The sequence below is a fragment of the Aquifex pyrophilus genome (assembly GCF_054656935.1).
The window spans coordinates 1-84960 of the sequence record NZ_BAAHXJ010000015.1 but is presented as its reverse complement, the minus strand read 5'-3'; the positions used below and the strand labels follow the sequence as shown (position 1 = coordinate 84960).

The 84960-nt window shown below is 44.5% G+C and carries 102 protein-coding genes and 1 tRNA gene; 49 read left to right on the top strand and 54 right to left on the bottom strand.

What is annotated here, in order from left to right:
• Positions 1 to 2: 2 nt before the first annotated feature.
• The 5 genes from nuoL to ACYQZ0_RS08625 are packed head-to-tail and all read left to right on the top strand — an operon-like array spanning position 3 to position 6014.
• Positions 3 to 1910 carry an NADH-quinone oxidoreductase subunit L gene (gene nuoL / locus ACYQZ0_RS08645; RefSeq protein ID WP_459776193.1) on the top strand — a complete coding sequence of 636 codons (1908 nt, stop codon included), beginning with the start codon at positions 3 to 5 and terminating at the stop codon, positions 1908 to 1910.
• Positions 1911 to 1915: 5 nt separating this feature from the next.
• Complete coding sequence (locus tag ACYQZ0_RS08640; RefSeq protein ID WP_459776192.1) at positions 1916 to 3421, top strand: complex I subunit 4 family protein; 1506 nt, start codon at positions 1916 to 1918, stop codon at positions 3419 to 3421.
• Positions 3422 to 3433: 12 nt separating this feature from the next.
• Positions 3434 to 4900, top strand: a complete 1467-nt coding sequence (locus ACYQZ0_RS08635) for an NADH-quinone oxidoreductase subunit N (RefSeq protein ID WP_459776191.1) — start codon at positions 3434 to 3436, stop codon at positions 4898 to 4900.
• A 6-nt stretch (positions 4901 to 4906) separates the two neighbouring features.
• Positions 4907 to 5278 (top strand): NADH-quinone oxidoreductase subunit A, encoded by a 372-nt coding sequence (locus ACYQZ0_RS08630; RefSeq protein WP_459776190.1) that lies wholly within the window; start codon positions 4907 to 4909, stop codon positions 5276 to 5278.
• Positions 5259 to 6014, top strand: a complete 756-nt coding sequence (locus ACYQZ0_RS08625; protein WP_459776189.1) for a patatin-like phospholipase family protein — start codon at positions 5259 to 5261, stop codon at positions 6012 to 6014. Before ACYQZ0_RS08630 ends, ACYQZ0_RS08625 begins: the two co-directional genes overlap by 20 nt.
• Here the strand turns inward: ACYQZ0_RS08625 and fba are convergent.
• Positions 5994 to 6932 carry a class II fructose-1,6-bisphosphate aldolase gene (fba, locus tag ACYQZ0_RS08620; RefSeq protein WP_459776188.1) on the bottom strand — a complete coding sequence of 313 codons (939 nt, stop codon included), beginning with the start codon at positions 6930 to 6932 and terminating at the stop codon, positions 5994 to 5996. The genes ACYQZ0_RS08625 and fba overlap by 21 nt on opposite strands.
• A 32-nt stretch (positions 6933 to 6964) precedes the next feature.
• On the opposite strand from fba, the gene ACYQZ0_RS08615 reads away from it, so the two are divergent.
• The 3 genes from ACYQZ0_RS08615 (at position 6965) to fliN (ending at position 8934) form a co-directional block, all read left to right on the top strand.
• Positions 6965 to 7264, top strand: a complete 300-nt coding sequence (locus ACYQZ0_RS08615) for a GYD domain-containing protein (RefSeq protein WP_459776187.1) — start codon at positions 6965 to 6967, stop codon at positions 7262 to 7264.
• A 310-nt stretch (positions 7265 to 7574) separates the two neighbouring features.
• Complete coding sequence (gene ispG, locus ACYQZ0_RS08610) at positions 7575 to 8651, top strand: flavodoxin-dependent (E)-4-hydroxy-3-methylbut-2-enyl-diphosphate synthase (protein WP_459776186.1); 1077 nt, start codon at positions 7575 to 7577, stop codon at positions 8649 to 8651.
• The gene (gene fliN, locus ACYQZ0_RS08605) at positions 8632 to 8934 is read left to right on the top strand and encodes a flagellar motor switch protein FliN (protein ID WP_459776185.1); all 303 of its coding nucleotides are present in this window, start codon (positions 8632 to 8634) and stop codon (positions 8932 to 8934) included. The genes ispG and fliN overlap by 20 nt, the downstream gene beginning before the upstream one ends.
• Here the strand turns inward: fliN and ACYQZ0_RS08600 are convergent.
• Entirely contained in the window at positions 8931 to 10112 is a 1182-nt protein-coding gene (locus tag ACYQZ0_RS08600; RefSeq protein WP_459776184.1) for a pyridoxal phosphate-dependent aminotransferase, read from the bottom strand. The genes fliN and ACYQZ0_RS08600 overlap by 4 nt on opposite strands.
• Positions 10113 to 10146: 34 nt before the next feature.
• On the opposite strand from ACYQZ0_RS08600, the gene ACYQZ0_RS08595 reads away from it, so the two are divergent.
• Positions 10147 to 10365 carry a helix-turn-helix domain-containing protein gene (locus ACYQZ0_RS08595; protein ID WP_459776183.1) on the top strand — a complete coding sequence of 73 codons (219 nt, stop codon included), beginning with the start codon at positions 10147 to 10149 and terminating at the stop codon, positions 10363 to 10365.
• On the opposite strand, the gene hisIE is transcribed toward ACYQZ0_RS08595, so the two are convergent.
• Positions 10366 to 10983 (bottom strand): bifunctional phosphoribosyl-AMP cyclohydrolase/phosphoribosyl-ATP diphosphatase HisIE, encoded by a 618-nt coding sequence (hisIE, locus tag ACYQZ0_RS08590; RefSeq protein WP_459776182.1) that lies wholly within the window; start codon positions 10981 to 10983, stop codon positions 10366 to 10368.
• 50 nt (positions 10984 to 11033) lie between these two features.
• On the opposite strand from hisIE, the gene ACYQZ0_RS08585 reads away from it, so the two are divergent.
• From ACYQZ0_RS08585 to ACYQZ0_RS08570, 4 genes are read left to right on the top strand one after another with little or no spacing between them, the layout of a single operon-like run.
• Positions 11034 to 12257, top strand: a complete 1224-nt coding sequence (locus ACYQZ0_RS08585; RefSeq protein ID WP_459776181.1) for a U32 family peptidase — start codon at positions 11034 to 11036, stop codon at positions 12255 to 12257.
• Between the two features lie 11 nt (positions 12258 to 12268).
• Positions 12269 to 13669 carry an ArnT family glycosyltransferase gene (locus ACYQZ0_RS08580; RefSeq protein WP_459776180.1) on the top strand — a complete coding sequence of 467 codons (1401 nt, stop codon included), beginning with the start codon at positions 12269 to 12271 and terminating at the stop codon, positions 13667 to 13669.
• Positions 13596 to 13850, top strand: coding sequence for a hypothetical protein (locus ACYQZ0_RS08575; protein ID WP_459776179.1), 255 nt, complete (start codon positions 13596 to 13598; stop codon positions 13848 to 13850). Before ACYQZ0_RS08580 ends, ACYQZ0_RS08575 begins: the two co-directional genes overlap by 74 nt.
• A gap of 1 nt (position 13851) precedes the next feature.
• Positions 13852 to 14412, top strand: coding sequence for a precorrin-2 dehydrogenase/sirohydrochlorin ferrochelatase family protein (locus tag ACYQZ0_RS08570; RefSeq protein ID WP_459776178.1), 561 nt, complete (start codon positions 13852 to 13854; stop codon positions 14410 to 14412).
• On the opposite strand, the gene ACYQZ0_RS08565 is transcribed toward ACYQZ0_RS08570, so the two are convergent.
• Genes ACYQZ0_RS08565 through ACYQZ0_RS08555 form a run of 3 tightly spaced genes read right to left on the bottom strand, consistent with a single transcriptional unit; the run spans position 14399 to position 16875 of the window.
• On the bottom strand, positions 14399 to 15895 hold the full coding sequence (locus ACYQZ0_RS08565) for a sigma 54-interacting transcriptional regulator (protein ID WP_459776177.1): 1497 nt from the start codon (positions 15893 to 15895) through the stop codon (positions 14399 to 14401). The two genes, ACYQZ0_RS08570 and ACYQZ0_RS08565, sit on opposite strands and share 14 nt — an antisense overlap.
• Before the next feature lie 7 nt (positions 15896 to 15902).
• The gene (locus ACYQZ0_RS08560) at positions 15903 to 16109 is read right to left on the bottom strand and encodes a YbaN family protein (protein ID WP_459776176.1); all 207 of its coding nucleotides are present in this window, start codon (positions 16107 to 16109) and stop codon (positions 15903 to 15905) included.
• Positions 16110 to 16116: 7 nt separating this feature from the next.
• Positions 16117 to 16875 (bottom strand): hypothetical protein, encoded by a 759-nt coding sequence (locus ACYQZ0_RS08555; protein WP_459776175.1) that lies wholly within the window; start codon positions 16873 to 16875, stop codon positions 16117 to 16119.
• A gap of 14 nt (positions 16876 to 16889) precedes the next feature.
• Between ACYQZ0_RS08555 and ACYQZ0_RS08550 the strand changes: the two genes are divergently transcribed.
• Together ACYQZ0_RS08550 and ACYQZ0_RS08545 are read left to right on the top strand one after the other, a co-directional pair.
• Positions 16890 to 17672 carry a TIGR00282 family metallophosphoesterase gene (locus ACYQZ0_RS08550; protein ID WP_459776174.1) on the top strand — a complete coding sequence of 261 codons (783 nt, stop codon included), beginning with the start codon at positions 16890 to 16892 and terminating at the stop codon, positions 17670 to 17672.
• A complete protein-coding gene (locus ACYQZ0_RS08545) occupies positions 17669 to 19270 on the top strand; it encodes a transglycosylase SLT domain-containing protein (protein ID WP_459776173.1) in 1602 nt (533 codons plus the stop codon). Before ACYQZ0_RS08550 ends, ACYQZ0_RS08545 begins: the two co-directional genes overlap by 4 nt.
• Here the strand turns inward: ACYQZ0_RS08545 and ACYQZ0_RS08540 are convergent.
• The 5 genes from ACYQZ0_RS08540 to ACYQZ0_RS08520 form a co-directional block, all read right to left on the bottom strand.
• Complete coding sequence (locus ACYQZ0_RS08540) at positions 19262 to 19654, bottom strand: DUF2203 domain-containing protein (protein WP_459776172.1); 393 nt, start codon at positions 19652 to 19654, stop codon at positions 19262 to 19264. The two genes, ACYQZ0_RS08545 and ACYQZ0_RS08540, sit on opposite strands and share 9 nt — an antisense overlap.
• 54 nt (positions 19655 to 19708) lie before the next feature.
• Complete coding sequence (locus tag ACYQZ0_RS08535) at positions 19709 to 20590, bottom strand: sulfurtransferase (protein ID WP_459776171.1); 882 nt, start codon at positions 20588 to 20590, stop codon at positions 19709 to 19711.
• An 83-nt stretch (positions 20591 to 20673) separates the two neighbouring features.
• The gene (locus ACYQZ0_RS08530) at positions 20674 to 20964 is read right to left on the bottom strand and encodes a 2Fe-2S iron-sulfur cluster-binding protein (protein ID WP_459776170.1); all 291 of its coding nucleotides are present in this window, start codon (positions 20962 to 20964) and stop codon (positions 20674 to 20676) included.
• A 2-nt stretch (positions 20965 to 20966) separates the two neighbouring features.
• Positions 20967 to 21572 (bottom strand): TetR/AcrR family transcriptional regulator, encoded by a 606-nt coding sequence (locus tag ACYQZ0_RS08525; protein ID WP_459776169.1) that lies wholly within the window; start codon positions 21570 to 21572, stop codon positions 20967 to 20969.
• Positions 21573 to 21589: 17 nt separating this feature from the next.
• Positions 21590 to 23950, bottom strand: a complete 2361-nt coding sequence (locus ACYQZ0_RS08520; RefSeq protein WP_459776168.1) for an outer membrane protein assembly factor — start codon at positions 23948 to 23950, stop codon at positions 21590 to 21592.
• 297 nt (positions 23951 to 24247) lie between these two features.
• On the opposite strand from ACYQZ0_RS08520, the gene ACYQZ0_RS08515 reads away from it, so the two are divergent.
• The 4 genes from ACYQZ0_RS08515 to ACYQZ0_RS08500 are packed head-to-tail and all read left to right on the top strand — an operon-like array spanning position 24248 to position 26800.
• Positions 24248 to 24457, top strand: coding sequence for a YgaP family membrane protein (locus ACYQZ0_RS08515; protein WP_459776167.1), 210 nt, complete (start codon positions 24248 to 24250; stop codon positions 24455 to 24457).
• A gap of 28 nt (positions 24458 to 24485) precedes the next feature.
• Positions 24486 to 25682, top strand: coding sequence for a dihydropteroate synthase (folP, locus tag ACYQZ0_RS08510; RefSeq protein ID WP_459776166.1), 1197 nt, complete (start codon positions 24486 to 24488; stop codon positions 25680 to 25682).
• Positions 25672 to 26439, top strand: coding sequence for a diadenylate cyclase CdaA (cdaA, locus tag ACYQZ0_RS08505; RefSeq protein WP_459776165.1), 768 nt, complete (start codon positions 25672 to 25674; stop codon positions 26437 to 26439). The genes folP and cdaA overlap by 11 nt, the downstream gene beginning before the upstream one ends.
• Positions 26429 to 26800: a YbbR-like domain-containing protein gene (locus ACYQZ0_RS08500; RefSeq protein ID WP_459776164.1), complete on the top strand. Its 372-nt coding sequence runs from the start codon at positions 26429 to 26431 to the stop codon at positions 26798 to 26800. Before cdaA ends, ACYQZ0_RS08500 begins: the two co-directional genes overlap by 11 nt.
• Here the strand turns inward: ACYQZ0_RS08500 and ACYQZ0_RS08495 are convergent.
• The 10 genes from ACYQZ0_RS08495 to dcd form a co-directional block, all read right to left on the bottom strand.
• Positions 26781 to 27182, bottom strand: a complete 402-nt coding sequence (locus ACYQZ0_RS08495; RefSeq protein WP_459776163.1) for a hypothetical protein — start codon at positions 27180 to 27182, stop codon at positions 26781 to 26783. The genes ACYQZ0_RS08500 and ACYQZ0_RS08495 overlap by 20 nt on opposite strands.
• Positions 27179 to 28267 carry a type IV pilus biogenesis protein PilM gene (locus tag ACYQZ0_RS08490; protein ID WP_459776162.1) on the bottom strand — a complete coding sequence of 363 codons (1089 nt, stop codon included), beginning with the start codon at positions 28265 to 28267 and terminating at the stop codon, positions 27179 to 27181. The genes ACYQZ0_RS08495 and ACYQZ0_RS08490 overlap by 4 nt, the downstream gene beginning before the upstream one ends.
• Entirely contained in the window at positions 28264 to 28824 is a 561-nt protein-coding gene (locus tag ACYQZ0_RS08485; protein ID WP_459776161.1) for a GTP-binding protein, read from the bottom strand. Before ACYQZ0_RS08485 ends, ACYQZ0_RS08490 begins: the two co-directional genes overlap by 4 nt.
• Complete coding sequence (locus tag ACYQZ0_RS08480; protein WP_459776160.1) at positions 28821 to 29513, bottom strand: DUF4388 domain-containing protein; 693 nt, start codon at positions 29511 to 29513, stop codon at positions 28821 to 28823. The genes ACYQZ0_RS08485 and ACYQZ0_RS08480 overlap by 4 nt, the downstream gene beginning before the upstream one ends.
• Positions 29514 to 29516: 3 nt before the next feature.
• A complete protein-coding gene (locus ACYQZ0_RS08475) occupies positions 29517 to 29870 on the bottom strand; it encodes a roadblock/LC7 domain-containing protein (RefSeq protein ID WP_459776159.1) in 354 nt (117 codons plus the stop codon).
• 12 nt (positions 29871 to 29882) lie between these two features.
• Positions 29883 to 30455 carry a hypothetical protein gene (locus ACYQZ0_RS08470; protein WP_459776158.1) on the bottom strand — a complete coding sequence of 191 codons (573 nt, stop codon included), beginning with the start codon at positions 30453 to 30455 and terminating at the stop codon, positions 29883 to 29885.
• 406 nt (positions 30456 to 30861) lie between these two features.
• Positions 30862 to 31224, bottom strand: a complete 363-nt coding sequence (locus ACYQZ0_RS08465; RefSeq protein WP_459776157.1) for a hypothetical protein — start codon at positions 31222 to 31224, stop codon at positions 30862 to 30864.
• Positions 31217 to 31801, bottom strand: a complete 585-nt coding sequence (gene ilvN / locus ACYQZ0_RS08460) for an acetolactate synthase small subunit (RefSeq protein WP_459776156.1) — start codon at positions 31799 to 31801, stop codon at positions 31217 to 31219. Before ilvN ends, ACYQZ0_RS08465 begins: the two co-directional genes overlap by 8 nt.
• Positions 31802 to 31823: 22 nt before the next feature.
• Complete coding sequence (locus ACYQZ0_RS08455) at positions 31824 to 32555, bottom strand: aminotransferase class IV (protein ID WP_459776155.1); 732 nt, start codon at positions 32553 to 32555, stop codon at positions 31824 to 31826.
• Positions 32552 to 33088: a dCTP deaminase gene (gene dcd / locus ACYQZ0_RS08450; RefSeq protein WP_459776154.1), complete on the bottom strand. Its 537-nt coding sequence runs from the start codon at positions 33086 to 33088 to the stop codon at positions 32552 to 32554. Before dcd ends, ACYQZ0_RS08455 begins: the two co-directional genes overlap by 4 nt.
• A 13-nt stretch (positions 33089 to 33101) precedes the next feature.
• Between dcd and ACYQZ0_RS08445 the strand changes: the two genes are divergently transcribed.
• Positions 33102 to 33428 carry a hypothetical protein gene (locus tag ACYQZ0_RS08445; protein WP_459776153.1) on the top strand — a complete coding sequence of 109 codons (327 nt, stop codon included), beginning with the start codon at positions 33102 to 33104 and terminating at the stop codon, positions 33426 to 33428.
• Here the strand turns inward: ACYQZ0_RS08445 and modA are convergent.
• Positions 33400 to 34122 carry a molybdate ABC transporter substrate-binding protein gene (modA, locus tag ACYQZ0_RS08440; protein ID WP_459776152.1) on the bottom strand — a complete coding sequence of 241 codons (723 nt, stop codon included), beginning with the start codon at positions 34120 to 34122 and terminating at the stop codon, positions 33400 to 33402. The genes ACYQZ0_RS08445 and modA overlap by 29 nt on opposite strands.
• Positions 34122 to 34790, bottom strand: a complete 669-nt coding sequence (gene queC, locus ACYQZ0_RS08435; protein ID WP_459776194.1) for a 7-cyano-7-deazaguanine synthase QueC — start codon at positions 34788 to 34790, stop codon at positions 34122 to 34124. Before queC ends, modA begins: the two co-directional genes overlap by 1 nt.
• Before the next feature lie 94 nt (positions 34791 to 34884).
• Here queC and ACYQZ0_RS08430 point away from each other — a divergent pair, with 94 nt between their 5' ends.
• From ACYQZ0_RS08430 to ACYQZ0_RS08415, 4 genes are read left to right on the top strand one after another with little or no spacing between them, the layout of a single operon-like run.
• A complete protein-coding gene (locus ACYQZ0_RS08430; protein WP_459776151.1) occupies positions 34885 to 35514 on the top strand; it encodes a flagellar hook assembly protein FlgD in 630 nt (209 codons plus the stop codon).
• A 3-nt stretch (positions 35515 to 35517) separates the two neighbouring features.
• Positions 35518 to 36900, top strand: coding sequence for a flagellar hook protein FlgE (locus tag ACYQZ0_RS08425; RefSeq protein ID WP_459776150.1), 1383 nt, complete (start codon positions 35518 to 35520; stop codon positions 36898 to 36900).
• Positions 36901 to 36904: 4 nt separating this feature from the next.
• A complete protein-coding gene (locus tag ACYQZ0_RS08420; RefSeq protein ID WP_459776149.1) occupies positions 36905 to 37384 on the top strand; it encodes a flagellar basal body-associated FliL family protein in 480 nt (159 codons plus the stop codon).
• 7 nt (positions 37385 to 37391) lie between these two features.
• Positions 37392 to 38357, top strand: coding sequence for a GDP-mannose 4,6-dehydratase (locus ACYQZ0_RS08415; RefSeq protein WP_459776148.1), 966 nt, complete (start codon positions 37392 to 37394; stop codon positions 38355 to 38357).
• Here ACYQZ0_RS08415 and amrB read toward each other — a convergent pair.
• From amrB to ACYQZ0_RS08390, 5 genes are all read right to left on the bottom strand, one after another.
• Positions 38354 to 39478: an AmmeMemoRadiSam system protein B gene (gene amrB / locus ACYQZ0_RS08410; RefSeq protein ID WP_459776147.1), complete on the bottom strand. Its 1125-nt coding sequence runs from the start codon at positions 39476 to 39478 to the stop codon at positions 38354 to 38356. The genes ACYQZ0_RS08415 and amrB overlap by 4 nt on opposite strands.
• Positions 39475 to 40707 (bottom strand): ATP-dependent Clp protease ATP-binding subunit ClpX, encoded by a 1233-nt coding sequence (gene clpX, locus ACYQZ0_RS08405; protein WP_459776146.1) that lies wholly within the window; start codon positions 40705 to 40707, stop codon positions 39475 to 39477. The genes amrB and clpX overlap by 4 nt, the downstream gene beginning before the upstream one ends.
• 18 nt (positions 40708 to 40725) lie before the next feature.
• Positions 40726 to 41331 (bottom strand): ATP-dependent Clp endopeptidase proteolytic subunit ClpP, encoded by a 606-nt coding sequence (gene clpP / locus ACYQZ0_RS08400; RefSeq protein ID WP_459776145.1) that lies wholly within the window; start codon positions 41329 to 41331, stop codon positions 40726 to 40728.
• Entirely contained in the window at positions 41321 to 42634 is a 1314-nt protein-coding gene (gene tig, locus ACYQZ0_RS08395; RefSeq protein WP_459776144.1) for a trigger factor, read from the bottom strand. The genes clpP and tig overlap by 11 nt, the downstream gene beginning before the upstream one ends.
• Before the next feature lie 21 nt (positions 42635 to 42655).
• Positions 42656 to 42742: transfer RNA gene (locus tag ACYQZ0_RS08390), tRNA-Leu, on the bottom strand.
• Between the two features lie 134 nt (positions 42743 to 42876).
• On the opposite strand from ACYQZ0_RS08390, the gene ACYQZ0_RS08385 reads away from it, so the two are divergent.
• A complete protein-coding gene (locus tag ACYQZ0_RS08385; RefSeq protein ID WP_459776143.1) occupies positions 42877 to 43518 on the top strand; it encodes a superoxide dismutase in 642 nt (213 codons plus the stop codon).
• A gap of 2 nt (positions 43519 to 43520) precedes the next feature.
• Positions 43521 to 44288: a hypothetical protein gene (locus tag ACYQZ0_RS08380; RefSeq protein ID WP_459776142.1), complete on the top strand. Its 768-nt coding sequence runs from the start codon at positions 43521 to 43523 to the stop codon at positions 44286 to 44288.
• On the opposite strand, the gene ACYQZ0_RS08375 is transcribed toward ACYQZ0_RS08380, so the two are convergent.
• Genes ACYQZ0_RS08375 through ACYQZ0_RS08360 form a run of 4 tightly spaced genes read right to left on the bottom strand, consistent with a single transcriptional unit; the run spans position 44248 to position 48429 of the window.
• The gene (locus tag ACYQZ0_RS08375; protein ID WP_459776141.1) at positions 44248 to 45408 is read right to left on the bottom strand and encodes a hypothetical protein; all 1161 of its coding nucleotides are present in this window, start codon (positions 45406 to 45408) and stop codon (positions 44248 to 44250) included. The two genes, ACYQZ0_RS08380 and ACYQZ0_RS08375, sit on opposite strands and share 41 nt — an antisense overlap.
• Positions 45405 to 46055 carry a potassium channel family protein gene (locus ACYQZ0_RS08370; RefSeq protein ID WP_459776140.1) on the bottom strand — a complete coding sequence of 217 codons (651 nt, stop codon included), beginning with the start codon at positions 46053 to 46055 and terminating at the stop codon, positions 45405 to 45407. Before ACYQZ0_RS08370 ends, ACYQZ0_RS08375 begins: the two co-directional genes overlap by 4 nt.
• Positions 46052 to 47383 carry a TrkH family potassium uptake protein gene (locus ACYQZ0_RS08365; RefSeq protein ID WP_459776139.1) on the bottom strand — a complete coding sequence of 444 codons (1332 nt, stop codon included), beginning with the start codon at positions 47381 to 47383 and terminating at the stop codon, positions 46052 to 46054. The genes ACYQZ0_RS08370 and ACYQZ0_RS08365 overlap by 4 nt, the downstream gene beginning before the upstream one ends.
• Positions 47377 to 48429 (bottom strand): ribonucleotide-diphosphate reductase subunit beta, encoded by a 1053-nt coding sequence (locus tag ACYQZ0_RS08360; protein WP_459776138.1) that lies wholly within the window; start codon positions 48427 to 48429, stop codon positions 47377 to 47379. The genes ACYQZ0_RS08365 and ACYQZ0_RS08360 overlap by 7 nt, the downstream gene beginning before the upstream one ends.
• Before the next feature lie 129 nt (positions 48430 to 48558).
• Between ACYQZ0_RS08360 and rpsL the strand changes: the two genes are divergently transcribed.
• The 5 genes from rpsL to ACYQZ0_RS08335 are packed head-to-tail and all read left to right on the top strand — an operon-like array spanning position 48559 to position 52417.
• Positions 48559 to 48945: a 30S ribosomal protein S12 gene (rpsL, locus tag ACYQZ0_RS08355; protein ID WP_010880443.1), complete on the top strand. Its 387-nt coding sequence runs from the start codon at positions 48559 to 48561 to the stop codon at positions 48943 to 48945.
• A 3-nt stretch (positions 48946 to 48948) separates the two neighbouring features.
• On the top strand, positions 48949 to 49431 hold the full coding sequence (rpsG, locus tag ACYQZ0_RS08350) for a 30S ribosomal protein S7 (protein WP_459776137.1): 483 nt from the start codon (positions 48949 to 48951) through the stop codon (positions 49429 to 49431).
• 27 nt (positions 49432 to 49458) lie between these two features.
• Positions 49459 to 50649 (top strand): TRC40/GET3/ArsA family transport-energizing ATPase, encoded by a 1191-nt coding sequence (locus ACYQZ0_RS08345; RefSeq protein ID WP_459776136.1) that lies wholly within the window; start codon positions 49459 to 49461, stop codon positions 50647 to 50649.
• On the top strand, positions 50649 to 51788 hold the full coding sequence (locus ACYQZ0_RS08340; protein WP_459776135.1) for a serine/threonine-protein kinase: 1140 nt from the start codon (positions 50649 to 50651) through the stop codon (positions 51786 to 51788). The genes ACYQZ0_RS08345 and ACYQZ0_RS08340 overlap by 1 nt, the downstream gene beginning before the upstream one ends.
• Complete coding sequence (locus ACYQZ0_RS08335) at positions 51785 to 52417, top strand: PP2C family protein-serine/threonine phosphatase (protein ID WP_459776134.1); 633 nt, start codon at positions 51785 to 51787, stop codon at positions 52415 to 52417. The genes ACYQZ0_RS08340 and ACYQZ0_RS08335 overlap by 4 nt, the downstream gene beginning before the upstream one ends.
• On the opposite strand, the gene ACYQZ0_RS08330 is transcribed toward ACYQZ0_RS08335, so the two are convergent.
• The 4 genes from ACYQZ0_RS08330 to gcvPB form a co-directional block, all read right to left on the bottom strand.
• Positions 52407 to 52706, bottom strand: coding sequence for a hypothetical protein (locus ACYQZ0_RS08330; protein ID WP_459776133.1), 300 nt, complete (start codon positions 52704 to 52706; stop codon positions 52407 to 52409). The two genes, ACYQZ0_RS08335 and ACYQZ0_RS08330, sit on opposite strands and share 11 nt — an antisense overlap.
• A complete protein-coding gene (locus ACYQZ0_RS08325; protein WP_459776132.1) occupies positions 52690 to 53427 on the bottom strand; it encodes a hypothetical protein in 738 nt (245 codons plus the stop codon). Before ACYQZ0_RS08325 ends, ACYQZ0_RS08330 begins: the two co-directional genes overlap by 17 nt.
• Positions 53424 to 53876 carry a prefoldin subunit alpha gene (gene pfdA, locus ACYQZ0_RS08320; protein WP_459776131.1) on the bottom strand — a complete coding sequence of 151 codons (453 nt, stop codon included), beginning with the start codon at positions 53874 to 53876 and terminating at the stop codon, positions 53424 to 53426. The genes ACYQZ0_RS08325 and pfdA overlap by 4 nt, the downstream gene beginning before the upstream one ends.
• 118 nt (positions 53877 to 53994) lie before the next feature.
• Positions 53995 to 55446 (bottom strand): aminomethyl-transferring glycine dehydrogenase subunit GcvPB, encoded by a 1452-nt coding sequence (gcvPB, locus tag ACYQZ0_RS08315; RefSeq protein ID WP_459776130.1) that lies wholly within the window; start codon positions 55444 to 55446, stop codon positions 53995 to 53997.
• Positions 55447 to 55473: 27 nt separating this feature from the next.
• On the opposite strand from gcvPB, the gene carB reads away from it, so the two are divergent.
• The gene (gene carB / locus ACYQZ0_RS08310) at positions 55474 to 57087 is read left to right on the top strand and encodes a carbamoyl-phosphate synthase large subunit (protein ID WP_459776129.1); all 1614 of its coding nucleotides are present in this window, start codon (positions 55474 to 55476) and stop codon (positions 57085 to 57087) included.
• Here the strand turns inward: carB and ACYQZ0_RS08305 are convergent.
• On the bottom strand, positions 57049 to 58083 hold the full coding sequence (locus ACYQZ0_RS08305; protein WP_459776128.1) for an EAL domain-containing protein: 1035 nt from the start codon (positions 58081 to 58083) through the stop codon (positions 57049 to 57051). The two genes, carB and ACYQZ0_RS08305, sit on opposite strands and share 39 nt — an antisense overlap.
• A 12-nt stretch (positions 58084 to 58095) precedes the next feature.
• On the opposite strand from ACYQZ0_RS08305, the gene ACYQZ0_RS08300 reads away from it, so the two are divergent.
• Positions 58096 to 58329 (top strand): hypothetical protein, encoded by a 234-nt coding sequence (locus ACYQZ0_RS08300; protein WP_459776127.1) that lies wholly within the window; start codon positions 58096 to 58098, stop codon positions 58327 to 58329.
• 59 nt (positions 58330 to 58388) lie between these two features.
• On the top strand, positions 58389 to 58829 hold the full coding sequence (locus tag ACYQZ0_RS08295; RefSeq protein ID WP_459776126.1) for an Hsp20/alpha crystallin family protein: 441 nt from the start codon (positions 58389 to 58391) through the stop codon (positions 58827 to 58829).
• Here the strand turns inward: ACYQZ0_RS08295 and murA are convergent.
• The 5 genes from murA to hemW are packed head-to-tail and all read right to left on the bottom strand — an operon-like array spanning position 58826 to position 62836.
• Positions 58826 to 60106, bottom strand: a complete 1281-nt coding sequence (murA, locus tag ACYQZ0_RS08290) for a UDP-N-acetylglucosamine 1-carboxyvinyltransferase (RefSeq protein WP_459776125.1) — start codon at positions 60104 to 60106, stop codon at positions 58826 to 58828. The genes ACYQZ0_RS08295 and murA overlap by 4 nt on opposite strands.
• Positions 60075 to 60269 carry a hypothetical protein gene (locus ACYQZ0_RS08285; RefSeq protein ID WP_459776124.1) on the bottom strand — a complete coding sequence of 65 codons (195 nt, stop codon included), beginning with the start codon at positions 60267 to 60269 and terminating at the stop codon, positions 60075 to 60077. The genes murA and ACYQZ0_RS08285 overlap by 32 nt, the downstream gene beginning before the upstream one ends.
• Complete coding sequence (locus tag ACYQZ0_RS08280; protein WP_208002275.1) at positions 60248 to 60520, bottom strand: Lrp/AsnC family transcriptional regulator; 273 nt, start codon at positions 60518 to 60520, stop codon at positions 60248 to 60250. Before ACYQZ0_RS08280 ends, ACYQZ0_RS08285 begins: the two co-directional genes overlap by 22 nt.
• Complete coding sequence (hemA, locus tag ACYQZ0_RS08275; protein WP_459776123.1) at positions 60486 to 61712, bottom strand: glutamyl-tRNA reductase; 1227 nt, start codon at positions 61710 to 61712, stop codon at positions 60486 to 60488. The genes ACYQZ0_RS08280 and hemA overlap by 35 nt, the downstream gene beginning before the upstream one ends.
• Positions 61713 to 61723: 11 nt before the next feature.
• Entirely contained in the window at positions 61724 to 62836 is a 1113-nt protein-coding gene (gene hemW / locus ACYQZ0_RS08270; protein ID WP_459776122.1) for a radical SAM family heme chaperone HemW, read from the bottom strand.
• Positions 62837 to 62873: 37 nt separating this feature from the next.
• On the opposite strand from hemW, the gene ACYQZ0_RS08265 reads away from it, so the two are divergent.
• The 3 genes from ACYQZ0_RS08265 to ACYQZ0_RS08255 are packed head-to-tail and all read left to right on the top strand — an operon-like array spanning position 62874 to position 64904.
• Complete coding sequence (locus ACYQZ0_RS08265; RefSeq protein WP_459776121.1) at positions 62874 to 63185, top strand: hypothetical protein; 312 nt, start codon at positions 62874 to 62876, stop codon at positions 63183 to 63185.
• The gene (lpxB, locus tag ACYQZ0_RS08260) at positions 63182 to 64252 is read left to right on the top strand and encodes a lipid-A-disaccharide synthase (RefSeq protein ID WP_459776120.1); all 1071 of its coding nucleotides are present in this window, start codon (positions 63182 to 63184) and stop codon (positions 64250 to 64252) included. The genes ACYQZ0_RS08265 and lpxB overlap by 4 nt, the downstream gene beginning before the upstream one ends.
• A gap of 10 nt (positions 64253 to 64262) precedes the next feature.
• Positions 64263 to 64904, top strand: coding sequence for a hypothetical protein (locus ACYQZ0_RS08255; protein WP_459776119.1), 642 nt, complete (start codon positions 64263 to 64265; stop codon positions 64902 to 64904).
• Here the strand turns inward: ACYQZ0_RS08255 and ACYQZ0_RS08250 are convergent.
• On the bottom strand, positions 64851 to 65810 hold the full coding sequence (locus ACYQZ0_RS08250; RefSeq protein WP_459776118.1) for a glycosyltransferase family 9 protein: 960 nt from the start codon (positions 65808 to 65810) through the stop codon (positions 64851 to 64853). The two genes, ACYQZ0_RS08255 and ACYQZ0_RS08250, sit on opposite strands and share 54 nt — an antisense overlap.
• Complete coding sequence (locus tag ACYQZ0_RS08245) at positions 65807 to 66247, bottom strand: DUF4878 domain-containing protein (protein ID WP_459776117.1); 441 nt, start codon at positions 66245 to 66247, stop codon at positions 65807 to 65809. The genes ACYQZ0_RS08250 and ACYQZ0_RS08245 overlap by 4 nt, the downstream gene beginning before the upstream one ends.
• A gap of 47 nt (positions 66248 to 66294) precedes the next feature.
• On the opposite strand from ACYQZ0_RS08245, the gene ACYQZ0_RS08240 reads away from it, so the two are divergent.
• From ACYQZ0_RS08240 to ribD, 3 genes are read left to right on the top strand one after another with little or no spacing between them, the layout of a single operon-like run.
• Positions 66295 to 66660, top strand: coding sequence for a histidine triad nucleotide-binding protein (locus tag ACYQZ0_RS08240; protein WP_459776116.1), 366 nt, complete (start codon positions 66295 to 66297; stop codon positions 66658 to 66660).
• Positions 66661 to 67608 (top strand): bifunctional riboflavin kinase/FAD synthetase, encoded by a 948-nt coding sequence (locus tag ACYQZ0_RS08235; RefSeq protein ID WP_459776115.1) that lies wholly within the window; start codon positions 66661 to 66663, stop codon positions 67606 to 67608.
• A complete protein-coding gene (gene ribD, locus ACYQZ0_RS08230; protein WP_459776114.1) occupies positions 67601 to 68659 on the top strand; it encodes a bifunctional diaminohydroxyphosphoribosylaminopyrimidine deaminase/5-amino-6-(5-phosphoribosylamino)uracil reductase RibD in 1059 nt (352 codons plus the stop codon). The genes ACYQZ0_RS08235 and ribD overlap by 8 nt, the downstream gene beginning before the upstream one ends.
• Here the strand turns inward: ribD and ACYQZ0_RS08225 are convergent.
• Positions 68656 to 69927, bottom strand: a complete 1272-nt coding sequence (locus ACYQZ0_RS08225; RefSeq protein ID WP_459776113.1) for a GGDEF domain-containing protein — start codon at positions 69925 to 69927, stop codon at positions 68656 to 68658. The two genes, ribD and ACYQZ0_RS08225, sit on opposite strands and share 4 nt — an antisense overlap.
• Positions 69928 to 69952: 25 nt before the next feature.
• Between ACYQZ0_RS08225 and nadD the strand changes: the two genes are divergently transcribed.
• Positions 69953 to 70546: a nicotinate (nicotinamide) nucleotide adenylyltransferase gene (gene nadD / locus ACYQZ0_RS08220; protein WP_459776112.1), complete on the top strand. Its 594-nt coding sequence runs from the start codon at positions 69953 to 69955 to the stop codon at positions 70544 to 70546.
• On the opposite strand, the gene hypD is transcribed toward nadD, so the two are convergent.
• A complete protein-coding gene (gene hypD, locus ACYQZ0_RS08215; RefSeq protein WP_459776111.1) occupies positions 70537 to 71685 on the bottom strand; it encodes a hydrogenase formation protein HypD in 1149 nt (382 codons plus the stop codon). The genes nadD and hypD overlap by 10 nt on opposite strands.
• On the bottom strand, positions 71672 to 71926 hold the full coding sequence (locus ACYQZ0_RS08210) for a HypC/HybG/HupF family hydrogenase formation chaperone (protein WP_459776110.1): 255 nt from the start codon (positions 71924 to 71926) through the stop codon (positions 71672 to 71674). Before ACYQZ0_RS08210 ends, hypD begins: the two co-directional genes overlap by 14 nt.
• Before the next feature lie 63 nt (positions 71927 to 71989).
• On the opposite strand from ACYQZ0_RS08210, the gene ACYQZ0_RS08205 reads away from it, so the two are divergent.
• On the top strand, positions 71990 to 73969 hold the full coding sequence (locus ACYQZ0_RS08205; RefSeq protein ID WP_459776109.1) for a hydantoinase/oxoprolinase family protein: 1980 nt from the start codon (positions 71990 to 71992) through the stop codon (positions 73967 to 73969).
• Here the strand turns inward: ACYQZ0_RS08205 and ACYQZ0_RS08200 are convergent.
• The 5 genes from ACYQZ0_RS08200 to tsf are packed head-to-tail and all read right to left on the bottom strand — an operon-like array spanning position 73956 to position 77130.
• A complete protein-coding gene (locus ACYQZ0_RS08200; RefSeq protein WP_459776108.1) occupies positions 73956 to 74474 on the bottom strand; it encodes a thermonuclease family protein in 519 nt (172 codons plus the stop codon). The two genes, ACYQZ0_RS08205 and ACYQZ0_RS08200, sit on opposite strands and share 14 nt — an antisense overlap.
• Entirely contained in the window at positions 74471 to 74986 is a 516-nt protein-coding gene (locus ACYQZ0_RS08195) for a hypothetical protein (RefSeq protein WP_459776107.1), read from the bottom strand. The genes ACYQZ0_RS08200 and ACYQZ0_RS08195 overlap by 4 nt, the downstream gene beginning before the upstream one ends.
• Positions 74983 to 75537, bottom strand: coding sequence for a ribosome recycling factor (frr, locus tag ACYQZ0_RS08190; RefSeq protein WP_459776106.1), 555 nt, complete (start codon positions 75535 to 75537; stop codon positions 74983 to 74985). Before frr ends, ACYQZ0_RS08195 begins: the two co-directional genes overlap by 4 nt.
• A 4-nt stretch (positions 75538 to 75541) precedes the next feature.
• On the bottom strand, positions 75542 to 76264 hold the full coding sequence (pyrH, locus tag ACYQZ0_RS08185; RefSeq protein WP_459776105.1) for a UMP kinase: 723 nt from the start codon (positions 76262 to 76264) through the stop codon (positions 75542 to 75544).
• The gene (gene tsf / locus ACYQZ0_RS08180) at positions 76264 to 77130 is read right to left on the bottom strand and encodes a translation elongation factor Ts (RefSeq protein WP_459776104.1); all 867 of its coding nucleotides are present in this window, start codon (positions 77128 to 77130) and stop codon (positions 76264 to 76266) included. Before tsf ends, pyrH begins: the two co-directional genes overlap by 1 nt.
• A 54-nt stretch (positions 77131 to 77184) precedes the next feature.
• On the opposite strand from tsf, the gene ACYQZ0_RS08175 reads away from it, so the two are divergent.
• Together ACYQZ0_RS08175 and ACYQZ0_RS08170 are read left to right on the top strand one after the other, a co-directional pair.
• Positions 77185 to 77628, top strand: coding sequence for a DUF501 domain-containing protein (locus ACYQZ0_RS08175; RefSeq protein WP_459776103.1), 444 nt, complete (start codon positions 77185 to 77187; stop codon positions 77626 to 77628).
• Positions 77625 to 78401 (top strand): DUF3108 domain-containing protein, encoded by a 777-nt coding sequence (locus tag ACYQZ0_RS08170; protein WP_459776102.1) that lies wholly within the window; start codon positions 77625 to 77627, stop codon positions 78399 to 78401. Before ACYQZ0_RS08175 ends, ACYQZ0_RS08170 begins: the two co-directional genes overlap by 4 nt.
• Here ACYQZ0_RS08170 and holA read toward each other — a convergent pair.
• Complete coding sequence (holA, locus tag ACYQZ0_RS08165) at positions 78292 to 79323, bottom strand: DNA polymerase III subunit delta (protein ID WP_459776101.1); 1032 nt, start codon at positions 79321 to 79323, stop codon at positions 78292 to 78294. The two genes, ACYQZ0_RS08170 and holA, sit on opposite strands and share 110 nt — an antisense overlap.
• A 41-nt stretch (positions 79324 to 79364) precedes the next feature.
• Here holA and ACYQZ0_RS08160 point away from each other — a divergent pair, with 41 nt between their 5' ends.
• Genes ACYQZ0_RS08160 through ACYQZ0_RS08145 form a run of 4 tightly spaced genes read left to right on the top strand, consistent with a single transcriptional unit; the run spans position 79365 to position 82022 of the window.
• Complete coding sequence (locus tag ACYQZ0_RS08160) at positions 79365 to 79889, top strand: YceD family protein (RefSeq protein WP_459776100.1); 525 nt, start codon at positions 79365 to 79367, stop codon at positions 79887 to 79889.
• Positions 79889 to 80080: a 50S ribosomal protein L32 gene (rpmF, locus tag ACYQZ0_RS08155; protein WP_459776099.1), complete on the top strand. Its 192-nt coding sequence runs from the start codon at positions 79889 to 79891 to the stop codon at positions 80078 to 80080. The genes ACYQZ0_RS08160 and rpmF overlap by 1 nt, the downstream gene beginning before the upstream one ends.
• Positions 80080 to 81093 (top strand): phosphate acyltransferase PlsX, encoded by a 1014-nt coding sequence (plsX, locus tag ACYQZ0_RS08150; RefSeq protein ID WP_459776098.1) that lies wholly within the window; start codon positions 80080 to 80082, stop codon positions 81091 to 81093. Before rpmF ends, plsX begins: the two co-directional genes overlap by 1 nt.
• Positions 81093 to 82022, top strand: a complete 930-nt coding sequence (locus ACYQZ0_RS08145) for a beta-ketoacyl-ACP synthase III (RefSeq protein ID WP_459776097.1) — start codon at positions 81093 to 81095, stop codon at positions 82020 to 82022. The genes plsX and ACYQZ0_RS08145 overlap by 1 nt, the downstream gene beginning before the upstream one ends.
• Here the strand turns inward: ACYQZ0_RS08145 and pdxJ are convergent.
• On the bottom strand, positions 82012 to 82740 hold the full coding sequence (gene pdxJ, locus ACYQZ0_RS08140; protein ID WP_459776096.1) for a pyridoxine 5'-phosphate synthase: 729 nt from the start codon (positions 82738 to 82740) through the stop codon (positions 82012 to 82014). The genes ACYQZ0_RS08145 and pdxJ overlap by 11 nt on opposite strands.
• Before the next feature lie 89 nt (positions 82741 to 82829).
• Here pdxJ and fusA point away from each other — a divergent pair, with 89 nt between their 5' ends.
• Positions 82830 to 84929 carry an elongation factor G gene (gene fusA / locus ACYQZ0_RS08135; RefSeq protein WP_459776095.1) on the top strand — a complete coding sequence of 700 codons (2100 nt, stop codon included), beginning with the start codon at positions 82830 to 82832 and terminating at the stop codon, positions 84927 to 84929.
• Positions 84930 to 84960: the final 31 nt, after the last annotated feature.

Genomic DNA, 84960 nt, shown 5'->3' with positions numbered 1-84960 from the left:
TAATAGCCTTTATGGTGATACTGGTTTTTGGAAGGAAGATAGGAGACCTCGGAAGCGGAATAATAGCCTCTGTGGGAGCTGGTCTAACAACTCTCTTTTCCCTCGTCGTCGCCCTCAAAGCTATACACGAGCCCATTCACATAAAGCTCTACTCATTCCTCCCTATCTCCGACTACACCCTCAAGCTCGGATTTTACTTTGACTCCCTCTCCTCTCTGATGGCTCTTGTTGTCTCCTTCGTCGCCACGCTCATATTCGTTTACTCAATCGGATACATGAGAGACGAGTTCGGGAAATGGGTCTTTAAGTTCTACGCTTACCTCTCCCTCTTCCTCTTTGCTATGCTCCTTATCGTCCTCTCGGATAACCTCCTTGGTATCTTCTTCGGTTGGGAAGGTGTTGGTCTCGCTTCATACCTCCTGATTGGCTACTACCACAACCAGAAAAAGGCAACAAACGCCTCCTTTGAAGCCTTCGTTATGAACAGAATAGGTGACTGGCTCTTTATCTTCGGTATCATTTACACCTTCTACCTTTTCGGCTCCCTTGACATACTTGAGATATTCCCGAAGGTTGAAGAGGTAAACAAGTATGCCCTCGGAGTAGCTACGATGCTCCTCTTTGGGGGAGCTGTAGGAAAGTCCGGTCAGTTTCCCCTTCACACCTGGCTTCCAAACGCGATGGCAGGTCCCACTCCCGTGAGTGCACTCCTTCACGCTGCAACGATGGTAGCAGCGGGCGTTTACATGGTCGCAAGGCTATATCCCATGTTTGAGGCAACGCCTCAGACCTTAAAGCTCATAGTAGTGATAGGAGCCCTCACGATGACGATGGCTGCCCTTGCGGGAGCAGTTCACAACGACATAAAGAAGATAATAGCCTTCTCAACGATGTCCCAGCTCGGATACATGTTTGTTGCTCTGGGAGTGGGAGACAAGGGAGGAGCGATGTTCCACCTCACGACACATGCATTCTTTAAAGCTCTCCTCTTCCTTGCGGCGGGAGCTGTGATAACTGCATTCCACCACCACCTTTACGACATCTTCAAGATGGGAGGGCTTAAAAAGTATATGCCCATAACGTATGTAGCGTTTATGGTAGGAGCTCTCAGCCTTGCGGGAGTGTTTCCCTTCAGCGGATTCTGGAGCAAGGACAGGATAGTTGCGAGCATGTATGAGTGGAGCGGAGTTTTGGGGATACTTGGGACGATAGTAGCTTTTGTGACAGCGTATTACAGCTTCAGGGAAGGATTTTTGGTGTTTCACGGGAAAGAGAGGTGGAGGGAGTTTTACAACAAGGAAGTACATGAGGTTGAGGGAGTTATGACCGTTCCTATGGGGATACTTGGATTTGTGACCGTGTTGAGCGGATTGTTTGGGCTGTGGCTTGAGCACTGGTATGTTGGATTGATAGGAGGTGAGGAGAAGGGGATACATTTGAGTGTTGCTCTTGTTTCTCTTGGAGTTGCGGTAGGTGGGATATGGCTTGCATGGGCAGTGTATGTGAAGGAGGTAATAGATTACAGGAGGGCTTACGAGTCTCTCAAGTTCATTCACACAACCTTTAAGGAGCAGTTCTTTACTGAAAAGCTGTACCACAACGTAATAGGGGGCGGATACCTTTCGGTCTCAAGGCTTACCTTTAAGGGCGTTGACAGGGGACTTATAGACGGATTTATAAACCTCCTTTATAAGAACTTCTTTAAGTTTGTGAAGTTCCTGTGGAAGAACCTTGATATAAAGATTATTGACCTTCTCATTCACGAGAGCGTTCTTTCCGCCTTCAGGATAGGAAGGGTTTCAAGACAGCTCCAGACAGGGCTTCTAAATCATTACATAATCTTTTTAACGCTCGGCGTTGTGGTTATGCTCGGAGTTATGCTTTACCTCCTTGAGAGGTTTAAGGGGTAAGTGAGATGGAAAAGGTGGGGTTTGATTTTCCCTTTATATCGGTATCCATAATAACGCCCGTGGTTTTCTCCCTCCTGATTCTCTTCTTTAAGGAGAAGTATGCAAAGTATCTCGCTCTACTCGGGACGGGGCTCACCCTTTTAATATCCCTGATAGCACTCTCGTGGTTTGATTTCTCAAAAACTGAAGTTGTTCAGTTCTACGAAGAATATACGATACTTGAAGAGCTCGGTGTAAAGCTTTCCCTCGGGGCGGATGGGCTCTCCATGCTTATGTACATACTCACAACCCTCGTTTCCCTCGTTGCGGTTATATGGTCCATGGGAGACGAAGCGATAAAGAGCCGTTTGAAGGAGTATTACATAGCTTTCCTCCTTACGGAGGCTTTTGTTATCGGTGTTTTCACGAGCTTTGACCTGATAGTGTTTTACGTGTTTTACGAGCTCACCCTTCTTCCCATGCTTTTCGTTATAGGGATATGGGGTTATAAGCTGAGGCTTTACTCCGCTTACAAGTTTTTCGTATACATATTCATATCCTCCCTTTTCCTTCTTCTCGGTATAGCTTCCCTTTCGGTTTATCACTACAAAGTAAACGGTTCCTTTACCTTCAGCTACTTTGAACTGCTTGGTCTAAACATACCGAACGGTTTTGAGATATTCCTCTTCCTTCTCTTCTTTATAGCCTTTGCTGTGAAAACGCCTATCGTTCCCTTCCACACGTGGCTTCCCGATGCCCACGGAGAAGCACCTACAGCGGGTTCCGTAGTTCTTGCGGCTATACTCCTTAAGATGGGGACTTACGCTCTTCTCAGGTTCAACATAGGGCTCTTCCCCGATGCGGCAAGGGAGCTTGCTCCCTACCTCGTTGCCCTTGGTATCTACTCAATAGTCATGGCCTCCTGGATGACGATATCCCAGACGAATATAAAGCGTTTCGTTGCCTACTCATCCGTTTCCCACATGGGTTTTGTTGTTGCGGCGATGTTCCTCCTTAACGTGGAAGGCATAAGGGCCTCCGTTATAGAGATGTTTGCCCACGGGCTCACGAGTGCGGGCCTCTTTATGGTTGCTGGTTTTGTATATAACAGGCTTCACACCTATAACTTCTCAAGCCTGAGGGGTGCTATAAAGTTCATGCCCCTTTTTGCCACGATTACCGCAACAATAGCCTTTGCAGCAATGGGGCTTCCCGGCGGTTCCTCCTTCTGGGGTAAGTTCCTCACGGTTGTCGCATCAAGGGAGTACTCAACGGTTTTAGCCCTTCTCGTTCTCGTCGCCGCCTTCTTCAGCGGAGCCTACGTCCTTTACTTCATGAAAACCCTTTACCTTGACGTTAGGGAGGAGAGCGTTCTCATTCACTTCAGGGACGTAAACGGTTATCCCCTTGTAGCTTTTGTTCTGATAGTTATTCCCGTTCTAATGGTTGGACTTCTTCCCTTTATATTCTTTGCCTTTTACGAGGGATACATTTTCCACCTTCTTAAATACGTTCTAAAAATTCCGTTCTGAGGGGAGTGAAAGATGGATTTAAGGGCACTAATAGGAGCGATAGAGATTCCAGACCTCAAGAAGTTCCTTCCCGAACTCATACTTCTCATTCACGCCTTCGTTCTTTTTACCCTTGAGCTTGTCCTGAAAAAGGAAAGTAAGAAAACGGTTCTCTCAATAGTTAGTTACGTAGGTTATTTTGCGGTTTTACTCTCTCTTCTCGTTCCCTGGAATTATCCCGGGGATACCTTTTACGGGAACTTTACAAATGACCCTCTCGCTATAACGGTAAAAATTTTCTCGTTGATAATAACCCTCGGCATACTCACGGTCGTTAATAACTATTACTCCTCAAAGAAATCCTTTTACGGGGAGTTTTACTACATTCTCGCCTTCACGCTTCTCGGAGTTTTCGTTCTTGCCTCTTCCTACAACCTGATAATCCTATACGTAGCACTTGAGCTCGTTTCCGTAGGATTTTACATTCTAACCGCTCTTTTGAGAGGCTCAACCATTTCAAAGGAAGGTGCGTTCAAATACTTGATTTTAGGGGGACTTGCTATAGCCCTCGCTTCCTACGGTGCAGCCTTCATGTATATATACTCGGGAAGTATAGACCTTAGGGAGATACTCACCTATAAAAGCCAAGATATTCATTACCTTATCCTCGGGCTTGTATTCTTCCTCATAGGTATAGCGGTTAAGATAGGGGCTGTTCCCTTCCATTACTGGCTTCCCGACGCCTACCAGGGTGCTCCTACCCCCGTTACGGCATTCATGGCATCCGTAGGAAAGCTCGCCTTCTTCATACCCCTCGTGAGGGTCGTTCCCCTGCTTGAGGAGAAGTTTGCAACGGTCTGGACGATAACCGTGGGTTTAATAGCCGCTGTTACGATGCTTTACGGTAATTTCGTTGCCCTCGTTCAGAAGGACGTTAAGAGACTTCTCGCTTACTCCTCAATAGCCCACTCGGGTTATATACTCGCTGCGGTTGCTGTATCTAAGGTAATAGGTCTTAAGGCTGTTATATACTTCCTGATAGCTTACGCTATAATGTCCGCGGGAGCCTTTCTCGTCCTTGCACTCATGGAGAGGAATCCCGAATGGGAAAACAGCATGGAGAACTTTATGGGCTTCAGGTTTAACATGCCTTACCTCGCCTTTGCCTTCCTCGTTTACATGGTTGCACTCCTCGGTGTCCCTCCCACCGTTGGATTTGTCGGTAAAGCCCTCGTCTTCATGGCCCTATCCTTTGATAAGCTATGGTGGCTCGCCTTCATTATGATTCTCTCAACCGCTGTGTCAACGGGTTATTACATAAGGCTCGTCGTCCTGATGTATATGCACAAAAACGAAAGGGAGTTTAAGGTTGAGGGTATAAACCCCCTTGAAGGCTTATCCTTAGTTGTGCTCACGGTGGGAAGCGTTCTCCTCGGTGTTCTTCCCTCCATAATTTGGTTTTTAATAAAGGCCTCTGTGGAAAGTTTATTTACGGGGTGAGGAGCGATGGAGTACTTCTGGATTTTGGTATTCGCCTTCATTCTTATAGTCATAGGGCTTGTTATGATATCCCTTAATTCGCTTTTGGGGCCTAGGGAGCCCCAGCTTTACGAGGACTACCCTTACGAGTGTGGTGTTCCCCTATACGATAAAGACGCTCAAACGACCTTCCACCAGGGTTATTACCTACTCGGACTGCTTCTCCTCCTCTTTGACATAGAAGCGGCCTTCCTCTTTCCTTGGACAGTTGTTTACAGATATCTCGGGGTATTCGGATTCATAGAGATGTTCATCTTCATATTCATACTCACCTATGGGCTTCTCTACGCCTGGGTAAAGGGAGCTCTGGACTGGCAGTTTGAGATTGAGGAAATTTGAAGAGATAAACCTCGTTCTTTCGGGAGGAGCTGCAAAGGGCATAGCCCACATAGGTGTTTTGAAAGCTATAAACGAGCTCGGTATAAGGGTGAGGGCTTTAAGCGGGGTGAGCGCCGGGGCAATCGTTTCGGTCTTTTATGCCTCAGGCTACTCCCCTGAAGGGATGTTCAGCCTTCTGAAGAGGGTAAACTGGCTGAAGCTGTTTAAGTTCAAGCCACCTCTGAAGGGATTGATAGGGTGGGAGAAGGCTATAAGATTCCTTGAGGAGGTTCTCCCTTACAGGAGAATAGAGAAACTTGAGATACCGACGTATATATGCGCGACGGATTTATACTCGGGAAGGGCTCTATACCTCTCGGAGGGGAGTTTAATCCCCGCACTTCTCGGCAGCTGTGCAATTCCCGGCATATTTGAACCCGTTGAGTATAAGAATTACTTGCTCGTTGACGGAGGTATAGTTAACAACCTTCCCGTTGAGCCCTTTCAGGAAAGCGGTATTCCCACCGTTTGCGTTGATGTCCTTCCCATAGAGCCGGAAAAGGATATAAAGAACATTCTTCACATCCTTTTGAGGAGCTTCTTTCTTGCGGTCCGCTCAAACTCCGAAAAGAGAAAGGAGTTTTGTGACCTCGTTATAGTTCCTGAGCTTGAGGAGTTCACACCCCTTGATGTTAGAAAAGCGGACCAAATAATGGAGAGGGGATACATAAAGGCCTTAGAGGTACTTTCTGAATAGCTCAGCTTTTCCCTGGCTTCCGTAAAGCCTTATCCTCCTCTTTACGACCTTCTTAACCTCTTCCATAGCAGGCTTCAAAAGCTTACGGGGGTCTATCACCTTCTTCTCTTCCGCCATTAACTTCCTTAAGGTTGCGATGAAGGCGAGCCTTAAATCGGTATCCGTGTTTACTTTGTTTATTCCGAGTTCAACAGCTTTCTTTATATCCTCGTCCGGGACACCCCTTGCTCCCTTAATATCGCCCCCGTAGGCATTTATAGTTTCAAGGTATTCCGTGTAAACACCGCTCGCCCCGTGAAGAACGAGCGCGACGTTTGTGAGCTCCTTCACCTTCTTCAATCTTTCAAAATCAAGCTTCGGCTCTCCTTTGAACTTAAAGGCTCCGTGTGCGGTTCCTATCGCTGGAGCAAGGGCATCAACACCCGTTTTATCCACAAACTCTTTAGCCTGGAGGGGGTCAACGAGAACGCTCTCCCTTGATACGACATTATCCTCAACACCCTCAAGCCTTCCGAGCTCCGCTTCCACGGATATGCCGAGGGGAGCACAGAGGGAAACAACCTCTTTAGTAATTTTCAGGTTCTCCTCGTAAGGCTTATCCGAGTAATCAATCATAACGGAGGTGTATCCGTGCCTTATGGCGAGGAGTATCGTCTCAAGGTGCTTCCCGTGGTCCAAGTGAAGGGCAAAGGGAACTTTATACCTGTCCTTAACCGCGTGAACCATTCCCGAGAGGAAATCTATCCCCGCATACCTTATTGCGCTCTCCGTTGTCTGGACGAATACGGGAGCTTCCTCTTCTTCCGCTGCTTCCAGGATAGCATTTAAAAACTCAAGGTTGTTAAAGTTAAAGGCGCCTATCGCAAAGTTATACTCATTTGCAACCTCAAAAAGAACCTTTCCGCTGAGCAATGTCATACCTATAATGATAAGTAAGGAGGTGGGAAAGAATGCCCGTATTTGTTATGTTAACAACCTTAACCGACGAGGGTGCAAAAACCCTCAAAAACAACCCAAAAAGGATAAAAGAGGTTGATAAGGAAGTTATGGACAAGTTCGGGGTTAAGATTCTCGCTCAGTATGCGGTTATGGGGCCTTACGACTTTGTAAATATAATAGAGGCTCCCGATAACGATACCGTTGTTAAGATGGCGGTTGAGCTAAACTCAAGGGGAACGATAAGAACGCTCACCATGCCCGCCATAGACATAGAAACGCTGATAAAGGACCTTGAAGAGATGCCAAAGTAAGGCTTTAGAATATCCTTCATGGAGGAAGGGAAAGAAGATAAGGGGGAAGTATATTGCCTTGCCCAGGCTTACGGATGGGGAAAGTTAGTAGGAATGACCATTCCCTGGTGGATAGACTTCGGAAATAGAGCCTTAGGGGGTAAACGTTTACGGCTGGGTGGGTTTTTACATTCCTTATTTTTACGCTATGAGCGACCGGATAGGTGCTAACGTCTCGGGCTTTATCTACTTTTACAGGAAGGGAAAAGCTTTATAGAAAAGAGAGAAAAAACATAGGTTTAACCTTTCCTTCGTTATACCTTATTTTTTTATGATTGAGAGAAGGAAGACCCGTCAGATAAAGGTCGGGTGGGTGAAGATAGGCGGAGACGCTCCCATAGTCGTCCAGTCCATGACCTCAACGAAAACCCACGATGTTGAGGCAACCCTTGACCAGATAAAAAGACTTTACGAGGCTGGTTGTGAGATTGTGAGGGTTGCTGTTCCCCATAAGGAGGACGTTGAAGCCCTTGAAGATATAGTAAAAAACAGCCCCGTTCCCATAATAGCGGATATACACTTCGCGCCTTCTTATGCGTTCCTCTCAATGGAAAAAGGCGTTCACGGGATAAGGATAAACCCCGGAAATATCGGTAAGGAAGAAGTAGTTAGGGAGATTGTTGAGGAAGCTAAAAATAAAGGTGTAGCGGTAAGGATTGGGGTAAACTCGGGCTCCCTTGAGAAGGATTTGCTTGAGAAATACGGATATCCATCTGCGGAAGCCCTTGCGGAAAGTGCCCTGAGGTGGTCCGAAAAGTTTGAAAAATGGGGATTTACGAACTACAAGGTATCAATAAAGGGTTCGGATGTTCTTGAGAACGTAAAGGCAAACCTCATATTCGCAAAGGAGACGGATGTTCCCCTCCACATAGGTATAACGGAAGCAGGTATGGGGAACAAAGGGATAATAAAGTCCTCCGTGGGAATAGGTATTCTCCTCTACCAGGGAATAGGGGATACGGTGAGGGTTTCCCTCACCGACGACCCGGTGGTTGAGGTTGAGACCGCTTACGAGATTCTGAAATCTTTGGGGCTCAGAAGGAGAGGAGTTGAGATAGTTGCCTGTCCCACCTGCGGAAGGATAGAGGTTGACCTTCCGAAGGTAGTTAAGGAGGTTGAGAGGAAGCTCTCGGGAATAAGAAAGCCCCTTAAGGTTGCGGTTATGGGCTGTGTTGTAAACGCCATAGGCGAGGCGAGGGAGGCGGACATAGGTCTCGCCTGCGGGAGAGGCTTTGCATGGCTCTTCAAGGAGGGGAAACCAATAAAGAAGGTTGACGAGAAGGATATGGTTGACGAGCTTTTAAAAGAAATAGAAAATATGGTAGGAGATGGACGAGGAGAAGGTTAAGGAGGAAAAAGAGGAGAAGGAAGAGAAGAGGGAGAACCTCATTGAACTCATACAGCAGTTCTCGGACATACCCGTAGATATAGAAGTTGTTGTTGGGAAAGCTCAGAAAACGATAGGTGAGCTCCTCGGTATGGGCATAGGCTCGGTTATAGAGCTCGACAGGGAGGTTAAAGACTTTGTAGATATAAAGGTAAACGGAAAGCTCATAGCAAAGGGTGAGCTCGTCGTTATAGACGGAAAGATAGGGGTGAAGATAAAGGAGGTTGTGAGGGAAGAAACCTAAAGGGTCTCAAGGACTTCCTTTATTCTCCTTATGCCTTCAACGAGTTTATCCTCGGAAAGGGCGTAGGAAAGCCTTAAAAACCCTTCCGCACCGAAGGCTGAGCCCGGAACAACCGCAACTTTTCCCCTCTCAAGGAGAATTTCCGAAAGCTTCACATCCCCTCCAAGCTTCCGGGAGTATGAGGAGAAATCGGGGAATATGTAAAAGGCACCCTCCGGTTTAAAAACGTCAACTCCCGGGATTTCCCTCAGCATCTCGTAAGCTTTATCCCTTCTCTTTCTGAAGGTTTCTCTCATACTTCTTATAAACTCCTTTGATTGAGGATTTCTAAGAGCCTCAAGGGCTCCGTACTGGGCAAAGGTCGTCACGTTTGATACGCTCTGACTGTTCAGGCTCGCTATCACCTTTGCGTAATCCTCGGGACAGGCAACGTAGCCGACCCTCCACCCCGTCATTGAGAAGGTCTTTGAGAATGCGTTAACGGTGAAGGTTATTCTTTTTACCTCCTCGGAGAGGGATGCAACGCTTATAAACTCCGTGTCATAGGTGAAGTGTTCGTAACACTCGTCCGAAATAATGAGAATATTTCTCTCAAGGCAGAACTCCGCTATCCTCTCAAACTCTTTTTTGTCGTAAACCGCTCCCGTTGGGTTGTTCGGGGAGTTTATAACAATGGCTACCGTTCTCTCGGAAACCTTTTCCTTTATATCCTCAAGGGTGAGTTTAAAGCCCCTTTCCTTCTTTAAGGGAACTTCTACGGGCACACCCCCGAAAAATCTTATCTGCTCGGGATAGGTTACCCAGTAGGGGGATGGGAGCAATACCTCGTCCCCCTCGTCAAGAATCGCCATAAAGATAAGGAATAAAACCATCTTAGCACCGGCGGATACCACTATTTCGGAAGGCTTGTAAGAAATCCCGTTTTCCTTATAAAGCTTTTCCGCTATAGCTTCCCTGAGTTCGGGAATGCCCGCGGAGGGTGCGTATTTTGTCTTTCCCTCTTTGAGAGCCCTTATGCAGGCCTCTTTTATAAACTCAGGGGTGTCAAAGTCAGGCTCTCCCGCCCCGAAGCCTATCACGTCTATACCTTTAGACCTAAGCTCCTTTGCCTTTGCGGTTATCTGGAGCGTTGGAGAGGGCTTTAGATGGGCTATTCTTCTTGCCAGTTTTTTACCCATTTCCTAAAATTTTAATAAAAAAGGAGGTGGAGCGATGATTGGAGTAGGGGAGAGGATAAGGAAGGTAAGGGAAGAAAGAGGACTTTCCGTAGAGGAGTTCGCAAAGGCTATAGGCATATCCCCCAAGAAGCTTGAGGAGTTTGAAAAGGGCATATCAAGGCCTTGCGATGCAACGCTCGTTTTCATAGCCAAGCGGTTTAACGTTGATTACAGGTGGCTCGCACTCGGAGAAAAGGAGGCTGTTGCGGTCTGATTACTTGAACCTCCTTATCAGCTCCTCCATTACCTCCTTCACGTCTATTCCTTCCATCTCAAGGGAGAGGATTAAGGTATAAAGCATATCCGCTGTCTCGTAAATAATCTCTTCCTTCTTCCCCTTCATTAAAGCGATAAGGGTCTCAACGGACTCCTCTCCAAACTTCTGGAAAACCCTTTCCCTTCCCTCCGAGGCAAGCTTTGCGGTGTAAGAATTTTCGGGCTTTTCCTTCAGTCTTTCCCTTATAACCTCCTGGAGTCTCGGCAATACCTCAAAGGGAAGAGGTTTCTTAACAGACTTTCCGTCAATGGTTCTGAAAAAGCAGTTCCTCTCTCCCGTGTGGCAGGCCCTGTTTTTCTCCTGCTCTATTACGTATATGAGAGCATCGCCATCGCAGTCAACCCTTATCTCCTTTACCCTTTGTAGTTCTCCCGAAGTCTCCCCCTTCTTCCATATCCTCTTTCTGCTCCTTGAGTAGTAGTGAGCGTATCCCGTCTCAAGGGTTTTCTTTATGGCTTCCTCGTTCGCGTAGGCGACCATTCTAATTTCTCCCGTTCTATAGTCCTGAGCGATTACGGGAATGAGACCTTCCTCGTTAAACTTAAGCTCAAGCATGAGGATTTATCATACAAAAAGAATAATCCTTGTTCTATAAATTTCCTGTTATGAGAAAACCCGAGATACTCGCGCCTGCGGGAAGCTGGGAAGGCTTATCCGCTGCAATAAAAGCGGGAGCGGAGGCTATATACTTCGGACTTGATAAACTCAACCAGAGGTCCCTGAAGAAGAACTTCTCAATAGAAGAGCTGGAAGATATAAAGGAATTTTGCGGGGAGCACAACGTAAGGGCATACCTTACCCTCAACTCAATTGTTTACGATGAGGATATACCTTACGTTGAGGAGGTTCTCCACAGGGTAAAGGAAAGCGGTATAGATGCGGTGATAGCCTGGGACTTTGCGGTCATGACGAAAGCCCTTGAGCTTGGCATAGAGACCCACGCATCGGTGATGACGGGTATAGCGAACTCGGTAAGTGCCAAGTTCTTTGAAAATCTCGGTATAAAAAGGATAGTTCCCGCAAAGGAGCTCAACCTATACCAGCTTAAAAAACTGAAGGAGAACACGAATCTTGAGATTGAGGCCTTCGTTCACGGAGCTATGTGTATGGCTATATCGGGAAGGTGCTTCCTCAGCCACGAGGTGTTCCAGAAGTCTGGAAACAGGGGGGAATGCTTCCAGGTTTGCAGGCACGAGTTTCAGGTCGTTATAAGGGACCTAAATCCCAACGCAAAGGGGGCTGAATACATTCTTGGAGAGGACTACGTTATGTCCGCAAGAGACCTCATGACCCTTGATATAGTTGAACATCTTATGTTCCTTGACGCCTGGAAGATAGAGGGAAGGAGCAAGAACCCCGATTACGTTTATATGGTAACGAAGGCTTACAGAACCGCAAGGGACGCACTACTTGAGGGAAGCTTTACCGATAAGCTGAGGAGCGAGCTGATAGATATGGTGAGCAGGGTTTACCACAGGGAATGGGACAGCGGTTTTTACTTTGGTAAGGCAAGCTTCGGAATAAACGAAAGTATAGCAAAGGAAAAGAAGGTTTACGTCGGAAAGGTTCTCAAGTTTTATCCGAGAATAAGCGTTGCGGAGGTAAAGATTGAGAGCGGGGAGCTAAAGGTTGGGGACATAATCCACATAATAGGCAAGAAAACGGGTGTTGTAAGGCAGAAGGTGGAGAGCATGCAGATTGATAAAAATCCTATAGAAGTAGCGAAGAAAGGGGACGTTATAGGACTTAAAACCATTGAAAGGGTAAGGGAGGGAGATAAGGTTTACGTAATGGTTGAGGTTGAGAAGGAAGCGAAAGCTTTAGGTTAAAATCTCCTTTTATGGAAAAAAGGGTTTTTGTTCTTCTCGTTTTATTCTCCTTCCTTTCCCTCTTTCCCTACATAAACGATTTTCCCTTCAGGGGAGAGGAGGCAACGAGAACGGTAGTAGCCTACGAGATGGCTCACTTCGGAAACTACTTCCAGCCTACAATACTCGGAGATAACTACTACAACAAACCCCCTCTTTTCAACTGGTTTATAGTTCTTTCCTCAAAACTCCTCGGCTGGGACATTATCACCCCGAGAGCGGTAACTATAGTGTTCACGCTTCTGAACGCATTGCTCGTTTATCTCTTTGCAAGAAAGATACTTGATGAAAAAACCGCTTTTCTTTCCGCGGGCATATTCATAACCTTTTCCGACGTTCTTTTCTGGTATGGATGGCTTGCGGAAATAGATATGGCGCTTTCCTTCTTTGTAACCCTTCTATTCATACAGGTTTACGAGTTCTACAGAACCGAGAAGCCGATTTATCTATACACTTCTTCGCTCCTGACGGGCATAGCTTTTATGATAAAAGGTTTTCCCGCCCTTGCCTTTTTTGGTCTCAGCTTAATTGCGGTGGCACTCTTCAAGAGGAAAATCTCATTACTTTTTAAACCACACGCTCTTTTTTCCTATGTGCTTGCCATTCTCTTCTCCCTATGGTGGCTTCCCTTCTCGGAGAATCCGACCTTTTACATAAGAAGACTCTGGGAGGAGAGCTTTAGCAGAGTTGAGAGCTCAAAAAATATAGGGAAGTTTATAGAACATCTCATCACATATCCGCTTCTAAACCTAAAGCAGACGCTTCCCGCTTCCGTTTTCGTTTTAGGAATAATCCTTTCAAGGAACGTAAAGCTAAGAAATGATATAAAGTTTCTTTTATTTCTGCTTTTTATTAATTACATTCCCTATCTCATATCCGCAACGAGCAGGGGGAGATACGTCCTTCCCCTCTTTCCTGTTCTTGCGGTTATTTTCGGATACCTGATAAAGGAGTTTCTCTCGGATAAATGGAAAAAAGTTCTCGTTTTTACGATGTTTTTCTTCGTGTTTATCCGTTTTATTTACGGGTTTCTTTACCTTCCCTACCTTGATGAGAGGAGGGGAAAGCCGAAAGAGAGGGCAAAGGAGGTTTACGAGCTTGTTAAGGACTCAAGGGTTGCCTGTGATTGTCCCCACATAAAGGATTTTTGCCTATACGTGGGCTTTCTGAAGGGTGAGGCACTCATTAAGAGTAAGTATGTGAAGGATTGGGAGTATTTAATTGACTGCAGGAAGAGAAACTTTCCCCTCGTTGAGAGCTTAAAGGTGAACCATAAGGATGTATACTTGTATAAGAGGCATGGTAGCGTTTACGCTTATACTGGTGAGTTTTCTCTTTGCCCAGCCCTGGTATTTGAGGGACTGCATAGATAAGGTAGTTGACGGGGAGGTTGCCCTCAGGGAGGCAAAGCCCTACACGGGAAAGGTTTATAAGCTTTACCTTACAAAGAGAAGGAAAACGGGTGAGTGTTTATACAAGGTAAAGGGTGTTAGGGGAACCGCCATAATTGACGGGGTAAGCGGTAAGCTCGTGAAGTTTTACAAGAAGGAGTGAGATGGCTTACTTTCCCCTATTCGTTAACCTAAAGGGTAAGAAGGTTCTCGTGGTCGGCGGAGGAAAGGTCGGGACGCGTAAGGTAAAGAGCCTCCTTCCCTTCGGGGCAAACGTGAAGGTAGTTTCGCCAAAATTTACTGAGGAGCTTCTCCATTTAGGAAATATGGGTAAGGTTGAGCTCGTGAAAAGGAGGTTCAAGCCCTCGGACCTCAAGGGGGTTGATATAGTAATCGTTGCGGTTGATAACATTAAGCTTCAGGAGAGGATTTACAGGCTGTGTGAGAAAAGAAAAATCCTTTGCAACTCCGTTGACTCTCCCGAGTTTTGCAACTTTATTTTTCCCTCAGTCATAAAAAGAGGCAATCTCGTAATAGGTATATCAACCTCGGGGAAGGTTCCTGCACTCTCAAGGGCTTTAAGAGAAAAGCTTGAGAGCTGTATCCCGGAAGATATTGAAAACATTCTTGAGGAGCTTAGCAGGCTGAGAAGCTCTATGAAGAAGGGGAGGGAAAGGCAAAAAAGGCTTTTGAGGGAGGCGAGAAAAAGGCTCAGAACTTCTTGACCTCTATGCCATACTTCTTTATCCTGTAGTCAAGCTGTCTAAGGGTGTATCCAAGCAGTTTAGCGGCTCGGGACTTTACGTATCCCGTCTTTTCAAGGGCTTCAATTATCCTCTTCTTTTCGGTTTCCTCTATGAACCTCTGGAGGTCTCCCTTGGGCTTGTTTTTTTCCTTCCTGAGGTATTCGGGAAGGTCCGTTGTATCAACCTTCCCCTCGTTCAGTATGACGAGCTGTTCTATTATGTTTGAGAGCTCCCTTACGTTTCCCGGGTAGTCATACTCAAGGAGTCTCTCCATCGCCTCCTTTGTAAGGTAAACCTCCTTTCCGTATTTCTCGTTAAACTCCTTTAGGAAGTGCTGTATCAGGAGGGGGATATCCTCCTTCCTCTCCCTCAGGGGTGGGACGTATATAGGTATTACGTTCAGCCTGTAGTATAGGTCCTCCCTGAACTTGCCTTCCTCAACGAGCTTCTTAAGGTCCTTGTTTGTCGCCGCTATAATCCTCACATCAACCTTTATGGTCTTCTCGCTCCCGAGCCTTTCTATCTCCCTGTCCTGAAGAACTCTCAGGATTTTAGCCTGGAGGCTGAGGGGCATATCTCCAATCTCGTCAAGGAATATGGTTCCCCCGTTTGCGAGCTCAAACTTTCCCTTCTTAGGTGCGTATGCTCCCGTGAATGCACCTTTCTCGTATCCGAAGAGTTCCGCTTCAAGCAGGTTCTCGGGTATTGCTGCGCAGTTCACCGTAACGAAGGGCTTTTCCTTTCTGGGACTCTCGTAATGAATGGTTCGGGCTATCAAGCTCTTTCCAGTTCCGCTCTCTCCCAGTAGGAGAACCGTGCTGTCGCTTTTTGCAACCTTCTCAACGAGCTCTATTAACCGCCTTACCGCCTTACTCCTTCCTATTATCCCGTGGAGGGTGTATTTCTCCTGGAGCTCTCTCGTAAGGAGTTTTCTCTCCTCTTCCCACTCCTTCCTCTCCTCTTCCATCTTCTCGTGGAGCTTGAAGAACATTCCGAGTAGGTTTCCTATAACGCTTAAGGTCTCAAGGAACTTCTCAACGCTCTCGGTGTTCTCAAACTCCTTGAAGGTTACGAGAACGCCCTCTATCTCCCCCCCTACCTTTACGGGAACCGCAACGAGGTGGTGTTTATCGGTCAGATACTTACCTATTCCTGTTTTATTTGCGAATATACCGCTTCTCTTCACGGAAGGAATTACAACGGGGGTCCCGCTCTTGAAAACTCTTCCCGTCACGCCTTCCCCCTTCTTGAAGGAGACGAGCTTACGGGGTATGTATCCGAAGAAACTCCTTATCTTTATGCCCTTCCCCTCCTTTACAGCTATAAAGCTGTAATCAACTCCGACGTAGGAGTAAAGTATCTTTAAAACCTCCCTCAGGCTCTTGTCAAAGGTGAGCTCCCCCGATAAAATCTTAGTTATCTCGTTAACCACGTATAACTCCCTTAACTTCAAAGCTCTCATAGGATAATTAATTTAGCCTCTCAAGAACCTTCTTAGGTATATACTTTCGGATAAACTTCACGCTGAGTATCCTCCTCACAATGCCCGGGAATACCTTATTCAGGCAGTAAAGGGATGGTATGAAGAAGGGAGAGGAGGGAACTACGGGAAGAAGAAGACCTATGACTCCGAGGATGAAGAGAACGAGAAAGCAGATAAAGTAAACGAACCTCATGGCTACTCTAACCACGCTTTAAAAGATAGTGAACGCTTATAACACCGAAAAGGTAAATTAAAAGGAGATTTACGAAGGTTATGAAGTAGGAAAACAGCCCAATCGGCGGGAATAAGAAGGTTCCAACTCCCTGGGCTATAAAGATAAGCAGGGAAATAGCCCCTACTATAAAGGAAGAGAGGAGAACTTCCAGAGAGAAGCTTAATTTCCATAAAAGCTTTGAGAAGGGAGCTGTGAGGAAGAGCGTAAAGTAGTCCTCGGGCTTTTTTGCCTCTATTACGGTTCTCGCAAAGAAGGAGGGGTAAGAAGTTACAACCGAGAAGTAAATAATGAGTGCTACGATGAGACCAAGGAGCAAGAATAAGGGAGAGGGTGCAGTCCCGAAAGTGAGAAGGGATATGCCGAAGATAAGACCTAGAAGGAGAAGTATGGAAACGACTATTATCAAAACACCTATACTCATAAGATAGGTTGCAACCGTTAACATAAAGGCTTCCCTCACGTAGGAGAAGGCATTTCCGTATCTGAGTTTCTCAACCTCCTTTCTGAAAGCCTCCTCCTCCCCGTCCACCTTAAGGTATATCTTTGAAAAGAGTATTATCAGACTGAAGTTAATAAGGTTCTGGATAAAGAAGGAGAAGACACCTATAAGGGGAATGAGTATAACGAAGTTAAGGAGTGTGAAGAGAAGGAGGATAAAGAGGGTAAAGCTTGCATTTTGGGAAAGGGCTATGAGCCAAATCCTGAGGGTCCTCCTCCAGAGCATTTTAAAATGATACTATGAGAATACTCGCCGTCGGTGATATCATCGGAAGGCCCGGAAGAAAGGCCTTGAGAGAACTCCTCCCTCAGCTAAAGAAAGAGGTAGGCTACGACGTTGTTATAGTGAACGTTGAGAACGCAGCGGGAGGTTTTGGACTTACTAAAAAAGTTTACGAGGAGCTCCTTGAACTCGGTGTTGACGTTATGACCTCGGGAAACCACATATGGGATAAGAAGGAGATATACCAGTTCATAGATGAGTCTCCCAATCTCCTGAGGCCGGCAAACTACCCCGAAGGGGTTCCGGGGAGGGGCTACGGAGTTTTTACCAAAAACGGGGTTAAGTTCGGAGTTATAAACCTTATGGGAAAGGTGTTTATGGACTGCAACCTTGAGAATCCCTTCAAGACCTTTGACAGGATATACGAGGAGCTATCAAAGGAGACGAAGATTATAATTGTTGATTTTCATGCTGAAGCGACCTCCGAGAAGTGGGCGTTCGGGATTTACGTTGACGGGAGGGCTTCCTTCGTTTACGGAACCCATACCCACGTTCCGACCGCGGACGAGTTTATACTTAAGAAGGGAACCGCTTACGTTTCAGACGTAGGTATGACGGGCGTATGGTATTCCGCCATAGGCATGAAACCGAAAGAGGCGATAGAGAGGTTCTTACTGAGCCTCCCGAGAAGGTTTGAGGTTGAGGATAAAGGGGAGATAATGTTTAACGGGATTTTCGTTGAGGTGGAAGAGGAAAGCGGAAGGGCTAAGAAGATAGAAAGGATTCAGAGGCTGATATGAGGCTTCTTTTATTACTTCTCACTTTTCTATTTGCCTTCGGCGGAATAGCGGAAAAATACAAGCTATATGCGGAATTTCTCAAAACTAAAGATATAAGCCTTGGGGAAAAGTTATTAAAAAAGTATCCCGATGCTCCCTTCAGGGATGAACTTCTTTATAACCTTATTCTCATTTATCACAAAAAGGACGGTGAAAAAACACGCTATTTTTTAAAACTCCTAAGACCACAAAACATATACGGGGAGGAAAGGTTAAAATTTCTGAGGAAACTCTACAAGAAGTACAAAATAAGTCCGAAAAAGCTAATATTAAGCCATCCCCATCTCTTTTTAAAAGAGTTAAAAAATTATAAATTCACAGGAGAAGAAAAGGAGAAGATAGCACAGAAGCTCTTTAGAAGGGGATTATATAGAGAGGTTTTAAGACTATCGGGAGATTGTATCCTAAAAGGAAGAGCCCTTTACCGTTTAAAGAAAGTAAGAGAAGCGATAAATACACTTAGAAAATGTGAAAATGAAAAATCAAAAGAAATTCTCTTTTATATTTTACTAAATCAAGAAAATTACGAAGAAATAAACAAGCTTGTTAAGACTTATCCTTTCCTAAGTTTTATTGCGGGGAAGGAGCTCCTCGAAAGGGGAAGAGTTAGAGAATCTATAACCTTTTTAAAACAGAGTGGGGATGAAGAGGCTAAATTCTACCTGGGAATTGCATACTACTTGCTCGGAAGATACAGGAATGCGGAAAATTATTTTCTTAAATACTCCCCCAAAAGGGAAATTGATAAAGCAAAACGTTTATTCTGGTTATTTAAAACTTATGTAAATCTGGAAAAAGTAAAGGAAGCCTACAAATATTTAGAAGAAACATCTAAATACGATAACTTTTACGGAGCGGTTGCAAGAAAAATACTCGGAATGGAGGTTCACAAGGATATTATCCTTACGGATATTTTTCCGCCGAGCCTTTATTACGAGCTGAAGAAAATTTACGAACTCGGTTTTTTAAACTATATGCGCTATGAGGCCTTGAAGAATATTGAAAGGGTTTCAAGAGGAGATATACTCCTCCTCCAGAGTTTGGACCCATACATCTCAATAAGGCTTGCGGTGAACAAATACGGAACTGACTCTGAAATATACAGATATGTTTCTCATCCCACTCCTTACAGGGAGCTAGTTAGAGAAGCTTCCGAAAGGTTCGGAGTTCCCGAGGCGTTAATATACGCGATAATGAGACAGGAAAGTTTATTTGACCCCTTGGCGGAGTCCTATGCGGGAGCGAAAGGATTGATGCAACTAATGGATTACACAGCAAGGTGGAAGGCTAAAAGGTTAGGGATAAAAGTAAGGAATATATTCGAGCCAAAGGTCAATGTAATTCTGGGAACCGCATACCTTTCCTACCTTAGAGACCTATTTGGAGAGGATTTGGTGAGGATAATAGCCGCCTACAACGCAGGACACAACGCTGTAAAGAGATGGAAGAGATACGAGGACGATTTCTTATTTATTGAGCTTATTCCCTACGACCAGACCAAAAGGTATACGAAAAAGGTTTTATACAACTACTACGTTTATTCGGAGAAGTTAGAATAGCTTTTCAGACTCTTCCAGCTCTTCAACTGGTCTTCTTCCCGCAAATCCCTCGTTCAGCTCGTGCCAGTACATTATCGTTTCTTCATCTTCCTTCCAGCAGAGCCATATATACCTCCCTTCATGCTCGGAAAGAAAGTCAACGAGGAGAGGTTCTATCCCCTTTATCACTCCTCCGAGCTCCTCTATCCTCGCGAGATGCCTCTTTATCTGTGCTTCTATCTCCTTTATCCTCGTCTTTAAGTACATCTGTTCAAGCTCGTCCTCCTGAGCGGAAAGCTCCTCGTAAAGTTTCCTAAGCTCATCCTTTTTATACCTTATGTCTTCCGCTATTGGCTTAATCTTTACAAGCAGTTCCCTTGCTTCCCTTAAGGTGAATACCTTCATGATTAGAAATTTACCTCCCGCTTTAAAAAGGTTTATGAGGAAAGGCAAGGAGCCTTAAGGCTCTTTCGGCAGGTTCGTTTGGGAGTATTCGTTCCAGGAGCCGTCGTAGAGCCTTACCTTATCCGTAAGGCCAAGATAGTACTTTATGACATAGTAGGTTGCGGCGGACATGAGTCCCTGACCGCAGTAAAGGATTACCTCTTTGCCTTTTCCTATTCCCAGACTTTCGTAAAAGAGGCTTATGTCTTCTTTTGGTTTAAGGAGATAATACTTCTTTCCGTATTTGTTCACCCTCTCCTCAAAGTCCATCTTCCAGAACCTATTTACAGCCCCTTTTATGTGACCGAGCCTTTTCCAGAATCCCGCCTTCCCTTCGTAAAGCTCTGGCGTCCTTGCGTCCAGGAAGACAACGTCCTTTCTCTTTAGAGCTCTCTTAACGTAATCGAGGTCAGCCCTTATTGATTCGTTTATCTCGTAAAGGCCGTAAACTTTGGGGTTTACTCTCTGGTAGTCCTTCGTAGTCGGAAGGTCCTTGTCCTTCCAGTGGTTGAATCCTCCGTGAAGGACGTAAACTTCCGGATGCCCTATGTAGTCAAGCCCCCAGGCTATGTAGAAGGGGATAAAGGTTCCCTCAGCGTCGTAGAGAACGACTTTTGTATTTTTATCAATTCCCATTCTTTCAAGCTTTTCCACGAATAGGTCAACGGGTATGAAGAAAGCAGGGGTTCCCCTATTCGGAAACCTGAAGGCTTCAAAATGTATCCACTGGGCACCCGGTATGTGTTCCTTCCAGTATTCCTTTATACTCTTCCTGAGGTCAAGAACGACGATGTTTCTTTCCTTCTTGAGCATGCTGTAAAGCTCTTCAGGAGATACGAGCTTTATCTTAGCAAAGGTAAAGGCTACAGCTATCAAAAGTATTGCGAACACTCTCATCTTTCCCACCTCCTTTTTCAGGAATTATAGGCTTTTCTATTTTTATTTTCAATTAAAAATTTTTCTCAATTTTAACATACTTTTCACGGCAGATATATAACGACGTCTCCTTTTCCGTTTAGCTTCGCCTGACAGGAGAGCCTCTCTTCTTCCAGGTTCATTCCGTTCTCCTCAAGGGTGTCCTTCTCCTCAAACTCGGGGGGATACAGATTCTCAGAGCCGAAAAGGATTATAACCCTGCAAGAGGTACACTGGCCGTGCCCGCCGCACGCGCTGTCTATCTCTATCCCGTTTCTGTAAAGCACCTGCATTATGGTTTCGTTTTCCATTCCCTCAAAAGCCATATTTATGTTTGAGACGACAATTTTCGGCATTTTTACACCCTCAAAGCTCTCCATATATTTTCTGCAAGCTCATCCGCATAATCCATTAAGGGCTTATCAAGCAATCCCTCGTTATGTAAGAAAACTATACCCCCGAGTGGTCCCATTACAGTGACAAATGCCGTAAAAAAGTCCTGATTTCTGAAAATACCTTTCTCAACACCGTCGCTCACGAAAATCGTTATCTCCGTTACAACGTCGCTAACGCAGGCAAACCCCTCGCATCCGTCCCTGAAAACCTCTCTGTTTACAAGGTAAACCTTTAAAAAGTAATTAATAAGCTCGGGCTCCTCTATAGCTGTTTCCAAAAAGCTCTTAACGAGGAGTTTCGTCTTTTCATAAAAGTCGGTATCAAGCTCGTTAACCTTCCTCAGTTTCTCACCGAGAAGTTTTGATGTGTATATCATTATTTCCTTTGCGAGTTCCTCCTTTGATGGGAAGTAGTTGTAAAGGTTTCCCACGCTCATATTGAGGGCTTTCGCTATGTCAGGCATCGTGGTGTTGTGGTATCCCTTTTGGGCAAATAGCTTACAGGCGGTTCTTATTATCTTTTCTTTCTTTTCCTCCTTAAGCTTCTCGGTATTTGCGTATCTGGGCATAGGAATAAATTTATAAACTAAAAGTAGAAATCTACCGAGAGATAAAACTTAAACTTTGAAAGTGTGATTTTATTTTCATCCAGGGGATAGGCAACATCTCCCCTCACAAGCCCTACGGGAGTTCTCAATCCCACCGAAAAACCTATATCCTTTTTCATATTCTTGTATAGTGAGGGAAATCTGTTTGAAACCTTCCCGAACTCCGAAAAGAAAATAAGCTCAATACTTTTCCTTATCAGGAGGTAAATTTCGGGATTTATATAAAGCATCTGTCTTTCGCCGTAAGGCGAACCTATACTTTCATAGGAGTATCCCCTCATATTAAAGTATCCGCCGAGAAAAAATCTATCAAAAATAGGAGCATCTTTTGATACGTATCCGTATGAGGTTTTCATTCTAATTCCCAACTTTTCTTCACTTAGAACTTTTTTAATTCTAAAAAAGAGATTAATTTTGTAATAATCTCTCCTTCCGTAAGCCCGGCTAAATGAAAGACTCAGAAGACCTCTCTTAATAAAGGATAAGGAAACCTTTGAAAAATTTCCCTTAACCTTTTCAGCTCCCCTCGTAGTCCCGTTAAAGTTTGTAAAGGAAAGGGATAAAATGCTGAAAGGATTGAACCTAAAGCCTAATGTTAGGGAATATCCTTCCGAGAAAAACTCATATGTGTTGTGTTTTGAGTAATCCTTGAAGAGAGCAGTGTCCCCGAGGAAGCGCCTTGAAAACAGGAAGTTATCCCTGAAAAACAGGTTATACTCCTTAATTTTAGAACTTTTTGAAACGTTTATACCACCTATAAGTCCTATTCCGAATAGATTTCTTAAAGTAAGCCCTCCGGAAACTTTAATGTTTTCGAACGTGCTGTATCCTAAAGAGAACTCAAACAATCCCCTCTTTGCCTCGTTTAAGTAAAGGAATCTATGAACCTTTTTTCTCTTTCTATCTATGTAATTATCAAGCCTTACGCTTCTGAATATACCGCTCTCCATCAGGTTCCAGGTGCTCTCCTCCTCGTATTTCTTTGAAAAGTACTTATCCTTAATGAGCATGTAATTTACTTCCCTGAAGGCGGTTTTCTCAAGTCCGTATACGAGTGTGTACCCGTAAGTGTACCTTTTTCCCCTATTTACTCTTATGTCGTAGTGAATTAACAAATCGTTGCCCGATATACTTTCCTTTTTTTCAATTGAGATTTTTGCATCAAAGTACCCCTTTTCCCTCAGCTTTTCTAAAATTTCCCTATGTACCTTTTCTATAATTTCCCCTTTAAAAATTGAAGGAAGGGATTTATTTAACCTTTCTTCTATATTTTTAAATTCCTCATCCCTTATTTTTATACCGGTGAGGATATATCTGAAGCCCCTGTTTATCCTCACTTTTACGGAAACTCTTTTCCTTTTTTTATCAATTCTCTCATCTATTTCATAGAACACTCCTAAATATCCTTTTTTTCTCAAAGTTTTTAATCTGTTTTCTATTAATTTATTAATTGCTTCTTTATCATAAGGAATTGTCTTCCTTTCCCTATTTATCTCCACTTCTGATATATATCTTTTCCCCTCCTTTATTGAGAAGGTTACTCTATTCTTTTTGAATTCATAATCAACCTTTACGTCAAAAAACCCTTTTTCCCTATAAAGTTTTAAGATTTTCTCTTTTAAGTTTTCCAGTGTAAATATATCCAATCCGACATTTTCTTTATCAAGAAGGGATAAAAGTTCACTATCTGAGAAAAATCTGTTTCCTTTAAATATAATTTTGTATCTTTCCCCTTCGTAAATTTCATAAACGGGTATTCCCAACTTTGCATTGCCAAAAAGGGCTTTTATAGTAGCGAGTGGGTGATTGATAAGGTTTGAAAGTCCTATGGAAAGCTTCTTTAAAAAGTTTTCCTCCTTGGGGAAAAGGGCTTGAGTAAATCTACCTTTTACGCTTTTTTTCCTAAGCTCCTTGAAGAATACAAAGCTCTCGTAAAATCCTCTATTTCTATAAAAACTTTCAAGCTTTTCTTCTCCCTTTTCTATATCTTCAAAGTTAAAGACTTTTCCGATAATGAGGTCGGAAGCTTCCAAAAGCTCTTCCTCGCTAAAGGATTTAGCCCCTTTAAACTCAGCACCTCCTAAAAAGTAAAGGTTATTTTCCTTTACCAGAACTTTTATGTAAGCTTCCCCTTTTTCATTTACATAAATTTTTACCTTAACTTTTGCACCTAAAAATCCCTTGTTAATATATGCTTGCTTTAATATTTCTTCGTAAATCCTCTCATTTTCCGAGTAAAGTATTCCCCCTTCCTCTAAACCTAAGATATTTTTTATATCTTCATTCAGAAAGAATACATTGCCTTTTATATCAATTCTCTTTATTATCGGATATCTCATAACGTATATGTAGAGCTTCTTTCCTTCAACTTTATATCTAATTTCTTTTATTTCTGGAATTTCTTTGAGTATTTTTATTATTTCTTTATAATTATTTCTATTTATAACGGAGATTATATTATTCTTCCTTAGGGAATAGTTCGATTTCAGAATAATCTCAAGGGGGAATGAAAAACAGATAAAAAGAATAAGAAAAATAATGGTTCGGAGCATATTCCCCTATATTTTAAGACTCCTGGAAAATTTTAATGAATTCATTATATTAGAATATGCTAATATCTTAAAGGAGGTGTTATGATGACAATGGACAGGCTATTGAGACTTACTTCCGGAACGGTTCTCATGATTGTGTTTTTACTTGGGATACTGCCCGCGAAAGACGTTCACTGGTTCTGGAAGGCTTTCATAGTGTTTATGTCTCTCAACCAGATTCAGTCCGCCTTTACGAACTGGTGTCCCGTGATGAGCCTATACAGGGCTCTCGGGGTAAAGGAATGTAAGTGCTGAGCCCCTTTCTCCCTTAAAATATTACTTAATGTTAATCAAACACTTTGAAGACAGGGATTTATTTTACAAATTCCTTAAGGAAAGAGTAGGCGTATTCTTTAAAGAAGCTGATTTAAGGGCTTTTGAGGGAATCTTCCATTGTATATACTTTGAACGTATTAACTTACCACCTTCCCTCATACACGAAGCTGGAAGGAAAAGCTGTGTAAAAGTTTTTTACAATGAGGGAAAACTTGTAATATGCAGTTCTGAGGCAAGCATAAGGGATTTTTGTTCGGAGATTTCAAAACACGCTGAAGGGAAAAATATAGCTAAAGAAATTCTTGAAGCACTCATTAGATACAGAAAGAAGTATTTTCAGTTAAACTATAACAAAAAAATACTTCCCTTGGGTTTAAAAACAGCGGTTATGGGAGTTTTAAACGTAACTCCCGATAGTTTTTCTGACGGAGGTTTATATCTTGAGCCCTCAAAAGCCGTAAAAAGGGCGGTTCAGATGGTTCAGGAGGGTGCGGAGATAATAGATATAGGGGGAGAGAGCACGAGGCCAGGCTCAGAAAGAATTACCGCGGAAGAGGAGTTGAAAAGAGTTCTCCCCGTTTTGAAGGAAGTGAGAAAAGAGCTTCCCGACGTGTGGATATCGGTAGATACTTACAAATCGGAAGTGGCGAAAGCCTGTCTTGATGAGGGAGCGGACATAATAAACGACATAAGTGGGGGAACCTTTGACGAGAAAATGCTTAAGGTTGTATCCCAGTACAGGTGTCCTTACGTGATAAACCACATAAAGGGAAGGCCCGAAACTTGGAAAACCGAACCGATAATTTACGATGACGTGGTGGGGGAGATAATCGGTTTCTTTAAAGAGAGAATAAGAAGGCTGAAGGAAGAGGGATACAAAGAGGAGGAAAAGATAATCCTTGACCCAGGAATAGGTTTCGGCAAGCTTCCTGAACATAACGTTGAGATACTCAAGAGATTTTCGGAGTTTAAGATATTTGGGAAGATACTGATGGTAGGCGTCTCAAGGAAGTCTTTTATAGGTCTAATACTTGAGGGTTTTCTCAATAAAAAAACGGAGCCTAAGGAGAGACTATTCGGAAGTCTCGGGGCTTTGGCACCCGCCGTTTTGGGAGGAGCTCATATAGTGAGGGTTCACGACGTTAAGGAAACAAAGGAGTTTTTAGCCCTTCTTGATGCGGTAAGAACCTACGATGGAGTTTAGTCTTATTAAGGAATTCTTCGGGTGGAGAGATGCGGTAGATATACTGGGATTAACGCTATTTTTCTACTTATTCATACGTTTTTTATACGCAGCAAAGGGTCTTTACCTTCTAAGAGTTATTATTCTTTTCGGGCTTCTCTGGACTTCCGCAGAAGTCCTTAACCTCGCAACCCTCTCTTGGATATTTGAGAAACTCTGGACCATTCTTCTATTCGCCCTAATAGTTATCTTCCAGCCCGAGATAAGGAGAACGCTTGCAAACATAGGAAGAAGAACAAAGGTTCTCAAGATAAAGGAGTACGAAGAGCGTTCAATAGACAGGCTCGTTAGAGCTTGCAGGTTTATGGCCGAGAGGCAGATAGGAGCGTTAATCGTTATAGAGAGGGAGCAGAATATAGAGGACCTGCTGGAGGGATGCATATACATAGACGCCTACATATCCGCGGAGCTTATTATAACAATTTTCTATCCCCTCACTCCCCTTCACGATGGAGCCATCGTAATAAGGGATGACAGGATAGCCTTCGCCTCCTGCGTTCTTCCCCTCTCTAAAAATCCAGAACTCCCCAAGAGATACGGAACGAGACACAGGGCTGCTGTTGGAATAACTGAATTGAGCGACGCGGTAGCGATAGTTGTTTCCGAAGAAACGGGTGAGATATCGGTTGCAGTTGAGGGAAATCTCGAAAAAATTTTGGACCCGGAACTTTTAAAGGATAAACTCTTCAGCCTTCTGGGAGTTAAACATGAGTCGTAGGGAGGAGTTTAAGTACTTACTGCTCTCATTCATTCTCGGAATATCTATATGGCTTGCGGTAAACTTCGGTGAAAGGCTTCCTCTTGATATAACGCGTTTTGTTGAGCTTAAAAACCAAAGGGAGGAGTATAAATACGAAGTTAGCCCACCCTTTGTTGATGTTACACTCCTCGTATCAAGGAAGCTTCTCCAGTCTAAGCTCATAGAAAGAGTAAGGGTTTACGTAGATGTTGGAAATCTTAAAGAAGGTATGCATAGGGTAAGGGTAACAGCGACTACACCGATACCTATTCTTATAGAGCCCATTGCAATAAATCCCTATTACGTAAGGGTGAAGGTAATTAGAAGGGTTTCAAGATGAGTTCTGCTTCAAATATTCCCTTTCCCGTGTTGTCAACAAGTCTTACAAGCTCAACTTCCCCTCCCTTTGAAATACGCTCTAAGAAGAGTATCAATTCCCTGAACTCAACTTTTTTTATTCTCATCCTGTATTTTCCGTTTTCATATACAAGCTCTTTCATCTCTATTCCCAATTTCTTTGAAATTTCCCTTATATAATTTTCTGTTAAAGCAACATTTTCTCTTTTCTTTACGTTATAAAGCTCAAAAAGAAAGTTTTTAAAGGAAAGATATTCCCTGTTTACGAAGTTTTTAAAGTCTTTAAAATCTTCAATAAAGTTATATGTATAAAATAATAGGAGAGAAATTACAAAGAAAATAATCATGTTCCTCGGAAGTGTCATTTTATTACCACCTCAAATTCGTAATTTCCCTCAGGAGTTTTCCTTATTCTTTCGGTTTTTATTAATTTTATATTCTTTTCGTCCGCTTCTCCTACAATTTTTAAAATACCTTTTTTATACTCAATCCTGTATATCTTTACACCTTCAGGTAGATTACTGAAAGCTTTATAAAGTTTATTGAAGAATTCATTCTTTTCTCTCTTTTTTATAGTCTTTAATTGCTCTTCTACCAAAATCGGAGGCATGTTCGGGAACTTCTGGGAAAAGAGAATTTTTTTCTCCCGATTTACTTCCATCACTATTTTCTTTTTGACATAATCCTTAAAGGAGAAATAAGAGATAAAAGAAAGAGTTGCGAGCCCCGTTATAAGCAAGAGAGCTTTTTGCTCGGAAGGTGTTAGTTCAAGCTTTCTAAACTCGGGAGATGGGTCTTTATAAACGTATTTTAGGGAAGCACCGAATGCGGAGTTAAGTTCAGGTTCACAGTAGGGATTTCTAATGACCTTAAAAAATTCCTCCAGTTCTACAATCCTGCTTCCCCCACCACTAAGAAGTACCTCCTCCCCCTTCCAATTTAGCCCGGAGCTTTCGAGGATTTCTTCAAAGGCTTCCTTTACATTTCCCTTTTCCTTTAAAAACTCCGCTCCCTTGAGGATAACCCTGTAAGATTTTACTTCGTAATCCTTAACCTCTACAAAGGTTGTCTTCCTTCTTCCTATATCAATAATCTTCAGATTTGGTTTTTCCAGAACTTTTGATATTCTCGCCAGGGAAAAAATTTCACAATCCAGGGCGTAGTAATCTTCGGGAGGGGAAAAATCTTTTACAAAAACGACGTAGTAAAAGCCGTTCTGAGCTTTAAAGTCCCACAGATTTGCCCCGTATTCTTCCGCTTCATAAATTAAGAATTCCTTAAGTTCAGAAGCTTTCAGCCCTTCCTCAAGCTTTTCCCTCTTCAATAAACAGAGATGGGAGGGAATAACGTATATCTTTCTTCCCTTCTTCTTAACAGGTTTCCAAGTCTTTTTCAGAAGGGAGTAGGATATACTAAACCATTTACTGCCGTCTATTCCGGTGTATATCATTTCTTCTCTTCTAAGTTTGACTTTATGAGTTCAAGAAGTAGGAGAAGGGTTTTCTTAACGTCTTCCTTATTCTTTGCGGATATACCTATAACCGGAATACCTTCCTCCTCGTATATGTCAAGGGCTGTAGCTACATCCTTAGGAGACCAGGCGTTTGGAAGGTCTTGCTTGTTTGCAGCTACAACCATCGGTATGGGAAACCTGCTCTGAAAGAAGTTTATTATCTTTCTCGCCTCGTGGAAGGTTGATGGGTCCGTACTGTCCACGAGAATTACAACACCAAGAGCCCCCTTTCCCAGAATGTCCCACATAAAGTTAAAGCGCGTCTGCCCGGGTGTTCCGAAAAGGTATAGTTCGTGTTCATCGTCTATTTTAATCTTTCCAAAATCCATGGCAACCGTTGTTGAGTCCTTTTTTTCCTTCTCTTGAAAATGTGTTATCTTTCTTTCCGTTGTTACGGGTTCTATCTCGCTTACGGTTTTTATAAACTCCGTTTTTCCCGCAGCAAAAGGTCCCGCAATAACTATTTTTATTTTCTTTGTGTCCTTATCCTTCATAGCCTCTTAATTTTTTCCATAAGTTTGGCGAGAAGGTCAAGGGATATAGAGGGCTTTCTCTCTACTCTCTTTCTCTTTCTCCTTATTGCTCCTATTGATAAAAGGCCGTATAGGGTTCTGTAAACCTTTAGTTTATCAAGCTTACTTTTCTCAAGGATATCCTTTACCGTATTTTTTCCATCAACGAGGTCAAGTATTATTCTCTCCTCTTCTGTTAACCCCGCTTTTTCAACTTTCTTTTCCCAATCGGGGGCCTTTTCAAAAACGAGAAGCTCATCCGATATCTTTCTCTCCGCTTCCTCCAAGGTCAACCTTCTTGCGGCTTCCATTATTATGTATTCCGCGGGGTAGTATACCGGAACATCGTCGGGATAATGGATAAAGCCTTTAGTGAAAGAAAAAACGCCATCTCTATTGTCAAGTCTCGGGAATAGAAACTTCTTTAGCGTTTCCGCAAGGTTTCTCTTATTTAGTCTTAATTTTTCTAAAAGTTTCTCAAAATCCCTGTCGGTATAAACTCTAAATACCTTATCAACGGGACGTGCGAGAACGACCTCTCCGTCCTTTATGTAGTAAGCTACGGTCATATCCTTCCACTCAACGATTAAAACACCGCTCTTCTCGTCCGAGTGGAGAACCTGAAGAATATCAGCAAAACTGAAAGATTTTAGGTCTCCCGTAAGTGTCATCTCTTAAATTAGCTCCTTGAGCTTTTCCTGAGCTTTCCTAATCTCCATGTATATTAGTCCGAGCTTCGCATCCGCATTCGCAAGAGTTGTAAGAACAGCGTCTCTACCTATTCCGGTTATAACTATGTAACCGTTATCTCCTTTTATGGTTATCTGCTCTAAATTCCCCTTCTTCAACTCTTCAACAACCCTCTCACCGAGAGAGAGTATTGCTGCACTCATTGCGGCAACTTTGTCCTCTTCAGTATCGGGAGGTAAAACAGAGGCTATCGGAAGTCCGTCTAAGCTTACAAGTGTAGCCCCTTCTATACCTCCTGCTTTTATAAGCTCCTGAAGAACAGCTTCGTACTTATCCATCTATTCCCTCCACTATTTGAAAAATTCTAAATCGGTTTTCATTTTTACGAGAGCTGTTTTTACCATTTCCAAGTTCCTTTTTATACCCTCTCTATCCACTTCCCCTTCAAGGTATATTTCCATATTCTTTAGATATTCTTCAATTTCTTCAGCCAACTTCGCAATTCTTTTTATTCTATTGTATATCTCCTCAAGGGATTCCTTAAGAGCTTCTCCTAAAGCTCCAACCGGGTCAAGACCAGCGGGAATTTCATTTAGTTCAAATTCTCCTTCCCTCAACTTCTCAACAATTTCTATTAACTCAGCTGTTTTTTCTATAGCTTCGGTATGTTCCTCTTCAAGTTCTCTTATTCTTTTTTCACAACTCCTTTTTAAATCAATAAGAGTTTTTTCTATATTCGTTAGAATTTCCCTCATCTCCTCGTATATGGGTATAGGAATAATCTCTTTCTCTATATTTCCTCTACTTTCGTTAATTAATAACGATACGTAATACAACTTTCCGAGAGTTTGTTCAAACTTCTTGCTTACTACGTAAGTTACGGTTCCGGAAAATAGTAAGGAGTAGCCGAGGGAGATGAGCAAAGCCCGAAGTAGTTCAAGGGAGAAAACAAAATATAAAACAATAAAGGTAAAAAAAGATTGTATAGCGAATATAAGAAAAAAGAACTTTAAAAGTTCATCCGCTAAAGAGATTTCCTTTACAGCTTTTATCTCACTTTACCTCCTCAAACCTTATTAACTTTATTTTATCCACACTTTTCTGGAATGATATACCAAACTCCGAAATTTCCGTAAGTTTTGCAAGGTGAACGTATCCCTCAATTACCTTCATCGCATACTGCTCTTTAATATCCTTCAGGTAGTTGAATATATCCTCTTCAAAAATAGCGTTCCCAACGTATCCCCTCTGGAGCGTTGAGACGTGGTATATAAGCTTAAATTTCTTTCCGTATTGTGCCAGCTGGTTCAGGTCCCCGTTTAGGGCTTCCTAAACGACCTCGTCGGGGAGTTCACCGAAGTAAGCCATGTAAAGGGCATCGGGCTTATACTTCTCAAGGGAGGGTATAAGCTCCTTTCCTCCCTCTATATACCAGGCTTTTTTCCCGAGCATTCTGAGACCCGTCACGAGTGCTCCCGCAAAAACCGCACAGAGCTGGGAGTTTTCCATAAATACGACGCCCACTCTATCAAAGCCGTTTCTCGCAAGGAGCTTTGAGGTTGCGTAAGCCACATTAAGCCTCGGATTTACCGTTTTGGTGTCTATAAACTTATTGTCCTCTTCCTTCCCGAAGGAAAGCCCTGCTATAAAGGGAAGAAAAAAAGAGGCCTTTAAAAGTTCTCTTCTATTCATTGTTCTCCTCCTCTTTCAGGTTTAGCTCCCTTTTCATGGCTATTTTACCCGTCCTCGCCATCTCTTTAATACCGAAGGGTTTTAAAAGCTCTATCATCGCGTTTATTTTGTCCTCGTCTCCCGTCACTTCTATGGTGTAGGTATCGGGAGATACGTCAACAATCTTTCCCCTGAATATCTCCGTTATCCTCAGGACCTCGTCCCTCGCCCTTGAGGAGGGGGTGTAAACCTTTATGAGGGCAAGCTCCCTCTCAACGTGGGGAACGTCCGTGAGGTCCGAGACCTTTAATGTGTCTATCAATCTCCTTAGCTGTTTTACAACCTGTTCAATAACTATATCGTCTCCGATAACCTCTATCGTCATCCTTGATATGCCCTTCTCGTGGGTCTCCCCGACGGACAGGCTTTCTATATTGTATCCCTTCCCCGCTATGAGGGTTGCTATCCTTGCAAGAACCCCCATCTCGTTTCTCACCTTAACGGTTATTATGTGCTTCCTTATACTTCCCTTCCTGATGCTCCTCGTTTTTGGTGTCTTAATAACTTCAAGGTCCGACTTCCCTATTGTATCCGCCATACTTACCTCCTTCAGAGATAATTTAATCTTCCTTGTTTATAATTTCCTTTAAATATTTAACGAGGTTTTTATCAACTTCATAACATTCACCTTTTATCTCCGAAACGGGAACAACCTCTATCAGAGAGTTTAATATAAAAACGTATTTAGCGTCTCTTAGAAAGTTTAGGTCTATTTTTTCCTCTTTTACTCCGAGCTTCTCAGAAATTATGTCTATCGTCGTACCCCAAAGTAATCCGCTCTCCCTTGCTGGTGTGTAAAATCTTCCGTCTTTGTAAAAAAGTATGTTGGCGGAAGAGGTCTCGGTTATTCTCTCCTTTTCGTTTAGGACCAAGCAGTCGTAAAAGCCTTCCTTTTTCGCCTCCCTCTTTACGAGTATGTTAAATAAAAAATTTGTGGTTTTGTGGTAAAAAAGGGGATTTCTTGAGTGCCTTCTGAAGGAAGATATGCCGAGCTTCACCCTTTCGGGAACTTTGGGAAGGGGCTTTACTATAACTTCAGTTTTATATCTTTCGGGATAATCCCCGTAGTAATCGCTCCCATCAAGCAAAAGAAGGAACTTAACGTATAGATTTTTTCTCCCATTCGTTTTTTCCTTTATCTTTTTTAAGAACTCCTCGTAAGAAGGGCAGGGGTAGGAGAAAAAGTCTGCGGAGCTTTTCATTCTCTCGTAATGTCTTCTTACCTTCTTGGTTTCTCCCTTCCATTTTATCGTTTCAAATAGTCCCTCTCCGTAAAGAAGGGTTCTCTTCATCTCAGCTCTTGGTCCATGTGTATTCTTGAGGGGACGACACCTTTTTGGCCTTTATACTTTCCAGAGTAAACCTTTTCGGGTGCTCTATCAAGCCTTGCAAAAACGAGCTGGCATATCCTCATTCCCCTGTACAGCCTTATGGGGCTGTTGTTTGCGTTAAAGAGCTCCAGCGTAATCTGGCCCTCAAATCCCGCGTCAACCCACCCCGCGTTCTCTATGAAGAGCCCCAGCCTTCCGAGGGAAGAACGACCTTCAACGAACGCGGTTATATAAGGGGGGAGCTTAATATACTCAAGGGTCGTCGCAAGAAGGAATTCTTTTGGCTTTATCTCAAAATACTCCTCAAACTCTATAACCTTCACGTTCTCAACGGGTTTTTTCGGGTCTATAAAATTCACCTTTTCGTAAACCGCTATCTGGTTTCCAAGCCTGAGGTCAAGAGAGGAACACTGAACCTGCGATGGTTCAAAGGGCTCAACCTTCAACTCGCCTTTTTCTATAAGCTCCTTAATGGTTCTGTCCGAGAGAATCATTATTAACATTATTATGCGGGTAAAGTTCAGGATAGGGATATACAGGAACGGAAGGAGGCTGAAAAAAAGGGACTTCCAGGGCTTGAGGGACCCCCTGTTCATCGGAATGAGATACATAACGGAGTTCAAATACCTTGAGGCTACCAAATGGCTTTTAATAGCCGAAGACTCAAAGGAGAAGTACACTCTCCTCGGCATGATAAACGAGGCTCTCGGACAGAGCGAACAGGCGAGGGAGTTCTTTGAGAACGCCCAGAGGTATGAGAGGATAACCGATTACGAGTTTATAAGGGAGTATCCCGAAAGGGAACTCACGGAACACCGAAACCAAACTTCCTGAGAATATCCTTCACCTCTTTTGTCTTTAAAAACTCTATGAACTCCCACGAGGCTTTCTTATCCTTTCCGTGAAGGGTTATTACCGCAACGTTGTTTATGGGAGCGTAAAGCTTTTCATCAATCAGAAGGTATTTTCCCTTTCCGTAGGGTATTACGAGGGAGAGGGCAACGAGCCCCGCATCAGCTCCACCGCTCACAACGTATTGGAAGGCCTGAGATACGTTTGACGCATAAACGAGTTTATGCTTAACCTTTTCGTAGAGATTCGTTCTCTTTAAAAATTCAAGGGATGCCTTCCCATAGGGTGCATACTTGGGGTTTGCGATTGCTATCTTTTCCGCCTTTGTTATGTCCTCATAGTTTTTTAGCTCTATATCCTTCAGCGTGAATATAACGAGTTTGCCTTTTGAGAAGACTGTGTAGGATTCATTTAAAGCTTTTCCGTATTCAATGAGTTTCTTCGGATAAATCTCGTTTGCGGATATGAATACGTCGTATGGTGCCCCGTGCCTTATCTGTATGTAAAAGTGTCCCGAAGCCCCGTAAGATATTAGAACTCTGTGTTTATAATTTTTCTCAAATCTCTTTGCAATCTCCTCAAGGGTAAACCTGAAGCTTGAGGCCGCGGCTATCCTCAGGGTTTCCGAAAAGGTAAAGTTCAGGAATAAAAAGAGGATTAAGAAAATTTTTAACATTACACAATCCCCCTGAGGGCTTCCTCCCTCTGGATACAGGTGGGGCACTCACCGCAGGGAGGCTCCGTTCCCCTGTAGCAGGAGTAAGTTTTTTCAAAGGGAACACCGAGCTCCTTTCCGAGGAGGGCTATATCTCTTTTTGTCATTCCCAGAAAGGGTGCAAAAACGTGAACTCTCCTTTTGTGCTTTGCTGTATAAACGGAGCCAGCATTTATGGCGGCTTCGGCTGCGGTTATGAACTCGGGTCTGCAGTCGGGATAAGGCGTGTCAAGTGCGTGAACACCTATGCCTATGTGGTCTATCTCAAGGCTGTCCGCAAAAGCGGAAGCTAATGAGAGGAATATGAGGTTTCTCATGGGAACGGTCGTTACGGGAGGCTCATTCTCGGGATACTCTCCCGAAGGGATCTCAACACTCTTGTCTATAAGAGCGGAGCCCTTAATGCTCTCGTAAACAGGAACCTTAACAATGAAGTGTTCTTTAACGCCGGCAATTTTACCGAGTTCCTTTGCATACTTCAGCTCAACCTTATGCCTCTGTCCGTAATCAAAGGATATTGCATAAACCTCCCTAAACTCCTTCTTTGCGAGCCATAGAAGCGTAGCGCTATCCATACCGCCCGAAAGAAGAACGATTATTCCCTTTTTCTCCATAAGGTTTAAATTAATAGTAGATGAAAAAGAAGAGAAAGAAAAGAAGAGTGAGGCTTGATTTTGGGAGGTTCATACTTGAGGAGTTAAAATCAAAGCTGGGGGAAAGAAGATGGATTTTTACGAACCTCAAGAAGTAAACAAGGTTAAGATACTCCCGCCCGATTACGTTCAGGACGTAAGCAGTATGTCCGCTCAGGATTTCTTGAAGATATACCTTGAAACCCTCAGATACCAGGACCCCTTCAACCAGACGGACATATCAAAGAGCCTTGACGATATGGTGAAGATAAACCAGGTTAAGTACTTCACCGAAATGAAACAGTTCTTAGAAAGTCTTAAGCTCTGGATGAACCAGATGACCTTCTTGAATACCGTAAACCTCATAGGAAAGGAGTTTATCTTTAAAACGGATATCCTTGATACCATAAAGAGGGACACTTACTACATAGTTTCTGACGATGATAAAGGGGAAGTTAGCGTAAGGATATACGACGGGGATGAGGTTATAAAGGAGTTCAGATTAGAACTGAAAAGAGGGATAAACGAGCTTGACGTGAGCTCCCTCCCCGACGGCCAGTTTACGGTAAAAGTTTTTAAGGAAGGGAACGAAGTAAACGGATGGGTGCTTGGCTTTAAGGACAGCATAAAGTCCGTTGGGATTATTAATAACGAGCTTATTCTTGACCTATCTTCGGGTGTAAGTGTATCTTCCGATAGAATTATTTACGTGGGGGGATAAGTTATGTTGAGGAGCTTTTTTAACGCAATAACGGGTATGGACGTCTCCCGTTTTGCCCTTGACGTTACCTCAGACAATCTCGCAAATGCTAACACCGTAGGGTTCAAAAGGTCCCGTCCCGTATTCCAGGATATGATTTCGCAGGTTATAGTTGGGCTGAACACCACAACGGGAACGGTAAAGACGACAACCTTCGGAGCGGGAGCGGTTGTTGACTCAACCCAGAAGGTCTGGACCATAGGAAACTTCAAGCAAACGGATATAACCACGGACCTTGCAATAGAGGGGAAAGCCCTCTTCATACTGAAGGACCCCGTAAACAACCAGCAGTTTTATACAAGGGACGGAAGGTTCAGGATAAACAGGGAAGGGTATATGATAAACCCAAATGGTTTATACCTCCAGGGCTTTAAGGTTGACCCAGTAACGGGTGAAGTAGCGGGAACTCAACTTGAGAATATAAGGGTAGAAACTCAAATACCTCCGAAGGCTACAGGAAAGATTTACTTCAATCAGCCCACAAACCTGAATGCGGACGTAAATCCACTGAATCCTGAAAATTTTGACCCTAAAAATCCATCAACCTATCACTATAGATACACAATTACGATTTATGATAGTTTAGGAAAACCTTACCAGGCGGATGTCTTTTTTATAAAAACTGATACAAATACATGGACAATAAAACTTCTTTCGGACATCGACCCTAATGAGGATGGGCCTGAACTGAGTGGAGAGTGGACGGTAACATTCGATGAAAATGGGAAAATAATATACGATGGAACTGATATAGTTTCTGAACCAAGTCCAGATGGAAGAAAAAGGTATTATTATCTTAATCCTGGAAATCCTGAAAATAGGAATCTAATTATACCTGATTCTACCCCTGAAGGAGGAACTTTCCCTGATGCAGACGAATGGAGGATTTATGTAGGTGAATCAGATGTAAATATAGAAGTTAATAATCCCATTCCCATTTCCTACATCACTCAGCACTCCGCGGAATTCGTTGTCACGATGGACCAGGACGGATATGCGAGGGGTGAGCTCGTAGATGTTTACATACTCTCGGAAGACGGCGTGGTTGTAGGTGTGTACTCAAACGGGGAAACTTTGCCCATGTATAGAGTTGCACTGGCCCAGTTCACGGACCCCGAGGAGCTCGTTAAAAAGGGAGCAAACCTTTACGCTTCCGTAAAGCCCCCAACGGTTCTCCTTCCCGGAGGGGCAAACAAGATAAGGTCGGGAATGGTTGAACTCTCTAACGTAGACATAGCAAAGGAGTTCATAAATCTCATAACCGCTCAGAGAACTTACCAGGCCAACGCGAGAACCGTAACAGTTGCAAACACGATACTTGAGGATACGATAAATCTTGTAAGATAAGAGTATGGCGGAAGAGGTTAAAGAACCTGAAGCGGGAGGAGGTAAAAAGAAGTTAATCCTTCTCCTTCTCCTTATAATCCTCCTTGCTGCTGCCGGAGGAGGGGCTTACTTCTTCCTGTTTGCAAAGAAAGAAAAAAAAGAGGAAAAAGCCTCCAAGGTAGCTCCCCCGGAAGTGGGGATAATGTATAAACTTGAACCAGCCTTCATAGTAAACCTTGCGGACCCCGAGGCAACTGTTTACGCAAGAATTTCAATAACCCTTGAGGTCGCAAACCAGCAGGTTCTTCAGGAGGTACAGAAAAAGGAGCCCGTAATAAGGGATGCGATAATTGAGATAGTGTCAAGCAAAACCTCTAACGAGTTAAGAACTCCCGAGGGAAGGGAAGAGCTGAAGCTTGAGATACTAAAGAGGATAAACACGATACTCGCGAAGGGCGGTGTAAGGAACGTTTACTTCACGGAGTTCGTCATACAGGTAGAATAAGGAGTTTATGAGAGTTCTTCTCACGGGTTGTGCCGGATTGATAGGATGGAAGGTAGGGGAAAAGCTTCTGAAAGAGGGGTACGAGGTTATAGGTATTGACAACCTTAACGATTACTACGACCCGAGGCTTAAACTTTACAGGCTTGAACAGTTAAAGAGGTATAAAAACTTCAGATTTTACAAACTTGATATAGAAAACAGGGAAGCCCTCGGGATTTTATTCAAAGACTACAACTTTGACGTTGTTATAAATGAAGCAGCAAGGGCTGGAGTTAGATACTCCATAGAAAACCCCCACGTTTACTTTACTACCAATTCCTTAGGAACCCTTAACCTCCTTGAGTTTATGAAGGAATACAACGTTAAGAAAATGATACTCGCCTCAACTTCCTCCCTTTACGCAGGTCAACCTATGCCCTTCAAGGAAGAACTTCCCGTAAACACTCCCATATCACCCTACGCCGCAAGCAAGAGGAGTGCGGAGATAACCGCATACACCTACCACTACCTTTACGGTCTTGACGTTATTATCCTGAGATACTTCACCGTTTACGGACCTGCCGGAAGACCCGATATGGCGGCTTTTAAATTCATATACAAAACGCTAAAAGGTGAACCCGTTGAGGTTTACGGAGACGGAAGTCAGAAGAGGGACTTTACCTTCGTTGAAGACGTTGCCGAGGCTACTGTGAGGGCTCTAAACCTGAAGGGATACGAGATATTAAACGTCGGGAATAACAGGCCCAGGGCTTTGAGGGAACTCATAGAGCTAATAGAGAGATACACGGGGAAGAAGGTAAAGGTCATTTATAAGGATTTCCACAAGGCGGATATGAGGGACACCTGGGCGGACATAGATAAGGCTAAAAAGCTCCTCGGATGGGAGCCAAAAACATCCCTTGAGGAGGGTGTAAGGAGAACCGTTGAGTGGTTTAAGGAAAATTGGGAGTTTATAAAAGAGCTGAAGGTTTAGGTAAAGACAAGGCCCGCGTAAGACACCTTTGAGTCTGTGGGCTTTTCGTCGTAAATCTCATAGTCTATAAGCCTCCCTTCTTTCACTCCTAAATTCTTGAGAACTTCCAGGAAAACGAAGTTGGTAAACTGGCCGTCTATACGGGTTCTGTTATTATCGCTCTCAAGGAGCTTAAAGGCTTCTTCGTTCTTTAACTCCGAAAGGAGTTTTATATACTCTTTATCCCTGAAGGAGGTGTCGTAAGAAGCTGGGTCTCCGAACTTCCTGCCCACGTGGGAAAAATCAACGCTTGAGATAATGAGGGGATTTTCCGCATCCTCAAGAACCTTGCTCAATTTATTGGCTATATCCTTAAGGGTTTCCCTATCCCCGTATGAGACTATTGCGGGAATAACCTTTATGTCAGGGAAGAGATGCTTTAAAAATATCGTCTGGAACTCTATTGAGTGCTCCTGTTTATAAGCGAGAACGTCGTGGAATATATCCCAATCAAAGAGAGTTTTTAAAGTATTTATCCTTTCCCTATCAACGCTGAGCGTTCCTATGGGCGTTTTCAGCTCAAGGGGAAGGACAGAGAAGGGCTTCTCATGAAAGTAGTGGGATACACCGAGAAGAAGAACAACGTCGTATTTATTCTCCTTTATGAGGGAGTAAACCTTTCCGTATACCCTTCCCGCAACCCTCAAATCCATATGGGGAACGATTATCCCCCTTGCTTCAACCTTTTCGTCGCTTTGGTTGAGCTGTTCCTCAATAAATCTCTTTAGCTCCTCGGGATTATCTGGGTAGGCCTCTCCCGCATGGGAAGGCTCACGAACTCCCTTCTTCAGAATCTTTTCCCTCTCTTCGTTTAGTTTTCTCAAAAATCTCTCGTTATAAAGAAGGAAGTTCTCATCAAGGAACTTAAGGACCTCTTCCAGGTCTCGGGAGCTTATCAGCTGTCCCGTTCTCTTGAAAATCTCCGCCTGAACTTCCCTTAAATCTTTACTCCCGTCAAGAAAGGAGAGAATGAATACAAGTTCGGGAGAAACGAGGAATGAGGGAGAGATACCCACGGGGTCCCTGAGGAGGAATTTATCCCCGTAGGGCTGTATCTCTAAGAATCTTACCCTCGGTTTCATACCGCTTCTTTGTAAAGGATTTTTGGCTTTTCCCTGTTTTTTACTACGTTCTCGTCAACTATCACCTCTTTTACGTTAGGCATTGAAGGAACCTCAAACATTATGTCCGCCATAACCTCTTCCATTATAGCCCTGAGTCCCCTCGCTCCTGTCTTTCTCCTTATAGCTTCCCTCGCTATCTCCCTGAGGGCTCCTTCGGTAAAGGTAAGCTTAACACCCTCAAGCTCAAAGAGCTTTTGATACTGCTTCACGAGTGCATTCTTTGGTTCAACGAGAACGCGCATGAGCTCTTCCTCGGTAAGCTCCTGAAGGGTCGCTATCACGGGGAATCTGCCTATGAACTCGGGAATCATTCCGAACTTTATGAGGTCATCGGGCTCAACAAGCTCAAGGAGCTTTCTCTCGTCCTTTACCTTCTTTATCTCAGCCTCAAAGCCCACTCTGGACTTTCCGAGCCTCTGCTTTATTATGTCCTCAAGGCCTACGAACGCACCTCCGCATATAAAGAGTATATCCGTCGTATCAACCTGCACAAACTCCTGGTGGGGATGCTTTCTGCCACCCTGGGGAGGAACGTTTACGAGGCTTCCCTCAACTATCTTCAGGAGTGCTTGCTGAACGCCCTCACCCGATACGTCCCTCGTTATGGAGGGGTTTATCCCGCTCTTTTTTGCTATCTTGTCTATCTCGTCTATGTAAACTATCCCTTTTTGAGCAGCCTTAACGTCGTAATCGCAGGCCTGAAGGAGTCTTACGAGAACGTTCTCAACGTCCTCACCTACGTATCCAGCCTCAGTGAGGGAGGTCGCGTCCGCTATCGCAAAGGGAACGTTAAGAATTTTCGCAAGGGTTCTCGCAAGAAGCGTCTTTCCCGAGCCCGTAGGTCCTATAAGGAGAATGTTGCTCTTCTCAAGCTCAACGTCGTCAAGGGTGAGACCGAGCTCCTTTGCCTTTATCCTCTTGTAGTGGTTGTAAACCGCAACCGAGAGAATCTTTTTAGCCCTCTCCTGTCCGATAACGTAGTCGTCAAGTATCCTCTTAATCTGTTCGGGCTTTGGTATCTCCTTTAGCTCAAACTTCGTCTCGGTTTTCTTGTTTTCCCTTACTACGTGATAGCACTTCTCAACACACTCGTCGCATATAAAGGTGTTATTCGGCCCCGCTATGAGGAGAAGAACCTCGTCCTGCCTCTTTCCGCAAAAGGAACAGAAGTGCTTGTTCTCTTTCATCCTTTTTAACCTATTCCTTCAGGAGCGTTTTTCAATAACCTTGTCTATGAGTCCGTATTCCTTTGCCTCCTCCGGAGACATGAAGTAATCCCTTTCTATATCCGCTTCTATCTTTTCCCTCGGCTGTCCCGTATGCTTAACGAGAATGTCTATGAGCATCTGCTTTATGCGTTTTATCTCCTCCGCATGGATTATAATGTCCGTCGCCTGTCCCTGAACGCCTCCAAGGGGCTGGTGAATCATTATCCTTGAGTGGGGAAGGGCGTACCTCTTTCCGGGCGCTCCAGCCGCGAGGAGTATAGCTCCCATAGACGCGGCCTGTCCCATGCATATGGTAACGACGTCGGGCTTTATATACTGCATGGTGTCGTATATGGCGAGTCCCGCTGTTACGGAACCTCCAGGTGAGTTTATGTAGAGGTATATGTCCTTGTCGGGGTCCTGGCTCTCAAGGAAAAGGAGCTGGGCAACAATCAGGTTGGCGACGTGGTCGTCTATGGGAAAGCCGAGAAGGACTATCCTGTCTTGAAGGAGACGGGAGTATATATCGTAAGCTCTCTCCCCTCTCGGAGTCTGTTCTATTACTATCGGAACGAGTTGGTCAATTATATCCTTATGATTCATCCTTTACCTCCTCTTTCGCTTCTTCCTTCTTTTCCTCAACCTCTTTTATCTTCACCTTTGAGATTATATCCTTGAGGGCTTTCTTCCTCCTTGCGTCTTCCCTCACAACAGCCTCAAGGTTATTCTCCTTAAAGTATTTCTTTATCTCCTCAACGGAGGTCTGATACTGCTCCGCAAGCTCCTTATACTGCTCCTCTATGTCCTCCTCGGTGGGTTCTATTCCCTTCTCCTGAGCGTACTTGTCAAGGGTGAAGCGGAGCTTTATATTGGCTTCCGCTATCGGCTTTACCTCCTCAACGAGCTTCTTGATGTCAACGTATCTCGTATCTATGCCGTAGGCCCTAAGCTCGTTTAGCCTCCTCTCAACGAGGAAGGATATCTCCCTTCTGAGAAGCGTCTGGGGTATATCTATATCGTGAAGCTCAACGAGTTTGTCCGCAACCTTCTCTTCTATAACCTGCTGTCTCAGCTTCTCTATTCTGTTTTTCAGGTCCTCCCTTATCTTATCCTCAAGCTCTTTCAGGGAGTTATAACCGAGCTCCTGGGCGAACTCGTCGTTGAGTTCGGGGAGAACCTTCTTCTTTATCTCCTTTATCTTAACCTTTATATTTACCTTTCCTATCTCCTTGCCTTCCTGGTCGTACAGGGGAAGCTCTTTCAGCTCTACCTCTTCTCCCGCCTTCTTTCCTTTAAGGGCTTCCTCTACTTCCTTTCTCAGCATTCCCTGGCCGAGTATCACCGAGGTTTCCTGCTTTACCTTTTCCCCTTCACCGCCAACCTCTTCAACTTCGTACTCAAGGACGAGCATATCCCCCTCTTGGGCCGGCTCGTTCTCTTCCTTTGGTTCCCAAACCGCGTTAGCCTCTCTTAGTCTTTCAAGCTCTTCCTTTACATACTCCTCCTTGAACTCTATCTTGGGAACTTCTACCTCAAGGTCTGCGATGTTTTTTAGCTCAAACTCTGGAGCGACTTCAAAGCTAACGGTGTATTTTACGCTTCCCTCTTCCTCATTTACCTCAAGTTTTTCAAGGAATACGTCCGCAACGGGTCTTATATTTGCCTTCTCAAGGGCTTCCTGGAGTGTTTCGTCCGCTATTTTCTTTCCAACCTCTTCCTCCACGTAGTCCTTATACTTCGCTCTAATTATCCAGAGTGGGGCTTTTCCCCTTCTGAATCCCTGTATCTGGACGTTCTGCTGCAGGTTCTTGTAGGTTTCCTCAAGTTTTTCCTTAACCTTTTGGTCCTTTACCTCAACCGTTAGGGATTTAAAGAGTCCTTCCCTGTCCTGAACCTCTACTTTCATTACGACCTCCGTCTATTTTACTGGTGCGGGTGGCGGGAGTCGAACCCGCACGCCCTTACGGGCACCGGATCCTAAGTCCGGCGCGTCTGCCAGTTCCGCCACACCCGCTAAATAAATTATTATATAGTTCGCAACGTGAAAAAAAGAACTCCTTCTTTTATGACCTTAGGCATATAAAACCTTAAAACTTCCAAGTTAAAATTTTTAAATAGAAAAAAGCTAACGAAAAGGAGGTGGCAAAAATGGGTGTGCACAAACTGGAACCCAAAGACCATTTAAAACCTCAAAACCTTGAGGGTATATCTAACGAACAGATAGAACCCCACTTTGAGGCACACTACAAGGGTTACGTTGCAAAGTATAACGAGATTCAGGAGAAACTCGCGGACCAGAACTTTGCGGACAGAAGCAAGGCAAACCAGAACTACTCCGAATACAGGGAGTTGAAGGTTGAAGAAACTTTTAACTACATGGGGGTGGTGCTCCACGAGCTTTACTTCGGCATGCTCACGCCTGGTGGAAAGGGAGAACCCTCCGAAGCCCTCAAGAAGAAGATTGAAGAGGATATCGGAGGACTTGATGCCTGCACGAACGAGCTAAAGGCCGCAGCTATGGCCTTCAGGGGATGGGCTATACTCGGGCTTGACATATTCAGCGGAAGGCTCGTGGTTAACGGACTTGACGCCCACAACGTTTATAACTTAACGGGACTCATTCCCCTCATAGTTATAGACACTTATGAACACGCCTACTACGTTGACTACAAGAACAAGAGACCTCCTTACATTGACGCATTCTTCAAGAACATAAACTGGGACGTCGTTAACGAAAGGTTTGAAAAGGCTATGAAAGCTTACGAGGCCCTCAAGGACTTCATCAAGTAAGCTTGCTCCCTTTTCTCCTTTCCCTTCTCCTTATCCTATCCTGCGGTATAAAAAGCTCTCCAAAACCACTCCCGGAACCAATTTTTACACTTAAAAGAATCGGAGATTACGTTTACGTAATAGGCGAGGACATTGAGGTAAAGGGCTTTAAAAAGCATAAAAACTTCTGGTATAAGAAGGAAGAAAGGGCCTTCTGTTTTTACGTTAAGCATGTTAAAGGTAAAGAGAAAAAAGCCTGCGTTCCCGAGGCGGGTCGGATAAAGCCGAGAATTTCATACGAAGAGAAAGAAGAGAAGGTCATTATAAGGGCTGAGGAAAAGGGAATTTACAACGTTTATCCTTATGAGGGAAACCTATTGATACCTTTTCCCTTAAAAACCTTTGAAGACTCTGCAGAGCTCCAAAAGAAATATGGGGATTACGAGGTCGGGATAACGAAGGTTATAAATGATGTTGAGTCCCAACCGGTAAGGTTAAAAATAAAAAGGAAGCCCTATCCCGTTCCTGAGCCTCCTTACTCTGCCGGATACGTAATCTCCGATGGGGAACTTATCCTTTACTGGTTTCACAGAGATTTTGAAAACTTAAAGGGATTTTACGTATATAAAAACGGGAAAAAGCTGAATAAAGAACCCATAAAGAGGAATGTTTATGTGGATAGAATGCCCGAGGAAAGAACGATTTATAAAATTACTGCAGTAAATAACTTCGGCGTTGAGAGTGAACCTGTCACCGTTGAGGTTCTTCCCGAGAAACCTCGGAAACCCTAAAGAGAACGAGGTACAGGGGAAGCAATGCATCCCAGAAAAAAGTAAAAATCGTTTGAACGAGGTGAATACCGAGGGGAATAGCAAGGATTAACGTATAGTAATCCTCCTCTCTTCTTATCCTGAAGGAGAGCATATACCTGAAGTAGTTAAAGTATATGAGGAGTATTCCGAGAACGCCGAGGAATCCCCTCTCAATAAACTCCGAAACCACGAATATAGACTCATACCTGTGAACTTTTGCACCGTATTTATGTTTCATATACTCCCCTGCACGGACCCCATGTCCTATCAGAAGGTTTAAAACCCTCTTTTCCTTTATATCCTCCTTTATTATCTCTATTCCGTCTCTCAGTATGCCGAGCCTGGCTGAGGAAATAGCGTTAAGAGTATTGTAATCAGGCTTTCTCTTTCCGAGGAAAATCTCGTTTAGGAGTCTAAACCTGTGGTCCGTCATTGAGAGGTATGTATAACCTCCTATGAAGCTGAATAAGAAAACGACGTTAAAAGCGATAAATACCTTTTTTGAGATTATCTTACTCCTCAGGAGAATGATAAGGGTTATGTAAAACATCACGAGAAGGGCGAGAATCATTGAACGTCTGTGACTCAGAAAGACAATTCCTATGAATAAAAGGAAGAGAAGGAAAAAGGAAAACCTCCTTTTTTGAATAAAGAGCGTTAAAGAAGTAAGGGAAAAAAGGGTGAAGAAGAAGCCCGTCTCAAAGCTACCTCCCCAGAGGGGCTTTGGGTCCTTTCGCTCATAGAAGTTGTAGAGGACTACGGGAAGGAGAACTAATCCTATAATAATCATAAGATAAGGAAATAGGCGGGAAAATTTGTTCGCATTCTCTTTATCAATTTTTAGGAAGTAAAGGAACTGGAATAATCCCTCCTCAACGGATTTTAAGAACCTCGGTGGGTAGTATAGGGCTGTTGAGAGAAGGGTTGAGAAGGTATATAGGGAAACGCCTATACGCAGGGAACCGGTGAAGTTCCTTTTAAAAATTAGGTTATACAGGGCTAAAAGGAGTGTGAGAATTACGAACCCTTCAAAGATAGATATTGAGACAAAGGCGGAAAGGGTAAGGGAAATAAGAAGCCAGAGCTTGTATTCTTTCATTTTGAGAATTTTAAAACGTTTTCTTCAGAGCCGAGTATCAGGAGAACGTCGTCCTTCTCAACGGTGTTCTCACCCGAAGGGTTTACTATAACTTTGCCGTCGGGCTTCTTTATCGCTATTACCGTTATGCCGAAGCGTTTTCTCAGGTCAAGCTCCTTTAAGGTCTTCCCTACGAAATCCTCCGGTGCTTTTATCTCAAAGATGCTGTATCCGGGTGCAAAGGGAAACTCCTCAATGACACCTCTGAATAAAAGGGTGTGAGCGAGCTTTATTGCGGTTTCCATCTCGGGATAAACTACTCTCTTTACGCCGAGCTTTTCAAGAACCTTTCCGTGAATGGGATTTATCGCCTTAGCTATAATCTCTTTTACTCCCCTTTCCATAAGGATAACGACTACGAATATGCTTGCCTCTACGTTTTGGCCAACGCTTACTATCACCGTATCCGCGTTAAATATTCCCGCTTCCTCAAGGGCTTTTTCATCGAGGGCATCCGCAACGTAGGCATGTGTTACCATGTCCGCAACCTGTTTAACCCTTTGCTCATCAAGGTCTATGGCTATAACCTCAGCTCCCAGCTCGGAAAGAGTTTTCGCCACGTAAAAACCGAATCTGCCGAGACCTATGACTCCGAATATCCTATTCATACGAGAATCCTCGCTTCGGGATATTTTATCCTCTGAACGGGAGACCTACCCGCAAGTGCGAGGGCAAACCCTAGAATTCCCACCCTTCCCACAATCATGGTAATGATTATCAGAATTTTCCCCGTTTGGGAAAAGTCCGCACAGTAGCTCAAACCGTCCGGGTTTCCTATGGAGAGCCCAACCGTTGAAAAGGCAGAAATCACCTCAAAGAAGGTGTAAAGAAAGTTAAGCTCCTCCGTTTTATCAAGGATTAAGTTAATTAAGGTTATAAAAGATATGGAAAGAGAAAGGATAACGAGGGCTCTTTTTATGGTGTTTTCGGATATGCTCCTGTCGAGTATTACAGTCTGTTCTCTTCCCCTAACGTAAGAAATCATCGCAAGGAATATGACGAGAAAGGTGGTCGTCTTTATACCTCCCCCCGTTCCTCCCGGGGAAGCTCCTATAAACATAAGTATGCTTATAAGGAACTGGGAGGACTCGGTGAGCTGGGACAAATCAACCGTGCTGAACCCGGCGGTTCTTGAGGAAACGCTAAGGAAAAAGGCGGAAAGAACTCTCTCAAACCATGTGTAGCCCCATATTCCCTTTTCGTTTCCCCATTCGGTTATAAGGAGTCCTAATGTTCCGAGAACTATGAGAAAGAGGGAAAAGGAGATTACGAGAACCGTATGAACGGATAGTCTCCTTATAGCTCCTTTAAGGTATAGATAAATGTCGTTTACAACGAAAAAACCTATTCCCCCAAGGATTATGAGAAGGGATGTTACGATATTAACGAATAAGTCTTCCCTGAAATCGTAAAGACCGTTTTTAAAGGTTGAGAAACCCGCGTTGTTAAAAGCGGAAACGGAGTGAAATATTCCGTTAAAAAGAGGGTCCTCCACTCCCTTTTCGGCAAAGTATAGACTTAGGAGAACAGCCCCAATTAACTCAACGGTGAAGCTGAATATAAAAACCCTCTTTAAGAAGAGTAAGAGTCCGTGGACTCCGGGATACTCAAGGGATTCTGCAAGTATCAACTGCTCTTTCAGACCGGGTTTTTTCCCGAGGATAACGAGGAAGAAGGTCGTTAGGGTCATGTATCCGAGACCGCCTATCTGTATTAGGAGGAGGATAACGAGCTTTCCGAAGATTGTAAAATCGGAGTAGGTATCAAGGACAACGAGTCCCGTAACAGTAACAGCGGAAGTTGAGGTAAAGAGGGCATCCAAAAAGGATATGGGCCTCGTAGTTGAAACGGGAAGGTAAAGGAGAAAGGCTCCGAGGAGTATGAGAAGGGAAAAGGAAAGGAGTAATGTCCTTGAAGGATTTAGCCTTCTTACCACTTGAGTTCGTTTGACTTGGTATAGGTCTGGGGCTTTGCCTGGAAGAAGTCGGTTTTTGTGTTGTTGATTTTGCGAAACTCGTCAATCCACTTCATCGGATTTTCCGTAATCTCGGGATAAAGGGGTTCAAAGCCTATCTGGGTGAGCCTTAGGTTTCCGAGATACTTTATGTATCTCTCTATGAGCGTGTCGTTAATTCCGAGTATCTGGTTCTGAGTTACGTATTTGCCCCACTCAATCTCTTCGTTTACCGCATACTTGAAGTATTCCCTTATCCATTTTTCCATCTCGGGACTGAAAAGTTCAGGATTTTCTCTTCTTAACGTCTGAATGATGTTCTTAAACAATGTTACATGGGTAAGTTCATCCCTGTTTATATACTTAATCTGTTGAACAGTGTTTCTCATCTTCCCTTGTCTTCCGAGGGTGTAGAAAAAGGCAAATCCCGAGTAAAAGTATAGACTTTCAAGGACGTAGTTTCCTATTACCGCTTTGAGGAAGTTTTCTTCCGTGGGCTTTCTTATGAACTCGTTGTATATCTCCGCAACGACCTTGTTCCTGTCAAGGAGCTTTTCGTCCTCCCTCCAGTAGTTGTATATCTCGTCCGCCTTTATCGGGTCAACGACGCTTTCAAGGATAAACTGGTAGGAGTATGCGTGAATGGACTCCTGAAACTCCTGAGCGGTTATCGCCATCTCAACCTCGGGAGCGGTTATCATCCTTCCGAAGTCTTTCAGCATGTCAACCTGGAAGGAGTCAAGGGCTATCAAAAAGGATAGAACAAGCTCGTAAGCCCTTTTCTCGTAGTCGCTTAAGATAGTCTCGTACTGCTTTCTGTCTTCAAGCATCTGTATCTCTTCGGGTATCCAGAAGTTCGTAAAGCCCATAGTTTTGTATAGGTCAAAAGCCCATTTATACTTAATCTCGTTGAGTTCCAGTATGTTCGTAGGATTTCCCTTTATTATCCTTCTTTTTTGGGCTTCTCTGTCTCCCTGGGGATTAAAGATAAGCTTTCTCATAAAGGTTTTTTTTTCGTTTTCTATCATTTACTCCACCTCCAAAATAGACAGCCCTGAATTCTAATTTTAACAGCCAAGAGTATAAATTTAATTATTCTTATTTTCCGCAATGATTATTGTATACTATTCTATCGCGGAAATTCAGGAGGTTAAGGAATGCCGACGTTTAACCAGCTCGTCAAATACGGAAGGGAAAAACGCAAGAAAAAGTCCAAAGCCCCTGCCCTTCAGGGCTGTCCCCAAAAGAGAGGCGTATGCGTTAGAGTCTACACAGTCACTCCCAAAAAGCCTAACTCCGCACTCAGAAAAGTAGCAAGAGTTAGACTATCAAACGGAATTGAGGTTACCGCTTACATCCCCGGAGAAGGACACAACCTCCAAGAACACTCAATAGTTCTCGTAAGAGGAGGAAGAGTTAAGGACCTCCCCGGTGTCAGATACAAGATTATCAGAGGTGCTCTTGACGCCGCGGGCGTTGAAGGAAGAAGACAATCAAGGTCAAAATACGGAACAAAGAGACCTAAAGAGGAGAAAGGAGGTTAAGAGATGCCGAGAAAAGGCCCCGTTCCTCCAAGAGAAATACCGCCCGACCCTAAGTATGGGGACGTTCTTGTTCAGAAGCTGATAAACAAGGTTATGAAGGACGGGAAGAAGAGCGTAGCAGAGTGGATAGTTTACACGGCCCTTGAAGAAGCTGCGAAAGAGGTTAATATGCATCCTGTAGAGCTGTTGCACAAGGTGATAGAGAAGCTGAAGCCCGAGTGGGAGGTAAGGCCGAGGAGAGTGGGAGGAGCGACGTATCAGGTACCGATAGAGGTACCCGAGAGGAGGCAGATAAGTTTAGCGATAAAGTGGCTAGTAGAGGCGGCGAGGGAGAGGCCGAGGGGAAGAGGGCAATATACGATGATAGAGAGGTTGAAGGCGGAGTTATTGGATGCGTTGAATGAGAAGGGGGGAGCATACAGGAAAAAGGAAGAGACTCACAGGATGGCTCAGGCAAATATGGTCTTCTCCCACTTCAGGTGGTAAGCTTTCCCTTCCCTTTAAAATATTTGTATGCGTATAATCTTATTCTCCGGAAAGGGCGGTGTAGGTAAGACAACCATTTCCGCAGCTACGGGATATAAACTCTCAAAGCTCGGGAAAAAGGTTATCGTCGTATCCCTGGACCCCGCTCACTCCCTTGCGGACTCCTTTGATATTCCGGAGGAGGAAAGAAGGAAGGCGAAGGGCCTTCCCATAAAAGTTACGGAAAACCTGGAAATTCAAGAGATAGACATACAGGAGGAGATAGAGAGATACTGGGGAGAGGTTTACAGGTTCATAGAGCTTCTCTTTAACACGACTGGACTTCACGAGATAATTGCGGATGAGCTTGCGATACTTCCCGGAATGGAGGAGATAACGAGCCTCCTTTACGTGAACAAGTATTACAGGGAGGGAAATCACGACGTCCTAATACTTGACCTTCCGCCCACGGGGGAGAGCATACGTTTCGTCTCAATGCCTACCGTTATGAAGTGGTATATGAAGAAGATTTTTAAAACCGAAAGGTTAATAATGAAAGTGGCAAGACCTACGGTTGGGAGGATGACGGACGTTCCTCTGCCTGACGAGGAGTATTTTAAAGCTCTTGAGACCTTTTACGAGAGGCTAAAAGGGGTTGACGAGATACTCGTAAATCCCGAGATAACATCAATAAGGATTGTCTCAAATCCCGAGAAGATGGTTCTGAAGGAGAGTCAGCGGGCATTCCTCTACTTTTTACTTTTCGGCGTAAACGTAGATGCGGTAATTGTTAACAAAATAATCCCCCAGGAAGTCATAGAGAGTGAGAACTGCAAGTATTTTAAGCGTTGGCTTGAGATTCAGAAGAAATACATACACGAGATAGAGTCTTACTTCTCCCCCGTTCCCGTTTTCAAGGTTCCCCTTCTTGAGGAAGAGGTTGTAGGACTTGAGAAGCTTGAAAAGCTCGCAGATATAATTTACGGGGAAGAGCCCCCCGACAAGATATTCCACAGGGAAATTCCCTACAAAATTGAACACAGAGATGGCGAGTACGTGATAAGGATTAAGGCACCGGGTGTTAAGAAGGAAAGCGTTTCCCTGGTGAAGGGAGAGGACGAGATAGTGGTAAGGGTGGGGAACTTCAAGAGCCACATAATGCTCCCCAGAAAGCTGAGAAACCTTGAGCCCGAAAGGGCAAAAGTGGAAAAGGACGAGATTCTTATATTTATGAAGTAATGGAAGAGAACGGATTTAAAAAAGGGGACGTAATACTCGGTTATTACGAGGTTCTTGACGAGATAGGAGAGGGAAACTTCGGAAAGGTTTACAAAGTAAAGGCGCTTAGGGGAAGGTATAAAGGCAAAATATTCGCCCTGAAGGTTGCGAACAACCCTTACGCTATTACCTATCTCTGGAAGGAAGCCCAGACATTAATTCTCTTTCACCATCCCAACATCATCTCCCTTCAGAGCTACCTTTACAAGAAGGATAAAAAGGAGCTTTACCTCATATACGAATACATGGACTTCGGAACACTAAAGGACTACGTGGAGAGCAAAGGAAAACTCTCGGAGGAAGAAACCCTCAGGGTTCTCAAGCACGTTGTTAACGCCCTTGAGTATTTACATTCAAGGGGTTATATCCACAGCGATGTGAGACCCGAAAACGTTATAGGGAAAAGGGTTTTCAACACGGTAATATGGAAGCTGGGGGACTTCGGACTCATAAGGATAAGGGGAGATGTCTCGGTTATAGACGTTAAGGGAGCTCTCGGTTTCATAGCACCTGAGGTTTTCAGGGGGGAGATTCACAGAAGTAGCGATATATACTCCCTCGGATGCGTGACATACTACATGCTCACCGGTGAAATCCCTTTTAAAGGGGAAACGATTAAGGAGGTAAAGGAGAAGAATAAAAAGGGAGTTGTTGAGATTCCCGAGCATTTATCGGATAATTATATCCACAGCGATGTGAGACCCGAAAACGTTATAGGGAAAAGGGTTTTCAACACGGTAATATGGAAGCTGGGGGACTTCGGACTCATAAGGATAAGGGGAGATGTCTCGGTTATAGACGTTAAGGGAGCTCTCGGTTTCATAGCACCTGAGGTTTTCAGGGGGGAGATTCACAGAAGTAGCGATATATACTCCCTCGGATGCGTGACATACTACATGCTCACCGGTGAAATCCCTTTTAAAGGGGAAACGATTAAGGAGGTAAAGGAGAAGAATAAAAAGGGAGTTGTTGAGATTCCCGAGCATTTATCGGATAAAATGAAAAATCTCCTCAGGAAGATGCTTGAGCCCGATTACAGGAAACGCTTCAGAACCGCAAAGGAGTTGAAAGAATACCTTGTCGCGGAGGGGCTGGCGTGAAATGGGTAACGGGATGCGTGTACTACGACAGGGAGAACTTCGCGGACAGGTATATGGCAACGGGAAGAACCTTCGCTATAGCAGACGGAATGGGTATAGGGAAGGGAGCGGTTCTCTCAGCGGAAAAGGCGATATCCTTCCTCAAGGAGTTTGAACCCTATCTTTCGGAAGACTACATAAGAGAGACCTTTAAGAAGATAAATAAGGAAATTATTAAGGAGATGGGGAAACTGGGGGATAGCGTAATTTCAGGCACAACGTTAAGCCTCCTTTCCCTTAACGGAAACAGGTTTTTTATCGGACATATAGGAGACTCCAGGATTTACAGGATGAGGAGGGGAGAGCTTGAGCTTCTTACGAAGGACCACGTTAAATACAGGGGTAATAAAAAGGTTGTAAGGGTCCTCGGTCTTGAGTGGAATCCCGAGATACAAACTCTCACGGGGGAACTGGAAAAAGGGGATACGTTCCTTTTGATATCCGACGGATTTTTAAACGTCATTTCCGAGGAAGAGTTAAGGGATATACTTACTTCAGAGAACCTTGAAGAGAGCAAGGAAAAGTTAAAAGAGCTTTTCAGAAAAAGGACGAGAAGGGGGGAGCTTACCTTTATAATTGTTAAGCCTTAGCTTTTTCAAAGAGTTCAAGCTCCTTCTCTATAAGCTTTTCCGCTTCCTCCTTTGATACCTCCACGTATAGCTTACCCACAAGGTAGTAAAACTTTCTGTTTGAGTCAAACTCCTTCAGAACTTCCTTTGCAAGCTTTAACTCCTTTTCCATAATGTCTCTCTCAAGGGCTTCAAGAAGTTCGAGGGCCTCCTTTACCTTTTCCTCTCTTATAAAGCCTTCCTCGCTTCTGCTCCTCTCCTGGAGTGCTCCTCTCAAAAGTTCCGAAACCTTCTTAAACACTTCTAACATCTCTCACCTCCGACCATCCTAAAGTTTGGTTTTCTGAAGGAATATAAAAAAGTTTGTGAGGTCTTAGCTCAATTCTGTATAGCTTTCTCACCCTATCCCTTACCTCTTTGTCTCCCCAGAACCAGAATAGCCTTGCACTAATCGGATTCGGAGTCCACACGCCAAGCCTGAGTGGAATCTCCCAATTTTTAACCGAAGAGGAAAGTTCAAGGTAAAAATCCTCTATTCTTCCCTTACCACGTGTAAGTGTATGTTCCGCGTGAATGAGAGCCTCAACGTAGGAATGGGAAGCGGATTTTATTTTCTCGTAATGGGAACTCTCAAAGGGAATCTCAATAATACCTTGGTATACGTATGCGTCCCCGAAAAAGCTTTCTTCGTCCCTCTTCAGGTCGTAAAGGAAGAGCTTAACCTTTTTAAGGTTCTTCTCATCAAGCTTTATCCTTTCGGGAATGTTTATATCCTTCAGGATTTCCTCTTTATCGGAAAGGGCTGTTTTCTGAACGAAGTTTAGAAATCTTGAGAGGGAGACTTTCTTATGAGTAAGTATGTAATGCCTTACCTCGTTCCTGAGTTTTGCATCCTTCTTAAGGGAATAAAAAATAAGGGCTGTCTTGAAGAACTTTTTTATCTGGGAGCTGTAAAGGTAAAGCTCTCGGGGTTTTTGATTCACAAAATGGAAAGAGGGAAGAAGGGGAGACCAGAGAACTAAAGAGCTCATTGAGCCTTAGCCTCTTCCTTTCCTACCGCTCTTACCTCTTCAAGGAGCTCTTCTATCTTTGCGTAGAGGTCCGCTATCGCTTCCTCAAGAGTTCTCCTAAGGGCTTCAAGAGCACCTATCTCCTTCCTTATCTTGTCAATAGCCTCGTCGTAGCTCATTACAGCGGATATGCCCGTTCCGAGGCTCATTATCACCTCGTCAACCCCTTCGCTTTTTGCCTTTACCTGTGCGGTTGCCCCTACGGGAAGGAGGATTTCCTTGCCCTTTCCGAGCTCCTTGAGAGACCTGAGCGTAACCTCCGCGGTTCTGTAGTCGGATATGGATTGATTGATAACCGCTATCTCCGCCCTGAGTGCCTCAATGGTAGCCATATAACCCCTGAGTTGCTTGTTAAGCTCTTCCATTCTCTTCTCCGCCTTTTCTTGAGCGTTCTTCTTTTCTTCAGCCATCTTTCACCACCTCCTCAATTAGTTTTATTTTTAATATAACCACTATAAAGAAATTTTTCAATATTTAATATCATAAAATATGAGTAATTTATGCTCAATATACGTGACAAAAAAATTTTTAAGAAGAAAGAAAATCCCTGTAACTCAGTATTAGCTTCCTGTTTGCCTCAGCCTCCTTTATGCGTTTTACGGGTGTTTTGTGGGGTGCACTTCTTACTACTTCAGGTCTTTCTTTAGCTTCCCTTACTATACTCGCAAGTGCCTTTGCAAACTCTATAAGCGTGTCGGGGCTTTCCGTCTCGGTGGGCTCTATCATTAGGGCTTCCCTGACGATTAGGGGGAAGTACATTGTTGGTGCGTAAAATCCGTAATCAAGAAGCCTCTTTGCAACGTCCCCCGCCCTCACGTTATACTTCAGAAGGTTCGTGGCGGAAAGGACAAACTCATGCATACAGGGAGATGAGGGATAGGGGTCCTTGAATAGTCCTTTAAGGAGATGCTTTAGGTATCTCGCATTTAAAACTGCAAAGTCCGAGACTTTACCTATATCTTTTCCGTAGGTGAGTATGTATGCGAGGGCTTTCAGCCATACCGTGAAGTGTCCCCAGAACCCGAGAATTTTCCCAACACTTTTGGGAATATCCCAGTTCAGAAAATATCTCTTTCCGTCGTAATCTATCTGGGGAACGGGGAGGTAGGGCCTCAATTTTTCGGAAACGCCCACGGGTCCCGCACCGGGTCCACCTCCCCCGTGGGGCGTTGAGAAGGTTTTATGGAGGTTAAAGTGCATAACGTCAACGCCCCACTCGCCCGGCTTGAACTTGCCAACGAGGGCGTTAAAGTTTGCCCCGTCCATATAAAGGAGTGCGTCCCTCCTGTGAAGCTCTTGGGCTATCTCCTTTATCTTTCTCTCAAATAGACCAAGGGTGTTCGGATTCGTTATCATAAGGGCTGCAACTTTCTCGTCAAGCTTCTTCATAAAGTCCTCAAAATCAAGCTCTCCATTTTTATCGCTCCTAACAACTCTTATATCAAACCCGCATATAGCCGCGGTTGCTGGATTGGTCCCGTGAGCCGAATCGGGTATGAGAACGACATTCTTTTCTTTATTCCCCCTGTCGTCGTGATAAGCCCTTATGAGGAGGAGGCCGAGAAGCTCTCCGTGGGCGCCCGCAGCGGGCTGAAGTGAGACCTCAGCAAACCCCCCGAGCTCCCTCAGAAGCTCCTTAAGTTCGTAAACGAGCTTAAGAACGGGCTGTATAAACTCCTCGGGAGTGAAGGGGTGAATACCCAGAAACTCCCTTCTGTTTACGAGCTCCTCGTTTATCCGGGGGTTGTACTTCATCGTGCAGGAACCGAGGGGAACCATCGTGGTATCAACCGCGTAGTTCAGCTGGGAGAGCTTCGTATAATGCCTCACAACCTCAAGCTCGGAAACTTCGGGAAAGTTGAGCTCTTTTCTTAAATACTCCTTCGGTATAACCTCCTCGGGATTTACCCTCTCAACGTCAAGCTCGGGAAGTTTATAGCCTCTTCTCCCGGGTTTTGACTTCTCAAAAATTAACTTCATAACAGATTAGTTTAAAATTTTTAGGATATGTCTAAAAAGGTGGTTATTCTCGGGAGCGGTCCCAACCGTATAGGCCAGGGGATTGAGTTTGATTACGCCTGCGTTCACGCCGTTTTCTCCCTTCAGGAGGAGGGATACGAGGCCATAATGGTTAACTGCAACCCCGAAACGGTATCAACGGACTACGACACCGCGGACAAACTATTCTTTGAGCCCGTTGTATTTGAACATGTCATGGACATAATAGAGAGGGAAAAGCCCGAGGGAGTTATACTCCAGTTCGGGGGACAGACACCCTTAAAGCTATCAATCCCCCTTAAAAAGCAGAACGTAAGAATACTCGGAACCCAGCCGGAAAACATAGACAGGGCTGAAGACAGGGAGCAGTTCAGGAAGCTAATAATAGAGCTCGGATTAAAACAGCCCGAAAGCGGAACTGCAAAAACTAAGGAGGAAGCCCTTAGGATAGCCTCATCAATAGGATACCCCGTTCTCGTCAGGCCCTCTTATGTCCTGGGCGGGAGGGCCATGAGAACTGTTTACGACGAAGAGGAACTCAAGGAATACCTTGAGGAAGCGGTAAGCGTAAGCTACGAAAGACCAGTCCTTATAGATAAGTTCCTTGAGGACAGCATAGAGCTTGATGTTGATGCGGTTTCGGACTCCAAAGACGTTTTAATAGGTGCTGTTATGGAACACATAGAGCAGGCAGGTGTTCACTCGGGAGACAGCGCCACATCAATCCCCCCCTACACGCTAAAGGATGAGGTTGTTGAGGAAGTTAAGAACCAGACGAGGAAGCTTGCCTTAGCCCTTGAGGTGAAAGGTCTTATAAACGTCCAGTTTGCGGTTTACAACGGGGATATATACGTCCTTGAGGTAAATCCGAGAGCCTCAAGAACAGTTCCCTTTGTGAGCAAAAGTGTGGGATACCCCCTCGCGAAGATAGCCACAAAGGTATTGCTCGGAAAAAAATTGAGAGACATACTTCCCGAGGTCTTTGAGAGGATGGAAAGGGGAGAGGCACACACCGCTTCCGACTTTCTTCCCAAGGATAAGAAGATTTTCACGGTAAAAGAGGTGGTCTTTCCCTGGAAGCGTTTCCCCGAGGTTGACCCAGTTCTCGGACCCGAGATGAAATCAACGGGAGAGGTTATGGGCATTGACGAGGAGTTCGGACTTGCTTACTATAAAGCCCAGCTCTCCGCCGGATACAGACTGCCCGAGAAGGGAAACGTCTTTATAAGCGTTGCTGATAGGGATAAGCCCAAGATTATAGAGCTCGCAAGGGGCTTTCACGAGCTCGGATTCAGGATTTTCGCAACCTCAGGAACTTACAGGCTCTTAAAGGAAAAGGGCATTCCCGCCCAAAAGGTTCTGAAGGTATCCGAGGGAAGGCCGAACGTAGTGGATATGATTATAAACGGGGATATACACCTCATAATAAACACTCCCTCGGGAAAGAGGGAAAAAAGCGATGCCTACTACATAAGGAGGGCGGCGGTTCAGTTCAACGTTCCCTACTACACAACCGTGAGGGCGGGATACGCTGTTCTTGAAGCTATAAAGAGCTACAGAAACCTGAAGGAGAAGGGATTAAGCCTATCGGTCAGGCCCCTTCAGGCCATTCACAGCGTTTAAAACCTTTCTCACCCTCTCGTTTATTCTCTTTACATCTGGTTTTTCAACGGGTTTTGTAAATATGAAGCCCTGAACGTAGTCCGTTTCCATGTAAAGAACCGTTTCAAGCTCTTCGGGTCTCTCAACTCCTTCCGATACAACCTTTATACCGCTCTCGTGGGCTATCCTTATGAGGTAGTTCACTATTATCTTCTTCAAGCTGTGCTTGTGTATGTTTCTTATGAGCTCCATATCTATCTTGATTATGTCGGGACCCAGCTCCGAAAGGTAAAAAAGCCCCGAGTATCCCGAACCTACGTCATCAAGGGCAACCTTAACGCCCTCGGACTTTAAGAATGATATGAGACTCCTTACCGCGGTTATATCAAGCTCCTCATACTCGGTAAGCTCAACAACTATCTGGGAAGGGTCAATCTCGTGCATATAAACGGTTGTTAAGAAATCACCGAAGGTTTTTAAAGGGTCCTTAAGAAAGCGAGGGTGAAAGTTCAGGAAGAGTAATCTGTTGCCTAAAAACTCCTTTGCTCTTTTCATGGCCTCGTACCTGCAGAAGTTTTCGGAAAACTCCGCAGTACTTTTCCCTACGTTTATCAGGTCAACAATCTTTATGGGTGGTCTGCAAAGGGCTTCAAAAGCTGCAACTTCTTTCTTTTTTACGTCAACAATAGGATGAAAAACTATCTTTGTATCAATGAAAATCTTGCCTATTTCGTTGTAAATAAGCTTATCTATCAGAACATCGGGAGTTTTTGCCTTAACAACCGCCTTTAGAAGAGATTCACAAGAGCTTATATTAACATTTCCTTCGTAAAATCGTAAGGACTTTAGAGCTTCTTCGCTCAGCTCGGAAAACACGTATAAAAGCTCCTCGTCTCTTATCTTATTTACCTTAACGACGTTTCCAACTTTCTCCCACTTTATACCAAGTTCTTCGAGAAGGGATACAAACTCATCAGCAAAACTTTCCTCTTCAAAAATAAACAGTTTTTCTGCCATACTAATATCGCCGTGGAATACTTAGCCTTAACTATTATAGGTTTCCTTTCGGGAATTCTGTACGCGGAAGAAATGAAAAGGAGGAAGAACCCCCTTTATTCTTTTCCCCTGAGGTTTGGCATTTTGGGGACAATGCTGTTCTTTGTCCTTCAATTCTTCGGTGCCGACGGCGGATTTATCTTTGTTATTTCCCATGTTATCGGCAGATTACTCTGGGTTTTTTACAGGGCTTTTGTAAGACCTTGACACTTGATAAAATTATACTAAATTTATTTATAACAAAACCTATTAAGGAGGTGGGAAAGATGGAAGGAAGGAAAATGGTAGTCTGGAGACCTTTTGAAGAGCTCGAAAGAATAAAGAGGGATTTTGATAGGATACTTGAAGAGTTTCTTCCCGTTGGAAGAGAAGCACAACCTCAGGCTTTAGTTCCTCCGGTTGAGGTTTACGAGACGGATAAAGAAGTGGTTATAAAGGCGGACCTCCCGGGTGTAAAGAAGGAAGACATAGAGATAACCGTTAAGGAAAATATGGTTGCCATAAGGGCGGAAAGGAAAGAGGAAAAGGAAGAAAAGACCGAAAATGTTTACAAAACCGAGAGGTTCTACGGAGTAATAGAAAGGGTTATTCCCCTACCCGTAGAGGTTGACCCCGAAGGTGCAAAGGCTGAATACAAGGACGGCGTCCTTGAGATAAGAATACCAAAGGTTCACGTGGAAAAGGAAAAGAAGATAAAGCTCGCTTAATCCTCTCTCTCTCTCTCTATCCTTGCCCCGAGCTTTCTTAACTTCTCTTCAAGTTTTTCATAACCCCTGTCAAGGTGGTATATGTTTCTAATTGTTGTTTTACCTTTTGCAACAAGTCCCGCAAGAACGAGGGAAGCGGAAGCCCTCAAATCCGTTGAGTATACTTCAGCTCCGTAGAGTTCCTTAACTCCGTTTACGTAAGCGGTATTCCCCCTGACAGTTATACACGCACCAAGCCTATTTAGCTCCTGAGCGTGGTGAAATCTGTTCTCAAATATCTTTTCCCTTATTACGGACCTTCCATCCGCGAGGGAGAGAAGGGACATAAACTGGGCCTGCATATCCGTTGGAAATCCGGGATAAACCTCAGTTTCTATGTAAGCGGGTTTTAAACTTCTCTCCCGTCTTGATACCTTGATACCGTCTCCGTTCTTTTCAACCTTCCCCCCTATTTCCTCAAGCTTCTTTATGACACTCCCGAGGTGGTCAGGATTTGCCCCTTTTAAAAGAACTTCGCCGTCCGTCAGAACAGCTCCCACCATAAAAGTTCCCGCCTCTATCCTGTCGGGTATAACCGAGTGAATGAATCCTCTCGGACGTTCAGTTCCCTTAATTATTGCTTTTCTGCCTCTTACCTCTATTTCCGCTCCCATCTTTTTTAGAACCTCAACAAGGTCCATAACCTCGGGTTCAAGAGCTATATTCTCAAGGACGCTCTCTTCCGGAACGCTCGCCAGATAAAGGAGGGCGTTCTCCGTTCCCGTAACGGTTATGAGCTCAAAGGAAAAGTGAACACCCCTTTTCTTATCAACGCTCGCGTAAATGTATCCGTTCCTTATCTCAACTTTCGCCCCTGCAGATTGGAAGAACTTTATATGCTGGTCAACGGGTCTCGCCCCTATGGAACATCCCCCGGGGAGTCCAACGACCGCCCTTCCGAACCTTCCGAGCAAAGGGCCCAAAGAAAGTATCGAAGCCCTCATCAGTCTCACTATCTCCTGTCCCGTTGTGAAGGAGTTTATGGTTGGCCTCACAAAAACCTTATTCCCCGCCTGTTCAACTTCCGCACCGAGATTTCTGAGGAGCTTTATAGTGTTCCTAACGTCAAGGAGGTCGGGAACGTTGGTTATTAAACAATCCTCCTCCGTGAGGATTGTTGAGAAGAGGATTGGGAGGGTAGCGTTCTTGGCACCCGAGACCTCAACTTCCCCCCTCAGGGGGATGCCTCCCTCAACAACGAAGTAATCACTGTAGGTATATAATGTAGTGCTCGTCATCCTTAGGAATAACTATCTTAACGATATCGTAATCCTTTGAGTAGTAAAGGAGAACTCCCTCGTCGTTTTCCTCGTAAGCTATCTCCTTGTCCGAGTAAATGACTATAATCTTGTCCTCCTTTTCCTCAACGCAGGGGTATGTTATATTCTCACCACCACACATGTTATAGCTTCCTTAACTCCCTCAAGGGAGTGAATCTTATTTATAACGAGTCTTCCGAGCTCGTCCTGATTAGGAACTTCCACGAAAACTATTATGTCGTAGGGTCCCGTGACGACGTCAGCGGTCTTTACACCTTCAAAGGTTGAGAGAGCAAGCATTATTGAGGGTATTTCCCTCGGGTCCGCCTTTATGAGAATATAAGCCCTTATCGCATACTCAGATTCCAACTCCATTAACTCCGTTATGGACATTGGATAGTTCTTTTCTTCGGGGTTCATTCTCTACCTCCTCGGTAAATATTCTTAAGATTATATCCGCACTTTCAGGATTCCTCTTCATTTCCCTTATAGCCCTGTGTATTAATTTTCTAAGGTAGGGATTACTTCTCATTCCGTCAATACTTTGTTTTAGCTTTAGGATATAAGGCTCAACCTTCAGGCTCTCATACCAGTTCCTGAACTTCTTGACCTCGTCCCATAGGATTATCTCTCCCCTCTGGGCCTCTTTCATTCTCTCTTTAAGGTTTTCCTCAACGACCTGTTTCAGGTCGTCAATATCGTAAAGGAAGACACTTTCCACTTCCGAAATGGAGGGCTCAACGTTCCTCGGGACAGAGATATCTATAACGAACTGGGGCTCGTAATTCCTCCTCTTTATTGAGTCCTCAAAGTCCTCCCTCGTGAGTATATAGTTTTTTGCACCCGTTGAGACGATAACGATATCCATCAGGTGGAGGTACTCCTTTAGTTTCTCAAATCTCAGGGCATTTCCGCCTAGGGTTCTCGCAAGCTTGAGGGCTTTTTCATAGGTTCTGTTCGTTATGTGGAGGTTCGTTCCGAACCTCTTTAGGTAGCTTGCGGCAAGCTCTCCCATCTCCCCCGCCCCTATCAGGAGGACGTTCGCCTCCTTTAGCTCTCCGAATATCTTCCTCGCAAGTTCAACCGCTGCGTAGGATACAGAAACCGCACTCCTGCTTATGCCCGTCTCCGTCCTCACCCTCTTTGATGCCCTGAGTGCCCTCTCGTAAACCCTGTTCAAGATTTTCCCAACGGTGTCAAGCTCCTTCGCAACCCCATAGGCCTCTTTGAACTGGGCAACTATCTGGGGCTCACCTATCACCATGGAGTCAAGGCTTGAGGCCACCTTAAATATGTGAAATACCGCCTCGTCTCCCTTCTTTATAAAGAAGTATCTCCTGAAGGACTGGGGAAGCCTTTTGAGGGAAAGGAGCTTCTCTATAACCTTATCGGATACGTCAACTATGTTGTAAGCGTAAACCTCAACCCTGTTGCAGGTTGAGAGAAGCATAACCTCCTCTAAGGGAACTTCCCTCTTCAGTATTGGCAGTATATTTCTCGTTTCCTCAAGGTTGCAAGCCAGTTTCTCCCTTACCTCTACGGGGGCTACCTTAAAGTTTACCCCCACCACGAATATTTCACCCATCAGGTTTTAAATTATTCCATTTTTTTAGGATTTAAGTCATAAAACCTTAATATCTCCGATATAAGCTCATTTGAGAGGAGTATGTGTTCCTCCTTTATCTTTACCCTTCCCTCCTCCTCCTCAAGAAACTCCCATAGGTATTCGGGAATGTCGGGAAGGAGCTCCTTTCTTACCCCCTTTCTCAACCTGAGGTTAAGGATTATCCTTTCCTTCCTGAGTTCGCTCTCGTCAAGGGAGAGGTTATACTCAACGGGCTTCTTCCCCTCCCTTAAAAGCTTCATATATTTGTATAGGTTCCTCGTGTTTCCGTATCTTCTCCCTTTGTAAAAGCCCCAGGCGGATACACCGAAACCGAGAAACTCCTCAAGCTCCCAGTAAAGAAGGTTATGCCTGCACTCGTATCCCCTCTTTGCCCAGTTGGATATCTCGTATCTCTCAAAGCCGAGGTCTCTCAATCCCTCGGAGAGAGTATCGTGAATCTTTACGATGGTATCCTCCTCGGGAGGCGAAATCTCTCCCCTCCTGTAGGAAATGCCCATCGGTGTGTCCTCATAAAAGGTGAGGAGGTATGCGGAAACGTGTTTTATCGGGAACTTCTCAAGCTCCCTCAGTTCCTTTTCCGCGTCTTTTGGAGTCTGGGAAGGGTAGCCCCATATTAAGTCAACGTTTACGTTCTCATAACCGAGCTCAAAAACCCCCTCAAGGAAGGTGTAAACATCCCTCAGCGTGTGCTTTCTCCCGAGGGCTTTTAAACCCTTATCGGTAAAGCTCTGGACTCCTACGCTTACCCTGTCAATCCCGAGATTCTTAAATTCCCTGAACTTTTCCCTTTCAAAAGTCTCGGGATTGCACTCAATCGTTATCTCAGAAGGCCTAAAGTTAAAGTTCTTATCAATTTCTTTTATCACCTCTTCAAGGTGTTTTGGCTCAAGGAGTGAGGGCGTTCCCCCTCCGAAGTAAAGGGTTTCAACTTCTCCCTTTAATCCCTTGTAGAAGTTTATCTCCTTCTTCAGGGCTTTTATATAATCTTCGTGGCTTATCTCGGAGTTTACGACGGACATGAAGTCGCAGTAAGGACACTTATATGTGCAGAAGGGTATGTGAACGTAAATGCCCCTAATCATCGGATTTTAATTTAGTTAGGTTATATTAAACTTCACTATGCCAGCTGACCCGAGAAATGCAGGAAAGGATAAGGGAAACCTTGAGATGGAGCTTAAAAACCTCCTTACATCCGCAAGGATAAGGAAGATGGAGTATGAGGCAATTGTTGACGAGCTTGAAGAAGACGAGCTGAAGTATGACCTTTTTGAGTATAAGGAGTATTACGAGACGAACGTAAAGCCTTACATAGATAAGGCTTACAAGAACGGGAACGAGAAGCTCGTAGCCATGGCGGAAGAAATTAAGGGTATATTTGAAGAGATTATTGATATGATTACCGCAAGGATTGAAGAGCTCTCAAAGAAGTGAAGAGGGTTTTTATCTCCCTCGCGGACCGCTCAGCCTCAAACTACGTTTACGAGATATTCAGGGAGGGCTTTGAGGAATACGAGATATGGGGGCTCACAGACCAGAGACTTGAAGAGATAGGGATAAAAAGCGTAGGAAGGTATGAGGAAATCTCGGCGGTAGGTATAACGGAAGCCCTAACGAGGATACCGAAGTTTTTAAAACTATATGGAAGAATTCTTAAAAGCGTTCAGAGGGCGGATACCTTAATCCTTTGCGATGCACCCGCTTTAAACCTCAAGCTCTTAAAAGATGCGAGAAAATTAGGCGTAAATAAGGTTATCTACTTCATATCCCCCCAGGTTTGGGCGTGGAAGCCAAAGAGAGCCCGAATAATAGGGAAGCTTTCGGACCACCTAATTGTAATACTCCCCTTTGAGAAAAAAATTTACAGAAATTTTAAAAACCTTAAGGTTCACTACGTCGGGCATCCTCTCGTTGATATGGCAAAGCCGAAAAAGGAAAAAGAAGACTTCTTAAGGGGCTTTAGAAAGAAGCCCCTTCCCATCCTTCTGGGAAGCAGGGAAGCGGAAATAAAAAGGCACACAAAGCTCTTTAAGAATAAGCTTGAAGGTCTTAAAAAAGAGTTTGAGCCCGTATCCCCGACCTTTCCCCAGTATGAAAGTTTTATAAAAAAAGAGCTTGGTATAAGAACGCTCTCTTACGATGGAGCCTCTTACGACTGCTTTTATTACTCCGATGCGTCTATCGTGGCATCGGGAACCGCATCCCTTGAGGCGGGACTCGCCTTAAATCCTCACGTGGTTTACTACAGGGTAAACCCCCTTACATACCTTATAGGAAAAAGGCTCGTAAAAATTCCCTTCGTGAGCCTCGTTAACATACTTCTCAGAAGAGAGGTCGTCCCCGAGGCGATACAGAAGGACGGAAAGGAAATACTTAAGAAGTTTGAGTATGTTTACGAAAGAAGGGAAAAGATAAGAGAAGAACTAAGTATGCTTAGATACATTCTTGGGGAAAGGGGCGTTATAGCCAGGCTCAGGGAACTTTTCAGGGAAATTATTTAGTATATCTCTTATGATAAGGTTTGAGAATTACGAGGTTGCGGTCGTAATAGTTATGACGAGATTCCTTGAGGCTATTGCGATAGTCCTCGCCATATACCTTGCACTTAAGAAGTATAAGCTTAGGTATGTAATCGCTCCAGCGGGAATAGTTTTCCTCAGCGTGCTTACGAACCTCATAGGCCTAATCTACAGGGAGTACTTCCCCGTTATAGCTTCCGTTAACTTCCTTATAACCGCCCTTTTGCTTTCTCTTCTCGTTTTTTACGTTGTTAAAAATCCCGAAAAGACGAGGGATTTCACACCTCCGAAGGAGACGAGATGTCCCGTTTGCAACGTACTCATACTCAGAGAAGATGAACTTTGCACCGCAAAGATAGGGGATTATACTTACTTCTTTGACACCTGCCACCACCTCGTTCAGCTCCTAAGAGAACCCGAATACTTCCTTGAGAAGGGAAGCGTGTTTAAGGGGGATATAAAGGAGATATTTGTAAAGACAAAAGACACAAAGAGGTGGAAGAAGTTGGATAACGTGAAGCTCGTTGAGGAAAACGGGAAGGTAGTTCCCTACGAAAACCCTCCCCAAAATGCGAAGGTTTTAGACCCCAAGGAGCTCCTCCGCGGTGCTCAGAACGTCCTCGGGAGCAGGTAAGCTCCTGCAGAGCTCGTCCCCCCTCATACACCTCTTTGGATTGGGAGAACAGGGGGAGCAGGGAGCGGGATTTCTTAAATACCTTCCAATTAAGGGGTAAAAGCCGTAAAGTTCCGATGTAGCGGTGTAAATTGTTATCGCCGGAACACCGAAGGCGTTTGCTATGTGAACGGGGGAGGAGTCGTTCGCAATAACAAGTTTTGCCCCCTTTATAACACCCATGAGCTCCCTTAAACTCGTTTTCCCAACGAGGTTTAAAAAGCTCCTCTCAGTTAAATCATTGAGCTCCCTAACTTTTTCTATGTCGGATTTTGTGCCCGTAATGACCGCAGGAACTCTGAGCTCATTTATCAACCTTGCCCAGTTTCTTAAGCTCCACTCCTTCAGTCTGAAGTTTGAGAAGGGAGAAAGGACTACGTATTCTTTCTCTTTCAGGGAAAACTTCTCAAGAATTCCTTTAAATTCATCTTCTTCCATTCTAAGTTCCGTATCTTTTGAAAAATTCCTTACACCTAGGGGTTCAAGAAGTCTAAGATTCCTCTCAACCTCGTGAATGCCCCACTCGTGCTTAATTCTTTTCGTGTATAAAAATGAGAATTCCGATTTATCAAAACCTATCCTTTCTTTTATTCCCGAAAAGTAAAGTATGAGGGCTGTCCTCATTGAGCGGTGGGGAGAGATTGCAACATCGTAATCCCTTATCTTTTTCCTTATCTCAAGGCTTTCAAAAAGCCCTTTGGAAAAGGGAATAAGCTCTATATCAAATCCCTTCAGGAGTTCCGATATAAAAGGTCTTCCTACGAATCCTATTTTTGCGTTCGGAAAGTTAATTTTTAAGGTTTTTATGAGGGGCGTGGCGAGAACCACGTCCCCCAGATACGCTGTCTGCCAGATTAATACCTTCACTCGGATATTGGAGGCGTATACTTCTCTATCTTAGCTATATACCACTTCTTTCCTTCCTTCACGACTATGAAGGAAAAGAGCTTTTCAAGTCCTTCCCTGTCTTTCACGCTCACTATAACCTTTGCGGTTGATTTTGAGAGCATCCTCGCATCCTTGATATCAACGTCGTCTATGTTTTCTCCCATCGTGCTGAAGGCGCAGGCGAGAAGCTCCGAGGGTCTCAGCTCGGTAAACTGAACAGGGAGTTTCAGGTTCTTAGCGAGCTCGTCCCTATACGTGGGATGAACATACTTTATTGCGTCCCTTCCTTCCCCTTCCATAATCTCTTCCATAAACTCGTCAACGGTTTCCTTAGCACCGCTGTAAGGCTCTCCGCAGGACTTTAGGAGGAGTGCTCCCGCAAAGACCGAAGCTACTATTAAGACGGGTTTTTTCATTCCCTTGACCTCCTTCAAGTTCAATATTTTAGATTAAAATAACATCTATGCAGGAAAAGGACTGTATATTCTGCAAGATAGTAAGGGGGGAACTCCCTTCAAAAAAGGTTTACGAGGACGAGCAGGTTTACGCCTTTCACGATATAAATCCCGTTGCTCCCGTTCACGTCCTCATAGTTCCCAAAAAGCATATAGTCGGTATTCAGACCCTTGAGCCTGAAGACGAGTGTCTCGTAGGACATATGTTTTACGTTGCGAGAAAGATAGCGGAACAGCTCGGCATAGCCCCCGACGAGAACCTCAACAAGGGATACAGGCTCGTTTTTAACGTAGGCAAAGATGCGGGACAGAGCGTTTTCCACCTTCACCTCCACCTCATAGGCGGAAGAAAGATGGAGTGGCCTCCGGGCTAAATGAAAACCTTCGTTCTTGACCTAAACGGAAAGAGCTGTCCCAACAAAAAAATTCCTTTAATAGAGAGGATAAACGAGGAAACAGCTTTAACCGTTGGGAACTTTGACGGGATACACCTCGGCCACAGATATCTGATAGAGAAACTCAAGGAAGAGGCGGAAAGGAGAAACTTAAGGAGCGTCGTTCTTACCTTTTGTCCCCATCCCTTGAAGGTTCTTGCCCCCCAGCTACTTCCCTGCGAGCTTACCGATATAGACGAAAAAATAGAAGTTTTATCGGGACTCGGTGTTGATTACACGGTATTTATAAGGTTTGACAGGGATTTCTCAAAGGTAAGGGCAAAGGAGTTTTTGAAAGATATACTTTACGAGAGGCTCGGGTGCAGGTATCTACTCGTCGGATACGACTGGAGATACGGATACAAGAGAGAAGGGGAAATAGAGCTTGCAAAAGAAGTGGGAGAGGAGCTCGGATTTGAGGTTGAGGAGGCTAAACCCTTCAGGATTGAGAACCACGTCGTTAGCAGTACCCTAATAAGGAGGCTTCTGAGGGAGGGAAGGGTTGAGGAGGTAAGGAAATACCTCGGACACAACTACTGGATTAGGAGAAAGGTCGTGAAGGGTGAAGGAAGGGGAAGTAAGATAGGATTTCCCACAGCAAACCTCCAACATACGGAAAACCTCTGTTTAAAGGAAGGTGTTTACGCGGTAAGGGTTGAGGAAAGATACAAGGGGGTTGCGAACTACGGATACAGACCGACCTTCGGAGGAGGAAAGAAAGTTCTTGAGGTGTTCATACTTGATTACGAAGGAAATCTGAGGGGAAAGAGGATAAAGGTTGAGTTTTTAAAGTTCCTAAGAGAAGAGAAGAAATTTAGCTCCGTTGACGAGCTTGTAAACCAGATAAAGAAAGACGTGGAAAGGGCGAGGAAGGAGATAAATGATTAGGGAGATAGATGAGAGGTATATGAGGTTGGCCCTATCCCTTGCAAAGAAACGGAAGGGATACACCCACCCTAATCCGACGGTCGGTGCTGTTGTAGTAAAAAACGGAAAGATAATAGGGCTTGGATACCACGAGAGGGCTGGAAAGCCCCATGCGGAAGTTATGGCGTTAAACCAAGCGGGGAGTGATGCAAGGGGCTCAACCCTATACGTCACCCTTGAGCCCTGCACCCATTACGGGAGAACACCTCCCTGCACTAATGCGATAATTGAGAGCGGTGTAAAGAGGGTTGTAGTTGCGACCGAAGACCCAAATCCACAGGTAAGCGGAAAGGGAATAGAGAGGCTGAGAAAGGCGGGAATAGAGGTTGAGGTAGGCCTCTTAAGGGAAGAGGCGAGGGAGATAAACGAGGACTTCTTTACCTACATATCCAAAAGGAGACCTTACATAACCCTCAAGTGGGCCCAGACGATTGACGGAAAGCTGGCAACAAAAACGGGAAAAAGCAAGTGGATAACCTCTTACGAGAGCAGGAAAGTTGCCCACATTCTCAGGAGGGAGGCAACGGCAGTTCTGGTGGGTGTGGGAACGATTATAGCGGACGACCCCGAACTGACGGTCAGATACGTCCCCACGGAAAAGCAACCGATAAGGGTGATACTTGACCCCGAACTAAAAATCCCGAAGAATGCAAAAGTTTTAAACGACAATAGGGCTAAAACATGGATAATAACTTCAAAGAACACCAATGAAAGTTACGGGAACGCGGAAATAATAATCTTAAAGGACTTATCCGTAGAGAATATACTGAAACACTTATACGAAAGAGAGGTTATGCATATCCTCGTTGAAGGTGGAGCTTATACCTTATCAAGGTTCGTAAAAGCCGGACTATACGACAGGGTTTGTGTATTTGTTGCTCCAAAATTAATGGGAGAGGGGAAAAGCATACAGGATTTAGGAGTAGAATCTCCCGATGAATTGAAAAAATTGAAGTTGAAAGAAGTAAAAAAGATAGGTGAGGATGTTCTCCTTATTTACGGAAAATCTTAAATCTCCATTCCCCTTTTGTATATCTCAACTCTGTTCTTTCCTTTTTTCTTTGCGTTGTATAGTGCTATATCCGCTTCCCTTATTATATCTTCAAGGCTTTTCTGGTTTCTAAAACTGCTTACACCCACGCTTACCGTTATTTTCAACTTCTTTCCGTTTTCGAGTTCAACGGGTGCTGCCTCAACCGCCTTCCTGAGTTTTTCCCCGACTTTATAAGCGTTCTCAAGGGTGGTATTCGGAAGCATAACTATGAACTCCTCTCCTCCCCATCTCGCTATTACGTCCATCCTTCTCAGGTTCCTCTTAAGTATCTGGGCTACATGTCTTAAAACTATATCGCCAACATCGTGCCCGTATGTATCGTTAATCCTTTTGAAGTTATCAAGGTCAAGCATGAGAATGCTGAAGGGTTGTCCCAGTCTCATAGCCCTGCTTAGTTCCTTTTCCGCTATCTCCATAAAAACTCTTCTGTTGTAAAGACCCGTCAGGGCATCGGTAAGGGCTAAATTTTCGTAAAACCTCTTTTCCTTTGTCGTTTGAAGTAAAAGCTTTTCAAGGGACTCTATCATTCTGAGAATGGCAACCTTAAGGTTATAAATCTCGTTATCCTTATCCTCAGATAATCTTAAATCTTTTCTCAGGAGCTCTATTTTTGAGAACTCATTCCTTGAAAAGGCCATAGTAATATCACTTAAGAACTCTACTTCCTTCAGGAGTCCGCTTATGAGCCTATAAACGGGAAGGAAAAATGTTGCGACAACTCCGAAGGGAAAGAAGAGCATAAGCCCCATAACGTAAGGGTCGTGCTTAATCTCCTTTACGAATACTACGTATCCGTATTTCCCGAGGGGATATCTTGCAACGAGCCCCGGAGAATAAACACTCCCTATTACCCCGTATGGGTCTATTTTCAGGATTTTCCCCAGTAAATCCTCCGAGATATTTCCTATTACCGCAAAATTCCCTACGCTGAACTTCCAGTTTAAACGATGTTTAAAAGCGTACTCCTTTTTTAGGATATAAACCTTTTCTGTTTCAAGAATTCTGCTTATATGCTCAGAAATCAGCTCAATCTCATTAAGACTCAGATTTTCGGCCTTTATAATTTTCTTGGTATCGTAAAAGGCGTTAACAACTCTCGTGTAAAACCTCTGGGCCATCAAATCGTTCTGATATTTCAGATAAGCGTAAACGCTTAATAAGATAACGGTAAAACTCAGGAATGTTGAAAACAGAGAGTATATAACGAACTTAGCTCTAAGGGACATCGTATAGTATAATACTAACGCATTTATGAGGATAGTTTTCGGCGGAAGCTTTGACCCCGTTCATATAGGACATATAATCCTCGCGAGGGACATTCTTGAAAGGTTTAAAGCTAAGGAGGTTATTTTCGTCCCGACCTATCAGGCACCCCTTAAGGGAAGGCACAGGGCAAGCCCCGAAGACAGGCTGAATATGCTGAAGATAGCCCTCAGGAGGGAGGAGAAATTCAGGGTTGAGGATTACGAGATACGGAGGGGAGGCGTATCCTACACCGTTTACACCTTAAGGTATTTAAAGGAAAAGCTTAAGGAGGAGCTGTACCTTTTGCTTGGGAGCGACAGCTTTCTGAAGTTTCATCTCTGGAAAGAACCCGAGGAAATCTTAAAGCTCGCAAAGATAATAGTTGTTGAGAGGGAGGGAAAGCTTGAGGAGGTTAGGAGATACGTAAAGGAAATGTTCCCAAATCTTGAGGAAAACAGGGATATATTTTTGGTAAAAACAAGGAGAATAGATATCTCCTCCACCGAGATAAGGGAAAGAGTATCAAAGGGTTTGAGTATTTACTGCATGGTTCCGGAAGGCGTTGAAGAGTATATAAGGGAAAGGGGACTTTACCGGTGAAAGACTATTCCCCTTCTGTATTTGTAATAAGCCGCACAGGCACCTTCGGAGGATACCATACAGGAACCCAAGGGGTTTGAGGGTGTGCACACATTCCCGAATAGCTTACAATCGGTCGGTTTCGCAACTCCCCTAATCACCTTCCCGCATATGCAGGCCGGGTGTTCTTTTGGCTCGGGAAGGCTTACATCAAAAACTTTCTCCGCGTCAAACTCCTCGTAATCCTTCTTTATCTTTAAGGAAGAATAGGGTATTATTCCGAGACCCCTCCATTCAAAGGTCTTCCTCAGCTCAAAAACTTCCGCAACGAGCCTCTGAGCCTTTACGTTGCCCTCGTAAGTTACAAAACGGGTATATTCGTTTTCAACCTCAGCCCTTCCTTCCTTCAGCTGTTTAAGTATCAAGTAAACCGCCTTTAAAACGTCCAAAGGTTCAAAACCCGCTATAACGACTGGTTTTAGGAACTCCTCCGCAAAGTAGTGGTAGGGTTTTGTGCCTATAATGACGCTTACGTGCCCCGGTCCGATAAAGGCGTCTATTTCAACCTTACCTATCTCCCTTATCTCGGGTGCGTTCAGTATATGCTGTATAGCCGCGGGAGTTATTACGTGGTTTGATACGACAAATAGGTTTCTCATTCCTTCCTCTTTTGCCTTTTTTATTAAAACAGCTGTCTGGGGCGTTGTTGTCTCAAAACCTATCGCGAAGAAAATAACCTTTTTATCAGGATTTTCTCTTGCTATCTTTAAGGTATCAAGGCAGGAGTAAACCATTCTTACATCCCCACCCTCCGCTCTCACGTCAAGGAGGCTCTTTCTCCTTGAGCCGGGAACTCTCAGGAGGTCTCCGTAGGAGCAAAGAATTACGTCTTCCCTCTTTGCGAGCTCTATCGCGAGGTCTATCCTCTGCATGGGCATAACGCATACGGGACAGCCCGGGCCGTGAACGAAACGGACAACACCATCAAGGAGCTGGTCTATTCCATGTTTCATAATAGCGTGGGTGTGCCCACCGCAGAACTCCATAATCCTAACGGTTCTCCCCAGCTCTTCTGAAAGCCTTCTTATCTTTTCGGTTAGCTTAAGAACTTTATCTTTATCCTTAAAGGCCTTTAAAATATACCCTTCAGCTGCTTTCATAATACCCTTCCTCTTTCTCCATCTCTTCAATTATTTCCTCAAAGAGCTCTAAACTCTTCAGGGCTTCCTCTTCATCGAGTTTCTGAATCGCAAACCCGACGTGTATGAGAACGTAATCCCCTATCTCAACGGGTTCGGGCATGAGCTCCAAGGATACCTTTCTTTTTACACCGAGGGTATCAACGAGGGCTGTCCCGTCATCGTAAATCTCAACTACCTTTGAAGGAATGGCTAAACACATCTTAAGCTTAATTATAAATCGGTGAATGAGCTTTCAGTGATATATTTCATTAAACTTAAAACCATGGATAAGGTTTACGTTGGCGTTGATACGGGAGGAACCTTTACGGATTTCGTTTACTGGGACGGAAAGAGCTGGAACGTCCTGAAGATACCATCAACTCCTCAAAATCCAGCAGAAGCGGTTATTGAAGGCCTGAAAATAATAGGAAAGAATAAAAAGCTTGATATAGTTCACGGCTCTACCGTTGCGACGAACGCACTTCTTGAGAGAAAGGGGGCAAAAACAGCCCTAATAACAAATAAAGGCTTTGAAGACATCATAGAGATAGGAAGACAGAACAGGGAGGAGCTTTACAACCTTCATTATAAGAAGCCAGAGCCTCTGGTTCCGAGAAATTTGAGGTTCGGTATAAAATGCAGAATTAATAAAAGGGGAGAAATTCTTGAGGATATAAACCCCGAAGAGCTTGAGAAGGTCGTGAGGGAAATCTTGAGGGAGAACGTTGAGTCGGTTGCGGTTTGTTTCCTCCACTCATACGCAAATCCCGAACACGAAAAGGCGGTGGGAAGAAGGCTGGAAAAAGAAGGTATTTTCGTTACGCTCTCTTCCGAAATCCTTCCCGAGTTTAGAGAATACGAAAGAATTTCAACGACGGTTATAAACGCATACGTATCACCGAAGATGAGCGGGTATCTCAACTACCTTAAAGAAAATGTAAAGGAAGGAGATAGCCTTAGGGTTATGCAGTCAAACGGAGGGGTTATATCCGTTGAGACCGCTTCAAAGGAGGCGGTAAGAACCATACTCTCGGGCCCCGCTGGGGGCGTTATGGGGGCCCTATACGTGGGAAAGCTCGCGGGATACGAAAAGCTCATAACCTTTGATATGGGGGGAACATCCACGGACGTATCCCTTATAGATAAAACGCCGAGGCTCACGACGGAATCAAAGATATCGGGTCTCCCCGTAAAGGTTCCTATGATTGATATACACACCGTAGGAGCGGGAGGGGGCTCAATAGCGAAGCTGGACGAGGGGGGAGCCCTGAGGGTTGGTCCCGAAAGTGCGGGAGCGGAGCCTGGCCCCATATGCTACGGAAGGGGAGGAAAGGAGATAACTGTAACAGATGCGAACCTATACCTCGGTAGGCTCGTTCCCGAACACTTCCTCGGAGGTAAGATGAGGCTTTATCCCGAACTACTGGAAGAACCTTTTAAAAATCTTTCGGAAAAACTCGGTGTTGAACCCTACGAGCTTGGGGAGGCAGTACTGAACGTTGCAAACTCAAATATGGTGAGGGCTATAAAGAAGATATCCGTTGAAAGGGGATACAACCCCATGGAGTTTACCCTCGTCTCCTTCGGAGGTGCGGGAGGCCTACACGCGGTATTTCTCGCAAAGGAGTTAAACATACCGAGGGTTTTGGTTCCCAAAAATCCCGGACTTCTTTCCGCCGTAGGTATGCTTATCTCGGACGTGGTAAAGGACTTCTCAACAACCGTTATGCTGAGAGAAGAAGAGATTAAGAAAGAGGTTCTTGAGGAGATATACAGAGTAATTGAGGAAAGACTTCTAAAGGAGATGGAAAGGGAGGGTTTCCCAAGGGATAAAGTGATAATTGAGAGGTATGCGGACCTCAGGTATAAGGGGCAGTCTTACGAGATAACTGTTCCCTACACAGAGAAATTGAAGGAGACCTTTGAGATGGAGCACGAAAAGCTCTACGGGTATGCCCACAGGGGAAGGGAAGTTGAGCTCGTAAACGTGAGGGTAAAAGCAATAGGCGTAAAGGAAAAACCCGTTATAAAGCCCTACGAGAAGAAAGAGGAGAAAATAAAGCCTGAGGCTTTCCTTGGGGATAGAAGAGTTTACCTGAGTGGTGAATTTTACACCTTTAAGGTTCTTGACAGGGATAAGCTTACTTACGGAAACAGGATAGATTTTCCAGCCATAATCGTTGAGTACTCCTCAACCACGTTAATCCCTCCCGATGTGGTTGCGGAAATAGACAGATACGGAAATATAGTTATCTCCCTTTGAAGAACTCCCAAAAGCCTTTTCTCTCTTCGTAAGCCTCTTCCTGCGCCTCCCCGAGCCTTTTTAGATACTTCACCTGCGGGGGTATTATGTAAACGAAGGCAAGACCTTCTTTTACAAGGAGCTCGTTTAACATCTCGTCCCTGTCCTCATCAAGCCATACAAAGGCAAGCATTCTACCGTGAGGGTCCTTATTCTTCACCGAAGGTTCAAGGTAAACGGTTTTTCCTTTTACTCGCTTTTCAGCGTATCTCTTTGCCTCCTTTCCAAAACTGAGAACCGTGTCAAGCCCCCCTATAAACCACTTGGCCTGTTTTATTCCCTTTCTTCTGTTATGTGTTTCAAGGGTGTCTATGCCCATAAGCCTTACCTTTATAGCTCTGTTTTTTCCCTTGAGAACACACTTAAAGGTGTCTCCGTCTATCACCCTTACAACCTTGCAGGGTATAAGTTCCCCTCCGAAGATAAAAAGTAAAGGGATAAAGATTAATCCTAAAAGTCTCCTCATTTATCAGCTCCTTTTAACAAAAATAATTCTATTTCTGCAAGGTTTGAGAAGTAGGTTGAGGGATACTTCTCCTTTATACCGCTCCATATACTTATAGCCTTTTCATTTTTTCCGAGCTTCTGATAGGAGAAAGCCTCAAGGCTCTTGAAAGAGGGATAGTTAAAATCCTTTTCCGTAAAGTGTTCTTCTTCCTTTAAAACTTCCTCGTATTTACCACTCAGATATTTATCCACCAGAGTTCTTTCTTTAAAAAACTTTTTAAAGTCTTTGTCCTCAATACTTTTGTAAGCCTCTTCATACCTTCCGAGTTTTGCAAGTATATAGGGGTAAAAGGGCGTTCCCTTAACCTCTTTCAAGATTTCCTTTTCCGATATCTTTCCCTTCTCAAAGAGATAAACCTTATAAGATAGTTTTTTTAGTTCTTCTATTTTCCTTTCTTTAAGGTAGTTGTAAAGCCAGACAGAAGAGACGAGCACAAAGATTGCCCCGAGGAGTATGTAAAAATCCCTCATACGCTCATTATCTCCTCTTCCTTCTTTTCCATAAGCTTGTTAATCTCCTCAATATACTTGTCTGTTAATTTCTGGAGTCTCTCAAGAGCTCTCTTCTTCTCATCTTCCGAAATGCCCTCAAGCTCCTCTATCATCTCCTTCGCTTCCCTTCTTACGTTTCTCACCCTTACCCTTGCCTCTTCGGTAATCTTGTGAAGGAGTCTTACGAGCTCCTTTCTCCTTTCCTCGGTGAGGGGCGGGAGGGTAATCCTTATTACGTTCCCCTGAACGGTTGGGTTTAGGTTCAGCTCTTCCCTTATTGCTTTCTCTATTGCGGAAGCGGCGTTCTGGTCCCAGACCTGTATCACTATCTGGTTGGGTTCAGGAACGGAAATGGTTCCGAGCTGTTTTACGGGAACCTTAGAGCCGTAGTAATCAACCTTTATCTCCTCCACGAGCGCGCTTGAAGCCCTTCCCGTTCTTAGCCCCGCAATCTCCGACTTGTAATACTCAACCGCCTTTTTCATATCCCTTTCCGCTTCCTTAAAAATCTCTTCAAGCTCTTGAATCATCTCTTCACCCCCTTACTAACGAACCCACCTCTTCTCCGAGGACAGCTTTCCTGAGGTTTCCCTTCTCCCTTATATTTAAAACGATTATCGGTATCTCGTTTTCCTTACATAGGGTTAAAGCTGTGTGGTCCATAACTTTTAGCCCTTTGTTTATAACCTCAAGGTAGGAAATCTCCTTTATAAGAACCGCGTCCTTATATTTTTCTGGGTCCTTATCGTAGATGCCTCCCACCTTTGTAGCCTTTATGAGGACTTCCGCCCCGATTTCCGCGGCTCTCAGTGCCGCAGCTGTATCCGTTGAGAAGAAGGGATTTCCCGTCCCGCCCGCGAATATAACTATCCTTCCCTTCTCAAGGTGTCTTATAGCTCTCCTCCTTATGTAGGGCTCTGCAATCTGCCTCATCTCTATTGCGCTCAAAACCCTCGTGGGAATATTTACGTGGTTCTCAAGGGCAGACTGGAGTGCAAGGGCATTTATGACGGTTGCGAGCATTCCCATGTAATCCGCAGTAGCCCTGTCTATACCTATCTCCTTTCCCTGAAATCCCCTGAAGATATTTCCTCCGCCTATCACTATGGCTATCTGAACGCCGAGTTCGTAAACCCCTTTTATCTCGTGGGAGATGTATTCAAGAAAGGAGGGGTCAATGCCGTAGCCCTGCTCCCCCGCAAAAGCCTCCCCTGATAGCTTCAAGAGAACCCTTTTATACCTCGGGCTCTCCTCCATCAGAGCCCACCCAGCTCAAACCTGCAAAAACGCTTTATCTCCACACCCGTTCCGCTCTCCTTTATAACGTCCCCGACCTTTTTCTTCTCCTCCTTTATGAAGGGCTGTTCAAGGAGAACCTTTTCCTGATAGAACTTCTTCAGTTTTCCTTCAACGATCTTGTCAACTATGTGTTCGGGCTTCCCTTCCGAGAGAGCCTGCTCTCTTAGTATTCTACTTTCCCTCTCAAGAACCTCTTCGGGTATATCCTCAATTCTTACGTATTCGGGTCTCATGGCGGCTATCTGCATAGCTATGTCCTGAACGAGCCTTAAAACCTTATCGTTTAGCTCGGGAGCTTTAAAATCCAGTAGAACTCCTATCCTTCCTTCCCCGTGAACGTAGGAGTGGAGGTAATCCTCGGTATCGTATCTGCAATACCTTGAAAGCTTTATATTCTCACCTATTTTCGCTATAGCCTCCTTTATGAGGGTTTCTACAGTCTTTCCGGGCTCATCGTAAAGCTCCTGAGAAAGTATATCCGCTCCCTCACCGCTCTTGTCTTTATTCTCATCCTTCTCAAGTATGTGCCTCGTTATCCTCTCCGCAAGCTTCCTAAACTCCTCATTTCTCGCAACAAAGTCCGTTTCGCAGTTTAGCTCTATCATAGCTCCCTTTTTTCTGTCTTCCGATACGATTACGTAGATAACTCCCTCCTTCGTTTCCCTACCCGCCTTCTTTTCAGCCTTTGCGAGTCCCTTTACCCTCAAGATTTCCTTAGCCTTTTCTATATCACCGCCCGCTTCCTCAAGGGCTTTTTTACAATCGAGCATTCCCGCTCCTGTCATCTCCCTTAACTTCTTCACATCTTCCATACTGACGGCCATTCTTCTACCTCCGTATTTATCCTTTCTAATTATACCAGCTTAAATTAATCCCTTATGAAGCTTGAGGTTGTTGAAAATCCTATAGTCGTATTTGAGAAGAGCATATACAGACCAGAGCCAACACGTTTCTGGATACTTGAACCTGAGCTAAAGAAAGCGGTCTCAAAACTTGAATCGGAGGGATACATTAAGAAGTTATCGGAGGAGATAACAAAGGACGAAGAGCTTTTTAACTTCTTCATAAAGCTTCACGAAAAGGAGGTAAAAAAAAGGGAAGAAATACTTAAAAGAGATTTTCCAGAGATTTATAATGGAACGGGAAAGTGGGACATGGTGTGTAAAAGGGTTTTACTGAACAAAGATATAGGAATAGGCGGAATAAGGAACTTCAGGGCAAAGCCCTTTAAGGTGAGGTGTCTCCACCTCTGGACCGCTTACCACCTCGGCGATGAGGAGTTTAAAAACCCCATAGGGGAGTTCGTCCTCAGTAAGATATGATTCTCTTGATTCTCCTTCCTTTCTTACTTTTCGGGAGCGAACTGAAGATTTGCCATAAGGCCTATTACCTCATATTTCCCGTTGCCTACAACTGCACAACCTACAGAGTGGAAAGGGAGAAATTAACGATAGAGGCGAATACCACAAACGAAGGGCTCGGCAAACTCCTCGGAAAGGTAGAAATAAGGGGAGTATCCGAGGGAAGCATTAGGAGAACAAAACTTTTCAAGCTAAAGTTAAACATAAGGGGAAATGTAAGGGAGCATTTTTACATCTTTAAGGATAACGGAGTTTATTACGTGATAAAAGGGAAAGAGAGGTTTAAAGGTTTTATGAAAGCTCCTCCCTATGACCCCTTCAGGGCAGGGCTCTTCCTTTACATAACCGCATCGGAGCGGGAGAGGGTAATTAAGTTCTTTTACGACGGAAAGGTTCAAGAGGTTAAATACAGAGTTGTAGGCAGGGAAACACTTGAGTGGAAAGGGAAGGTGTATAAAACCTTAAAGGTTCTCATAAAACCGAAGGTTGAGACGAAGGGACTTTTAAAGCCGAAAGGGGAATGGCTTTTATGGCTTGACTTAGAAACGTTAATTCCCGTTAGGCTGAAGGTTTCCTTCACGCTCGGCTCGGTAAATATGTGGATTGATAGAGTTAAGGGGGATACTAAACTTTTTTGGGACTTAAGGCAAAGCTTAGGACAAACTCCTTTAAAAGCTTTGAGGGGTCCTGAAAGTATAGCTTCTCAAGCATATCAATCCTCTGGAGTGAGGTAAGCATCCTTTTTAAGCTTTCCTTATCGTTTCTCTTCAGGTATTCGGTAAACTTCAGCTTTGCGAACTGGTTCTTTATACCGAGCTTTTCAAGAACTTTGTTTTTATCTTCCTTCTCAAGCATTCTACTCGCTGTATACAGCTTTATAACGTAGCTTGTGAGGAGCTTCTGTATCTGGAGGGGATGTATTCCCCACCTGTAGAGGTTCTCAAGAGTCTCAACCGCTTTCTCGTAATCCCCGAGGAGAAAAACATCAACGAAGTTAAACACATTTATGTTATCAGAGAGGGTAAAGAGCGCTCTCTTTATATCTTCAAGACTCAGGCTCTTTTTATCCCATGCGTAATCAATGAGTTTCTCAACCTCAAGCTTTAACTCCATAAGGTTGTATTCCGCAGACTCAAGGAGATAATTTAGGGCTTCTTCCTCTATCTTTATTCCCTTTTCGGTGAACTTCTTCCTCACGAGGTTCTTTATCTTCTCCTTTGAGAGCTTTCCCGAGTTCACGATTAAACCGAAGGTCTGTATGCTTTTGTAGGGTTCCGTAGAAAGCTCCTGTTTCTGGAGCTTCCTGTCAAAGACTATAAACAGGTAATTACTCTTTACGCCCTTCAAAGTTTTTATGAGAAACTCCCTTGATTTCTTCTTCCTTCCGAGCTTCTTGAGGAATGATTCAAATTTGTAAAGAACGACCGCTTCCTCTTTTGAGCTTCCGAATATTCCCCTCTCCGAAAGTGCGGAGTAAAGCTCCTCCTCCGTTATCTCGTCCCCCCATAAAACCCTGTAGTTACTACCGAACCTCTCCTTAAGCTTTGAGAGGAAAGTTCTTATGAGATAGGGCTCGTCCCCGTGGAGTATAAAGACTCTCTCTTTTACCTTTCCCCCGAGGAACTCTTTCTGAAACTGGATAATGTTTCTCTCCACAGTTAAATTAAATTTAATATAACATTTGCGAGGTTAGTGCCATGCTTACCCTTGACCTTAAAGAAATCTTTAAAATATCGGATAGGTTTGTGGGCTCATACGAGCTGAAACCCGAGGACCTGAAACTACCCTCCGAGATAGGGGTAATTAAGGAACCCGTAAATGTGAATCTTGAGATAACCAAGGATAAGGAGGGATACAAGATAAGGATAAGTATAGAGGGAAACGTTGAACTTGAGTGTAGCAGGTGTCTGGAAACTTACGTAAAGGATTTAACACAGGAAAAGACAAAGCTCCTCCAGAACACGCCGAACGAGGAAGGGGTATTTATGCTGAAGCCCAAGGACCTTGAGGTCTCATTTCTTGAAGAGCCGGACATAGTGGATGTTGCCCAGCTCGTAAGGGAGGAGATAATCCTAAGCATACCCATGAAGCCCCTCTGTAGCCCCGACTGCAGGGGAATTCCGGGATACCAGGTTGAGTTTGAAGAGGAAACAAAACCCCAAAAGAGAAACAACTCTTTTGCTATACTAAAAGATTTGTTAGCAGGAAAAGGAGGTAGGTAATGGCTGTTCCGAAGGCGAAAACCTCAAAGTGGAGAAGGAACCAAAGGAGAGCCCAGAACTTCTTTAATAAATTCAAGAGGAGTATTCCTTCCCTTTCCACATGCTCAAATTGCGGGGAGAAGATAATACCCCACAGGGTATGTCCTTACTGCGGGCATTATAAGGGAAGGGAAGTTATAGAAGTAGAGTAATGGAAGCGATAGCGGTTGACTGTATGGGGGGCGATTATGCCCCCCTTGAGATAGTAAGAGGGTGTATCTTAGCGGCAAGGGAGCTGGGATGTAAGGTTTACCTCGTAGGAAAAGAAGAAGAAATATACCCCATTCTCAAAAAAGCGGGAGAGGATAAAAATCCCCTGCTTGAAATAATTAATGCGGAAGAGAAGATAGAGATGAACGAACCACCCTCAAACGTTTTGAGAAAGAAAAACTCCTCCCTCTTCGTCGCCGCAAAGCTTGTAAGGGAAGGTGTAGCCCAGGGGCTTGTATCCGCCGGGAATACAGGTGCCGTTCTCGCGGTAGGCAAGTTCGTGGTCGGTGCGGAGGAAGAGGTAGAGAGGCCCGCAATAGGAGTTGCCCTCCCGAACCCTAAGGGGAAGACCGTTTTAATAGACGTCGGTGCAAACGTTGACTGCAAGCCGAGACACCTCGTTCAGTTTGCGGTTATGGGACACACTTACGCCGAAGTTATGCTCGGTATAAAGAACCCGAGGGTGGGCATACTCAGTATAGGGGAAGAGGAGGGAAAGGGAAACGAGCTCGTTAAAGAGACCTACCCTCTCCTCAAGGCCACAAGGCTTAACTTTAAGGGAAATGCGGAGGGGAGGGATATATACGCCGGAACCTTTGACGTTATAGTTTGCGACGGATTTGTTGGAAACGTTATCCTGAAGGCGAGCGAAAGCCTCGGTCTTGCGGTTGTTCAGATGATAAAGGAAGAGATAAAGAAGAGCTGGCTTGCAAAGCTCGGTGCTCTTCTCTTGATGCCCGCCCTTAATAACTTCAAGAAGAAGGCTGACTTTGCGGAGTATGGTGGAATTCCCCTCCTCGGGGCTAAGAAGCCCGTTATAATTACCCACGGAAGGGCCAACGCGAAGGCTATAAAGAATTCTATAAAGGTGGCCCTTGAGTTTCTTGATACCCACTTTAACGAGAAGTTAACCCAGAACTTAAAAACCCTAATACCCGAGGGAGTGAACGTTTAATGGGAACGAAGATTGTTGGAACGGGCGTTTATCTGCCAAAGAGTGTCTTGACTAACTTTGACCTTGAGAAGATGGTTGATACGTCAGACGAATGGATAATGACGAGAACGGGAATAAAGGAAAGGAGAATAGCCAAGGAGGAAACGATAACCCACATGGCAACCCAAGCGGCAAAAGAAGCCTTAAAAGACGGGAGCACATCTCCAGAAGAGCTTGACCTTATAATCCTTGCAACGCTCACTCCCGAAAAGAGATTTCCCGCAACCGCATGTCTTGTTCAGGCACAGCTGGAAGCAAAGGGTGTTTACTCCTTTGATATATCAGCAGCCTGTAGCGGGTTTTTATACGGGCTTGATATAGCAGACAGCTTCATAAAGGCGGGTAAGGCAAAGAAGGTTCTCGTGATAGGTGCGGAGAAGCTCTCGGAGGCGGTTGACTGGGAAGATAGGTCAACCTGCGTTCTCTTCGGGGACGGAGCCGGCGCGGTTCTCTTTGAAAACTCCGAGGATGAAAGCGACGTTCTCGCTACAAAGATGTATTCGGAGGGGAGTCTTGAGGAGCTCCTTTACGCGGATAAGTGCGGATATATACGCATGAAGGGGAGGGAGCTCTTCAAGGTGGCGGTAAGGAGCATGGAAGAGGTTTGTAGAGAGGTTCTTGAGAAAGCAAATGTAAAGCCAGAGGAAATAAGCCTCGTAATACCCCACCAGGCAAACGTAAGGATAATAAACGCCCTTGCGGAAAAGCTGGGACTCCCGAAGGAGAAGTTTTACGTAAACATTCACAAATACGGAAACACTTCCGCCGCATCAATCCCCATAGCCCTCCACGAAGCTATAAAGGAGGGAAAGATAAAAAGGGGAGACCTTGTTCTAATGACCGCTATGGGAGGAGGGCTAACCTGGGGAGCGGCACTCCTCAGGTATTGATAAGCTTTATCATCTCCTTTACAGCCCTCTCAAAACCAAAAATAACCGCGTTTGCAACTATTGAGTGTCCTATATTAAGCTCTTCCACAACATCTTTAAGCTCCCTTACGAACTCCTTAACGTTGTGGTAAGTTAGACCGTGTCCCGCGTAAACCCTGAGTCCCCTTTCCCTTGCGTAAATCGCCGCTTCCCTTATCCTTCTCAGCTCTTCCCTTGCCTCCTCAAATCTGTGTTCGTTCCAGAGGTTTGCATACCTTCCCGTGTGTATTTCTATAGCATCCGCACCTACGTAAAGGCTTGCCTCTATCTGTTCCTTATCGGGCTCAATAAAGAGGGATATCTCTATTCCCGCTTCCTTCAGGGGCTTTAGGTATTCCTTGAGCCTTTCCTTCATTGAGACAACGTCAAGACCGCCCTCGGTCGTTATTTCCTCCCTCCTTTCGGGAACGAGGGTTATCCTGTCGGGCCTCACCCTCAGGGCTATTTCTCTCATCTCCTCGGTAGGTGCCATCTCAAGGTTTACGGGAATATTTACGAGTTCCTTTATCAGCTCAAGGTCCCTATCCTGAATATGTCTCCTGTCTTCCCTTAGATGTAAGGTAATCTGGTCGGCTCCGGCCTGCTGGGCTATCAAAGCGGCGAAAACGGGTGATGGTTCAAAGGTTCTCCTTGCCTGTCTTACGGTCGCAACGTGGTCAACGTTTACACCGAGCCTCATATTTTTAATTTTAAAAGCCCTTGATTTTTAAAACTTTTTAAAGCTAAAATATTTAAGCTAAATCTTTTACGGGTGATGGAGGTAAGGATATGGCAAGAGAGGTGCCTATAGAGAAACTGAGAAACATAGGTATAGTAGCACACATAGACGCGGGTAAGACAACAACCACCGAAAGAATACTCTACTACACGGGAAAGACATACAAAATAGGGGAAGTTCACGAAGGTGCAGCAACGATGGACTGGATGCCCCAGGAAAAGGAGCGGGGTATCACAATAACCGCCGCAACAACCGCTTGTTACTGGACCAGGAATGGGGAGAGGTATCAGATAAACATAATTGATACGCCGGGACACGTTGACTTCTCCGTTGAAGTCGTTCGTTCTATGAAAGTTCTTGACGGTATAGTCTTCATATTCTCAGCGGTTGAGGGTGTTCAGCCCCAGTCCGAGGCAAACTGGAGATGGGCGGACAGATTTAAGGTTCCCAGAATAGCCTTTATAAACAAGATGGACCGTCTCGGTGCGGACTTCTACAGGGTTTTCAAGGAAATAGAAGAGAAGCTCACCATAAAGCCTGTTGCTATCCAGATACCCCTCGGAGCGGAGGACCAGTTTGAGGGCGTCATAGACCTCATGGAGATGAAGGCGATAAGATGGCTTGAGGAAACCCTCGGTGCTAAATACGAGGTCATAGACATACCCCCCGAATACCAGGAAAAGGCTCAGGAATGGCGCGAAAAGATGATAGAGACGATAGTTGAAACCGACGACGAACTTATGGAGAAATATCTTGAAGGACAGGAGATAAGCGTTGAGGAGCTCAGGAAGGCTTTAAGAAAGGCAACAATAAACAGACAACTCGTTCCCGTTCTGTGCGGTTCCGCATTTAAAAATAAAGGAGTTCAGCCCTTACTTGACGCGGTGATAGATTACCTACCCTCTCCCATAGACCTGCCCCCCGTTAAGGGAACAAATCCCAAGACGGGAGAGGAAGAGGAGAGAAGGCCTTTGGACGAAGAGCCCTTCTGTGCATACGCCTTCAAGGTTATGGCTGACCCCTATGCGGGACAGCTTACCTACATAAGGGTTTTCTCCGGAACGCTCAAGGCGGGCTCTTACGTTTACAACGCAACGAGGGACGAGAAACAAAGGGCCGGAAGGCTTCTCCTCATGCACGCGAACTCCAGAGAAGAAATACAGCAGGTCTCCGCAGGTGAAATATGTGCGGTTGTGGGACTTGATGCTGCAACCGGAGACACCCTCTGCGACGAGAAACACCCCATCATCCTTGAAAAGCTTGAGTTCCCCGACCCTGTCATATCAATGGCTATAGAACCAAAGACGAAGAAGGACCAGGAAAAGCTCTCGCAGGTTCTCAACAAGTTCATGAAGGAGGACCCGACCTTCAGGGCCACGACGGACCCCGAAACCGGTCAGATACTCATACACGGAATGGGTGAGCTCCACCTTGAGATTATGGTTGACAGAATGAGAAGGGAATACGGGATAGAGGTTAACGTCGGTAAACCCCAGGTTGCATACAAGGAAACAATTAGAAAGAAAGCCATCGGAGAAGGTAAGTTCATCAAGCAAACGGGTGGTAGGGGGCAATATGGACACGCTATTATAGAGATAGAACCCCTTCCGAGAGGTAAGGGATTTGAGTTCATAGACGACATACACGGAGGAGTTATACCCAAGGAGTTCATACCTTCCGTTGAGAAGGGTGTAAAGGAAGCTATGCAGAACGGCATACTCGCAGGATACCCGGTCGTTGACGTGAGGGTTAGGCTCTTTGACGGCTCTTACCACGAGGTTGACTCCTCGGACATAGCTTTCCAAGTTGCGGGCTCTCTCGCATTCAAGGACGCGGCAAAGAAGGCGGACCCCGTTCTCCTTGAACCCATAATGGAGGTTGAGGTAGAAACTCCCGAAGACTACGTGGGAGACGTTATTGGAGACCTCAACTCAAGGAGAGGAAAGATTATGGGAATGGAAAACAAAGGAAATATAACAGTCGTTAAGGCTCACGTTCCCCTCGCGGAAATGTTCGGATACGCTACAACCCTCAGGAGCTTGACACAAGGTAGGGGAACGTTTATAATGAGATTTTCCCACTACGACGAAGTTCCGCAACATATTGCGGAGAAGATAATCGGGGAAAGAATGGCTGGAAAGAGCTCTTAATTAGGAGGTAAATAGATATGGCTAAGGAGAA

Excerpts from the sequence above, each read along its gene's own strand:
- ACYQZ0_RS08640 (WP_459776192.1), top strand. The coding sequence starts at position 1,916 with ATGGAAAAGGTGGGGTTTGATTTTCCCTTTATATCGGTATCCATAATA.
- ACYQZ0_RS08635 (WP_459776191.1), top strand. The coding sequence starts at position 3,434 with ATGGATTTAAGGGCACTAATAGGAGCGATAGAGATTCCAGACCTCAAG.
- ACYQZ0_RS08630 (WP_459776190.1), top strand. The coding sequence starts at position 4,907 with ATGGAGTACTTCTGGATTTTGGTATTCGCCTTCATTCTTATAGTCATA.
- fba (WP_459776188.1), bottom strand. The coding sequence starts at position 6,932 with ATGACATTGCTCAGCGGAAAGGTTCTTTTTGAGGTTGCAAATGAGTAT.
- ACYQZ0_RS08615 (WP_459776187.1), top strand. The coding sequence starts at position 6,965 with ATGCCCGTATTTGTTATGTTAACAACCTTAACCGACGAGGGTGCAAAA.
- ispG (WP_459776186.1), top strand. The coding sequence starts at position 7,575 with ATGATTGAGAGAAGGAAGACCCGTCAGATAAAGGTCGGGTGGGTGAAG.
- fliN (WP_459776185.1), top strand. The coding sequence starts at position 8,632 with ATGGACGAGGAGAAGGTTAAGGAGGAAAAAGAGGAGAAGGAAGAGAAG.
- ACYQZ0_RS08600 (WP_459776184.1), bottom strand. The coding sequence starts at position 10,112 with ATGGGTAAAAAACTGGCAAGAAGAATAGCCCATCTAAAGCCCTCTCCA.
- ACYQZ0_RS08595 (WP_459776183.1), top strand. The coding sequence starts at position 10,147 with ATGATTGGAGTAGGGGAGAGGATAAGGAAGGTAAGGGAAGAAAGAGGA.
- hisIE (WP_459776182.1), bottom strand. The coding sequence starts at position 10,983 with ATGCTTGAGCTTAAGTTTAACGAGGAAGGTCTCATTCCCGTAATCGCT.
- ACYQZ0_RS08585 (WP_459776181.1), top strand. The coding sequence starts at position 11,034 with ATGAGAAAACCCGAGATACTCGCGCCTGCGGGAAGCTGGGAAGGCTTA.
- ACYQZ0_RS08580 (WP_459776180.1), top strand. The coding sequence starts at position 12,269 with ATGGAAAAAAGGGTTTTTGTTCTTCTCGTTTTATTCTCCTTCCTTTCC.
- ACYQZ0_RS08575 (WP_459776179.1), top strand. The coding sequence starts at position 13,596 with ATGGTAGCGTTTACGCTTATACTGGTGAGTTTTCTCTTTGCCCAGCCC.
- ACYQZ0_RS08570 (WP_459776178.1), top strand. The coding sequence starts at position 13,852 with ATGGCTTACTTTCCCCTATTCGTTAACCTAAAGGGTAAGAAGGTTCTC.
- ACYQZ0_RS08565 (WP_459776177.1), bottom strand. The coding sequence starts at position 15,895 with ATGAGAGCTTTGAAGTTAAGGGAGTTATACGTGGTTAACGAGATAACT.
- ACYQZ0_RS08560 (WP_459776176.1), bottom strand. The coding sequence starts at position 16,109 with ATGAGGTTCGTTTACTTTATCTGCTTTCTCGTTCTCTTCATCCTCGGA.
- ACYQZ0_RS08555 (WP_459776175.1), bottom strand. The coding sequence starts at position 16,875 with ATGCTCTGGAGGAGGACCCTCAGGATTTGGCTCATAGCCCTTTCCCAA.
- ACYQZ0_RS08550 (WP_459776174.1), top strand. The coding sequence starts at position 16,890 with ATGAGAATACTCGCCGTCGGTGATATCATCGGAAGGCCCGGAAGAAAG.
- ACYQZ0_RS08545 (WP_459776173.1), top strand. The coding sequence starts at position 17,669 with ATGAGGCTTCTTTTATTACTTCTCACTTTTCTATTTGCCTTCGGCGGA.
- ACYQZ0_RS08540 (WP_459776172.1), bottom strand. The coding sequence starts at position 19,654 with ATGAAGGTATTCACCTTAAGGGAAGCAAGGGAACTGCTTGTAAAGATT.
- ACYQZ0_RS08535 (WP_459776171.1), bottom strand. The coding sequence starts at position 20,590 with ATGAGAGTGTTCGCAATACTTTTGATAGCTGTAGCCTTTACCTTTGCT.
- ACYQZ0_RS08530 (WP_459776170.1), bottom strand. The coding sequence starts at position 20,964 with ATGCCGAAAATTGTCGTCTCAAACATAAATATGGCTTTTGAGGGAATG.
- ACYQZ0_RS08525 (WP_459776169.1), bottom strand. The coding sequence starts at position 21,572 with ATGCCCAGATACGCAAATACCGAGAAGCTTAAGGAGGAAAAGAAAGAA.
- ACYQZ0_RS08520 (WP_459776168.1), bottom strand. The coding sequence starts at position 23,950 with ATGAGATATCCGATAATAAAGAGAATTGATATAAAAGGCAATGTATTC.
- ACYQZ0_RS08515 (WP_459776167.1), top strand. The coding sequence starts at position 24,248 with ATGACAATGGACAGGCTATTGAGACTTACTTCCGGAACGGTTCTCATG.
- folP (WP_459776166.1), top strand. The coding sequence starts at position 24,486 with ATGTTAATCAAACACTTTGAAGACAGGGATTTATTTTACAAATTCCTT.
- cdaA (WP_459776165.1), top strand. The coding sequence starts at position 25,672 with ATGGAGTTTAGTCTTATTAAGGAATTCTTCGGGTGGAGAGATGCGGTA.
- ACYQZ0_RS08500 (WP_459776164.1), top strand. The coding sequence starts at position 26,429 with ATGAGTCGTAGGGAGGAGTTTAAGTACTTACTGCTCTCATTCATTCTC.
- ACYQZ0_RS08495 (WP_459776163.1), bottom strand. The coding sequence starts at position 27,182 with ATGACACTTCCGAGGAACATGATTATTTTCTTTGTAATTTCTCTCCTA.
- ACYQZ0_RS08490 (WP_459776162.1), bottom strand. The coding sequence starts at position 28,267 with ATGATATACACCGGAATAGACGGCAGTAAATGGTTTAGTATATCCTAC.
- ACYQZ0_RS08485 (WP_459776161.1), bottom strand. The coding sequence starts at position 28,824 with ATGAAGGATAAGGACACAAAGAAAATAAAAATAGTTATTGCGGGACCT.
- ACYQZ0_RS08480 (WP_459776160.1), bottom strand. The coding sequence starts at position 29,513 with ATGACACTTACGGGAGACCTAAAATCTTTCAGTTTTGCTGATATTCTT.
- ACYQZ0_RS08475 (WP_459776159.1), bottom strand. The coding sequence starts at position 29,870 with ATGGATAAGTACGAAGCTGTTCTTCAGGAGCTTATAAAAGCAGGAGGT.
- ACYQZ0_RS08465 (WP_459776157.1), bottom strand. The coding sequence starts at position 31,224 with ATGAATAGAAGAGAACTTTTAAAGGCCTCTTTTTTTCTTCCCTTTATA.
- ilvN (WP_459776156.1), bottom strand. The coding sequence starts at position 31,801 with ATGGCGGATACAATAGGGAAGTCGGACCTTGAAGTTATTAAGACACCA.
- ACYQZ0_RS08455 (WP_459776155.1), bottom strand. The coding sequence starts at position 32,555 with ATGAAGAGAACCCTTCTTTACGGAGAGGGACTATTTGAAACGATAAAA.
- dcd (WP_459776154.1), bottom strand. The coding sequence starts at position 33,088 with ATGATTCTCTCGGACAGAACCATTAAGGAGCTTATAGAAAAAGGCGAG.
- ACYQZ0_RS08445 (WP_459776153.1), top strand. The coding sequence starts at position 33,102 with ATGCGGGTAAAGTTCAGGATAGGGATATACAGGAACGGAAGGAGGCTG.
- modA (WP_459776152.1), bottom strand. The coding sequence starts at position 34,122 with ATGTTAAAAATTTTCTTAATCCTCTTTTTATTCCTGAACTTTACCTTT.
- ACYQZ0_RS08430 (WP_459776151.1), top strand. The coding sequence starts at position 34,885 with ATGGATTTTTACGAACCTCAAGAAGTAAACAAGGTTAAGATACTCCCG.
- ACYQZ0_RS08425 (WP_459776150.1), top strand. The coding sequence starts at position 35,518 with ATGTTGAGGAGCTTTTTTAACGCAATAACGGGTATGGACGTCTCCCGT.
- ACYQZ0_RS08420 (WP_459776149.1), top strand. The coding sequence starts at position 36,905 with ATGGCGGAAGAGGTTAAAGAACCTGAAGCGGGAGGAGGTAAAAAGAAG.
- ACYQZ0_RS08415 (WP_459776148.1), top strand. The coding sequence starts at position 37,392 with ATGAGAGTTCTTCTCACGGGTTGTGCCGGATTGATAGGATGGAAGGTA.
- amrB (WP_459776147.1), bottom strand. The coding sequence starts at position 39,478 with ATGAAACCGAGGGTAAGATTCTTAGAGATACAGCCCTACGGGGATAAA.
- clpX (WP_459776146.1), bottom strand. The coding sequence starts at position 40,707 with ATGAAAGAGAACAAGCACTTCTGTTCCTTTTGCGGAAAGAGGCAGGAC.
- clpP (WP_459776145.1), bottom strand. The coding sequence starts at position 41,331 with ATGAATCATAAGGATATAATTGACCAACTCGTTCCGATAGTAATAGAA.
- tig (WP_459776144.1), bottom strand. The coding sequence starts at position 42,634 with ATGAAAGTAGAGGTTCAGGACAGGGAAGGACTCTTTAAATCCCTAACG.
- ACYQZ0_RS08385 (WP_459776143.1), top strand. The coding sequence starts at position 42,877 with ATGGGTGTGCACAAACTGGAACCCAAAGACCATTTAAAACCTCAAAAC.
- ACYQZ0_RS08375 (WP_459776141.1), bottom strand. The coding sequence starts at position 45,408 with ATGAAAGAATACAAGCTCTGGCTTCTTATTTCCCTTACCCTTTCCGCC.
- ACYQZ0_RS08370 (WP_459776140.1), bottom strand. The coding sequence starts at position 46,055 with ATGAATAGGATATTCGGAGTCATAGGTCTCGGCAGATTCGGTTTTTAC.
- ACYQZ0_RS08360 (WP_459776138.1), bottom strand. The coding sequence starts at position 48,429 with ATGATAGAAAACGAAAAAAAAACCTTTATGAGAAAGCTTATCTTTAAT.
- rpsL (WP_010880443.1), top strand. The coding sequence starts at position 48,559 with ATGCCGACGTTTAACCAGCTCGTCAAATACGGAAGGGAAAAACGCAAG.
- rpsG (WP_459776137.1), top strand. The coding sequence starts at position 48,949 with ATGCCGAGAAAAGGCCCCGTTCCTCCAAGAGAAATACCGCCCGACCCT.
- ACYQZ0_RS08345 (WP_459776136.1), top strand. The coding sequence starts at position 49,459 with ATGCGTATAATCTTATTCTCCGGAAAGGGCGGTGTAGGTAAGACAACC.
- ACYQZ0_RS08340 (WP_459776135.1), top strand. The coding sequence starts at position 50,649 with ATGGAAGAGAACGGATTTAAAAAAGGGGACGTAATACTCGGTTATTAC.
- ACYQZ0_RS08330 (WP_459776133.1), bottom strand. The coding sequence starts at position 52,706 with ATGTTAGAAGTGTTTAAGAAGGTTTCGGAACTTTTGAGAGGAGCACTC.
- ACYQZ0_RS08325 (WP_459776132.1), bottom strand. The coding sequence starts at position 53,427 with ATGAGCTCTTTAGTTCTCTGGTCTCCCCTTCTTCCCTCTTTCCATTTT.
- pfdA (WP_459776131.1), bottom strand. The coding sequence starts at position 53,876 with ATGGCTGAAGAAAAGAAGAACGCTCAAGAAAAGGCGGAGAAGAGAATG.
- gcvPB (WP_459776130.1), bottom strand. The coding sequence starts at position 55,446 with ATGAAGTTAATTTTTGAGAAGTCAAAACCCGGGAGAAGAGGCTATAAA.
- carB (WP_459776129.1), top strand. The coding sequence starts at position 55,474 with ATGTCTAAAAAGGTGGTTATTCTCGGGAGCGGTCCCAACCGTATAGGC.
- ACYQZ0_RS08305 (WP_459776128.1), bottom strand. The coding sequence starts at position 58,083 with ATGGCAGAAAAACTGTTTATTTTTGAAGAGGAAAGTTTTGCTGATGAG.
- ACYQZ0_RS08295 (WP_459776126.1), top strand. The coding sequence starts at position 58,389 with ATGGAAGGAAGGAAAATGGTAGTCTGGAGACCTTTTGAAGAGCTCGAA.
- murA (WP_459776125.1), bottom strand. The coding sequence starts at position 60,106 with ATGACGAGCACTACATTATATACCTACAGTGATTACTTCGTTGTTGAG.
- ACYQZ0_RS08285 (WP_459776124.1), bottom strand. The coding sequence starts at position 60,269 with ATGTGTGGTGGTGAGAATATAACATACCCCTGCGTTGAGGAAAAGGAG.
- ACYQZ0_RS08280 (WP_208002275.1), bottom strand. The coding sequence starts at position 60,520 with ATGTCCATAACGGAGTTAATGGAGTTGGAATCTGAGTATGCGATAAGG.
- hemA (WP_459776123.1), bottom strand. The coding sequence starts at position 61,712 with ATGGGTGAAATATTCGTGGTGGGGGTAAACTTTAAGGTAGCCCCCGTA.
- hemW (WP_459776122.1), bottom strand. The coding sequence starts at position 62,836 with ATGATTAGGGGCATTTACGTTCACATACCCTTCTGCACATATAAGTGT.
- ACYQZ0_RS08265 (WP_459776121.1), top strand. The coding sequence starts at position 62,874 with ATGCCAGCTGACCCGAGAAATGCAGGAAAGGATAAGGGAAACCTTGAG.
- ACYQZ0_RS08255 (WP_459776119.1), top strand. The coding sequence starts at position 64,263 with ATGATAAGGTTTGAGAATTACGAGGTTGCGGTCGTAATAGTTATGACG.
- ACYQZ0_RS08245 (WP_459776117.1), bottom strand. The coding sequence starts at position 66,247 with ATGAAAAAACCCGTCTTAATAGTAGCTTCGGTCTTTGCGGGAGCACTC.
- ACYQZ0_RS08240 (WP_459776116.1), top strand. The coding sequence starts at position 66,295 with ATGCAGGAAAAGGACTGTATATTCTGCAAGATAGTAAGGGGGGAACTC.
- ACYQZ0_RS08235 (WP_459776115.1), top strand. The coding sequence starts at position 66,661 with ATGAAAACCTTCGTTCTTGACCTAAACGGAAAGAGCTGTCCCAACAAA.
- ribD (WP_459776114.1), top strand. The coding sequence starts at position 67,601 with ATGATTAGGGAGATAGATGAGAGGTATATGAGGTTGGCCCTATCCCTT.
- ACYQZ0_RS08225 (WP_459776113.1), bottom strand. The coding sequence starts at position 69,927 with ATGTCCCTTAGAGCTAAGTTCGTTATATACTCTCTGTTTTCAACATTC.
- nadD (WP_459776112.1), top strand. The coding sequence starts at position 69,953 with ATGAGGATAGTTTTCGGCGGAAGCTTTGACCCCGTTCATATAGGACAT.
- hypD (WP_459776111.1), bottom strand. The coding sequence starts at position 71,685 with ATGAAAGCAGCTGAAGGGTATATTTTAAAGGCCTTTAAGGATAAAGAT.
- ACYQZ0_RS08210 (WP_459776110.1), bottom strand. The coding sequence starts at position 71,926 with ATGTGTTTAGCCATTCCTTCAAAGGTAGTTGAGATTTACGATGACGGG.
- ACYQZ0_RS08205 (WP_459776109.1), top strand. The coding sequence starts at position 71,990 with ATGGATAAGGTTTACGTTGGCGTTGATACGGGAGGAACCTTTACGGAT.
- ACYQZ0_RS08200 (WP_459776108.1), bottom strand. The coding sequence starts at position 74,474 with ATGAGGAGACTTTTAGGATTAATCTTTATCCCTTTACTTTTTATCTTC.
- ACYQZ0_RS08195 (WP_459776107.1), bottom strand. The coding sequence starts at position 74,986 with ATGAGGGATTTTTACATACTCCTCGGGGCAATCTTTGTGCTCGTCTCT.
- frr (WP_459776106.1), bottom strand. The coding sequence starts at position 75,537 with ATGATTCAAGAGCTTGAAGAGATTTTTAAGGAAGCGGAAAGGGATATG.
- pyrH (WP_459776105.1), bottom strand. The coding sequence starts at position 76,264 with ATGGAGGAGAGCCCGAGGTATAAAAGGGTTCTCTTGAAGCTATCAGGG.
- tsf (WP_459776104.1), bottom strand. The coding sequence starts at position 77,130 with ATGGCCGTCAGTATGGAAGATGTGAAGAAGTTAAGGGAGATGACAGGA.
- ACYQZ0_RS08175 (WP_459776103.1), top strand. The coding sequence starts at position 77,185 with ATGAAGCTTGAGGTTGTTGAAAATCCTATAGTCGTATTTGAGAAGAGC.
- ACYQZ0_RS08170 (WP_459776102.1), top strand. The coding sequence starts at position 77,625 with ATGATTCTCTTGATTCTCCTTCCTTTCTTACTTTTCGGGAGCGAACTG.
- ACYQZ0_RS08160 (WP_459776100.1), top strand. The coding sequence starts at position 79,365 with ATGCTTACCCTTGACCTTAAAGAAATCTTTAAAATATCGGATAGGTTT.
- rpmF (WP_459776099.1), top strand. The coding sequence starts at position 79,889 with ATGGCTGTTCCGAAGGCGAAAACCTCAAAGTGGAGAAGGAACCAAAGG.
- plsX (WP_459776098.1), top strand. The coding sequence starts at position 80,080 with ATGGAAGCGATAGCGGTTGACTGTATGGGGGGCGATTATGCCCCCCTT.
- ACYQZ0_RS08145 (WP_459776097.1), top strand. The coding sequence starts at position 81,093 with ATGGGAACGAAGATTGTTGGAACGGGCGTTTATCTGCCAAAGAGTGTC.
- pdxJ (WP_459776096.1), bottom strand. The coding sequence starts at position 82,740 with ATGAGGCTCGGTGTAAACGTTGACCACGTTGCGACCGTAAGACAGGCA.
- fusA (WP_459776095.1), top strand. The coding sequence starts at position 82,830 with ATGGCAAGAGAGGTGCCTATAGAGAAACTGAGAAACATAGGTATAGTA.